Source organism: Enterobacter sp. N5-15 (assembly GCF_057221635.1).
In genome coordinates this window covers 2,286,689-2,402,031 of the sequence record NZ_CM170150.1, presented here as the reverse complement: position 1 = coordinate 2,402,031, position 115,343 = coordinate 2,286,689, and the positions used below count along the sequence as shown (strand labels likewise).

Sequence of the window (115,343 nt, the reverse complement as noted above, 5' to 3'; positions counted from 1 at the left end):
CCGTCTCCTCGTTGCGGGCCGTCAGCATCAGAATGGGCAGATCTTTGTGTTTGCCGCTGCGCAGTTGCCGGCATAGCGTAAGCCCGTCGTCGCCGGGCATCATGACATCCAGCACCACCAGGTCGATATGCTGTTTATCCAGCACGACGCGCATCTCTTTGCCGTTGGCCGCGCCCGTGGCGCGATAACCCGACTTAACGAGATAATCGACAATCAGTTCACGAATATCCCTGTCGTCATCGACGACAAGGATATGATCAATATGCTCCACCGAAATCTCCAGACCGAAGGGTAACGTACTGAAAATAGCACATTTCAGAGCTTGTCAGCGTCAACAACGGCCTTGACGAAATCCTGCGGATCTTCCTGAGGCGGATTGTGCCCCACGGTTGCCCCGAAGGTGCGATGCTCATATTTTCCGGTAAATTTACCCGCATAGGCCTGCGGAGCCGGGTGCGGCGCACCGTTGTTTCCGCCTTCGATGGTGATCGTTGGAACGGTGATATTCGGCAGCGCGGCCAGTTTTTGCTCGTAGCTGTCGTATTTGCGCTCACCTTTTTCCAGCCCTAAACGCCAGCGATAGTTGCTGAGCGTCACGGCAACGTGATCCGGGTTATCGAGCGATTTGGCGCTGGCGTTAAAAACAGCATCGCTAAATTTCCAGTCAGGCGAGGCCTGAGACCAGATCAAACGGGCGAAGTCATGCGTGTTTTTGGCATAGCCCTCAGCACCGCGCGCGGTGGCGAAATAGAACTGATACCACCACTGCTGCTCCGCTTTTGGCGGCAGCGGCTGTTTGCCAATCTGCTGGCTACTGATCAGATACCCGCTCACCGACACCAGTGATTTAACGCGCTCTGGCCACAGCGCCGCAACGATATCCGCCGTACGGGCACCCCAGTCATATCCTGCAAATACCGCCTGCTTAATATTCAGGGCATCCATCAGGTTTACAATATCTTTCGCCATAGCTGAAGGCTGGCCGTTGCGCGGCGTTTTGGCTGACAGGAAGCGCGTGGTGCCGTAGCCGCGCAGAGAAGGCACAATCACCCGATAGCCTTTTGCCGCCAGCGCGGGGGCGACCTCGGCATAGCTGTGAATATCGTACGGCCAGCCGTGCAGTAAAATAACCGGCTGGCCATTTTTCGGGCCGATGTCGACATAGCCGACATTCAGATCGCCGGCGTTAATTTGCTGCGGATGATCAAAGGCTGCCGCGGCGTTTGTGCCGGTGACTTCGGCCTGACAGGCCATCACGGTGCCAAGAGAAACGGTCAGTGCGAGAGTTGAGTACGCGAGTTTGCTAAACATGTTGGTATCTCCGATTGAGTACAATTCACGGGGATATAACAACACTGCAATGTATAGCGGATATGTGCGAAAGCGGGTTTATTGCAAGCCTGTGTATGTATCCGGGACGCTGATACAGTGTGATACAAACACAGGCGTTGACGCCTTACAGGGAGAGGCGGTAGCGGACGTAATCGTCAGCTTCACCATATTTGTCATAGAGTTTACGCGCCGGGTTGTTCTCCCGTGTGACCCAATACAGTTTTGACCACCCTTCGCGCTTGCCTTCCTCAATCAGAGCATCAATGAGCGCCTTACCTGCGCCCGCTCCGCGTTCGTCGGCATCAACAAACAGATCTTCCAGGTAGCAGACGGGGGCCGTTGACCAGGTGCCTTCATGGAGAATGCACATCGCGAAACCGATGACCTTTTGGTTCTTCTCGACCACCCGGCAGAACATTGGTGAATGTGCTGAAAGCGCCCTTTCCCATGTGGATGCGGTGACGGATTCCTCAAGGTAGCAATCATAAAAATGGGTATAGCCATCCCACAGCGGTCGCCACCGGGAATAATCGTCTTCGCATAGAGGTCTTACTGTGACAGTCATGTGTTCCTCACATTACAAATCGATTGCCATTTCGAAACAGCGTAGATCAACACCTGCCATACGCGAGTGATGATAGGTTTCGCTCTGCGTCACAAACCCCATCTTCTGATAAAACGACTGGGCGTTAGGCGTTGCATCCAGCCTCAGGCGGGTTATCCCTCTACTGCGGGCCTCATTTTTGAGCGCCTCGATTATCCGGGTCGCCATGCCTTTACCGAATGCTGCGGGCAAGGTGAATATCGCCTCCAGACAGTGGGTATCCAGATCCAGATAGCCGGTTGCCGCAATATCACCCTTTTCATCTTCCACCACATAAAAAGGGTATTCAACGATCGTCTGCCGAAAGCGGTCGGGCATGAGATCTGGCGTCCAGCGCGCAATGACGTCGGCGTCGTAGCTGGTTTTACAGCCGTGACGAATCGCCTGATTGCGAATATTCCAGAGTATTTCGGCTTCCTGGGGGTTGGCCCGTCTTAATACCATGATGACCTCTGCAATTCTTAGTAGTATGGGAAAAGAGCTCACTGGGATAGAGTGCCGTAAAGATGAAAATACCAGAACGCAAACAAAAGCATAACGCTTAAATATGGAGATCCGCGGATGACGATACCGACGCTCACGACAGAACGCCTGCTGCTAAAACCGCTGGTTGCCGAAGATGCGGCCCAGATTCAAAAGCTTTATCCGCGCTGGGAGATTGTCCGCTATATGGTCTCTTCGGTGCCTTGGCCCTACCCGGATAACGGAGCGGAAAACTATGTCAACAACGTGGCGCTGCCGGATATGGCGAAAGGGATTGCCTGGTTCTGGAGCATTCGTCGTCGCGAGGTGCCGGACGCGCTGATGGGTATTATCTGCCTGTACGATGTGGAAGATAACAACCGAGGATTCTGGTTGGCCCCGGAGTTTCAGGGCCAGGGATACATGCGCGAGGCCAGCATTGCCGCGACGGATTACTGGTTCAATACGCTAAACAAACCCGTATTACGCGCCCCGAAAGCCGCCGCCAACAGCCGATCCCGGCGTATTTCAGACAGTAGCGGCATGCGGCTTATCAGAACGGAACAAAAAGCCTACGTCAGCGGTATGCTGGATTCTGAGCTGTGGGAGATCACCCGCGACGAGTGGAACGCCCGTCAGGTCAGCTGATAATGCTTATCCGGCATCAGCCTTTCCGGAATGTTCTCTTCATCGTTCATCTGCAGCAGATCGCGTTCCATCATGTTGCAGATGGCGTCCAGCGGCAGATCGTTATTCTCAGTGCCGAACGGGTCTTCCAGCTCTTCCGCCAGGGTGTCCAGCGAGATAAAGGTGTAGGAGATCAGTGCCGAGACAAACGGCGTCATGTAGTGCAGATCCACAACCAGCGCGAACGGCAGCATGATGCAGAACAGATACACCGTGCATCATAGTGAGTTTCAGGAAAGAAAAGAGCGAAGCTATTAAACGTGATCCCCCTCACAGTTGCAAGCATGTTAACGAAACATTGAATTTTCTCGCCTGCGTAGCAATAACCGCACGGTGCTGCAGGTGCTTTTAAAAAAAAGGGCAAATAGTATGTTGTAACTAAATAAGGGTGTCGTTAAACCCGGCCGTAGCCGGGTCACGTGATTAGCAAAGGGATTTAACCGCTGCGCGCATTCCTTTCAGCAGAATCGCATCCAGGTCCAGGGTAACCTGGTCAACAAGACCGGCGACCTGCGTCAGATCCTGTTCCCAGTGCTCGCTCACGCTCAGCACTGACTGCACCAGGTCACGGGTAGTGAGCTGCTGGTCGCGGTGCTGCGCCCAGAGCTGCTGATAACGTTCCAGCCAGAATGCGTCATCCTGCACCGGATAGTTCTCCCCGTTACGCTCCGCGCGATAAAACGCGATCAATGCAGCCAGAGCGAACGTCAGACGTGCAGGCAATTGTCCGCCTGCCTTCTGCCCTGCCAGCAGCTGCGGGAGGATGCGTGTGCGGTATTTGGTCATGCCGTTGAGCGCAATGGAAAGCAGCTGGTGTCGGATGTAGGGGTTACGGAAACGCCCTGTTACCGCACTGGCAAATGATTCCAGCTCGTCACGCGGCAGATCGAGAACAGGAATTATCTCCTGATAAATCGCTTTTTCGACGAATGCGCAGATCTCTGCATCATTCATCGACTCGCCCACCGTATCCAGCCCGGCCTGGAATGCCACCGGCACCAGCGCCGTGTGCGCGCCGTTCAGGATGGCGACTTTGCGCTCTTTGTAGGGCCTGATGTCGTCGACAATCAGCACATTTAACGGGTACTTATCCAGACGGAGTTCCTGAGCAAGGGATGCCGGCCCCTGGATAACAAACAGATAGAAATGTTCAGCCGTGTCCAGGAACCCATCGTGATAGCCCAGCTCAGCTTCCAGCGTTGCCGCTTCATCGCGCGGGTAACCGGTCACGATACGGTCAACCAGCGTCGAGCAGAAGCTGTTGGCGTCGTTTAGCCACCGGATAAAGGCCGCAGGCAGCGCCCACTCCTGGGCATAGCGCAGGACGAGTTCACGCAGTGCATCCCCATTGTAGTCAATCAGTTCGCACGGAATGATGATCCAGCCTTTATCCGGTGCGCCGTTGAAGTGGCTGAAGCGCTCAAACAGCAGTCGCGTCAGCTTAGCCGGGTAGCTCACCGCAGGGGCATCGTCGAATCGGTCACCCGCGTGGTAGCTAATACCCGCTTCGGTAGTGTTCGAGAAAACAAAGCGCATGTCCGGGTTGTGTGCCAGTTTCAGAAACGCGTCATAGTCGTCGTAGACGCTGATCTCACGGTTAACCGAGCGGATAAGACGGCTCTCACTTACCGCCTCACCCTTCTCATTCAGGCCGCGAATGATAGTGGTATACAGTCCATCCTGAGTGCTCAGCGACGGCGGGAAGTTGCTCTGAATAGGACGGGCGATAACCACACCGGCGTTAAGATCGGTATGTTCATTTAACAGGTCAATTTGCCAGTCGACAAAAGCACGCAGGAAGTTGCCTTCGCCAAACTGAATGATGCGTTCTGGGTATTGAGCACCGGGAAAATCACGACGGTTGAGCGTGTTCACAAGGGGGTTCCTTTTATGATTAGTCATACAGCCTGATAAGATTGGTACGATAACTTATCAAAACTTAACGACCGGGAACCCTGTTTTGATCAATCCACGGCGTAGTTGTACAAAATAATCATAAGAACTTATAGAACACGGACGTGGCCGTCATGGCGCCGTCCGGCATCAGCGCATAGCGCGGGATCTCGCCAACCTTTTGCCATCCGGCGCGCTGGTAAAAGGTCTCGGCCCCGCTGCCGGTGGAGGTATCTAGTACCAGAACCGAAATATTCCTGGCCCGGGCCTCAGCTTCAAGCGCTTCCATCAATGCCATCGCGGCCCCTTTCCGGCGCGCTTTCTCATGAACCAGCAGCTTCGCCACATCGGCTCGATGCGGCTGGTTTTCCGGCTGGTCAACAATCAGCTGCACCGTTCCGATGACGCCGTCCTGCGGGTCGACACAGGCCAGCACGAGGCGTTCGTTGCGCCCTACGCTTTCAGCAATGCCGCGCCAGAAAGAACGGCCCTTCTCCAGGCTAAAGGGAAGCATAAAGCTGACGGATGCCCCGCCGTTCACACAGTTTTCGAGGATCCCGGCCAGCGCATCAAGGTGGGTAAGAATTTCGTCTCGGGTGAGATTTTTGATTTGCAGTGAGGTATTCATTGTTTTTCCTTACGTTGAATACCGTCACTGTGCATTTAACATCTTCTTAACGCAAACGGATCGGACATAGGCTTTTGTTATGTCACCGGGTGCGCTGGCGCTGCTGCTTCATGGCATACATTTTTTCATCGGCCTCTTTTAACCACTGCTGCAGGTCGTTGCCGTTATGATCGAATTCACTTAGCCCCCATGAGAAGTGGAGCGACCAGGGGTGAAGCTTCCGGGCGTTATAGCTTTCGACCTGCTCGGCGAGATACAGCATGGCAATCCAGGCGCCCTGCTCATCCGTATCCGCGAACAGCACGGCGAACTCGTCCCCGCCAAAACGAACCAGCAGATCCGCTTCACGGAAAGAGGCACGCATCAGTTGCGCCATGGCTTTCAGCGCCTTATCCCCCTCTTCATGCCCGAAGCGATCGTTAATTTCCTTAAAGCGATCCAAATCCAGCCAGCCGAGCGTCAGCGGCTCGGCCCGGCGCCGGGCAACGGAAAGCGTGAAGCGCACGAGTTGATTAAAGCCCCGACGGTTGAATAGCCCGGTTAATTCATCCGTGGTCGCCGCGCTAATGGCAGCAAATTCATCTTCCGCCAGCGCGCCAAGGTCTCCCAGGACGGCGAGATCGGCGGCAGAAAACTCCCGAGGAGCGTAATCAATCAGGCACAGCGAGCCAACGCTAGCGCCATCACGCAGGCGCAGCGGGAAACCCGCGTAAAATCGCACGCGAGGTTCACCGGCCACCAGCGGGTTATCCGCGAAACGATCGTCCTGAAGCATATCCCCCACCACCAGCGGCGCTTCGGCGAGGATCGTATGCCCACAAAATGAGATGTTACGCGGAACGGTGCCGGGCGCCTGGCCGTCGGCCGACTTCACGATTAGCGAATGCTCATCAATGAGATTAACCATCGCCAGCGGCACCTGGAAGAAGCGTTTTGCCAGACGCGTTAACCGGTCAAACGCCGGGGAACTGTCGATCTCAAGCAGACCTGATTCTCGCAGCGAGTTGAGTCTGTCTGTTTCATTTTCAGGGGTTGCAGGTGCTTTCATAATGTCTCCTGACGTAAAGCGTTACTAAAAGCGTAGCTTAAACAGAGACATTGTCAGTGTTCTGACAGCCTGTTAAGCCGCTTACTATTCACGTCAATGCCTTATGACGATTAACGCAGCTATGTTTCACTCCCGGAAGGCGCGGCAATTTGCTCGTCCGCCACCCGGGCGCTGGTGCGGTTTCGACCCGCTTTTTTTGAACGATAGAGATGATCGTCCGCTTCGGCCATGAGCTTGTTGAAGACCTCGGTCAACTGCCACGACTCAGCCTTTCCGCTTCCGAGGCCAATACTGACCGTCAGAAAGAGCGTCTGTTGACGCCATGTAAAAGGATGGCTGGCAACGGTGGACCGGATACGTTCAGCCAGTGCAAAACCGTGCTGCGCGTCGCCTGAATTGACCACCACAGCGAACTCTTCCCCGCCCATGCGCGCCACCATGCCGTCTTCGCCAACCACCTGCTGAACCTGTCGGGCAAACGACGCCAGCACGCGGTCTCCGCACTCGTGGCCGTAGTTATCATTAATGCTTTTGAAGTAATCAATATCCAGCAGCATGACGGTCAGAAAACGTGTATGCCGGTACGTCTCTTCATGCTTTAACGCCTCATAAAGCCCGGAACGCGAGTAGACGTGCGTTAAAAAGTCATAATCCGCCCTCAGCGAAACCTGACGGATCAGGGAATTAATCGCCGCCATGCTGACGGAGACCATCACCGGGCAGATCGCCATCGTGGCGATGCCCAGCCGGGCTGAAAACATCATTGTCGTCGTAAACGGCGTGGCCACGGCAATATTAATAATCGAGTTGGCGACCAGAATAATTTCAGTGGCGCCCGTGATAAACGTCAGCAGACAGGTGGCAGGCAATGAGTAACGAACCGCACACCAGATAAGCGCAGGCAGAGGAAACGAGAGGCTCCCCGCTCCGCCAATCACCACCGACGCGACCACCGAGACGATCAGCGCCATCACCGGCAGCAGCTGCTCCAGACGTAACCTGAGTTCACGCCCGGGCATACGCAACGTGAGCATACAGGGCACAACAAGCACGCCGGTTGAGAACTGCTCGCTAAACCAGTCGGCAAACAGCGGCCAGAAGGTATGACTGTCAATCCCAACAGACCCCACCGCGCCGAGCAAGGCACAAAGCAGCGCGGCAATCAGACAGTAGTTAAACAGGCGTAATGCGTTAAGCGGATCGGGGGTTTTCTTCATCAGCCGCTTGTCGCGCTGAACCAGTACGGCGACGACAACGATAAAGATCATGTTAGACAGGTTAATCACCACTGAGGCTATCCCCCAGTTAGTCGTCACCGCGTCGTACAACAGCATCGCGACATAACATACCGCATAGTAGTGCAGGCGATTCAGGTAAACATAGCGGGCGAAGATCCCCGCCATGACGCCGTTCAGCGGCCAGAACAGCGACAGGGCCTCAACGAGCCGTAATTCCGCGCCCACAAAATAGAATAAGGTGGTGAGGATGAAGATCGTCGATGCATTTCGCAGCGGCGTGTCAACCTGGAACGGCCTGAAAGCGGTAAGAGCAGAACGCATTAAATATCATTCCATATGAAAGCTTATGGCAATTATTGCGGTCGTCAGCATGATCGGGACTAACTTGGGATGCATCTATAACACAAATACCACGGGAGCATAACTCGTCAAATTTAGGCGTTCATCTGCAGCACCAGCCAGTGGTGGATGACGCTGACGATATAATTTTGTTGCGGCGCGGTGAGCGTTACGCCCTGTGGAATATTATGCCATTTTGCCAGACAGCCCCGACAACAGGTGGCGGTGGCATGCTGGGCGATAAACACCGGGTGACCGCGCATGGGCGTCTGTTTACCGTCGTTTGCGGGGTGCGCGGGCGCAAGGCGCTTTTCGACAAAATCCGCGGCATGCTGGTCAATGGTTTCGGGGCCTTTGTCCCAGCAGTACTGTCGTTCCTTATCGCCTAAGCGAAAGCGCGAGCGAAATGTCGATCGCGCCAGGCGGGAAAAGAGAGGATCCAGATCGGACATCAGTATACGGAACGCCCCAGGCGCTGGGTCAGTTTCTCCAGAACCGCCACGCCGGCAAGCGAATTTCCCGTTTCATCCAGTTCCGGGCTCCAGACGGCTATCGCCATTTCATGCGGCACAATCGCCACGACCCCGCCGCCGACGCCCGATTTAGCCGGAAGCCCAACGCGCCAGGCAAACTCACCGGCGTTTTGATACATCCCGCTGGTGGCCATCAGCGCGTTAACCTGCCGAGCCTGAAGCGGAGAAACAACCTCCTGGTCGAGATGCGGCGCGTGCCCCTGGTGCGCAAGGAACAGGAACGTCTGAGCCAGCTCAACGCAGCTCATTTTCAGGGCGCAGTAATGGAAGTAGTTTTGCAGCACGGTCGCCACGTCGTTGTGGAAATTACCGAAGGATTTCATCAGCCACGCGATAGCCGCGTTACGGGCGGAGTGTTCAAACTCCGAGCGTGCCACCACCGCATCATAGGCAATATCGTCAACGCCCGAGAGCTGGCGAACAATCTCAAGCATTCGCTGGCGCGGTGCGCTGAGGCGGCTTTGCAGCATATCGCAGACCACCAGCGCCCCGGCATTGATAAAGGGATTTCGCGGTTTACCCTGTTCAATCTCAAGCTGAAGCAGCGAGTTAAAAGGCTGGCCGGAAGGATCTTTACCGACACGCTCCCAGATCTCGTCTTCTTCATACTGGCGCATCGCCGCAACCAGGCTCAGCACTTTCGAGATGGACTGAATGGAAAAACGTTCCGTTGCATCGCCTGCCTGGTATCGCTGTCCGTCGATGGTACAGATAGCAATCCCCAGCTTATTCCCGCTTACCGAGGCAAGGGCCGGAATATAGTCGGCAACCTTCCCCTTTCCAATTAACGGACGAACCTGCGCCAGAATCTCGTCCAACATCTCATTATGGATGACCGCAGCCACACTTTGCTCCTTGCCCTCAGGCTAAAACGGGCTGCGAGTATAACAGAGGCTTATGTATTGCGTCAGGCGCTAAGACGAAAACGCGAAACGGCCTGCAATAAAAGATCGGATTGCTTTTGCAGCCGCGCAGAGGCATCCGAGGCGTCAGAGACCAGCAGGTCCGTCTGACGGGAGACCTGATTCAGCGCCTGAAGCTGGCGCGTCATCTGGTGAATACTGTCCCCCTGACTGAGCGTGGCGGTTGAGATCTCATTAAGCAAACTGCTTAAATTGCCCACCAGACCGGTGACCTGCTGCAAATTCTCTTCCATCAGGGTAACGGCTCGAGAACCGTCTTCAATGCCCTGCAGCGAGCGGTTAATAAGCTCCTGAATGGTCTGCGTCGAGTGGCTGCTTTTTCTGGCCAAAAGCCCGACTTCCCGCGCGACGACGGCAAAGCCGCGCCCCTGGTTTCCGGCATGGGCCGCCTCGATGGCCGCATTTAGCGCCAGGATGTTGGTCTGAAACGCCACGCTGTCGATCATCGCCACGATCCCGCGCATCTCAGAAGATCGGTCGACGATCGCCTGCATGGACGCATTGACGGTAGACATCATCTGGTCGCCACCCACGGCGGCCTGTCGCGCTTCATCAGCCCGCGAGCTGGCGAGCCTGGCATAGCCGGTATTCCCTTCCACATGGCTTTCCAGCGACGCGATATGCGCCGTCACATCCTCAAGCTCTTTCGCCTGGCGCGCTGACTGCTGATACAGCTTCTGATTACCCTCCGCCAGGGAGCCAATGTTCTCCACCATGGTGGCAGTGGCATGGCTGACCTGGGTCACCAGCTGCTGTAGACCGTGCTGCATCGTCTCAATACTGTCGCTAAGCTGCCCTATCTCCCGGTTGAAGCGCATGACGTTCGGCGGCGTGCCGGAGAGATCCCCTGCCGCCAGCCGGTTAATATGCGCAATCAACCGACGCAGCGGCGTAATGACCCATCTGGACATGCCGAACCAGACGGCAACCGCGATGGCGAGCAGCAGCCCCGGCGCAAACAGGAACAACGTTTGCAGGCCGGAGAGCTGTGCCATTAGGCTCTGGCGCCCCTGCATGGCCTGCTTCTCGCTTGCCTGCTGATAGCGCGCATAGTTGTCGTTAAAATCAGACTGAAACGCCTGAGCCGGTACGGCAAAAAAAGCGTCGATGGTATTGGTCTTGAGAAGCCCGTCTGCCTGCTCTTTGATCGCGCCGTAGAAAAGCTGATAGCTGTTCACCAGGGCATCGTCTTTCGGCGGATTCAGCGCCTGCCAGGCCTTCCACGCCTGCTGAGAAACCGTCAGCGCCTTTTGCGCATCGTCCATCAGGCTATGCCAGCTTCCGTCGGAACCGGTCTCTTTATCCTGCATAAACCAGACGCCGGACCGGTTAAGCAGATCGCTTGCCGCCAGCAGGGAAACGCGGGCCAGATCCAGCTTGCTCTGCTGCTGCCAGGCCAGCAGGTTTTGCTGCTCATTACGCTGGGCGTCGTTCAGGGAGGCGTTAAGCAGGAATGATGAGGAGAGCTGCAGCGCGGAGAAAAGGCCAATAATGCAAAAGATACCCGTCAGCAGGCCAAAGTGACGAGGGGTGAGACGCTGCGCAATACGGCGAAAAATTTGCGTTAGGTTCATAATTATCTTCATTAACAATGCGTTAGACGCGTGCGAGTCTACGAAATGAAAATGACAGAACCATTGCAGATAAATGACAACGGCCCTCGTGATGAGGGCCGAAATCACAGGCGGGCGATAAATTACACGCGATCCTTCCACACCGTTTGCACGTTGCAGAACTCGTGCAGCCCAAAGTGGGAAAGCTCGCGGCCAAAGCCGCTTTTCTTCACGCCGCCGAAGGCCACGCGCGCATCGCTGGCGCTAAAGCCGTTGATAAACACGCCGCCGCACTCCAGTTCGCGGGAGAATTTATCCGCCAGCGCTGCGTCAGCGGTGAAGACGGTGGCGGACAGGCCAAAGTCGCTGTCGTTGGCAAGCGTCAGGGCATGCTCCGCGTCTTTCGCAACAGAAATGGCCGCGACCGGGCCGAACAGCTCCTGACGGAAGGCCGTCATCTCAGGCGTCACATTGCCGAGTACGGTCGGGGCGTAATAATTGCCCTCTCCGCTGATTTTCTCCCCGCCCAGCAGCAGCGTTGCCCCTTCTGCCAGTGTGGCCTGCACCTGCTGATGCAGTTCATCCCGCAGGTCAAAACGCGCCATCGGGCCAATAAAGTGCTCTTCCCGATCCGGTGCGCCAAGCTTCAGCGCAGAAACAGCCTCGACAAAACGCCGGGTAAAGGTCTCTGCGATACCCTCCTCGACGATAAAACGTTTCGCCGCCGCGCACACCTGCCCGGTATTCTGATAGCGACCCGCCACCGCCGCCTTCACGGCAAGATCCAGGTCGGCATCGTTGAGCACGATAAACGGGTCGGAGCCACCCAGTTCAAGAACGCATTTTTTCAGCGCGGCCCCCGCCTGCGCGCCGATGGCCGCACCGGCACGCACGCTGCCAGTGACGGTCACGGCCGCAATACGGCGATCGTTAATCGCCTGGCTTACGCCGTCATTGGTGGCGTTCACCCAGCCGAATACGCCTTCAGGGAAACCGGCATCCGCAAAGATCTGCGCAATAAGATCCGCAGAGCCGAGCACGTTTGGCGCATGCTTAAGCAGATAGCTGTTACCTGCCAGAAGGATCGGCACCGCGCCGCGCAGCACCTGCCAGAGCGGGAAGTTCCAGGGCATCACCGCGAGAATCGGCCCCAGCGGACGGTATTCAATGACCGCGTTGTGGTTTTCCACCAGCGTAGGCTCCGCACGCAGCATCGCCGGGCCGTGCTCGGCATACCAGTCGCACAGACCGGCGGATTTTGCCACTTCCGCCCGCGCCTGCAGGATGGGTTTCCCCATTTCACGGGAGATTATCTGCGCCATCTCTTCCGCGCGGTTTCGCAGCGCGGCGCCGAGATCCCGCAGCTTCTGCGCCCGGTGGGACACGCTTTCGCGTCGCCACTGGCGATACCCCGCGTCAGACTGAGCAATCGCGCGTTCAACCTCTTCCGGCGTCGCCCAGGGATACGCAGCGAGGGTTTCCCCCGTTGCCGGGTTAACAGAGAGGGCATGTGTAGCAGATGAATATTTCATGATGTTCTCCACGCATTTCGGTTGATTCATTGTGGCTCACTCTGCTATTTCTTAAAAATGAATAATACTAACCACCTTATTCACGAAACGAGAATGCTATGGACTTAACCCAGCTTGAAATGTTTAACGCCGTCGCGCTGACGGGCAGCATCACCCAGGCGGCGCAGAAGGTGCATCGCGTGCCGTCCAACCTGACGACCCGCATCCGCCAGCTGGAAGCCGATCTTGGCGTTGAGCTGTTTATTCGTGAGAACCAGCGCTTACGCCTATCCCCCGCCGGGCATAACTTCCTGCGCTACAGCAGGCAGATCCTCGCCCTGGTGGATGAAGCGCGCATGGTCGTCGCGGGAGATGAGCCGCAGGGGTTATTTGCCCTCGGCGCGCTGGAAAGCACCGCCGCGGTGCGCATTCCTGAAACGCTGGCGCAGTTTAACCAGCGCTATCCGCGCATCCAGTTTGCCCTTTCTACCGGGCCTTCCGGGACAATGATTGATGGCGTACTGGAGGGAACCCTAAGCGCCGCCTTTGTCGACGGGCCCCTGTCGCATCCGGAGCTGGAGGGCATGCCGGTCTACAGGGAAGAGATGATGCTGGTCACGCCTGCCGGGCATGCGGAGGTGACGCGCGCCACGCAGGTCAGCGGCAGCGACGTTTATGCCTTTCGCGCGAACTGCTCGTACCGTCGACACCTGGAAAGCTGGTTTCATGCGGACAGAGCTACACCCGGCCGCATTCATGAGATGGAGTCCTACCACGGCATGCTCGCCTGCGTTATTGCGGGCGCGGGCATCGCGCTGATGCCGCGCTCGATGCTGGAGAGTATGCCGGGACATCATCAGGTTGAAGCCTGGCCGCTGGCGGAAAACTGGCGCTGGCTCACTACCTGGCTGGTGTGGCGACGCGGGGCGATGACCCGCCAGCTGGAAGCCTTTATAGCGCTGCTAAACGAACGTCTTCAACCAGCGCCTTCTCCATAAACAGGCTGAGCGGATCGTCAGCGTACGGGGCAAATGCCGGACGCAAATCGTACCCGCACTGCTCGTACAGACGAACCGCGGCGCGCTGTTTGATGCCCGTCTCCAGCCTTACGGTATGGCAATGGCGGCTCAGGGCTTCATCTTCCAGGGCGGCCAGCAGCGTCTCGCCGAGATGCTGCCCCCGATGGGCCGGATCGATATAGACCCGCTTCATCTCCCCCGTTCCGTCACCGTTGAGAACGATGGCTCCACAGCCCACGGCGCGCAGCTGCTGGTCTCGAATGACCATCAGGATAAGCGAGGCTTCCGGCAGCGCAGCGAGGTCGAGCAGATGGTTGCTTTCGGCGGGATAGAGCTCGCTCTGATAGCGGTCAAGCGCCGCGATCAGGTTGAGAATGTCCGGATGACGTGCAGATTCAGAGGTAATGGAATACATGGCAGGCTCCTTGCTTTTTATGTGAGACTAAATTTCAACATAGCGCAGGCCTGCCGGGGTGCTACATAGTATTAACTTATGTCATGACGCCAGCGTCAGCTGGACATCTAACGCCCTCAGCTCGGCCTGTGTCGTCTCATCCAGCCTGCTGTCCGTCACGATATCCGTCAGGGTATGAAGATGCGCCACGTTAAACAGTGACCAGGCGCCATACTTGGAGCTGTCCGCCAGCAGCACGCGGCGTTTAGCATTGGCAATTAAATCGCGCTTCAGCGCGGCCTTCTCTTCCGTCGGCGAGGTTATGCCGCGGGTGATATCCCATCCGTTACAGCTGACAAAAGCCACGTCCGGCCAGACGTTTTGCAGCAGGCGACGGCCGTGTTCACCGATGCAGGACTGGCTCGAATCATCGATACGCCCGCCGATAATCGTCACTTCAATCTGTCGGAATTCCGAGAGAAACAGCGCAATGTGCAAATCGCTGGTGATCACGCGAAGCGGCAGATGCGTCAGCTGACGAGCGAGTTCAATCATCGTGGTGCCAGCATCCAGCACAATGGCGTCCCCTGCTTTAACAAAGCTCGCTGCCGCGCTGGCGATAGCGTGTTTTTCCGCCAGACTGCGCTGCATTTTTTCATGCGTCGTGGGCTGGGAAGGAATAAACCGGTTAAGGGTGACGCCGCCATGGGTACGGCTAATCACGCCTTCCTGATCGAGCTTAATCAAATCCCTGCGGATCGTTGCCGGAGAGGCGTCGGTAATTGCCACCAGCTGATCCACCGTCACCAGATTATGCCCTTTCAGGTAATCCATTATCTGCTCTAACCGGTTATATCCCTTCATATCATTCCCGTGTAATTTGCATAGCCAACTGGATAGACACCGTCATGCTCTCAGACTTCGCTTTACCGGTCCAGGCAATATCGAACGCGGTTCCGTGGTCTGCAGAGGTACGGATAAACGGCAACCCGGCGGTGATATTCACCCCGTCATAAAAGCCGAGCAATTTTAGCGGAATATGCCCCTGATCGTGATACATCGCAACGACCATGTCATACATTCCTTCGTGGCATTGCATAAATACCGTATCCGGCGGACACGGTCCGGTGACGTTTAGCCCCTGCGCTTTCATTGCCTCAACGGCCGGGCCGACAATATTAATCTCTTCGTCACCAAACAGGCCGTTCTCACCCGCATGCGGGTTTACACCGGCAACGGCAATGCGAGGATGAGTGAACCCGACGCGTTTCAGGAAGCTATCCGCAATACCAATCACGGTTTTTACCCGATCCTGATTGAGCGTATCAAGGAATTTGCGCAGCGCAATGTGGGTGGTAATGTGGATCACCTTCAGCTTATCCGTATACAGCACCATGGCGTAATCTTTGCTGTCGGTCAGATGCGCCAGCAGCTCGGTGTGACCCGGATAGAGATGACCGGCGAGATGCAAAGCCTCTTTATTCAGAGGAGCCGTCGCGATAGCCTTCACCTTGCCCGCCATCGCCAGTTCGGTGGCTCGCTTCACGCAGCGATAGGCCAGATCCCCTGCTGCAGCCTGAACGACACCCGGCTTTAACGCATCAGGATCGGCCAGCGGTTCGTCCAGCACGTTAATCACGGCAGGGGCAAATTTCGCGTCTCTCACCGCAGCGATAAGACGTATATCCGCCTGCCCGGCGATCCCTTTATCCAGCACCCGCTGCAGCGTTCTGGCGCAGCCCACGACAACAACCGGCGCCCCTGAAAGCTCGCCTTCGGTGAGGGATTTGATAATGATTTCCGGGCCAATGCCAGCCGGGTCACCCATGGTTACAGCAATGATTTTAGTCACTCAGTCTCTCCTCGATAAAATGCAAAACCTCAAGCAGCGTCTCTTCCTTTCCGAAGCCCCCTGCTTTGGTCATTACCGGCTGCTGCCAGCCGCAACCCAGAAATTTTCCGTAAGGTACGCACTGTGCGACGCACCCGGCGATCTCAAACCCCCGCGCACCAAGTGCCCTGGCAACGGCCATCGCCACATCGCCACCGGAGACGTACAGCGCGTCCGGCTCGTGCACCGCAAGCACCTGTCGGGTCAGTTCGCCTAAAAACGTACAGATTTTTTCGCCCAGGCCAGCCCGGGTGACGTGATGCTGCCGACAGAGTTGCTCGACCTGATGGCGAGCATCATTGCCCGCGCAGGTATGAACAATGCAGTGATGCCCAGCCTGTAGCACCTGCGCGATCCGGGCGAGATACCCGGCCGTAACGCCGCGCAAAACGTCATTCACATCAATGAATACCGACGAGACGCCGGAAGCACCTGTGGCCAGTGCGACCTGGCGTTGAGCGATCTCACTCATCGACCCCACCACGGCCAACAGCTGCTTGCGTCGCGCCGGGGCCAGATGACGGGCCAGCGCATCGCATAGCCCGGCAGAACCCACCAGCAGCGGCATCTGCGCGCAGGTCATTGCTGCGGCGATAATGGCATCCAGCTCCTCGTCGGTCTGCGCATCAACGAAGATCCACTCCGTTCCCTGCGCCAGTTCGGCTGCCAGCGTCTCCACGGTCACGTTTTTACCGCTCACGTCGCGAAAAAGGTCAGCAATCACGGCAGACGGAACGGGCGTTTTGGGATCGCTGGCAAATTCGGTTTCGTCCACCGGAATACCGTTTACCAGACACCTGCCGTTCCGCGTGATCCGCCCTGCCGCGGGGTATGCCGGGGCAACAATCACCTGGCGCTTGCCGCTCAATATCTTCAGGGACTGTGACTCGGCCCCCGCGTTGCCGCGCAGCGTCGAATCCATTTTTTTGATAAGCCAGCGGGCATCCGCGATATCCGCCCCGAGTGCGGCCACCTTTTCGGCCGCCTCCCATGCCGACAGCGCCCGGGAATCGGTATTGACGATCAGCGCATCGGTCGTCTGGGTAAAAGGTGTATGAAACGCCACGCTGACTTTTTTGCCGCACAGCGCCAGGCTGACGCCGGCATCGTTAGCACCGGTAAAGTCATCTGCGACGACCACAACCTCTCTGTACAGATTGTTCACTTTCATCCCCACTCCGGGTTCGCCTTTTCTGTTAATGATTATATTCAATCATGATTGATTATATGTGAGCAAGATCAAGTTAATCAGTTTGCGAATAAATTATAAATTTAGCCACACGATGACCATGAAGCGTCTTATTTGAGCGAAATCAATCATGGACACAAAGACAGGAGAAAAGCGTGGTTACGATCAACAGCACCATTATTAGCGGCGCGAATGCCATCGCCGCCATCAGGCCGTTACTCACTGATAAAACGCAGCTGCTGCTGGTGACGGACGGCAACATTGCGCGTCTGGAGGCAGCAAAGCAGATCCGCGCGCTCCTCGAAGAGGACAACCGCCGCGTCACGATTATTGACAGCGTGCCGCCTGAACCCTCCCACCACGATGTCAGCCAGCTGCTCGCGGGGTTAAGCGGGACGTTTGGGCTTATCGTGGGGATCGGCGGCGGTAGCGTACTGGATGTGGCCAAACTGCTCTCAGTGCTGTGTCATCCGCTGTCGCCGGGGCTGGATAACCTTCTGGCGGGCATAAAACCTGAGGCGCGCATCCCCTCTCTGCTGATCCCGGCCACTGCCGGAACCGGCTCGGAAGCGACGCCGAATGCCATTCTTGCGATTCCGGAGCAAAACACGAAAGTGGGCATTATCTCCCCCGTACTGCTGCCCGATTACGTCGCCCTGCTGCCAGAGCTGACCACCAGCATGCCCGCGCATATTGCCTCATCTACCGGGATTGACGCGTTGTGTCATCTGATTGAGTGTTTCACCTCAACGGTTGCCAACCCGGTCAGCGATAACGCCGCGCTGACGGGACTGGCTAAGCTGCTGAACAACATTGAAACGGCCTGCGCCGAACCGGGAAATCTGCTGGCGAAGCTGGAGATGCTGTGGGCGTCTTACTACGGCGGGGTTGCTATTGCGCATGCAGGCACCCACCTGGTTCACGCTCTTTCCTATCCGCTCGGCGGTAAATATCACCTGCCGCACGGCGTCGCTAACGCCATTCTTCTGGCACCCTGCATGCGAGCGGTTCGCCCCCACTGCGTGACGAAATTTGCGCAGGTATGGGATTTGGTGCCCGGTGCGGATACGGCGCTGTCAGACGAAGAGAAATCCCACGCGCTGGTGGAGTACTTTGCCGCGCTGGTTCGCAGGCTCAACCTGCCGGACAACCTGGAGGCGCTGGGCGTACCGCGCGACGACATCCCCTCCCTGAGCGATGCGGCCCTTAACGTTAAGCGACTAATGAACAACGCCCCTTGTCAGGTCAACCACGACGAGGTGCAGGCGATTTACCGGACACTGTTTCCCAACATGAATAGCCAGGGAGTGAATCATGTATAACAACATCAGGGGCGTACTGACGGCCATCGTGACCCCCTTTGACACGGAAGGCGCGCTGAACCTACCGGGCCTTAAACAACAGATCGATCGTCAACTTAATGCTGGTAACGGCATCTTCTGCGGCGGCACAAACGGTGAGTTCTTCGTGCTGAACGAAGAAGAAAAAATCGCCGTTACCCGCACCTGTGTGGAAACGGTTGCCGGGCGCGCCCCGGTAGTGGCGCACATTGGGGAAATCTCGACCCGTGAAACCATCCGCCTCGGAAAACAGATCGCCTCGCTGGGCGTCGACGCCGTTTCCGTCATTACCCCTTACTTCGTTCCGCTGAAGCAGGCTGAACTCGTCGCACATTACACCGCTATCGCCGACGCGCTAGCCGTCCCGGTATTTCTGTACAACATTCCGGCGCGTACCGGCAACACCATTGAGCCCGCTACCGCACGCGCGCTGGCCGAGCATCCGAACATTATAGGTATTAAAGACAGTGCCGGAAGTTACGAGAGCCTGAGCGGATTCCTCAATGCGGTGAGCGACATTGGCGGATTCGACGTGCTGAACGGCCCGGATTCGCTTATCCATCAGGGCTTCGTCGACGGATGTTCAGCCTGCATTTCCGGGCTGGCGAACGTGGCGCCGGAGGCCATCAACGCCATCTGGTCACGCTTTAACGCGGGTGATATTGACGGTTCTCGTCTGGCGCAGGAGCGCGTCACCCAGCTTCGCACCGAGCTTTACAACGTGGCGTTTTCGCCTGCCGCAGTCAAAAAAGCGCTGCAGATCATGGGGGAAGACGTCGGAGAAAGCCGCTATGCCGTGGCGTTTAGCGAGCAGCAGTGCCAACAGATACGCCGAATAGTGACGACGTCACTTAACTAAACGGCGTTTGTTTCGTCAATAAGAATACCGGGTGCCCGAGGTGCCCAGGATTCACTCGCCCTGAAGAGAGGCAAAGATGAATAATTTTACCGCTGAAGATACCCTGATCATTGTGGGCATAGTCATTGTCTACATCCTGTTCACGACCTGGCTAACCTTCCGGATCCGCAGTAAAAACTCCGGGGACTTTATGGAAGGCTCCCGCGCGATGCCGGCGTTTATTGTCGGGATCCTGCTGATGTCCGAGTATATCGGCGCCAAATCCACTATCGGCACCGCGCAGGCGGCGTTTGAAGACGGGTTTGCTGCGTCCTGGTCCGTCATCGGGGCCGCAATTGGCTTCCCGCTCTTTGGCCTGCTGCTGGTAAAACGCATCTACAGCACCGGGAAAATCACCATCTCTGGTGCGATTGCTGAAAAATACGGTAACAGCACCAAAAACATTATCTCCATCATCATGATCTATGCCCTGCTGCTGGTTAACGTGGGGAATTACGTTAGCGGCGCGGCGGCCATTTCCACGGTACTGAAAGTAAATCTCCCCGTTGCCGCCTTCATTACGGCCATCGTCAGTACCTTCTATTTCGCCTTTGGCGGCATGAAGGGTGTGGCCTGGGTGACGGTTTTGCACAGCGCTCTGAAATACTTCGGCATTCTGGTCATCATGGGCTTTGCGCTGTCTAAGACGGGCGGCTTCGCGCCAATGGTTGAAAACATGCCGGACTTCTACTGGACCTGGGATGGCAATATCGGCGCGTCGACCATTTTCGCCTGGCTCATCGGCACCATTGGTTCCATCTTCTGTACCCAGTTTGTGATTCAGGCCATCTCCTCCACCAAAGACGTGAAATCGGCCAAACGCTCTACCTGGGTTGCATTCTTCATCTGCCTGCCGATTGCGCTGGCCATCGCGGTAATCGGCGTGGCGGCAAAATACCTGCACCCGGAGATTAACAGCCTGTATGCGATGCCGATTTTCCTGCAGGATATGAACCCGTGGCTGGCCGGTCTGGTCACCACCTCTCTGGTGGCGTCTATTTTCGTCAGCGTCAGTACCGTTGCGCTGGCGATCGCCTCCCTGGTGGTAAAAGACTTTTACGTGCCGATGCGCAACCCGACGCCTGAGCAGGAATTTAAGGCCACCCGCTGGATCTCCCTGCTGATTGGTTTCCTGCCGCTGATTTTTGTTCTGCTGGTGCCTGAAGTCCTGAAGCTCTCGTTCTTTACCCGCGCTATTCGCCTGTCGATTTCAGTGGTGGCCGTTATCGCCTTCTACGCCCCGTTCTTCCGCAGCACCCGTGGTGCGAATGCCGGCCTGATTGGTGCCTGCGTCGTGACCTCCGTCTGGTATCTGCTGGGCGATCCTTTCGGCATCAACAATATGTACATCGCCCTGCTGACCCCTGCCGTCATCATGGTGATTGACCGTCTCATTCCGGGAAAAGCGCAGGGTAAAGCGCCAACCCCCGTTGAAAATAATGGAGTCTGATATGTCTGTAACCGTAACCCGCGACGGGATTGTTCGCCCGCAGCAGGATGCCCGCACGGAGGCCGCCATGCTGCCTTCCTCCTGCCCACAAAACCACGCGGCGAATCTGCTGCCGCTCCCGGATGGCTCGCTGATGTGCGTCTGGTTCGGAGGAACCCAGGAAGGTATTGCGGATATCTCCGTATGGGGTTCACGCCTGGCGCCGGGCGGCCAGCAGTGGAGTGATGCGGTAAAACTGTCGGACGATGCCACGCGTTCCGAGCAAAACCCGGTTCTGTTCCTGGCCCCGGACAACGTGCTGTGGCTGCTGTGGACCGCACAGATTTCCGGTAATCAGGACACGGCTATTGTTCGCTATCGCCAGTCTCGCGATCTGGGGAAAACCTGGGGGGGCATCGCAACCCTGCTCGATAAACCGGGCACGTTTATTCGCCAGCCCATTGTCGTGCTGGACAACGGCAACTGGCTGCTGCCGGTATTTTACTGCCGCACCCGGCCGGGAGAGAAATGGGTCGGAAACGACGATATCAGCGCGGTGAAAATCTCCGCAGATGGTGGCAAAACGTGGCGCGATGTCGAGGTGCCGGAAAGCCTGGGCTGTGTACACATGAATATTACCCCGCTTCACAACGGCACCCTGGTGGCGCTGTTCCGCAGCCGCTGGGCGGACAATATTTATTACAGCCAGTCAACAGATAACGGCGAAAGCTGGTCAGTACCGGAGCCGACGGAGCTACCCAACAACAACTCCTCTATCCAGGTGACAACCCTTGCCAGCGGTGAACTCGCGCTGGTCTTTAACGCCATGAGCGCCGCCGGTGCGCGTGAACGTCGCGCATCGCTATACGATGAAATTGACGATGGTGACGGTCGTAAAGAGCCGGTGGTCACCAGCGGGCGGACTGCCTTCTGGGGCGCGCCGCGCGCGCCGATGACCATCGCCATTTCGCCGGACGGCGGGAAAAGCTGGCCGTGGCAGCGTCATCTGGATGAAGGGGATGGTTACTGCATGACCAACAACTCCATGGAAAAACTCAATCGCGAATTCTCCTATCCCAGCATCAAACAGGGACCTGAGGGCAATCTTCATATTGCTTACACCTACTTCCGCCAGGCCATCAAATACGTGCGGGTGACGCCAGAATGGGTCAAGGGGGTAATATGATTATCGGGCATCTCAACGCCCTGCCGCTGGCAGGGCTACCGTCGGCGCTATACGCCCTGCTTTCCCGCCCGGACTGTACGCTGAAGGCCCTCTGCGAACGCGGTGACGGACGCTGGCAGCCTGAGAATGCGCCGTGGTTTTGCCACATTGGCCCGGCGCAGACGCAGCCGCGCGCAGACCGGCATACGGAATACCATCATCAGTGGGCGGACATCCAGATTGTGTTGGCGGGTGAAGAGCATATTTATGCTGGAGCGCTTCCCGCAAGCAGAGCGGGAGATGAAGAACGTAAACCGGATCTCTTTATTGCTTCAACAGCCGAACATAGCGTCAGGGTCCGGCTTGCCGAGGGTGACTTTGTGGTCTTTTATCCCGGAGAACCTCACCAGGCGCTATGCGCCGTAGAGGCCCCGATGATGGTCCGCAAAGCGGTGTTTAAGGTTCCCCGCGCTATGCTGGAGGTCTGACATGCGTCACGCCGTCGTCACCGGGGCCAGCTCCGGAATTGGTGAGGCCATCGTTAAGCGATTACTGGCGGAGGGCTGGCAGGTCACCGGGCTCAGCCGCCGAGCCGTGATGCTGGATACGCCCGGCTTCACAAGCCTTCGCGTTGATATCACCGATCCTGATGCGTTGTGGAATGCGCTGCACACCATCGCCGCGCCCCAGGCAGTAATTCATGCCGCCGGGATGATGGCAGCCGCGCCGTTGGGCCAGCTGGAAAGCCGCGTTAGCGCCTCACTGTGGCAGCTCCACGTCCGGGCCTGTGAGGCGTTGTTTAACCATTATGCGCCCTCTATGGCTGCCGGCGGACGCTTTGTGGCGATAGGCAGCAGAACCTCTCGTGGTGCAGCAGGACGATCGCAGTATGTTGCCACCAAAGCGGCGATGGTAGGAATGGTCAGGAGCTGGGCGGCGGAACTGGCCCCGCGCGGGATCACGGCTAACGTGGTCTCGCCTGGGGCCACCCAAACGCCGATGCTCAGCGCCCCAGGGCGGGAAACCTCACCCCCGAAATGTCCGCCAATCGGACGTTTAATCGCGCCAGAAGAGGTGGCGGGACTGGTGAGTTTCTTGCTTAGCGAAGACGCCGCCGCCATCACCGGCCAGGAGATGGTGATATGCGGCGGCGCCTCCCTCAGCTAGCGCAGGAAGACACGCCCTTTCAGATACAGGGTCGCCTGGCCGCCAATCAGCACGCGGTCGCCCTTCAGCTCGCAGCGCAGATCCCCGCCACGGTACGATACCTGGCGGGCATTGAGTGACGTTTTGCCCAGCTTTTCGCTCCAGTACGGGATCAGCATGCTGTGGGCGGATCCGGTGACCGGATCTTCCGGCACCCCTTCGCCCGGGCAGAAGAAGCGGCTGACGAAGTCATATTCTTCTCCCGGCGCCGTCACGCAGACCATTTTATCCAGCGGAAGCATGGCCCCAATATCCGGCGTTAACGCTTCCACCTGCTGCTGGCTCTCCAGCACCACCATGTAATCCCGTCCGACGCGCACCTCTTTTGCCGCCGTGATGCCCAGCGCGCTAAACAGCACCTCGGGAGGATTATCCACAACCTCCGTCGACCATGCGGGGAAGTTCAGCGTTAGCCAGTCGCCGCTGCGTTTAACCGTCAGTTCACCCACGAAGCGGGTGGTGAAGGTTATTTCGGTATGCGGGTAATCAAGGTATTCGAAAATGACGTGTGATGCGGCAAGCGTAGCGTGACCGCACAGGTTAATTTCATCCAGCGTGGTAAACCAGCGCAGCTCAAACCCACCGTCGGTGCGCACGAAAAAGGCGGTCTCAGACTGGTTATGCTGCTGCGCCATTTTGAGCAGCGTCTCGTCCGGCAGCCACTCTTCCAGAGGACATACCGCTGCGGCGTTGCCGCCAAAGGTTTTGTCGCTGAAGGCATCCACCAGATAAAAATCAATTTCCTGCATTGTCTCTTCCTCTTTTGTTATGGCTATTTAGCGCAGAAAAACTGTGCCTTTCAGATAAAGTGTGGCCTGCCCGCTCATCAGCACGCGCGAACCTTTCAGCTCACAGCGTACATCGCCACCGCGCGCTGAAACCTGACGGGCGAACATCGTTGTTTTGCCCAGCTTTTCGCTCCAGTAGGGGATCAGCATCGTGTGGGCGGAGCCGGTGACCGGGTCCTCCGGGACGGAAACGCCCGGTGAGAAAAAGCGGCTGACAAAATCATATTCCCCCTCACCGCGCGCCGTAACGCTCACCTTATGCTCGCCCGGCGTCATCGCCGAGAAGCGTGGCGCAAGCGCTTCAACCTGCTGGCGATTTTCCAGAACGATCAGCCAGGCGCGCCCTTTACGGGCTTCAACGTAGCGGCTGATACCCAGCGCCGAAAGCATCTCCGGCGGGGGCGTCTCTTCATGGGTTGGACATGCCGGGAAGTCCAGCGTCATCCACTCCCCCTCCCGGCTGACCGTCAGGCGGCCAGAGGCGGTATCAAAGTGGATCCGTGAATCCGGGTAATCCAGTTCGGTAAAGAGCACGTGCGCGGCCGCCAGCGTAGCGTGGCCGCAGAGATTGACTTCGGTGAGCGTGGTAAACCAGCGTAGCTCAATGCCCCCTTTACTGCAGACGAAAAAAGCCGTTTCCGACTGATTATGCTGTTGCGCCATTTTCAGTAAGGTCTCATCGGGCAACCACGCTTTCAGCGGGCAAACGGCTGCCGGGTTGCCGCCGAACGAGGTATCGCTGAACGCATCTACCAGATAAAAATCAATCTCCTGCATTGTCTTACCGCCTGTTTTTATTGTGTTGTTCTTTTATATTCAATGAAAACAGCGTTCCCGGCTACCGCTTTCATAAGGTAAATATTGAGATCTGCATCACATAATGGTTGAGTTTTCGCCGTACGACGTTTTAAGATCGTCTCCTCTTCTTTTCAGCAACGAATCTTCGACATCCCTATGACAACGAACACAGTTTCCCGCAGGGTTGCGTGGCTACGCGTGGTCACGCTGGCCATTGCCGCGTTTATTTTTAACACCACAGAATTTGTTCCGGTTGGGCTGTTGTCTGACATCGCTGAAAGTTTCCAGATGGAAACGGCTCAGGTGGGCATTATGTTGACCATCTACGCCTGGGTAGTGGCGCTGATGTCCTTGCCGTTTATGCTGCTGACCAGCCAGATGGAGCGGCGCAGGCTGTTGATCGGCCTGTTTGCCTTATTCATCGTCAGCCATGTTCTGTCATTTATGGCGTGGAGTTTTACGGTGCTGGTCATTAGCCGCATCGGCATTGCCTTTGCCCATGCGGTGTTCTGGTCGATCACCGCGTCGCTGGCGATACGCCTGGCACCGGCGGGGAAACGCGCCCAGGCGCTGAGCCTGATTGCCACCGGTACCGCACTGGCGATGGTGCTGGGTCTGCCGATTGGCCGCATTGTGGGGCAATATTTCGGCTGGCGTACTACGTTCTTCGCCATTGGTATGGGGGCGCTGGTTACGCTGGTGTGCCTGATTAAGCTGCTGCCCGCGCTGCCGAGCGAGCATTCCGGCTCGCTGAAAAGCCTGCCGCTGCTGATGCGTCGCCCGGCGCTGCTGAGTATCTACCTGCTTACCGTCATTGTGGTGACGGCCCATTACACGGCGTATAGCTACATTGAACCCTTTGTGCAGGTGGTGGCGGGCTTTAGCGCCAATTTTGCCACCGTCTTACTGCTGATCCTCGGCGGAGCGGGCATTATTGGCAGCGTGCTGTTCGGTAAGCTGGGTAACCGACACGCCTCGACGCTGGTGAGCAGCGCTATCGGTCTGCTGCTGGCCTGCCTGCTGCTGCTGATGCCTGCCGCAGGCAGTGAGAGCCACCTGGCGATCCTCAGCCTGTTCTGGGGCGTGGCGATCATGATTATTGGTCTGGGCATGCAGGTGAAAGTTCTGGCCCTGGCGCCGGATGCAACGGACGTTGCCATGTCGCTGTTCTCCGGGATTTTCAATCTGGGGATTGGCGCGGGCGCGCTGGTGGGAAATCAGGTAATACTCCACGTATCGATGTCGGCGATTGGCTATCTTGGCGCCATTCCGGCACTGGGGGCGCTTGTCTGGTCGGTGCTCATCTTCCGTAAATGGCCGGTGGCGCTGGAGGAACAGGGGCAGCACGGGTGAGGTTTGTTTGTGCCGGGTGGCGCTGCGCTTACCCGGCCTACAAGCCCATAATAACGTAGGCCGGGTAAGGCGTAGCCGCCACCCGGCAATCGCATCAGTGATAGGTCTTAATAATTTCCAGAACGCCGTTAATAATAAACTGCACGCCCATACAGACCAGTAAGAAGCCCATCAGACGGGAAATCGCCTCGATACCGCCCTTGCCTACCCAGCGCATAATGGCGCCTGAACTGCGCAGCGACGCCCACACGATAATCCCGATAATTGCAAAAATCAGCGGTGGCGCAACCGTCAGCACCCAGTCTGGGAAGGTTGCGCTGTCGCGCACCGTTGATGCGGAGCTGATGATCATCGCGATGGTACCCGGCCCCGCCGTGCTCGGCATGGCGATCGGCACAAAGGCGATATTCGCACTCGGTTCGGTTTCCAGCTCTTCCGATTTACTGGCCGCTTCCGGCGACTCATGCGCTTTTTGCGCCGGGAACAGCATGCGGAAACCGATAAAGGCCACAATCAGCCCCCCGGCGATACGCAGGCCTGGGATGGAAATCCCGAAGGTGTTCATCACCACCTGTCCGGCATAGTAAGCCACCATCATGATAGCAAACACATACACCGAGGCCATCATCGACTGATGGTTGCGCTCGGCGCTGTTCATATTCCCTGCCAGCCCGAGGAACAGCGCCACCGTCGTTAACGGGTTAGCCAACGGCAGCAAGACCACTAGCCCAAGGCTGATTGCTTTTATTAAATCCAACATAGTGCGTTGTCGTCCTTATCCATATTTAACACAGCAATTATAGGGTGAAAGTGTGACATTCAGCCATGGGCGCAACGTAACGATTATTTTCCTCCGGGAATGATAACTGACAGTTATCTATATGATTTGAAAGACCTCAAAAAAAGTTCATGAAACGTTTTAGCAATTCGTGGCATCGGCTGACTCATTCAGTTGACTTATACTTGCCTGAGCAATAATATCTGCCGTGACTAACTACTTGCCAGGGCAACCATTGTGAAAAGCACCAGTGATATCTTTAACGACGTTGTTCCGCTGGGTCGTCTTATTCATATGGTAAATCAGAAGAAAGATCGCCTGCTCAATGACTATCTGTCACCGCTGGATATCACCGCAACACAGTTCAAAGTGCTGTGTTCCATTCGCTGCGAAGTGTGTATTACACCGGTTGAGCTTAAAAAGGTGCTCTCTGTCGATCTGGGCGCGTTAACCCGCATGCTCGATCGTCTCGTCTGCAAAGGATGGATAGAACGAAGCCCTAACCCGAATGACAAACGCGGCGTACTGGTGAAGCTGACCAGCGATGGCGCGGCCATGTGCGAGCAATGTCATCAATTAGTAGGACAAACACTGCATCAGGAACTAACAAAAAACTTAACGGCAGATGAAGTGGCAACCCTTGAGCTTTTGCTTAAGAAAATACTGCCGTAAACAGAAAAAGAGGTATGACGATGTCCAGACGCAATACTGACGCTATCACCATTCATAGCATTTTGGACTGGATCGAAGATAACCTGGAATCGCCGCTCTCCCTTGAAAAAGTGTCAGAGCGTTCAGGTTACTCCAAATGGCACCTGCAACGGATGTTCAAAAAAGAGACCGGTCATTCATTAGGTCAATATATTCGCAGCCGCAAGCTGACGGAAATTGCCCAGAAACTGAAAGAAAGCAATGAGCCGATCCTTTATCTGGCGGAGCGTTACGGATTTGAATCGCAACAAACCCTGACGCGGACGTTCAAGAACTATTTTGACGTGCCGCCTCATAAGTACCGAATTACCAGCGTGCCGGGCGAATCCCGATACCTGTATCCGTTAAAACACTGTAGTTAACCATCGCCTGTAACAGACGTAACCGAGGAAATCATGAAAGTTACCGCCTCCGCCGCCCTCGCCTTGCTGGTGCTGTTCTCCAGCCAGACCTTCGCGGAGCAAACCCCTCGTGCAACGCAGCAAAATAATCCTGATACGATGATTTTGCCGTCAGCACATGACCAGTCGCCTTATGATTTCAACCATATGGGTGCTGGTAGCGACAAATCCGACGAATTAGGCGTGCCTTATTATAATCAGCACGGCCTCTGATTCGTTTTTGCCCCGCAGACGCGGGGCTTTTTTTTATGCCTTTCTTACCCGCGTCGCCCGACGCACGCGCAGGCCAAAGACGTTAATGTACAGCCCGGCCATGATCAGCACGGCGCCAATCAGCTGCAGCGCGCTCAGCGTTTCACCCAGCAAGAGTGCCGCACTGGCAAGGCCCACCACAGGCACCAGCAGGGATAACGGTGCGACGCGCCAGGTTTCATAGCGCCCCAGCAGCGATCCCCAGATCCCGTAGCCCACAATGGTGGCGACAAAGGCCAGATAGACAAGAGAAAGGATCGTGGTCAGGTCGATCTCGACCAGGCTGTTGAGCATGACGGCCGGGCCATCCAGAATCAACGCCGCGACCATAAACGGTAAAACGGGGATCAGGGCGCTCCAGACCACCAGGGACATCACCTGCGGGCGGGCCTCGTGCTGCATAATCAGCTTGTTAAAGATATTCCCGCAGGCCCAGCTCAGCCCCGCCGCCAGCGTCAGCATAAAGCCGAGCAGCGCCACATGCTGGCCATTCAGGCTGGCCTCTATCAGCACCAGTACGCCAAACACCGCCAGCGTGATCCCCGCCAGCTGTTTGCCCTGCAGGCGTTCGCCAAACACAAACGCGCCGAGAATAATGGTAAAGAACGCCTGCGCCTGTAAGACCAGCGAGGCCAGACCGGCCGGCATACCGAACTTGATGGCGCAGAAGAGAAACGCGAACTGGCCGAAGCTAATGGTCAGACCGTAGCCCAGCAGCAGCCTTAACGGGATCTTCGGACGGGCGACAAAGAAGATGGCCGGGAACGCAACCAGCAGAAAACGCAAACCGGCCAGCATCAGCGGCGGCATATTGTGTAACCCCAGCTTGATGACTACAAAATTGAGCCCCCATACTACGACCACCAGCAACGCCAGCAGCCCGTCTTTACGCGTCATACCCTGCCCCTGAATTATTAATTATTTGTTAACACTTCAAGGTAACAGAAAAAAGTACGCCTCGAGAAGATCATTAATTCTGGCAGGCTGCGGAAGCACTTAGGGATAAATCGGGTGCTATACAAGCCCCTTATGTCATGGTAATCCTGTTAACACACATCTAATAAAAGCATAAGCAACTGTCGGGCAGGAATATGAAACCATCTCTCAGGCGCTCAACCGCAGCGCTGCTGGCATCGTCATTGTTATTAACCATTGGTCGAGGGGCAACGCTGCCGTTTATGACCATTTATCTCACGCGCGTCTATAGCATGAGCGTCGAGAATATTGGTTATGCCCTGACGATTGCGCTGACTATCGGCGTGGTGTTCAGCCTGGGATTTGGCATTCTTGCCGATAAGTTTGATAAAAAACGCTACATGCTGATCGCGATCGTGGCCTTTATCGCCGGATTTGTCGCGATCCCGCTGGTTGATAACGTCACGCTGGTGGTGCTGTTCTTTGCGCTGATCAACTGCGCCTATTCCGTCTTCTCGACGGTGCTGAAGGCCTGGTTCTCCGACGTGCTCACCACGAGCCAAAAAGCGCGCGTCTTCTCGCTGAACTACAGCTTCCTGAACATTGGCTGGACGATCGGACCGCCGATTGGCACCCTGCTGGTGATGTACAGCCTGCAGCTGCCGTTCTGGCTGGCGGCCTTCTGCGCCGCCCTGCCGCTTGGATTCATCCATTTCTTCGTGCAGAAAAGCGTTGCGCTGGATACCGCCGAGGAGAAGATGCCCTGGCAGCCGTCGGTATTGCTGAAAGACCGCGCGCTGTTCTGGTACACGCTGTCAGGTCTGCTCGCGTCATACGTCGGCGGATCGTTTGCGACCTGTATTTCGCAATACGTTCTGGCCGCGCATGCGGACAGTGATTTCGCTGAAAAGGTGGTCGCCGTGGTATTACCCGTCAACGCCGCCGTGGTGGTGACGCTGCAATATGCGCTGGGTCGTAAGATCTCTGCCAGCAATATACGTCCGCTGATGACCCTCGCCACCCTGTTTTTTATCGTGGGGCTGGGGGGCTTTATGCTCTCCGGAGAAAACCTGGTTTACTGGGGCATCGCTGCCGCCATCTTTACCCTGGGTGAGATTATCTATGCACCGGGCGAATACATGCTGATCGACAACATTGCCCCGCCGGGGATGAAGGCAAGCTATTTCTCCGCGCAGGCGCTGGGCTGGCTGGGCGCGGCGGCAAACCCGATGATCACCGGTATTATTCTGACCAACCTGCCGCACTGGTCGCTGTTTGTCATCATGATGGTCGCCATCGTCATTGCGTGGCTGATGATTTTGCGTGGCATGAGCGTGAAAGCATGGTGCGAAACGCCCAACGTGGCGTAGTGCCTGTAGGCCGGGTAAGGCGCAGCCGCCACCCGGCAAAAGCAAAGGCCTAGTGGTGCAACATCTCCTCCACCACCTGCTCTTTGTACATTTCATTCGGGTAATAGGTCGGCCAGTTATCCATCTCTTTCAGCAGCGCCTCGTGGGAGGTGTTGCCCATGAAAATGTGAAAGTGAGAAGAGGCCTTCGGCGCGATGGTATGGTCGCTGAACTGAACAAACTTCGGTGCCTTGCTGCTGGCGTCCTTACACTCAAACAGGTAGCGAACGCCTTTTTTGCCCGATGCGTAGGTCAGTATTTTGTAGCCGCTGTAATCGTAATGACAGCGGCTGACCGCTTTGCCCTTGTGAAATTCCATCACGTTATTTTCGATGCCGATGGCATCCACGTCCGTCGCATAACCTGTGCGGTAGTACGCTTTCACCTCGTCAACGGTTTTGCTTTTGTCTTTCTGCGCTTTCTGCTCAAAGACCGGATCCAGCGAGCCGTCCAGCAGGAACGGATAGACCGACTGCCAGGTCCCGTCCCAGTCAGACAGCGCTCGGTCCTTCACGTCCTTATCCTCAAACACGCCGCTCGCCGCTTTCTGTTCCGCTTCGGTCATCTGATGGACGTGCGAGTGAGCAAAAAGCTGACCGCTGACCAGCAGCGCCCCCAGAGTCATGGCAAATTTTCCAATATGTGCAGTCAACATAACACCCTCATTCCGTTTGATAAGAATGCGAATGTTATATTATAACACTTCAGATCGCAACCAGCCCGCGAACGCCCTCCTGCTCCATGTTTTCACCCCGTCCGCGCTGAATGATGGTGCCGCGCGACATCAGCAGGTAGCTGTCGGCCAGCTCGGCGGCAAAGTCGTAAAACTGCTCGACCAGCAGGATCGCCATATCCCCCCGGTCCGCCAGGGTGCGGATCACCTGGCCAATCTCTTTAATCACCGACGGCTGTATGCCTTCGGTTGGCTCGTCCAGAATCAGCAGCTGCGGGCGGCTCGCCAGGGCGCGACCAATCGCCAGCTGCTGCTGTTGTCCACCGGAGAGGTCCCCCCCGCGACGCTGCTTCATCTCTTTAAGCACCGGAAACAGCTGCCAGATCTCTTCCGGCACCTGCTTCGCCTCGCGGGCGGAAAATCGCGACATCCCCAGCAGAAGGTTCTCCTCCACGGTCAGGCGCGGGAAAATCTCGCGGCCCTGCGGAACGTACGCCACGCCAGACCGCACCCGCTGGTGCGGCCTGCTGTGGGTGATCGTTTTACCCTGCCAGACAATCTCCCCGGTTTTCGCCGGGATCAGCCCCATCAGACACTTCAGCAGCGTGGTTTTCCCGACGCCGTTGCGCCCCAGCAGACAGGTGACTTCTCCGGTGACGGCTTCAAAGCTCACGCCGCGCAGGATATGGCTTCCGCCGTAGTACTGATTCAGTTCATTGACCTGTAGCATCACCCCTCCTTAACGTCCCAGATAGACCTCAATCACCTGCTCGTTGGCCTGCACCTCGCGAAGCGAACCTTCCGCCAGAACCCGCCCCTGATGCAGCACCGTAACGCGATCGGCGATGGTTTCAACAAAGCCCATATCGTGCTCTACCACCATCAGGGAATGCTTACCCGCCAGCGTTTTGAACAGCTCGGCGGTGTATTCCGTTTCCGCGTCGGTCATCCCTGCGGCCGGTTCATCCAGCAGCAGCAGGTGCGGGTCCTGAACCAAAAGCATCCCGATTTCCAGAAACTGTTTTTGCCCGTGCGAAAGCAGCCCCGCGCGGCGGTCGCGCTCGCCGCTAAGGCGCAGCAAAACAAGCATTTCGTCAATGCGGTCGCGCTGTTCACCGTTGAGCGTTGCCCGCAGGCTCGCCCAGACGGATTTATCGGTTTTCATGGCGATCTCCAGGTTTTCCCACACCGTCAGCGCTTCAAAAACGGTGGGTTTCTGGAATTTACGCCCGATCCCCTGGCGGGCAATGCTCGCAGGCTCCAGCGCGGTCAGGTCGATGGACTGATCGTAAATCGCCCTGCCGCTCTTTGGCCGCGTTTTGCCGGTGATGACGTCCATCAGCGTGGTTTTACCGGCTCCATTAGGGCCAATCACGCAGCGCAGCTCGCCCACGCCGATATTCAGCGAGAGATCGGTCAGGGCCTGGAATCCATCAAAATTGACGTTAATGGCCTCAAGCTGAAGCACCGGGTCGGTCTGTTCACGGTAACGATCGCCGGGCAACTGGCGGGTAAATAACCCTTCGGCTGGCTGCATTATTTATCTCCCTTTCGAAACAGACCGTAGACGCCGCGCGGTAAAAACAGCGTGACGGCGATAAAAATCAGCCCCAGAAACAGCTGCCAGTATTCCGGCATCGCGACGGTGAAGAAGCTCTTGGCACCGTTCACCAGCGCCGCGCCAATCACCGGACCGACCAGCGTGCCGCGCCCGCCCAGCGCCACCCAGATGGCCGCTTCTATCGAGTTCGTTGGTGACATTTCACCGGGGTTGATAATGCCCACCTGCGGGACGTAAAGTGCCCCCGCCAGGCCGCACAGCACGGCAGAGAGCGTCCATACCAGCAGCTTGAAGCCGCGCGGATCGTAGCCGCAAAATGTCAGGCGATTTTCGGCGTCGCGAACGGCGGTCAGGATGCGGCCAAACTTGCTCTTCGCCAGCGCAAATCCGGTGCCCAACGCCAGGATCAGCAACAGCACGGTCGCCAGAAACAGCGCGATACGGGTGGTCGTTTCCGTCACCGAAAACCCGAGCAGCGTGGTGAAGCCGGTAAAACCGTTATTGCCGCCAAAACCGGTTTCGTTGCGAAAGAACAGCAGCATCCCGGCATAGGTCAGCGCCTGGGTCATAATCGAGAAATAGACTCCTTTTATTTTTGAGCGGAAGGCAAACCAGCCAAACACCAGCGCCAGCAGGCCCGGCACCATCACAATCAGCACCAGCGCCCAGGCAAAATGCTGGGTTCCCCACCAGAACCACGGCAGTTCGCTCCAGGAGAGGAACGACATAAACGCAGGAAGACCGTCCCCTGCGGCCTGGCGCATCAGGTACATCCCCATCGCGTAGCCGCCCAGGGCGAAAAAGATGCCGTGCCCGAGAGAGAGCATCCCGGCGTAGCCCCACACCAGATCCAGCGCCACCGCAACGATGGCATAGCAGAGGATCTTGCCAATCAGCGTCAGCATCCAGGTCGACAGCGCCAGCGGATGCGTCGCAGGCAGTAAGGCCAAAAACGGTAATATCAGCAAACACACCACCAGCAGGCTGCCTGCAAGTTGCGTTGTGCGCGGCGCTTTGCGCGCCAGCGTTAAGGTCAGCGGCTGGCTCATCAGTCAATCACCCTCCCTTTCAGCGCAAACAGCCCCTGCGGGCGTTTCTGAATAAACAGCACGATCGCCACCAGAATCACGATCTTGCCCAGCACCGCCCCCATCTGCGGTTCAAGAATTTTATTGAAAATGCCCAGACCAAAGGCCGCGGCTACGCTGCCTGCCAGCTGGCCTACGCCACCAAGAACGACCACGAGGAAAGAGTCGATGATATAACCCTGGCCCAGCTCCGGCCCGACGTTACCAAGCTGCGATAATGCCACGCCGCCTAACCCGGCAATCCCCGAGCCAAGCCCAAACGCCAGCATATCGACGCGACCTGTCGGTACCCCGCAGCAGGCGGCCATGCTGCGGTTCTGCGTCACCGCCCGCACGTTGAGCCCCAGACGGGTTTTATTCAAAATGAGCCAGGTAAAGAACAGCACCAGCAGCACGAAGCCCAGCACCACGATGCGGTTCCACGGCAGCGTAAGGTTGGCAAAAACCTGCACTCCACCGGACAGCCATGCGGGGTTGGCGACCTCCAGGTTCTGGGCGCCAAACGTCATGCGCACCAGCTGGATAATCATCAGGCTGATCCCCCACGTCGCCAGCAGCGTTTCCAGCGGACGACCGTACAAATGGCGGATCACGGTGCGCTCCAGCACCATCCCGATGCCCGCCGTCAGGCAGAACGCAACCGGCAGCGCGATAACGGGATAGATCGCCAGCCACTGGGGCGCAATCCCGGCCATCGCCTGCTGCACCATCCACGTGGCATACGCGCCCAGCATCAGCATCTCGCCGTGCGCCATATTAATGACGCCCAGCAGGCCGTAGGTGATGGCAAGCCCCAGCGCCGCCAGCAGCAGCACCGACCCCAGGGACAGCCCCATAAACGCCTGGCCCAGCAGATCGCCCCACATAAGTCGATGCTGGATCTGGCTAAGGCTCTCCTGCGCGGCGGCGCGCACCCCGGCATCCGGCTCTGTCTGTGCCTGGATAAACGGGGTAAGTCTGGACTCCACGTCCGGATCGTCAGACTGCCCTAATAATTCGACAGCCTTGCGGCGCACCTCTGCCTGCGGGCTGGCTAGCTGGAGATTCGCCACCGCCAGTAATAGCGCCTGACGTGCCACCGCGTCCGTTTCATCGTTTACCCGCTTTTCCAGAAAAGCGAGCATCCCGGGCTGGGCATCCCGCTGAAGCTGACGTGCCGCAGCCCGCCTTTCGGTGACGCTGTCACTCACCAGCTGATGCGTAGCGATGGCCGTGGCGGCCAGCACGCGCAGCCGGTTGGTCAGACGAACGGCTTTGGCTGGCCCTTCGGCCGCCTTAGCGTCACCGAGCGAGACCATTTGACCATTGCGCTGCGCAAAAGCGTGCTTTTGGCTGTCGGTATACAGATTTTCCTTTTGCAGCGCCTGCAGCAGCGGCAGCCTTACCGGGTCCGGCGCGACGGCCCATTGCGTCAACAGTTCCGCCTGCTGGCTGCGGCTGGCGGCAACAAAACGATCGGCATCCGATGCCTGCGCCATCCCTGGCAGCAGTCCGGAAAGCCATACAAGAGCGATGAACATACGCATGGCGTTCATGACGTTTCTCCCTGCGGTGATGGCTTAGTTGCTGGCGGTTTTCATCGGCTGATCGGGCTTTTTATCGTTTCCGGCGATGAACGGGCTCCACGGCTGGGCGCGCACCGGCTGCTCCGTCTGCCACACCACGTTAAACTGGCCGTTGCCTTCGATTTCGCCGATCATGACCGGCTTATGCAGATGGTGGTTGGTGGCATCCATGGTGAGCGTAAAGCCAGACGGCGCCTTAAAGGACTGGCCGGCCATCGCCGCACGCACTTTATCCACGTCGGTAGTGCCGGCTTTTTCCACCGCCTGCGCCCACATATGGATCCCCACCCAGGTGGCTTCCATCGGGTCGTTGGTCACCACGGTATCGGCGTTCGGCAGCTTATGCGCTTTGGCATAGGCTTTGTAATCCGCCACGAAGGCCTGGTTGGTCGGGTTATCCACGGATTCAAAGTAGTTCCACGCGGCCAGGTTGCCGACCAGCGGTTTGGTGTCGATCCCGCGCAGCTCTTCTTCGCCTACGGAGAACGCCACCACCGGCACGTCGGTCGCCTTCAGCCCCTGGTTAGCCAGCTCTTTGTAGAACGGAACGTTGGAATCGCCGTTGATGGTCGACACCACGGCGGTTTTGCCGCCTGCGGAGAATTTCTTGATATTGGCGACGATGGTCTGGTAGTCGCTATGGCCAAACGGGGTGTAAACCTCTTCAATGTCCTTATCTTCCACCCCTTTCGAATGCAGGAACGCGCGCAGGATCTTGTTGGTGGTGCGCGGGTAGACGTAATCGGTTCCCAGCAGGAAGAAGCGTTTCGCCGCGCCGCCGTCTTCGCTCATCAGGTATTCCACCGCCGGAATGGCCTGCTGGTTCGGAGCCGCGCCGGTATAGAAGACGTTCGGCGACATCTCTTCGCCTTCATATTGCACCGGGTAGAACAGCAGGCCGTTCAGCTCCTCGAAGACCGGCAGCACGGATTTGCGCGAAACCGACGTCCAGCAGCCGAACACTACCGCCACTTTATCCTGACTCAACAGCTGGCGCGCTTTCTCGGCAAACAGCGGCCAGTTTGAGGCCGGATCCACCACCACCGGCTCCAGTTTCTTACCCAGCACGCCGCCTTTCGCGTTGATTTCGTCGATAGTCATCAGGGCGACGTCCTTCAGCGGGGTTTCGGAGATGGCCATCGTGCCGGAAAGAGAATGCATGATCCCCACTTTGATGGTATCGGCCGCCTGCACGCCAAAACTCATTCCCATCGCCACGACGGACGCGGATAACGCAAAGGCTTTTAATAAGGTACGACGCTGCATATTTTCACTCCTGAAAAAGAACGCTGTGCGAAAACGTCCGTTACGGCATGGACGCGGAAATAAAAGTGTCAGCGAAGCAGGAGCAAAAAGGATGCCAGAATGGAGGAAGCGCTATTGCAGGCGGTGGAACGCAGGATGTAAAGAGAACGTCTCAGAATGGCACAGCGCTGCACTTTTATAATGCAGCGCTGAGGAGGAGGTTTTACCAGACTTCGCTGGCGATCTGCGTGACCAGACGGACTTTGTCCCACTGCTGGGTTTCGCTCAGGCTGTTGCCCTCTTCGGTAGAGGCAAAGCCGCACTGCGGGCTGAGGCAAATTTGCTCTTTTGCCACGTATTTCGCCGCCTCTTCCAGGCGGGCTTTGACACCCTCCGGGTTCTCCAGCTCGCCGTTTTTCGTGGTAATTAGACCCAGCACCACCTGCTGCTTGCCCGGTCGAACAAAGCGCAAAGGCGCGAAATCACCGCTGCGGTCGTTATCATATTCAAGGAAGAACGCGTCAACGTTGACCGTCCCGAACAGCACTTCCGCCACCGGCTCATAGCCGCCTTCGGAAATCCAGGTTGAACGGAAGTTGCCGCGACAGACGTGCAGCCCGATGGTCAGGTCGTCCGGCTTGCCTTCCAGCGCCTTGTTCAGGACGCGGGCATAGATGCGTGCCAGCTCATCGGCATCATCGCCGCGCTCGCGGATCTGACGGCGCTGATCGTCTGAACAGAGGTAGGCCCAGACGGTGTCATCCAGCTGCAGGTAACGGCAGCCCGCGTCGTAGAATGCGCGGATGGCGTCGCGCCAGGTGGTTGCCAAATCGTCAAAATACACATTCAGGTCCGGATACACAGTGGCATCAATATCTTTACGACCTCCGCGGAAATGCAGCACGCTCGGGCTGGGAATGGTCATTTTCGGCTGAGCATTGCCGCTGATGCTTTTCAGATAACGAAAATCTTCCAGCATCGGATGGTCACCAAAGCCCAGCTTGCCGGTCACGCGCACGCCGTGGGCTTTGGTTTGTACTCCGTTGAACTGTATGCCCTGCTGTGAATCGTAACGCTCAACGCCCTGCAGACCGTCGAAGAAGTCGAAGTGCCACCAGGCACGACGAAACTCGCCGTCGGTAACCACATGCAGCCCGCACGCGCACTGCTGCTCAACGATGTGGCGGATGGCGTCATCCTCTACCGCGCGAAGCTGTCCGGCATCAATTTCGCCGCTGGCGAACTTCAGGCGAGCCTGCTTGATGGCATCCGGGCGTAAAAAACTGCCGACTACATCGGCGCGGTAAGGGGCATGGTGTCGTTGCATGGAAATCTCCTCGGTCTGCCGGTATTAATTACCCGCAGTGATAATTCACTATTTGAATTTTTAGACTTCTGGATGTCTAAATGTCCAAAAAAGATGTCATACCTGTCCTGTTCCGGCAAACGAGAAAATTTCACGGGTGTTGAAAAAAATTCATCTTCACAGCGCGGCGGCGGTTTCGCTACTCGCAAAGGCGAACTTTTCATCTTCCCAGCCGGTGATGCCCCCGAGCATGATTTTGACGGGCAGCCCGAGGCGCGCCAGCTTCAGCGCGGCTCTGTCTGCGCCGTTGCAGTGCGGCCCCGCGCAGTAAACGACGAACAGCGTGCCTTCAGGCCATTGGGCCATGCGCTCGGCGGTAATCTGGCTCCGCGGCAGGTGCAGTGCGCCAGGCACGTGACGGCGGGCAAACTGCTCCGGGCTTCCCACCACGTGCAGCAGCACGAAGTCCTGCTCATGGTTGACGATGGCGTGATGCACATCGGCACAGTCGGTTTCGACGCTCAGGCGACGCAGAAAATGGGTAACGGCTTCCTGCGGCTCGGCAGCCGGAAATTCAGTAACATAGCTCATGATCCTTCCTCATCTTTGGCGTTTGTGTTAACACTACTCTATCCACAAATTCAGCCCGTGAATGCGTTCGCTTATGCCAGAAAACAGCAAAAAGATGACAAACTTAAGACAAATTTCCCGCCCGAAAGTGGTCGTGCTGGCGTATGACGGTCTGTGTACCTTTGAGTTTGGCGTAGCGGTGGAAATCTTCGGCCTGCCGCGCCCCGAGCTGGGCGACGAATGGTATCGTTTTGCGGTGGCGAGCGTTGATAGCGGTGAACTTCGCGCGACAGGCGGGATCCGCATTATTACCGATGGGGATATCGCCCTGCTTGAGTCTGCCGATCTGATCGTTGTTCCGGGCTGGCGGGGACTGGACTCACCGGTTCCGGATGCGCTCTGCGGGGCATTGCGTCAGGCCAGCGCGCGCGGGTGTCAGCTGCTCTCTATCTGCTCGGGCGTGTTTGTGCTGGCAGCATCGGGGCTGCTGAACGGACGTAAAGCCACGACGCACTGGCGCTACATTGACGCGCTGAAAGCCCGTTACCCTGACATCGACGTAGTTGAGGATGTGCTCTACCAGGACGAGGGCGATATACTGACCTCCGCGGGCAGCGCGGCGGGAATCGATCTCTGTCTGCACGTTGTGCGTCGTGATTATGGCCTGGAAACCGCCAACAGCGTGGCGCGTCGGCTGGTCATTCCCCCTCACAGGGATGGATCTCAGCCGCAGCAGCTGAGCCGCCCGGTGGCGCAGCTGCGGGAGAGCCAGCGGCTCGGCCAGCTGTTTGATTTCCTGCACACGCATCTCATCGAGGCGCACAGCGTCGACTCGCTGGCTCGCAGGGTCGGCATGAGCCAGCGCACTTTCCTTCGTCGCTTCGAAGCGGCGACGGGGACGACGCCCGCGCGCTGGTTGATCAATGAGCGCCTGCTGAGAGCGAAAGATTACCTGGAAAGCAGCCGGTTAAGCATCGACAGCATCGCTGAACAGACCGGGTTTGGTCAGGCATCGACATTGCGTCATCATTTTCGCCAGCAGTTCGCGCTTTCCCCGGCTCAGTATCGCAAACAATTTTCACGTCCCGGTACTGCCCGCTGAGGCGTTATTTTTATGGCTACACTGGCACACGGAGCACATGATGGTCACTACACACGTTTTTATCGCGGTCAGTCTTGATGGTTACATCGCCCGACAGAATGACGATATTGACTGGCTGCTGCAGCGCGACGATCCGGCGGAAGATCATGGCTATGAGGCGTTTATCGCGGACAAAGACTGCATCGTGATGGGACGAGGGAGTTATGAGAAGGTACTGACCCTTGACGCATGGCCTTACGATCGTCCCGTGCTGGTACTTTCCCGACAGCTGGCCGATACGCCCGTGCCGGAGGCGCTGAGGGGCAAAGTGCAGTTCTCATGCCGCACGCCAAAGGAGGTGCTTGAGGATCTCGCCGCGCAGGACGTTCATCGCGTCTATCTTGATGGCGGACAGGTGATCCAGTCGTTCCTGCGCGAAGGACTGGTAGCCGATATGGTGATCACGACCGTTCCTGTCCTGCTCGGGTCGGGAAAACCGCTGTTCGGAACGTTGTCCCAGGATATTGATTTGACCCTGATATCAAGCCGCAGCTTCCCTTCAGGCCTGGTGCAGTCGCACTATCGGCTGACGCCATAAACCCACCGCGACGGCCTGCACGCAAAAAAAAACCGCCAAAAATGGCGGTAAATGCTTGCATGGATAGATTTGTATTTTGGTCTCTACGTCCCGACACTCCATGGCCGGGCTGCGGATCCCTTACAACCTAACACCTGTTGCCTTAACGAACGCTAAACAACCTTATTAACCTGCATGGGTATTGATCTGCAAATAACGCATAAGGCCCTGCTCAGCGCTCTGTTTTGCGTCGTCATTAATGGCTTCAAGATAAAAGGAGCGTGCGACACCATAAGGTGCTTTTTCAGAGGGATACACCGCGAACTGGAATGTTTTTCCTCTTGCCTGATGAGTGCAATCTAATTCCCAACGCTGATCGTTCACTTTTTTGCTGGTGCAGGCAACGCCACCATAATCGCTGGTTAAATAGGAACCCACGCGAATTTCTGCAGACTGAATATATTCTGGTTCGTCATTACCTGCATAACGAACCCCTGCAACGGCTCCAACAGCCACCGCCAGAAGCGCAAGTGCTACTATTTTTTTCATTTATAAATGACCTGTTCCTTAGCCCAAGATATCTATTATATAAGATTAATCCTTAATGCAAATATCCAATTGTGGTCCAGAAATGGAGCTTTACAAAGATTCAGATGAATTTTAGGAAATGTCTTAACCGCTATTCCGAAACCACATTATTTGACATTTTCTTTGCGCTAATTTTAATTTTTGAATAATAACCCTAAAAAATAATCGACATGATTATCCCGCAGTGTTTTTCAGCGGTGGATCCATGATTAGAAAAGGGTTATCTCTCGTGATGCTTATCTGTGCGCTGTTTTCAGGCCAGCTTATGGCCGGGCACAAAGGACATGAATATTTATGGGTAAAGAATGTGGGGCATCAGCTTCGTCATGAAGCCGACAGCGATGAGTTGCGAAGCGCTGCGGAAGAGTCGGCGGAGGGTTTGCGCGAACACCACCTGTGGCAGAAATCGCGCAAACCGGACACGCACGTTCGGTGATTAGCTGCCCTTGCGTTTTGGCAGGGTTTTCATCAGGTCGTCCGGACTGACGGACGCCACGATACTGCCGGGCTGTGGCATTTTGAAGATGTGGTTTTTCATCTTGCCAATCACATGCATTTCGCAAGGACGGCAGTCAAACTTAAGGGTCAGAACTTCGTCACCGTTCACCAACTGCATGGGGGTGGCCTTCCAGCTCTTGATGTTCCCTTTCGCCTGTTTAGGACACAGGTTAAACGCAAAGCGGAGGCAGTGCTTGGTGATCATCACCGGCACATCGCCCTTCTCTTCATGCGCTTCGTAGGCAGCGTCGATCAGCTGCACGCCGTGGCGATGATAGAATTCACGGGCTTTATGGTTGTAGACGTTGGCGAGGAAGGATAAATGGGTGTCCGGGTATACTGGCGCAGGAACGGCTTCCGCTTTACGGCTACCGCGCGGATACTGTGCCAGGCGCGCGGCATCCAGCATCTCTGCCGTTTCACGGCGGAACGCGTTAAGCAGACTGTTCGGCACGAACAGCGCGTCCGGCAGATTCACGTCGATAGCGCGGGCGTAGTAAATCGTCTGGCCCAGCTTCGCCACGCCATCCTTCAGGCTGTTAAGCGCTTTTTCCGCGTTGTTCGCCACCTCAAACAGGCCATCGAGTGTATGCGTCACGCTGATGCCGTCTTCACAGGTCATGGTCAGAATCAGCTGCTCTTCCCAGCCGCCCAGTTCAATATCCACGGCGATACGGCGTTCGCTGGAGGTTTTCAGCAGCGCCTGCTGCCAGTTATGATCGAGGTTTCGGTTAAGCGCCGCGTTCGGCCGCGCCTTGTAGAGATCGGCTGGCATTTCATTCGGCCATACGCGGTAGCGGTTCTCACCGGTTTTCTCCACCGTATTGGCGCGGAAGCCCACGACTTCACGCTTGATCATCACGTTAAGGCCATCGCCGTTCGCCAGCGGTTCCGTCACTTCGACATCAAGGTGATCTTTCGCCACTTTCAGCACTTCACCGACCGGTAAACCGATAAACTTCGGTGAGTCAAACGCGCCGATATCTCCTTTACGGGCATTCACAAAATAGTCCGTGCTGCCGCGGTGGAACGTTTTGTCCGTCGACGGAATAAAGAAATGCTCGGTGCGCCCGGCCGACGCGCGCGCCAGGTCGCCGCGATCTTCGATGATGGCGTCCAGCATCTGGCGATAGTGCGCGGTGATGTTCTTCACGTAGCTCATGTCTTTGTAGCGCCCTTCAATCTTGAAGGAACGCACGCCCGCGTCTATCAGCGCGCCCAGGTTGGCCGTCTGATCGTTATCCTTCATGGAGAGCAGGTGTTTTTCGAACGCCACGACGCGGCCCTGATCGTCTTTCAGGGTATACGGCAGACGGCAGGCCTGAGAGCAGTCGCCGCGGTTGGCGCTGCGGCCCGTCTGCGCGTGGGAAATATTGCACTGGCCGGAATACGCCACGCACAGCGCACCGTGGATAAAGAATTCAATCGTCGCGTCTGTCGCCTGGTGAATATCGCGGATCTGATTCAGGTTCAGCTCGCGCGCCAGAACGATCTGTGAAAAGCCGACGTCGGAGAGAAACTTCGCCTTCTCAACCGTACGGATATCACACTGGGTACTGGCATGGAGCTCAATGGGCGGAATATTCAGCTCAAGCACGCCCATGTCCTGAACGATCAGGGCATCAACGCCGGTCTGGTAGAGATCGGTAATCAGACGTTGCGCAGGCTCCAGCTCATCATCATGAAGAATGGTGTTCAGGGTCACGAACACTTTCGCCCCGAAACGGTGGGCGAACGGCACCAGTTCAGCAATATCGCTCAGGCTGTTGCTGGCGTTATGGCGGGCACCGAAGCCAGGGCCACCAATGTAAACGGCGTCAGCGCCGTGAAGGATCGCTTCACGGGCAATGGCGGCGTCGCGGGCCGGGCTTAAAAGTTCAAGATGATGGGATTGCAGGCGCATACTTCGTCGTTATCCGTTATGGTCAAAATGGCGGCTATTGTAGTCAGAAGTATGCGTCAGCGAAACAGTTTTGCGTAGCGTCAGCGGGGATAATGAATCAGGGAGTGAAAATGCACCGTCCGCTCGCTGCTGTTGCGGTAGGCGTGCGGTTTATCGCCGGCAAAACGGACGCCCGAATCGGCAGAAATCGTCTGCCATTTGCCGTCAAGCTTCATCTCCAGCTCGCCGCTGACCACCACCACATGTTCAATCACCCCGGCCTCATGCGGCGTGGATTCACTCAGCGCACCGGGTGCCAGCGTAATGGAGAAATAATCAAACCCGAGCGTCTCGTCCCACGGAAAGAGCGGTTTGACCACCATCGCCTGCTGCTGCGGGTCAAACACCGCCTGCCGATCCGCCTCCGGCGTGATGAACGCGGAAAACGGGACGTTCAGTCCGGTGGCAATTTTCCACAGCGTCGACACCGTCGGGCTGGATTCATTTCGCTCGATTTGCCCGAGCATGGCTTTCGACACGCCGGTCTCGTCCGCGAGCTTCGACAAACTCCAGCCGCGCACCTGGCGCAGCGTTTTCAGCGTTGTTGCAAGATGTAGTGTGATGTCCATGTTCCCTCCTGATGGCGATAAGCATACCACTTGTACGCTATAGCGCACAGTGTTACCTTATACCGGACGTTATAACGCACAACGGAGTTTCCATGCGCCCTTCCTCTCACCTTGTTCCAGTCGCACTGGCTGGATTTGTCGCCGTGCTGGTCGGTTACGCCAGCTCGGCCGCCATCATCTGGCAGGCCGCCGCTGCGGCAGGCGCCAGCGCACAGCAGATTGCGGGCTGGATGACCGCGCTGGGGATTGGGATGGGGGTCAGCACGCTGGCGCTTTCCTGGTGGTACAAAGCGCCGGTGCTGACCGCCTGGTCGACGCCCGGCGCGGCGCTGCTCGCCACCAGCCTGCACGGCGTGACCCTGGCTGAGACGATCGGCGTGTTCATCTTTGCTAACGCGCTCATTTTACTTTGCGGCATCACCGGACTCTTCGCCCGTTTGATGAGGCTGATCCCCCATTCGCTTGCTGCCGCCATGCTGGCTGGGGTGTTGCTGCAGTTTGGCCTGCATGCTTTTGCGCATCTTGAGGGACACTTTCTGCTGTGCGGCAGCATGATTGCGGCGTGGCTGCTGGCCAAAGCGCTGGCGCCGCGCTATGCCATCGTGGTCACGCTGCTTGCAGGCGGTATCGTGGCATGGGCGGGAGGTGACGTTGTCACCGATAGGCTCGCGTTCTCCCTTGTGATGCCTGAGTTTATTGCGCCCACGTTCACCTTCACCAGCCTGGTGAGTATCGGCGTGCCCTTCTTCCTGGTCACCATGGCATCGCAAAACGCGCCGGGTTTCGCTACGATGAAGGCTTCCGGTTACCCGCTGGCCGTCTCACCGCTCATCATCGTTACGGGTGCGCTGGCGCTGCTGCTTTCCCCTTTTGGCGTCTTTTCTATCTGTATCGCGGCCATTACTGCCGCCATTTGTCAAAGCCCGGATGCACACCCGGATGCCGATAAACGCTGGCTGGCGGCCGTCGCAGCCGGAGGGTTTTATCTGCTGGCGGGGATTTTCGGCGGTTCGATTACCGGGCTGATGGCCGCCCTGCCGCTCAGCTGGATCCAGACGCTGGCCGGTCTGGCGCTTCTGGGCACCATCAGCGGGAGTTTATATCAGGCGCTGAATCACGAAGCGGAGCGCGACGCGGCCATCGTGACGTTCCTGATGACCGCAAGCGGCGTCACGATCCTCGGCATCGGTTCGGCATTCTGGGGGCTGGTGCTGGGCGGCGTATGCTATGCCCTGTTTTCACGCGCTCGCCGCGCGTAGCTGAGAAGGCGTCATACCCGTCGCGCTGCGAAAGCGGTTGCTGAAGTGGCTGGCGGAGTTAAACCCGCAGGCAAGGGCGATGTCCGTCAGCGGCGTCGAGGTGTGCTGCACCAGGGCCTTCGCTTTTTCCATTCGCCTCTGCATCACGTACTGATGCGGCGCCAGCCCCGTTGACTGGCGGAACATGCGGGCGAAATGGTATTCGCTGAGGGCGGCCTGCGCCGCCAGTTCAGCCAGCGTCAGGGGCTGTCCCAGGTTCTCTTCGATAAAGGCCAGCACGTTGCGCAGCACGAATGGCGATAGCCCTCCGGTGACGACCGGCAGCTTCCACTGAACGTTAGAGTAGTTTTGCAGCAGATGGGTCAGGAGCAGCGTAGAGGCCGTGCTCAGGGTGAGCTGGTTGGCGTGCTGCTGCCAGTCGCAGCCGAGCAAAAACTGGCGGTACAGCGCGGTGATCTTCGGATCGCTACCAAAAATGCGCTCGTCCAGCGTCAGCGAGAGCGGCCGCTTGTCCCAGATCTTTTCCCCAACGTCGCGCAGGTGCTCATCGGTGCAGTAGAGATGCACAAACGACAGGTCATCACGGATATCCCACGTTGATTCGCTCTCTTTTGGCATCAAGCAGAAACGGTCCGGTCCCCCGCCGTTCTTCCAGCCGCCCGGCGTTTTTTGGTAGCTTTCGTAGCCGTCCGCCACGTACAGGCTGAGGGTATGATGGTTGCTTTTTACCGTTATCGTATCGTGCTTGTTGTACCACGCTGCCAGCTGAATGCCCGAATTCAGCGAGACGGTTTCCCGCAGGACCGCATTCTGTTGGCAAAGCGTTTCAAAGGTATCGTAAGCGTGAGACATAACCGTTAGCGCGTGATTGACTGGAATATCAGTCTAAGAAGAGTTGTCTCCCGTTGCCAGTCCCCGGGGAAGAAAAAAGCGCAAGAATTTGCAAGTCACCCGCAAGTTGGTGAAAGCCCGTCGCGGATCTCAGCGCCATACTGCGGGCTTCCGTGGTTTGAGAAGAGAAAAAGTATGAACGCATTATTATACGGACTGGTGGTGGTCATCTGGGGAACCACCTGGATTGCGATTTTCCTGCAGCAGGGTCCCGTAGCCGCGCCCGTCTCTATTTTCTGGCGCTTCGCCGTCGCCAGCCTCACGATGATGGTGGTGTTAGTCGCCCTGCGACGCCTGCGCAAGCTGGCGCTGCGGGATCACCTCTATTGCATGCTCCAGGGATGCTGCGTTTTCTGCTTTAACTTCTGGTGCTTTTACACCGCAGCCTCGCACATCAACACCGGGCTTGAATCGGTGATCTTCTCCATGGCCGTGCTCTATAACGCCATTAACAGCTTTATTTTCTTCGGGCAGCGCCCGCCCGCGCGGTTCTGGACGGCGGCGGCACTGGGCCTGATCGGGATCGTCACCCTCTTCTGGGACGATCTGCTGGCCAGCGGCTGGAGCGCGTCGCTCCTGACCGGGATTGGTCTTTCCGCGCTCGGCACCTACGGCTTCTCGCTGGGCAATATGATCAGCATGCGTCATCAGCGCAGAGGCCTTGAAACCATGACAACCAACGCCTGGGCGATGCTCTACGGTACGCTGGTGATGGGCTGCATTGCCCTGTTCAGAGGCGACAGCTTCGCGCCTGAGTGACCATCAGCTACGTTGGCGCGCTGCTCTATCTGGCCCTGTTTGGTTCGGTCATTGCCTTTGGCGCCTACTTCACGCTGGTGGGACGCATTGGTCCGGGCAAAGCGGCCTACAGTACGCTGCTCTTCCCGCTGGTGGCATTGTCTATCTCCACGGTGTATGAAGGCTACGTCTGGCATATCAACGGTATTGTGGGCTTATTGCTGATTCTGGGGGGAAATATGGTGATGTTTACCAAACCAGAAACCTGGTTCAGGCGCTTACGAACGGCGTAAATAAAAAGGCCTGCATTACGCAGGCCGTTTTATGTTATTTAGCGGGTTTTTTCACATCAAACATGGTGGCATCCGTCGCCATATCATCAACAACCTGCTTCAGCGTCGCAAAGGTCATTGGCGTACTTTCGTTGTTCAGATCTTTACCTTCGCCTTTACGCACCACCTTCATGACCGGTTTGTTGGTGGCCGCATCGATCAGCTCACCTTCAAAGAAGAGATGCGTGTCCATGGTGCGATGCCCGGTTGCCATCTGCGTACCTGCCACCACCAGCGCGACCGGCACCACTTCATAGAACTGCAGACCCTCTTTCTGCGAACTCACCCCGGTAATTGCACCGCGGAAAATCAGGCTGTGTTTACCCGGCGTGGTCACAATTGGCTTACGCGTACCAATAGCCGTTTTCATTTTGGTATTGGTGTAATTCAACAGCTCATCAAGCGTTTTTTGCCCAATTTGAGTGGTTGGTTTTGGCGTTGGATAATAAGTAATCGGCGTCCAGAGAATACTGTCGTAATTCGCTTCGTTATAGGAAGGGTCAACCCAACGCAGCGTTGGTTTTCCCGTCGCCGAGGTCGTTTGCTGCAAGCCCGAGTAATCTTTTAAAAAGCCAGAATATTGTTCTGGCGCGGCGACTTTTGAAGAACAGCCCGCCAACGCCAACAGACCAGTAAGCACTGCAACTTTAAAAAAAGTTTGAGTACGCATGATAGTTTTCCATGTTATCTGCAAGTATGCATTTGAAGTTATAGCAAAAGACTGACGGGTTTGTTGTGACAAAAAATGATGCGGGGAGCACAAATTGCGAAAAGACTGCCCGGAGGCGTGCCGGGCAGTGAAAAATTACTGATTTATATCGAGTTGCCAGAACAGATGTTTGCCAAACGGGTCGATTTCATAGCCCGTCACCTCCTTGCGCACCGGTTCGAAAATGGTTGAATGCGCAATCATCACCGCGGGCATCTGGTCATGCATCATCTGCTGAGCCTCTTTATACAGCGCCACGCGTTTATCGCGATCGGTCGTTGATTTAGCTTCCGCAATAATTTTATCAAAGGGCTTATAGCACCATTTCGCCGAATTTGAGCCGCCGTTTGCCGAGGTACAGGTAAACAGCGGACCAAAGAAGTTATCAGGATCGCCCGTTGCGGTCGTCCATCCCATCAGCGCGGCCTGATGTTCGCCGCCCTTCACGCGCTTGAGGTATTCGCCCCATTCGTAGGTGACGATTTTGGTCTGTACGCCGATTTTCGCCCAGTCGGCCTGAATCATCTCCGCCATGCGTTTCGCGTTCGGATTGTACGGACGCTGCACCGGCATCGCCCACAGGTCGACGCTCACGCCGTTGGCAAAACCGGCCTCTTTCAGCAGCGCTTTCGCCTTTTCGGGATCGTAATCGTAATCCTTAAGCTCGCTGTCTGCGCTCCAGACGCCCGGCGGCAGCAGGTTCTTCGCCGCGGTGCCTGTGCCGTGGAACACGGCATCAATGATGGCCGGTTTATTGATGGCCATTGCCAGCGCCTGACGGACTTTTACGTTATCCAGCGGCGGCTTTTGGGTATTGAAAGCCAGAAAACCGGTGTTCAGCCCGGCTTTGCTCATCAGGTTGATGTCTTTGTTCGCCTTCATGCGCGGCAGATCCGCCGGGTTCGGGAACGGCATCACCTGACATTCGTTCTTCTCAATTTTGGCAAAACGCACGGAGGCATCGGGTGTGATGCTAAACACCAGCCGATCCAGCTTCGATTTCCCCTGCCAGTAGTCTGCAAACGCCGTAAACAGGATCCGCGAATCCTTCTGATACTGCGCCAGCTTAAACGGCCCGGTGCCGATGGGCTCCATATCCACCTTCTCCGGCGCGCCCGCCTTTAGCATCGCGTCGGCATACTCCGCGGAAAGGATCGAGGCAAAATACCATGCCAGATCGGCGACAAACGGCGCTTCCGGGTGGGCCAGGGTAAAGCGCACGGTGTGGTCATCCACTTTATCAATGCTCGTTATCAGGCTGCCAAACTCCAGACTTTCGAAGTTGGAGTAGCTGCCGTTAGAGACGTTGTGGTAGGGATGATTCACGTCTTTCTGGCGCATAAACGAGAAAATCACGTCGTCGGCGTTAAAGTCGCGGGTCGGCGTGAAGGATTTATTGCTCTGGAACTTGACGCCCTTACGCAGATGGAAGGTATAAACCTTGCCGTCGTCGCTGACCTCCCAGCGCTCCGCCAGGCTTGGCACCAGCTCCGTGGTGCCGGGTTTGAAATCGACCAGCCGGTTATAGACCGGCACGGCGCTGGCGTCTACGCTGGTTCCCGAGGTGTATAACTGAGGATTAAAGTTTTCCGGCGATCCTTCGGAGCAATACACCAGCGTTTTCGCGGCAACGGTGGAACTGACCGTGAGTGCAGCAAGTGCCAGCGCTAAAGTTGTGAGTTTGCTTTTCATCATTTATTCCTGTCTTTTTAATTCGACGGCTAATTAATTCTTTTGCCATTTCATAAATAACATTAAAGTGAGATGGCAAACACCTGAAAAATAAATAAGGAACAAATCACTATGGGCTCGCCGCTTTCCAGACAATTAACGCACCGTTTTTTCCGCTATCTCGCTATCACCAGCCAGAGCGACCCCAAAGTCAAAACCCTGCCCTCAACGCCGGGCCAGCACGACATGGCGCGGGAGCTGGCACAGGAGCTGGCACAGCTGGGGTTAGACGACATTGTGATTGATGAATTCGCCACGGTAACGGCGGTAAAAAAAGGCAACGTTCCCGGCGCGCCGCGCATTGGCTTTATTACCCATATTGATACCGTGGACGTAGGATTATCACCGAATATTCATCCACAAATATTAACCTTTACCGGTGAAGATCTCTGTCTAAATAAAGAGAAAGACATCTGGCTGCGGGTTAAAGAGCATCCTGAAATTCTGGCTTATTCGAATGAGGAGATTATTTTCAGCGACGGAACCAGCGTATTGGGCGCGGATAATAAATCGGCGGTCACGGTCGTTATGACGGTGCTGGAAAACCTGACGGCAGAGCATCGGCATGGGGATATCGTCGTGGCATTTGTGCCTGATGAAGAGATCGGCCTGAACGGTGCAAAAGCGCTGGATCTTAAGCGCTTCGACGTCGACTTTGCCTGGACCATCGACTGCTGCGAGCTGGGGGAAATTGTCTACGAGAACTTTAATGCGGCAGCCGCTGAGATCCGCTTTACCGGCGTGACGGCGCACCCGATGTCCGCCAAAGGCGTGCTGGTGAACCCCCTGCTGATGGCGACTGACTACATCAACCATTTTGACCGCCAGCAAACGCCAGAGTGCACCGAGGGACGTGAAGGCTATATCTGGTTTAACGGCATTCAGGCCAGCCAGAATGAGGCCATTCTTAAAGCCAATATCCGGGACTTTGACAAGGACAGCTTTGCCGCCCGCAAGCAGCAGATTGCCGACATTGCCGCGCTGATTGCCGCCCAACATCCCACGGCCACGGTCGACTATCGCATTGAAGATACCTACAGCAATATCAGCAATGCGATTGGCGAAGACCGACGCGCTATCGATCTGATGTTTGAGGCGATGGAATCGCTCGGCATCACGCCGAAACCGACGCCTATGCGCGGCGGGACCGACGGCGCGGCGCTCTCGGCAAAAGGGCTGCTCACGCCGAACTTCTTCACCGGCGCGCACAACTTCCACTCGAAGTTTGAATTCCTGCCGCTGTCGTCGTTCGAGGCGTCTTACAACACTGCGCTGCAGATCTGCCTGCTGGCCGCCCGTTAAGCGGGCTTGCGTGCCAGCATAGTGGCAAAGCGCAGCTTGATGCGGTTGCCGTTTTCATCGGTGCGGTGCAGTTCGCCAACGTCTTCGTTGTATTTGAGCAACTCCCAGCCTTCATAGTAGTTGCTCAGCTCACCGGTTTTAAACGCAAACGGGAAGCCGACTGTGCACGGATAATCCGCCGTATCCATGGCGGCAACGATCAGGTTGTAGCCGCCCGGCGTCGTACAGCGCTGCATGTTGGCGATAAGTCCCGGGATGGTTTTTGATTCCAGGAACATCAGCACCACGGTGGAGAGAATGAAATCGTACTCGCCGTCAAAACTCAGGTTGTTGAGATCTTTAACTGCCGTCTGGAGGTTATCGATCCCTTCTTCCTCCTTGATGCGCTCGATATTATCGATGCTCATCGGGTTCTTATCCCACGCGGTCACCTCGTAGCCGTTGGCTGCCAGAAAGAGGCTGTTACGGCCATTGCCGCAGCCCAGATCCAGCGTTTTACCCGGTTTAATCTTTTGCGCACTGAACAGCACCTCTGAATGGGTGCGGGTTAAGCCATATTTCTCTGTGAAGTAATTCTCATCGACGGTCATTATTTTTTCCTGAGCCTGCATACGTTTAAAGTGCATCCTGAATGCCATTTTAAGGCGTTTACCGTCTGGTTGCCAGTCGTTCGAAAACCGAAAAATTTGCTACGTTTAGTTATGACGCTTATCAGAGACATAAAGATGAACAAATATCGCCTTAGCGACGAGACACGCCTCTGGCAATGGAAAAACGACGACACTACCCACTCCGTCACGCTGCGGCAGATTATCGCGACAGTGGATTTTAACGACGTGACGGCCGGTACCAAAGGCGGCTGGATTGATGACGAGCGCGCCCTCGCGCAGGACGGCGACTGCTGGATCTACGACGAAAACAGCGTGGTGTTTGCCGGTGCCGTCGTGTCCGGCAACGCGCGCCTTACCCTGCCGTGCGTCGTCAGCCATGATGCCCGTATCGGCGACAGCTGCTGGCTGGATGCGGCAGAGGTCAGCCACGGGGCGCGCATCAGTGACAACGTCACCATTCAGCAATCCTGCGTGCGCGGCGAGTGCCATATTTACGGCGAGGCTCGCGTACTGCATCACAGCGTGATAATTGCTGCCAAAGGGCTAACGCCGGACCATGAGCAGATCCTGCAAATCTACGATAAGGCAACCGTCAGCCAGTCGCGCATTGTGCACCAGGCGCAAATCTACGGCGAGGCGATGGTCAACTTTGCCTTTGTTGAGCACCGCGCTGAAATATTCGACAGCGCCATCCTCGAAGGTAACGACCTGAATAACGTCTGGGTGTGCGACTGCGCAAAGGTCTATGGCAGCGCCCGCGTGATTGCCGGTTTTGACGATGATGCCATCCCGACGGTGCGCTACAGCTCGCAGATTGCGGAGAACGCCGTGGTGGAAGGAAACTGCGTCATCAAGCACCACGTCCTGATTGGCGGTCAGGCATGGCTGCGCGGCGGGCCGATCATGCTGGATGACAAAGTGGTGATCCAGGGACGCGCGCGGATAAGCGGCGATGTGCTCATCGAGCACCGGGTTGAAATCACCGATGATGCGGTCATTGAAGCGTTTGCCGGTGAGAGCATTCACCTGCGCGGCGAAAAGGTGATTAACGGCGACCAGCGCATCACCCGCACCCCGCTGCTGGGGGCGTTATAGGGTAGCGATCTTCCCGTAGATATTCACATCGTCAAAGCGACCGTTCAGGTATTCCGCTTCCCGCAGGCACCCTTCCAGCGTAAAACCGTTGCGCACGGCAACGCTGTTGCTGTGCTGATTCGCCACCCGACACTTGATCACAAAACGCCGGACCTCCCCGCGTTCGACGTAGTAGCGCATAAACGCCTGAAGTGACCGGGAGAGAATGCCCTGCCCCTGGCGATCTTCATCCAGCCAGTAGCCGATGTACCCGGTCTTGTTGGCAGGTTCAATCGTATTAAACGACAGCACGCCGACCAGTTCATCACCCGCGAAGATCAAAAACATTTTGGCGTAGCCGCGCTGGTGCAGCATCTGGTTACTCTGCACGTTGCGGCGGGTATCCTCTTCGCTGCCCACGTGCTGCGCCCAGTCAAAGGCAGTTTGCAGAAAGGTTTTGTTTTTGACGACGAGATTGTGCAGGTCGGTGGTGTAACGCTCTTCGACGGCGCGAAGCTCGATATCCTGGGTAACGGGGATAATTTCTGAAGACATAGTGCCTCGTCATTGCCGGGTGGCGGCTTCGCCTTACCCGGCCTACAGTATCGAAACGTAGGCCGGGTAAGGCGAAGCCGCCACCCGGCACAATCCCACAGGGTTAACGCATTACCCTGTCATCAACGTAATGACGCTTGTCCGGCGCCGGTGGGAAATACTGATACAGCCAGGTTTCGCTGATGGCATCGCCCTGGCAGCGCAGGAACAGACGCATATCCACCGGCTCCGTCGAATCCGAGGTTGGATACCAGTCAAACAGAATGCGATAGCCGTCAAACGGCTCAACGTAGAGGATCTCAACCTGCTTCGCTTCACCGCTGGAGAGTGTGATCACCGGCTCAATGCCTTTTGGCGCAGCGGCCTTCAGGTCGCCGCCGACGAAGTCGATGGCAAAGCGACGGGCCCACACTTTCGGGTAATTTTCGCCCGGTGCCCAGCCTTCCGGGAAGCCGCCCATACCGGTACGGGTAGCGAAGACGTTGGCCAGCGGAGAACGCACCGGCGGCATGGCGCTCCAGTACAGACGATATTTAAAGTCCAGCTCGTCGCCCGCCTTCACCGGTTTTTCCGGCTGCCAGAAGCAGACCACGTTATCCAGCGTTTCACCCGTGGTCGGGATCTCCATCAGGCCAACCGCACCTTTACCCCAGTCGTTACGCGGTTCAACCCACAGGCTCGGGCGTTTGTTATACCAGCCCATCACGTCCTGATAGTGCGAGAAATCGCGATCGAGCTGCAGCAGGCCGAACCCTTTCGGGTTTTTGTCCATATAGGCATTGAACTGCAGCTTCTGCGGGTTGTTCAGCGGACGACAAATCCACTCCCCGTTGCCGCGCCACATTGCCAGGCGGTCGGAGTCATGAATTTGCGGATGGATGGTGTCACACATGCGGCGTTCGTTATTGCCGCAGCTGAACATGCTGGTCATCGGCGCGATGCCGAGCTGCTTGATGTCCTTACGCGCATAGAGATGGTTTTCCACCTCCATGATCACCTGGCTCTTCTCGCAGTGGATCACGAATTTATAGGCACCGGTTACGCTCGGGCTGTCCAGCAGCGTATAGACGGTAAAGGTCGTGTCGCCGGGTTTGACGGTTTCAAACCAGAAGGAGGTAAAGTCCGGGAACTCTTCCGGCGTGTCGGTAAAGGTATCAACCGCCAGACCGCGGGCAGACAGGCCGTACTGATAGGTGTCGTCCACCGCGCGGAAGTAGCTCGCGCCCAGGAAAGAGACGATATCGCGACGCGCCAGTTCAGGGGCCTTAAAGGCGCGGAAGCCCGCAAAACCGAGATCGCTTTGCCCTTCCAGCTGCCTGGTATCCACACCCGTTTCGCCGTAGCTGAACAGCTCCGGACGGAAGTGGATCTCGCGCGCCATAGAGGTAGACTGGTCCAGCGAGAACATCCGCACGCGGCGACGGAACCCCATCCCCATGTGGAAGAACTGCACGTCCAGCTGACGCCCTTCAATGTTGTTCCACAGTGACTGTTTTTCATCGTAGCGGATGGCGTTGTACGCCTGCGGCGTCATCGTTGCCAGCGTGTCCGGCAGCGGACGCGGCGCGCCACCCCACGGGGTTTTCGCCAGGTCATGCGCCATGGATTGCAGTACGGAGAAGTCAAAACGACGGCTCTGGCCGTCAGCAATGTCAGAGTCGGCAGCGTACGCCGCTTTGGAAAACAGGGAAGCAAGGCCAGATGTGCCGCTCAGGGCTGCCACTGCCAGCGAGCCTTTTAGAAAACGTCTGCGATTCATGCCTGGAAAAACGTCCTTATGGTCGTGTGAATGTGTTTCGCGCTCGGCGAAATGACGGCAAGAAAGAACGCACAGCCTAAACAAAAATGGTTAAGAATCCAATTGTTGGCCGGTGATTATCTGAACAAAGTGAGAAATATTTTCTGTCGACCAGAACGGCCCGAAAGTGGTGTAAAGAAAGCCTGGAAAATGTGTAGAAAAATGCCCCGTCAGGACATCAGCTGACGGGGCGAATGAGGCGGTTATTTTACGCTGACATCGATACCCGGGAAGTACTTATCAGCGAGTTTAGCGATCGTGCCGTCGGCACGTACTTTATCAATCGCGGCATCAAGCTGCTTTTTGGTGGCCTCATCACCTTTGCGCAACCCAAAACCGATCCCACTGCCGAGGATAGTGTCGTCAGACACCGGTTTGCCGATGAAGCCAAACCCTTTCCCCTGCGGCTTGCTCAGGAAACCTGCCTGCCCGGCCGCGGACATGACCAGCGAGGCGTCGATACGGCCATTCAGCAGATCGCCCCAGGCCATATTCTGATCTTTATAAGACACCACGGTGACACCCTGCTTTTCCCAGTGCTCTTTCGCATAGGTTTCCTGAATGGATCCCTGCAGCACGCCGATGGTTTTACCCTTCAGCCCTTCTGGGGTTGCCTCAACCGCCGTACCGGCCTTGCCGACCAGCTGCGACGGGATACGGTAGATCGGCTGGGTAAAATCAATGCTCTTGCGGCGCTGCTCGGTAATGTTCATCGCCGAGTTGATGGCGTCAAATTTCTTCGCCACCAGGCCCGGGATCAGCGCATCAAACGAGGTTTCAACCCAGCTGCACTTCAGCGCTGCCGCTTTGCAGATGGCGTTCCCCAGCTCAACGTCAAACCCTTCCAGTTCGCCCGCCGCATTGCGGCTCTCAAACGGCGGGTATTCCGCTTCCAGACCGTAACGCAGCTCGGTAGCCGCGAAGGAAGAAAAAGTACACAGCAATCCCATGCCGACAACTAACGCGCGTAATTTCATCTAATACTCCTCAGCGTGGTTTAACCCGACACAGGGCCTGGGCACCTGCCCGTAACGTCGCCTCATCTTTGGCAAAAGAAAGACGAATCAATTTATTATCCGTACCGTCCGCATAAAACGCCGACAGCGGAATAGTGGCGACGCCATACTCAACGATCAGCCGTTTCACCAGCTCGCTGTCGCGCTCGTCGCTGAACTGGCTATAGTCCGCCAGCATGAAGAACGAACCGGCGCTCGGCAGCAGCGTAAAAGGCGAATCGGCCAGCAGGCTGTGCAGCAGATCGCGCTTGCGCTGGTAAAACGCCGACAGCGACAGCCAGGTTTGCGGGTCGACCATATGTTCAGCAAACGCGTGCTGCATTGGCGTATCGGCAGAAAACATTAAAAATTGATGGACTTTACAAATCTCGTCCATCAGTACCGCCGGTGCAACACAGTAACCCACGCGCCACCCGGTGACGTGATAGGTTTTTCCGAAAGAGGAAATAATCACGCTGCGCTCCGCCAGCTGCGGATGCGTGGCCATACCGTGGTGCGGCTCATCGTCAAAAACGACGTGTTCGTACACTTCGTCAGACAAAATAATGATGTCGGTATTGCGCGTCAGCGCCGCCAGCTGCTGCAGGTCATTAGCGGAGAAGACCTGGCCGCTCGGGTTATGCGGCGTATTGATGATGATCATGCGCGTGCGCGGGGTGATCGCGGCGCGAACCTCATCCCAGTTGACGGCAAAATCCGGCACGGTGAGCTTGATGGCAATCGGGGTTGCCCCCTGCAGACGGACAATCGGCGCGTAGCTGTCAAATGACGGCTCAAAGTAGATCACCTCATCACCCGGATGCACCAGCCCGCTTATTGCCGAATAGAGCCCTTCGCTGGCGCTGGCAGTCACCAGCACCTCGCTGGCAGGGTCATACTGCGTGCCGTAGAGCGTGGCGATTTTATCGGCAATACGTTCTTTGAGCGGCTGCAGGCCGGTCATTGCCGCATACTGGTTATGCCCCGCCTCCATTGCGCGGGTGACGCCCGCAATCAGCTTCGGGTCGCAGGAAAAATTCGGTGCGCCCTGAGAAAGGTTAATCGCGTTATGCTGCGCCGAGAGCTGGCCGATAACGGTAAAAATGGTGGTTCCCACATCTGGCAGTTTGGAGCGCGTTTGCACAGGCGTTCGTAAAGTCATCCTCTTTCCCTTCTCATGGACATTGCATAACTATTCAAACAACATCTGTGCTGTCGGGACAATCGAATTGTTGTCATAATAGCCATGAGAAAAATGCATAGCTGAGGTGTTTTCTATGTCACGCCGTTCGCTCCCCCTTAATGCCATCGACGCATTTTTAGTCACCGCGCGTCACCTCAATTTGACCCATGCCGCCGCGGAACTGTGTCTGACGCAGGGGGCCGTGAGCCGTAAGATTGCCTCCCTTGAGGCGTGGTTTGGCTTTCCGCTTTTTGAACGCCACGCGCGCGGGCTGCGCCTCTCGCCGCAGGGCAGCGCCCTGCTTCCGGAACTGCAGTCCGCTTTCGAGCAGCTGCTGTCCGTGGCCGACCAGGCCCGCAGTCAGCACACCGTGATCCGGCTTAAGGCCCCCACCTGCGCCATGCGCTGGCTGGTGCCGCGCCTGCTGGAGGTGGAGCGCGAGCATCCGGATCTGCAGATCGCGCTGACCACCACCACCGATCACAACGTCAATTTCAAAACCGAATCTTACGACGCGGCCATTGTGTTCGGCACGCACATGAGCGCAGGCGATCTGCTGTTCGACGAGGCGCTCACCCCGGTGATAAGCCCGGTGCGGGCAGGCGCAGCGCTGGGCTCGTTAACGTTCCTTCACCCCACAAGGGATAAGACAGACTGGTCGCTGTGGCTGACGAAACGGGAAGGTCCGGGTTTTGTCATGCACAAAAATCAACACTTCGACACGATGGATCTCGCCATTACGGCTGCCATTCAGGGGCTGGGCGTCGCCATCGCCGACGAAACGCTGGTAGCAGAAGATGTTCACGCAGGCAGGCTGATGCGGCCCTATGAGACAAGCATAAAAACCGGCGCAAGCTACCGGCTGGTGCTGCGCGAAACGCCAGGCGAAGAAAATGGTCTCGCGGCGTTTCGCGCCTGTTTGCTTAATCGAGGCTGACGTGATGCTTCATCACCCGTTTGAAGAGGCTCATGCGGGCGCGCATAAAGCGGTTTTCAAGCCTGAATGCTGCATGTTTATTCACGCCGATGCGTAACAGAACGTCCCGCCCTTTGCGACACGCGGGCCAGTGCGCTGGCCCGGGCAGGCTGTCGCGACGACCCGCGTCACGCGCAAAGCTCACCCAATAATCCGCCACCTGAGCAGCAAACTGCAGGTCCCGCTCATTGGCATAATGGCGTGAAGGCTCCACCTGGCCGAGCGTATCGAAGACATAGGGAATTTCGTTGCCGTGCCAGGCGCCGTTGATATACGTGCCATGTTCCGCCTCGGCGACATAGTCAAACCAGTAACGCCAGCATAACCCACCCACGCGCTGCTGGGCCTGCATCACCACGTAGCCCATGGTGGTAAACGCCATGTCGCGGCACACCTGCCTGCCCAGCTCTTCATCGCCTTTCACGCCCGGATAGAGCAGCTTAATCAGCCCCAGCCCGAAGCGACGCTCCCGGCGAAGCTTCTGAATTTGTCCGGCGAGATCGATGCCAAACACCGCCATCACGCTGGCTTCATCGCTGTTGGAGCCAATCATCACCGGCACCGGATGCTGACGGGCGGCAAAAAAGACGTCCAGCATGGCTTCCGGCAGAACGCAATCTCCAGCGATGGGCGCCGGGGCGACGTTCAGCGGCGCGGTGAGCGGCCAGAACGCCTCGGGCGGAATGGCGCGCAGCTGCCCGGCGGTCGCATTTTCCAGCCCGAAATGGGCGGCCAGCGCTTCCCCTTTTTGCAGCGCCTGCTCGCGCGGCGTGTCCGGCAGGGTATATCCGCTTTGGACAATCGCCTTATGGAACAATCCTGCCGCCAGCGGCGAGGCCAGCAGAGAGAGCACGCTGCGCGCGCCAGCGGATTCGCCAAACAGGGTCACATTAGCGGGATCGCCACCAAACCCGGCGATATTGTCCCGCACCCATTCGAGGGCGGCAATCTGATCCAGCAGGGCAAAATTATGCACTACGCGCCCTTCCTCGCCTTCCAGCGCGGGATGGGCGAAAAAGCCGAGATGACCGAGACGGTAGTTGATCGTCACAACAACCACGCCGCGCATAGCCAGCGCTTTGCCGTTATACGGCGGTAAGCCACCAGCACCAATCGTAAACCCGCCTCCGTGCAGCCAGACCATAACCGGAAGCGGCTCGGCACGGTCTACGGGGGACCAGACGTTAAGGTAGAGACAATCTTCGGAAAACTGGCCCGGATCGCCGCCGCCTAGCTCCTGACAATACTCGCTGCTTTGCCAGCTTGAGGGAGAGAAAGCCGTGGCCTCGCGCAGGCCATCCCAGCGTTCAGGGGGCCGGGGCGAGCGCCAGCGCCACTCCCCCACGGGCGGCGCGGCGTAGGGAATACCGCACCAGAGGTGAACGTTTTCATCGGTTAAACCAGTCAGTGCGCCCTGGCGCGTTTCAACCACAGGGGCGGAAGGATTTTGCATAACAACCTTATTTTTTCCATCACACCCCAGCAGAGTAACGATTTCAGAGCAAACCGCAACGCTGTTTGCTGCGCGTTTCAGCCTCCTGGTAGAGCGTAAACTCGTCATACACCTTGCAGCCCAGCGCGTCTTCAAACGCATCGCGGCTGGCGTTACCGTGGCTGCGGGCCTGGGTTTCGTTCCCGAGATTGGACTGGAAAATCCCCGCGGCGCTGACCGGGAGGAAATCTTCGTAGGTGATCGGCTGGGCAACCACCCATCCGCGCTCAATCAGCGGCTGCGGATCGTCACCCGGACGGAACGCATGACGATGGGCTTCCCCGGCTGGCGTCAGGCGGTAGCGGAAATAGGCCAGCTCCTGACGGCGCATGAGCATTTCGCTGTCCGGGAAGGCGCTAAAGATCTCCCGCAGATGCAGCTGGTGTGTGAGGTTATCTTTACCGGTTCCTGCCTGAGCGAGGAGGCTGTCGTACAGTTCCCGGCCTTTCGGGGTCAGCGCCACGCCGCGCTGTTCAATCTCACCGAAGCGCGCGGTGTGGGTGCCTTTATGTTCACCGGCAAACAGCACCGGCTCTTCCAGCGCCTTGAAGCTGGTTTGACGCAATAAGACGGGCACGTCGCGACGCGGCGGTCCTTCGATCAGAATTTTTGGCTCGATACCGTACTTCGGCATCAGCTCCTGCACCCGGTCAATATCCAGCGTGCGCGGCGTGAGGTGGTTAATATGGCAGCCCGGGAAGCAGACCACGTCGGCAATCAGGCGATGTTCGTTGCTCAGTGCCAGATAGGTTTCCTGATCGACCGTCGCACGGCGGTGCCAGCGGAAGGTTTCTAACGCTTCGTGCACAAACTCGTGCGCCTGTGCGTCAGTAAAGTGCCCTTCCGACTCATGGAGGTCAATCAGCTCCAGACAGCGGGGTGTAAAGATGTTCCGGTGAGACAGGATCTCTGCGGCACGCTCGCGCAGCGCGACGTTTTCAATCAGCTCAAGACGCAGCAGCGAGGTAAAGATACGAAACGGATTTCGACACAGGGCGGCATCCTCTACCGGGCGAAACGCCGTTGAGTGGACCGGCACTCCCGCCTGCGAGAGATCGTAATAGCTGACCGGGTACATGCCCATAATGGCAAACATACGGCGCAGGGTTGACAGTTCCTGTGCCGTGCCGACGCGGATCGCCCCGTGACGCTCAACGTTCAGGCGCGCAAGCTCATCGGCGTTAGCCAGTTGTTCATGTAATAGTGGGTTATTTTCCAGAACCGCCAGGTTTACGTCCGCAACCAGTTCGAGCAAAGTGCCGTACTGCGGAACTTCCTGCTGGTACATCGCCGACATAGCCTGCGAAAAGCGTTCCCGAATGTCATCAGCCGTGATGGTGTTCGCCATGATGTCATGCCTCCAGTGAATATTACCTGGAGTGTAGAGAAACCCGTTCCTTCCGGGGGGAAGAATTTCTGATTTGTGATCTTAAGACGACAGTGGTCAAACCGTGTGCTACCGGCCTATGAAGAGGTCCGGCGGAACCGCCCTTTCGCCTCGTCTGTTTCACCACAATTTTCCTGATAATTATTTTGAGCTCCGTTTTCTAGCCATAAAGGAGTAATTTTTTTAATCTATCCCAGCCGCAAACTAACCGGATTTATCACACCATTATTTTTATCCTCACCTTTCAATTTTTTAGCAGAAACTTAGGACTAATCCGATCATTTGTTTTCAAGTCCTTCCTGCTCATCCCTATTTTCTGGTTAAGCGAAGCGTAAACGCGACGATATTTAAAAATAACGCAACCGCAAATAGCAGAACGCATTTGACGGATGCCGCACAGCAACTAGAGTTATTACTCGAACGACGAGTGATACGGAAATATTTTCGTATCGTACTGACATAACCAATATATGACTATGAGGTTTAATATGGCAGAGCATCGTGGTGGTTCCGGTAATTTCGCTGAAGACCGTGATAAAGCATCAGAAGCTGGACGTAAAGGTGGCCAGCATAGCGGTGGGAATTTTAAAAACGATCCGCAACGCGCATCCGAAGCGGGTAAGAAAGGGGGCCAGAACAGTCACGGCGGAGGCCGTAAATCTGATAACTCCTGATCTTATTTAAAACTCTTTTAATAAAACCTGAGAGCATGCTGCGGGCTGAAAAGCTCGCAGTACCCTTTCTTTATTTTACCGGAGCGTAATTATTATGAATATGAAAAGCGTCGAGGATGTCTTTATTCATCTTCTGTCGGATACCTACAGTGCGGAAAAGCAGCTTACCCGCGCGCTCAGCAAGCTTGCCCGCGCCGCCTCCAGTGAGAAGCTGAGCGCAGCCTTTACCGCACACCTTGAGGAGACGCAGGGTCAGATCGAACGTATCGACCAGATCGTCGAACAGGAAGCCGGTATCAAAATTAAGCGCATGAAGTGCGTGGCGATGGAAGGCTTAATTGAAGAAGCGAATGAAGTCATTGAAAGCACGGAAAAAAATGAAGTACGTGATGCCGCGTTAATTGCCGCCGCGCAAAAAGTCGAGCATTACGAAATTGCCAGCTACGGTACCCTTGCGACATTAGCAGAGCAGCTGGGCTATAAAAAAGCCGTTAAACTTCTTGCCGAGACGCTGGAAGAAGAAAAAGAAACCGATCTTAAACTCACCGACCTGGCCGTAGGAAATATTAACCAAAAAGCGCAGAAATGACGCAATAACACAGGTTAAATAAAATGAGCATCAGTCCCAGGACAATTAAACGGTGCCATTTAGCGGCAGCCATAATATGGTTCATTCTCGCTATCCCCTCCGTAATATGGTGGAAGAACAGCGTGCTGTGGGTCATTATCATCAGTATCTACGCCAATATTGTCGGCCATTTATCCGGCTACAGTGCCGCGCGTGCCGATCAGGCTGCTGAAAGTGAGACCAAATAAGCGAACCCTAATGAGGATACAATGATGAATCACGTAGAACACTACCATGACTGGCTACGCGATGCCCATGCGATGGAAAAGCAAGCCGAATCTATGCTGGAATCCATGGCCAGCCGTATCGATAATTATCCTGATGTTCGCGCCAGAATTGAGCAGCATATTAATGAGACAAAACGGCAAATTACCCTGCTGGAAGAAATCCTCGACCGGAATGATATTTCTCGTTCGGTTTTAAAAGACTCAATGAGCAAAATGGCGGCGCTGGGGCAGTCCATCGGCGGCATGTTCCCGTCTGATGAAATCGTTAAGGGTTCAATCAGCGGCTATGTTTTCGAACAGTTTGAAATAGCCTGTTATACCTCCCTGCTCGCGGCGGCTAAGAAAGCAGGCGACGTCGCCTCTGTACCTGCCATCGAGACGATTCTTGCGGAAGAACGCGAAATGGCCGACTGGCTGATTCGTCATATTCCGCAGACCACGGAACAGTTCCTGCTGCGTTCTGACGCATCGGGCGTCGAAGCGAAAAAATAATCCGGGAGAATCGCCATGTTCCGACACGTCAAACAGCTGCAATACACGGTTCGCGTTGCTGAACCTAACCCTGGCCTCGCCAACCTTTTACTGGAACAGTTTGGTGGGCCGCAGGGCGAACTGGCTGCCGCCTGCCGGTACTTTACGCAAGGATTGAGCGATGACGATCCGGGCCGTAAAGATATGCTGATGGATATCGCCACCGAGGAGCTGAGCCACCTCGAAATCATCGGTACCCTGGTCGGTATGCTGAACAAAGGTGCCAAAGGCGCGCTGGCGGAAGGGGTGGAAAACGAGGCTGAGCTGTATCGGTCCATGACCGAAAACGGCAATGACAGCCACATCACTTCCCTGCTCTACGGTGGCGGCACCCCGCTCACTAACTCGGCGGGCGTGCCCTGGACCGCGGCCTACGTCGACACCATCGGCGAGCCGACGGCGGACCTGCGCTCAAACGTAGCAGCGGAAGCCCGAGCGAAAATCATCTATGAACGGCTGATCAACGTGACCGACGATCCCGGCGTAAAGGATGCGCTGGCGTTTCTGATGACGCGCGAGGCGGCGCATCAGCTCTCCTTTGAGAAGGCGCTGCAGTCCATCCGTAATAATTTCCCGCCCGGGAAATTGCCGCCAATCGAGGAATTCACCAACAAGTACTACAATATGTCAGAAGGTGGAGAGGTTCGCGGAAGCTGGAACAGCGATAAACATTTCGATTACGTTGAGTCCCCCCAGCCTGCGGTTGACGGCGGCGATGGCAGTGCAAGCGTTACGCTCACGACCGAACAGGCAACCCTGGTCAAGGCGATGTCCGCCCGCACGAAGTCCGATCCACATTCCGACCCGCTGACCGGTGCCGAGCTGGGTGCCGGTAAGACTAAACCGTAATCGGTTTTGCCGGGCAGCCATAAACTGCCCGGCAATTCTCGTGCCCCATCGTTTCAGAGGTACGGACCATGTTCGAACTCGACGCGTTCCATCTGGCCAGAATTCAGTTCGCTTTTACCGTCTCGTTTCATATCCTTTTTCCTGCGATCACCATCGGCCTTGCCAGTTATCTGGTGGTGCTGGAGGGCATGTGGCTGCGCACCAAAAACGACGTCTGGCGATCGCTGTACCATTTCTGGCTCAAGATATTTGCCGTTAACTTCGGGATGGGTGTCGTTTCCGGGCTGGTCATGGCGTACCAATTTGGCACCAACTGGAGCGGGTTCTCCCAGTTCGCGGGCAGTATCACCGGCCCACTCCTGACCTATGAGGTGTTAACCGCCTTCTTCCTCGAGGCCGGTTTCCTTGGCGTCATGATGTTCGGCTGGAATAAGGTCGGCCCCGGCCTGCACTTCTTTTCAACCTGCATGGTGGCGCTCGGCACGCTGATGTCGACCTTCTGGATCCTCGCGTCCAACAGCTGGATGCATACGCCGCAGGGCTTCACTATTGAGAACGGACAGGTTATCCCGCAGGACTGGCTGGCGATCGTCTTTAACCCCTCATTCCCTTACCGGCTTATTCATATGGCTATCGCCGCGTTTCTGAGCAGCGCGCTGTTTGTCGGCGCGTCGGGCGCATGGCACCTGCTGCGCGGTAACGATACGCCCGCCGTCCGCACCATGTTCTCCATGGCGATGTGGATGGCGCTGCTGGTCGCCCCCATCCAGGCGGTCGTGGGCGATATGCACGGCCTGAACACGCTTGAGCATCAGCCGGCCAAAATTGCCGCCATTGAGGGACACTGGGAAAACCCGCCCGGCGAGGCCACCCCGCTGCTGCTGTTTGGCCTGCCGGATATGGACGAGGAGCGCACCAAATACGGTCTTGAGATCCCCGCCCTCGGCAGCCTTATCCTGACGCACAGCCTGGACAAGCAGGTTCCGGCGCTGAAAGACTTTCCTAAAGAAGATCGCCCAAACTCAACCATCGTTTTCTGGTCGTTCCGCGTCATGGTTGGGATGGGGCTGCTGATGATTACTCTCGGTCTGATTGGCGTCTGGCTGCGCTATCGTCATCGGTTTTACCACTCTCGCCCGTTCCACTGGTTTGCCCTCTTCATGGGGCCTGCCGGGCTGCTGGCGCTGCTCGCCGGCTGGGTGACCACCGAAGTGGGCCGCCAGCCGTGGGTGGTCTACGGCTATCTGCGCACCATCGACGCGGTATCGCTGCACAGCACCCTGCAGATGAGCATCAGCCTGCTGGCGTTCTTCGTCGTCTACTCGTCGGTGTTTGGCGTGGGCTATGTTTACCTCATTCGGCTGATTAAGAAAGGGCCGCAGCCTGTCGATACGCTGACGTCAAACACCTCGGGCACGCCCGCCCGTCCGCTGTCTGCCGCTGAGTCTGTTCCTGAAGAGGAGAGAACCTGATGGGCGTCGATATCTCAGTTATCTGGTTTGCCATCATCGTCTTTGCCACTCTGATGTACATCATCATGGATGGCTTTGATTTGGGCATTGGCCTGCTGTTTAATTTCGTGGGCGATGCGAAAGAGCGGGATGTGATGGTGAACAGCGTCGCGCCGGTCTGGGACGGAAACGAAACCTGGCTGGTGCTCGGTGGCGCAGGGTTATTCGGCGCCTTTCCGCTGGCCTATGCGGTGATCGTGGATGCGTTGACCATTCCCCTTACCGCCATGCTAATTGGCCTGATCTTTCGCGGCGTGGCGTTCGAGTTTCGCTTTAAAGCCACGCCGTCACACCGAAAGTTCTGGGACTACTCGTTTGCGGGCGGATCGCTGCTCGCGACCTTCAGCCAGGGCATCGTCGTGGGCGCAATGATCAACGGCTTTGACGTTGAGGGCCGACGCTTTGCCGGCTCCGCGCTTGACTGGCTCACCCCCTTCAACCTCTTCTGCGGTATCGGTCTGGTCGTCGCCTACACGCTGCTGGGCACCACCTGGCTCATTATGAAAAGCGAAGGCGCGCTGCAAATCCGCATGCGCGAGCTGACACGCCACGTGCTGCTGGCGCTGATGGTTGTCATCGCCGTGGTGAGCATCTGGACGCCGCTCGGCTGGCAGTACGTGGCCGACCGCTGGTTTACGCTGCCCAACTTCTTCTGGTTCCTGCCGGTTCCGCTGCTGGTCGGGCTTTTCAGCGTGCTGATCTGGCGCCTGACCCGCAACCCGAACAGCCACTCTCGCCCCTTCCTGCTGACGCTGGGGCTTATTTTCCTCGGGTTTAGCGGGCTCGGTATTAGCCTCTGGCCGAACATTATTCCGCCGCGCATTACCCTGTGGGAAGCCGCGGCCCCGCCTGCCAGCCAGCTGTTTATGCTGGTAGGCACGTTACTGATTATTCCGGTGATCCTGGTGTACACCGCCTGGAGCTACTACGTCTTCCGGGGCAAAGTGTCGGATACTGAAGGCTATCACTGAGGAACGCTATGACCGACTGGCATACACGAGCCATAATTTATCAGATTGATACCGCGCTATTTTATGATTTGAACGGCGATGGCTGCGGGGACATCGCCGGGATAGCGGCCAAGCTGCGCTATATTCGCCGCATGGGGGCGACGGTTATCTGGATCACGCCGTTTTACCTCACGCCCTTTCTCGATGAAGGCTACGACGTCAGCGACCACCTCCAGGTGGATCCCCGCTTCGGAAAACTGGCCGATATCATCGCCTTTATCGAACAGGCCCGCGAGCTGGGCATGCAGGTGATTATCGAGCTGCTAATCCAGCACACGTCGGACGCACATCCCTGGTTCCAGCAGGCGCGCCGCAGCCCGGCGTCACCCTATCGTGATTATTACCTCTGGTCGGATAACGACGAGGACGATACGCCCCCCATGTTCCCCGGCGTCGAGAAGAGCATCTGGACCTGGGACGACGAGGCGGGACAATACTACCGGCACATGTTTTATCGCCACGAGCCGGATCTGAACCTCACCTCACCCGCGGTGCTAAAAGAGATTGAGAACATCATCCTCTTCTGGCTCAAGCTGGGCGTGTCGGGATTTCGCCTCGACGCCGCGTCCCACCTCACCACGCAGGCGGGAAACGGTAATGAAAAAAAGGGCCTGTGGATCCTCGAACATATGCGGCGTCTTATCGAAGAGCGCAATCCGGACGCGATCCTGCTGGGTGAAGTGGACGTAGACGTTGAGACCTATAAAGACTACTTCGGCAATAATGACCGCCTGAATCTGGTGCTGAATTTCTGGCTCAACAAGTATTTCTACGTTAGCCTGGCCAGAAAAAGCGCCCGCCCGCTGCGCAATGCGGTGAAGAAGATGATCGTCCCGCCTGATGCCTGCTGTTTTGCTAACTGGCTGCGCAACCACGACGAGCTGGATCTGGAAGGCATTAGTCAGAAAGACAAACAGTTTGTCCTCGACACGTTCGCCCCTGACGAAGAGATGAACGTCTATCAGCGCGGGATCCGCCGCCGCCTGGCGCCGATGCTCAACGGCGATCGGAAGCGGCTGGCGTTCTGCCACGCGGTGCTGTTTTCCCTGCCGGGTGTCCCGGTGATGCGCTACGGCGACGAGATAGGCATGGGTGACGATCTGGAGCTGGAGGAGCGCTATGCCGTTCGCACCCCAATGCAGTGGGCGGGGTCACACGGGGGCGGTTTCTCTGCGGCCGACCCTGAAAAATTTATCGCGCCAATTATCGACCACGGCCCTTACCGCTATCAGAAAGTGAACGTCGCCGATTCGCTGCTTCACCGCAACTCGCTCCTGCACCGGATAATCGATATTGCCAATACCCGCTCGGAGTTCCCCGAAATTGCCGTTGCGCCCTTTCGCCTTATCACAATCGATGATGACGCGGTGCTGGGGATCTATTACGAGACCGACGAGCGCAGCATCCTGACCTTCGTCAACTTTAGCGACCAGCCGGTGCAGTTCACCGCAAAAGGGATCCGCCACGCCACCTGGACCGCCTGTCTCGAGGACAAGCGCTACGATGACGCGCTGATTTGCGGCAAAACCGTTCAGCTCGGTCTTGGCGGCTACGGCTATCGCTGGTTCTGGACGCACCGGAGCGCGCTGCGCTGATTACGGTTTCCGGCGGGTTATCAGACGCGTCACCACTATCCCTGCCACCGCGAGGGCGCCAAGCGCCACTTTACCCGGCATGCCGGAGGTAACGGACGGCGCGCGGTTTTTCGCCTCGTCAGTAAAACGGCCGTGGATTTTGTGCAGGTCGTTAACCGGCTGGTCGAGATAGTCCCGGCGATCCGGTGCGTTCAGATCGTCGGTCATTTGGCCTTCCCAGGCCTTTTTCACCATCAGCCGGTCCAGAAAACCGGGGAAGAAAAACTGCCCGACGATGGACTGGATGGTGCTGCTGCCCACCCACAGCTCGCGTACCGGTTTTTGCGCCACCCTGAAAATGGCGCTGGCGGCCACCTCAGGTTCAAAGACAGGCGGCACCGGGCGCATCGCCCAGGCGAACTTATTTCTCGCCCATTCGAACTGCGGGGTATTGAGCCCCGGCATCTGCACCATCGAAAGCTGAACCCGGCTGTTCTCATGCATCAGCTCGGTACGCACCGCATCGGTGAACCCGCGGATCGCCGCTTTGGCCCCGCAGTAGGCTGACTGCAATGGAATGGAACGGTAGGCCAGCGCGGAGCCCACCTGAATAATCACGCCCCTGTCGCGCGGAACCATGAGTTCAAGAGCGGCGCGGGTGCCGTTCACGTAGCCGAGGTAGGTCACGTCTGTTACGCGACGGAACTCATCCGGCTTGAGGGTTCGAAACGGTGCCAGGACGGCCCCCATGGCGTTGTTCACCCAGACATCAATCGCGCCGAGGCGATACTCAATTTCGTTAGCGGCATCCACCACCGCCTGGCTGTCGGCGACGTCCGCCTGCACGGCGTGGGCATTAACGCCAAAGCGCCGCAGCTCCTCCTGGGTGGAGTGCAGGCTGGCTTCATCGCGAGCGATGAGCCCGACGTCGTAACCTGCCTTTGCAAAGTGCAGCGCCGTGGCTTTTCCCACGCCTGCCGTCCCGCCGGTAATCACTATGACAGCCATAGAACCTCCCCGTGAGTTTAACCGTTATTCCCGTCCGACAATGCCGCCAGCAGCTCCGCCAGCGAGAAATGCACCGCTTTTTCCACCACATCCTGACAGTCACCGGAGAAAAGCACGGTGCGGGTTTGCGTCTCGCCGCGTATATTCCACGCAAAGCAGACCGTCCCCGCCGCCGTGCCGTCGTCGCCCCCTTCCGGGCCTGCGTAGCCGCTGATGGCGATGCTGATATCCGCCTGGGCGATATTGCGGATACTGGCGGCCATCTCGGTAACCGTCTGTTCGCTCACGGCCGTAAACCGCGCAAGCGTCTCAGGACGCACGCCGAGGATCCGCATTTTGGCTTCGTCGCTGAACACGACCAGGCCGACATCATAAAATTCGGCGGTATTTTCCTCAGCGCAAAGCGCCACCGAGAGCTTGCCGCCCGTGCAGGATTCCGCGGTGGTTAAGCGAAGCCCGAGATCGGTTAATTTGCTCGCCAGCTTTTTTGTCAGTTCACCCACGGTATTATTATTGTCGTGAAAAAGATTGCTCATCTTGCCGCCTCTTATTTCTCGAAAGGAATGATTGAAATATGACCATTGCGCTCAAGTATGGCATATTTAATGTCGCTTATTTCCGTAATACCATTATTCTGCCGTGCAGACACCAGAATATCATCGCAGGAGACATCGACTTTTTTCAGCTTATCGGCTAACGGCATGCCGTTCTCGACAAGAATCACCGGAGTGCCGTCCAGAATATTCTCTACCGGGGAAAAATACTTCTTCATCAGCCCGAATATAATATCAACCACCACCAGCGTGGTAATGGTAATCATCGCGCCGGTGACGGAAAAATCTTGTCCAAGGAGAGCCTGCTGTGTGGCTTCACTAATTATCAGGAGCAGAATGAGATCGAAGCTGGTCATCTGCAGCAGCGCGCGACGCCCGGCCACCTTAAATACCACCATGAGGAACAGATAAATAGCCAGCGCGCGAAAGACCATATCCATATCTGCCTCCTACGGGTAAATTAATTGCCAGAGGTTAATCTCCGGCTCGCTGTTGAGGCGGATGACGGTGTTCCATTTACCGGCTCTGGACGGTGTCGTGAAAAGTAACACAGAGAAGCTGTCTGACTTTTTCAGATTGTTATAGACAAAAAAGAGGGTCTTCCCGCGGCTGAACATGGTGTCCGGCTGCGGCCAGACGCTGCCGGGCTCATAAACATCGCTGCTCTCGCTGGTTATGCTGAGGGTATACCTCCCCTCGGTGCTTACCGGAAACGCGAACTGCATCCGCGTCTCTGTTTCCCGTCGTCCAAAGCGTTCATAGTTTATGGTCAGTGATTTAGCGGAATTCGTTTTGACCGTGTCGCTGACTATACCGCTGGAAAACAGACCGGCAATGGCCGCGACGATAATAGCCAAAAGAACAATAAAACCCACCTGACGAAACGCGTATTCAAACGTCAGCAAACGGTAACGCTCATCTATCCCGGGTAACTTTTCTTTTTCACGCTTCATGGCCATCGTCACCGTTTCGCTTATTATCCGATAATTTTGATTTCTAACGCGAATGTTTTTAGGACTTATCACATTTGCCACATAAAGGAATAGCAACAATACTTAATAAGTCAAGACACCCAAAATGAAGGATATCGGATGAAATTATCACTTATTTCCGCTTTATTGATATTTCTGGTTCCGGCCGCATGGGCAGATAATAACGGGGGTTTACAAAAAGGCGAAGCGCCACCTCCACCGCACGCGCTTGATAGCGGATATCGCGGAACCGACGACGCGCGTATTATGACCATCGATCAGGCAAAACAAATGCACGATGGCGCGACAATTTCATTACGCGGTAATCTTATTGACGGCAGCGGCGATAAGTTTGTATTTCAGGATAAAACCGGAAAAATCGACGTTATTATTCCCCAGGCAGTTTTCGACGGCAGAACGGTAAAACCCGACCAGATGATCAGCATCAACGGTTCGCTTGATAAAAAATCATCTCCTGCCGTCGTCCGTGTCGATCGTTTGCAGAAATAATTCAGCGAAGCGTTAACGCTGCAGTTATCCATCAAATCTCACCCCTTGGCTTAAGGAGTCAGCTATGAGTGATACAAAACAACGTACGAACGCTTACCCGCAGCCCCCGTTCCCGGAACAACCGCAAACGCCGCCGGGACTGGCATCAGAAATGCAGCCTGTACCCGACCACGGGGAAACAAGCTACAAAGGACATGGCCGCCTCGCCGGCAAAAAAGCGCTGATTACCGGGGGTGACTCCGGTATTGGTCGCGCGGTCGCTATCGCCTATGCGCGTGAAGGCGCTGACGTTGCCATTAACTATTTGCCTGAAGAAGAAAAAGATGCCTCTGAGGTCATCGAGCTGATCGAAGCCGAAGGCCGCAAGGCCATCGCGCTACCGGGGGACGTCCGGGACGAAACGTTCTGTCAGAATCTGGTCGAAGAAGCCGTATCGAAGCTGGGCGGGCTGGATATTCTGGTCAACAACGCGGGGCGTCAGCAGTTCCGTGAATCGCTTGAAGAACTGACCACCGAGGATTTTGACGCGACGTTTAAAACCAACGTCTACGCCCCTTTCTGGATCACCAAGGCGGCCCTGCGCCACCTGAAAGCCTCGTCCGTTATCATTAATACCTCCTCCGTTCAGGCGGTGAAGCCCAGCCCCGTTTTGCTGGACTATGCCCAAACGAAAGCCTGTCTGGCGGTGTTTACCAAATCCTTAGCCAAACAGCTGGGTCCAAAAGGGATCCGCGTCAACGCGGTTGCCCCTGGCCCTTACTGGACGGTACTGCAGTCCAGCGGCGGACAGCCGATGGAAAAAGTGAAGGAGTTCGGTGGCGATACCCCACTGGGACGTCCCGGCCAGCCCGTCGAGATTGCGCCGCTGTACGTCACGCTGGCCTCGGATGAATGTTCCTTTACGTCCGGCCAGGTGTGGTGCTCTGACGGCGGTGACGGCGTGATCTAATCCAGTTAGCGATCCCCCTTCCGCAATGAGCAATAAATGAACAAGGACGTTCGCTTTTATTCCCCTGCCAAAAAACATGTTGTAACTCAAACAGATCAAATGTTAAAAATATTTTGCTATCAGGTTATCAAAATTAAACAACTTAACTTGTCACCCGCATCGCTCTGTTTTTAACATCGCCTATGGAAAAAAATGGTCTGTTCAGTCAGCGCATACGCTTGCGCCATTTGCATACATTTGTGGCCGTCGCTCAACAGGGAACGCTGGGGCGTGCGGCTGAAACCCTTAACCTGAGCCAGCCTGCGCTCTCGAAAACCCTCAACGAGCTGGAACAGCTGACCGGTGCCCGTCTTTTTGACCGCGGGCGGCTGGGGGCGCAGCTTACCATCGTGGGCGAACAGTTCCTCACGCACGCCGTTAAAGTGCTGGATGCGCTCAATACCGCAGGCCAGTCCCTGCATCGAAAAGAAGAACAATCCAGTGAGGTGGTGCGCGTGGGCGCCTTGCCCACCGCGGCGCTGGGCATTCTTCCACCGGTTATCGGCCAGTTCCACAAGCAGCAGCGGCATACCACTATTCAGGTTGCCACCATGAATAACACCATGCTGCTCGCGGGGTTGAAATCAGGCGAACTGGATATCGGTATCGGTCGAATGTCCGACCCTGAACTAATGGGCGGTCTCAATTACGAACTGCTGTTCCTGGAATCCCTGAAGCTGGTGGTTCGTCCCAATCACCCCCTGCTGCAGGACACGGTGACGCTTAGCCGCGTGATGGAGTGGCCGGTTGTGGTGTGCCCGAAAGGGACCGTGCCACGCCAGACCGCCGAAACGTTGCTGCAAATGCAGGGGTGTACGCTGCCTTCAGGGTGTATCGAAACGCTGTCGGCCTCGCTTTCACGCCAGCTCACCCTGGATTATGACTACGTCTGGTTCGTTCCCTCCGGCGCGGTAAAAGATGATTTACGCCAGGGAACGCTGATCGCCCTGCCGATTACCTCTCCGGGAGCCGGTGAACCTATCGGCATTTTGACCCGCGTAGACACGCCACTCTCAACGGGCGCACAGACGCTGCTGAGCGCTATCCGCAAATCAATGCCGGTATAAAACCTTTTTCACCCCTCACCCTAACCCTCTCCCCTTAGGGGCGAGGGGACTAGCCCGTGCGTTAATCAAATAATGCGGAATAATCCATTAACAATTGCGTAAAACAATTTAACAGTTTTATCATAACGGTGAATTCACCAAATGGTTCGCAAATCATTTTATAAAACCGAATTCACCCGTATTAATCATTATTCTCCCCGCCATTATTACCCAACTGGTACACACCCGACACGGCGGGGGGATCGAAAGGAGAAAGACATGGCATTTGGCAGCGCGCCGCGCGGGATACCTCGTATTCTGCAGTGGCTTCTTGCCGGACTGATGATGCTCATCGGTCTGGCGGTCGGCGGGTTGGGCTTTAAGCTCGCCACCGTAGGCGGAAGTGGATACTTCCTGATAATGGGCGTGGTCATGGTGATTGCCGCGATCCTGATTTTCCTCAATCGCACCAGCGGGATCGTGCTTTACAGCATCGCGTTTATTGCCTCGCTGTTCTGGGCGGTAAGCGATGCGGGCTGGGATTTCTGGCCGCTCTTCTCTCGCCTGTTTACCTTCGCCGTACTGGCCTTCCTTTGCGCCATCGTCTGGCCTTTCCTGCGCGCGGCAAACCACAGCGCCGCGAACAAGGCGCCCGCTTTTGGCGTCGCGGCCGTGCTCGCGGTGGCCATGCTGGTCAGCCTGGGCTGGATGTTTAAGCCACAAACCCTCGTGGCCGCGAACGAGTCCGTTCCGGTTAAACCCGTCGCGCCCGGCGAGCAGCAAAAGAACTGGGAGCACTGGGGCAATACCACCCACGGCGACCGTTTCGCCGCGCTGGACCAGATTAACAAGCAAAACGTCAGCGATCTGAAGGTCGCCTGGGTTGCGCACACCGGCGATATTCCGCAGAGCAACGGCTCCGGCGCGGAAGATCAAAATACTCCCTTACAGGTTGGCGACACGCTGTATGTCTGTACCCCATACAGTAAGGTGCTGGCGCTGGACGTGGATTCGGGTAAAGAAAAATGGCGTTATGATTCTAAAGCCACGGCCCCTAACTGGCAGCGCTGCCGTGGTCTGGGTTATTTTGAAGAACGCTCCAGCGTGACAACGTCACAGGCAGAGACACCGCCTGCGGCATGCCCTCGCCGCCTGTTCCTGCCGACCACCGACGCCCGCCTGATTGCCATCAACGCGGATAATGGCAAGGTCTGCGAAGACTTCGGCGACCATGGCACCGTGGATCTGAGCATCGGCATGGGCGAAATTAAGCCCGGCTATTATCAGCAGACCTCCACGCCGCTGGTCGCCGGCAATGTCGTTGTCGTCGGCGGTCGCGTCGCGGATAACTTCTCCACCGGCGAACCGCCGGGCGTGGTGCGCGCCTACGACGTTCACACCGGTAAGCTGGCGTGGGCGTGGGATCCGGGTAATCCGAATCTGACCGGCCTACCGCCGGAAGGCCAGACCTACACGCGCGGCACGCCGAACGTCTGGTCAGCGATGTCTTACGACGCTAAGCTGAACCTGATCTACCTGCCAACCGGCAACGCCACCCCGGATTTCTGGGCGGGCGAACGTACTGCGCTCGACGATAAATACAGCTCCTCCATCGTCGCCGTGGACGCGACCACCGGTCAGGTGCGCTGGCATTTCCAGACGACCCACCACGACCTGTGGGATTTCGACCTGCCTTCCCAGCCGCTGCTGTACGATCTGCCCGACGGTAAAGGCGGCACCACGCCTGTGCTGGTGCAGACCAGCAAGCAGGGCATGATCTTCATGCTTAACCGCGAAACCGGCAAGCCGGTGGCGAAGGTTGAAGAACGTCCTGTTCCGGCGGGTAACGTTGAAGGTGAACGCTACTCTCCGACCCAGCCGTACTCCGTAGGCATGCCGATGATTGGCAACCAGACGCTGACCGAATCCGACATGTGGGGGGCGACGCCTGTTGACCTGCTGTTGTGCCGTATTCAGTTTAAAGAGATGCGTCATCAGGGCGTCTTCACCCCGCCGGGTCTCGACCGCTCCCTGCAGTTCCCTGGCTCTCTCGGCGGGATGAACTGGGGCAGCGTCTCCGTTGACCCGAACAACAGCCTGATGTTCGTCAACGATATGCGCCTGGGCCTGGCAAACTACATGGTGCCGCGCGCTAACGTGGCGAAAAACGCCAGCGGCATCGAGATGGGTATCGTACCGATGGACGGCACGCCGTTCGGCGCGATGCGCGAACGCTTCCTGTCGCCGCTGGGCATTCCGTGCCAGAAGCCGCCGTTCGGCACCATGTCGGCCGTTGACCTGAAAACCGGCAAGCTGGTGTGGCAGGTCCCTGTTGGCACGGTGGAAGATACCGGCCCGTTGGGCATTCGTATGCACATGCCAATTCCAATCGGCATGCCGACGCTGGGCGCATCGCTCTCTACCCAGTCCGGCCTGCTGTTCTTCGCCGGCACGCAGGATTTCTACCTGCGCGCGTTTGATACCGCCACCGGGAAAGAGATCTGGAAAGACCGTCTGCCTGTCGGCAGCCAGTCCGGCCCGATGACCTACGTGTCGCCGAAAACCGGTAAACAGTACATCATCATCAACGCCGGGGGCGCTCGCCAGTCGCCGGATCGCGGTGATTACGTTATCGCGTACGCGTTACCCGATAAGAAATAAGATGTGAAAAAGGGACCGAAAGGTCCCTTTTTTTTGCCCGGTGGCGCTTCGCTTACGCGGGCCTACAAATACAAGTAGGTCGGGTAAGGCGAAGCCGCCACCCGACAAAACACGCCACTCAGAACGTCTCCCAGTTATCCCCGGAAACCGTTGCCGCCGGGCGCAGCGGTGCGTTCTTCGCCACTGGCGCAGACATCACCGCGCGGCTCGACTTTGCACCGCTCAGACGAAACGCCCCGACCGCCTCGGTCAGACGCGCGCCCTGTTCCTCCAGAGACGCCGCCGCCGCGGAGGCCTCTTCCACCAGCGAGGCGTTCTGCTGGGTCACCTTATCCATCTCGGAAATCGCTTGGCTCACCTGGACAATACCGCGACTCTGTTCGTCGGACGCAGCGGCAATCTCCAGCATGATGTCGGTCACGCGCTTAACCGCGTCGACGATTTCATTCATGGTGTTACCGGCGGCGACAACCTCACCGGAGCCCTGGTCAATCAGCGAAACCGATTCGTTGATCAGGCTTTCGATCTCTTTTGCAGCATTCGCACTGCGGCTTGCCAGGGTTCGGACTTCGCTTGCCACCACGGCAAACCCGCGCCCCTGTTCACCCGCACGCGCCGCTTCTACCGCCGCGTTAAGCGCCAGGATATTGGTCTGGAACGCAATGCTGTTAATCACGGCGGTAATCTCAGAGATCTTTTTCGAACTGGTGGAGATATTGCCCATGGTTTTGACCACGCCGGAGACCATCTGACCCCCGCGGCTGGCTTTGCCGGAGGCATCTTCCGCCAGCTTGCTGGCATGATGGGCGTTATCGGCGTTCTGTTTCACCGTCGCGGTCAGCTGTTCCATGCTCGCAGCGGTCTGCTCGATGGCCGCGGCCTGCTGCTCGGTGCGCGAAGAGAGATCGGTGTTACCGGCAGAAATCTCGCTGGTGCCGCGGTAGATCTCCTCCGCCCCCTGACGTACGGTGCCCACGGTGTTTTCAAGCGAGTGCTGCATGGTTTGCAGATCGCGCGTCAGGCGGCCAATTTCGCTGCGCCCGGCCACATCGTCCGGCATCGTCAGATCGCCTTTGGCGATATTCTCGATACGTTTCGCTGCACGCTGCAAAGGATTGATTACCGTACGGCGCAGCACAACAAAGGTCATCGCCGTCAGCACCAGCGCCAGCGCAAACGCGCCCACCATAAACATCAGGCCCAGCTGCGTGCGGCTGTGCGCCTGCGCCGTCAGCGTATTCGCACGGTCGGTGCGGATCTTGATCGCCTTCAGCAGAACGGCATTGTAAGCGTCATCCAGCGGACGCGCCGTTTCGTTTTCGTGGTTGATAATCGCTTCGAACATGCCGTTTTTGGCGAATTTCACCATCGGCTGCATGCCCGCAATATAGGCGTCGTATCGCGCCTTGAGATCTTCATCCAGCGCTGCGCCCTCAGCGGTGCGCACGGCACGATTCATATAGGCGGTAAAGCTCTCCTGGGACTGCTTAATGCGCGTTTCCGCCTCGCTGATGTTCTGCTTCATCGCATCCATCTCCGCGATACGGCTTGCCGCACCGGCGTGGATCAGGTTGATACGCGCGGTTCGCAGATGGTTTGAGCTGTTAGACAGCCCCATACGCACCTGAATTTCGGATGTGACATCCTGCTGATCGTTATCGGCCTGCAGCAGGAAATACCCCGCCAGACCCGAGCTCAAGGCAAACAGAAGAATAATGCCACCGAGAATGGAGGAAAACAGCGGAACCAGCCTGATGTGATGCAAGAAGCTCAGCTTGCGCTGCGCCTGCATCGAAGTAGTGTTGTCCATGACCGTCGACTCTCTTATAGGTAAGATGCGTAAAAACATGCGTGTTAAATAGTCATCGGCACGGTGGGGATTTAGATTACGGCTAAAAACGCCGCACTGGTCACACTTTAGAGAAGATTATTAAAGAAACGCCAGCGGTGAAAAACCGCTGGCAGAAGAGTTACTTGTCGCCGAAATGAATGACGGTGCGGATGGATTTTCCTTCATGCATCAGATCGAAAGCCTCGTTGATCTGCTCCAGCGGTAAACGGTGGGTGATGAACGGGTCAAGTTGGATCTTGCCGGCCATGGCATCTTCAACCATATCCGGAAGCTGGGTACGGCCCTTCACGCCGCCAAACGCCGAACCGCGCCACACGCGCCCGGTGACCAGCTGGAATGGACGGGTTTTAATCTCCTGACCCGCACCGGCCACGCCAATGATGATGCTCTCGCCCCAGCCTTTGTGGCAGCACTCCAGCGCGGAACGCATCACGTTCACGTTGCCGATACATTCGAAGCTGAAGTCAACGCCGCCGTCGGTCAGCTCTACGATGACGTCCTGAATCGGTTTTTCGTGATCTTTCGGGTTAACGAAGTCGGTCGCGCCCATTTCACCCGCCAGCTTGAATTTCTCCGGGTTGGTGTCGACGGCGATGATACGACCGGCCTTCGCCTGCACCGCGCCCTGAATCACCGCCAGACCAATGCCGCCGAGACCGAACACCGCAACGGTATCGCCCTCTTTGACTTTTGCCGTGTTATGCACCGCGCCAATACCGGTGGTCACGCCGCATCCCAGCAGGCAGACTTTATCCAGCGGCGCCTGCGGGTTTACCTTCGCCAGCGATATCTCCGCGCAAACGGTGTATTCGCTGAAGGTGCTGGTGCCCATGTAATGATAAACTGGCTCGCCGTTATACGAGAAACGGGTAGTACCGTCCGGCATCAGCCCTTTCCCCTGCGTGGCGCGAACCGCCTGGCAGAGGTTGGTTTTACCGGATTTACAGAACTTACACTCGCCGCATTCCGCCGTGTACAGCGGGATCACGTGATCCCCCGGCTTCAGGCTGGTCACGCCCTCGCCCACTTCCACCACAATCCCGCCGCCTTCATGGCCGAGCACCGCCGGGAAAACGCCTTCAGGATCGTCCCCGGAGAGCGTAAACGCATCGGTATGGCACACGCCGGTATGGGTGATTTTGATCAGCACTTCGCCTTTCTTCGGCGGTGCCACGTCGATTTCAACGATTTTGAGCGGCTGGCCGGGACCAAATGCAACTGCAGCGCGAGATTTCATCATGTCTTCCCTTTTTGTCAGGTGTGTGGGTTTATTTTAGATAAGAGCGCAGCAAATGGCCGACTTCCGCCATGCGTACGGCTCGCTGATCCGGCGTGGTTTCCCCCGTTACCAGCTCGTCTTTGAGGTGAATTTCAACCATTTCGCCCATCAGGCCATTGGCAGCCCCGCGCACGGCGGCGATTTGCTGCAGGATGGCCAGACAGGGATCGCCCGACTCCAGCGCGCGTTCAAGGGCATCAACCTGGCCCCGAATGCGACGGACGCGAGTAAGAATGCGTTTTTTATCTTCGGGTGAATGCGGCATACGCCCTCCGTTAAGATACTATAGGGGGGTATGGTATTTAACTTTCCTGAAGATGTAAACCTTCTATTTGAACAGTATATTTGACGACAGGGCGATTGCTGCCGTACAACGTTATGCCGCCAGTATAACCTCTCCATAATCAGCAAGATCGGTCAGGATTCTGGCCGTTCGGTGAGGCAAAGTGGGTCATCAGGAGGATGCAATGAACAATGCACTCAAAACGGCCTACCGCGAGCGCTTCACGATGGTGTGCGACTATATCGCCAACCATCTCGATGAACCGCTCACGCTGGAGAAGCTCAGCGCGTTAGCCTGCTGTTCGCCTTATCATTTTCACCGGCAGTTTCTGGCGTTTAGCGGCCAGCCTTTATATCGCTATATCCAGTGGCTGCGCCTGCGTCATGCTTCCTGGCGACTGGCGTTTAATCCTCAGGATAAGGTGATTGATATTGCGCTCGATGCCGGGTTCCAAAGCCCTGAATCGTTCAGTCGCGCCTTCAGAAACGCGTTTGGAAAAAGCCCGCGTCAGTTTCGGCAGCAGCCGGACTGGCTGAACTGGCACCAGCGCGTACCGAAAATGACCTTTCAGGAGCAAAAAACGATGGAAATTAAGATTGTCGATTTCCCACAGACCCAAGTGGCAATGCTGCAGCACCGTGGCAACCCGGATCGGGTTAATGACAGCGCGGCGAAATTTATTGCCTGGCGTAAAAGCACGGGCCTATCGCCAGTACACGAAAGCAGTACGTTTGGTATTGCCTGGGATGACCCGGCAACCACGCCCGCAGACGCCTTTCGTTTCGATATCTGCGGCAGCATCGCTGAAGCGATACCAGAAAATGAATTTGGGGTTTCCAGTGGCGAAATCGACGGCGGACGTTACGCCGTATGCCGTCACACGGGTTCTCTGGATACTATTTCCGCCACGGTGTGGGCGATGTTTCGCGACTGGCTACCGGCCAGCGGCGAAACGCTGCGCGATGCCCCGGTATTTTTCCACTACCTCAACTTCATTCACGAGGTGCCGGAACATGCGCTGCAAACGGATATCTACCTGCCGTTAAATTGACTCTCCCTTATTGACCGCCATTTCTGCCGGGTGGCACTGCGCTTACCCGGCCTACAGTCTCCTGCCAGCCTGCGCGATCGGTGCAAAATATCAAACACACCTTTAGATAAAGGCCACTTACTCTGACGTACGTTCCCAGATAGTATTCAGAAACATGACGAGTAAAGTCGCGACTTAATAATACAGCTCCTCTATGCAGATAAGCCAACCCACGGAGATAAAATGCTGTTCATTTTCACAATGTTTATATTTTCACTGACGCTTTCATTTTCTCCTGGCCCCGTTAATATGGTGATTATATCGTCAGGGGCCGTTCACGGTTTTAGAAAGACCTTCTCATTTGTCTCCGGTGCAACGATAGGGTTTACGTTATTACTTATTTTTATTTGTTTCGGTTTTTACGCTGCAATCGAAAAATACCCTGTATTTTTCCGTTATCTTAATATTGTCGGTTCTTTATTTATAATGTATCTGGGCTACAAGATAGCGTCGTCCCGGCCCGATATGTCATTAACAAAAACGGATGCACCCGGTTTTGTTCAGGGTTTTGTAATGCAGTGGATCAACCCAAAAGCATGGACCGCGTGCGCCTCAGGGGCAGCGATGTTTTCCGAACCCTCAAACCCTGCGGCAGCATTCATCTTTATAGCGGTCTATTTTTTAGTCTGTTATGTGTCGCTTTCTGCATGGGCATTGATGGGAGAAAAGGTGTCGACGCTGCTCAGGAGCACACAGCAGATCCGTACGTTTAACGTGTTGATGGGCGGACTGCTGCTTATTACGGCGTGCTACATGCTCTCTTTAGCATTTTAAACCCGTTATAACGTGTGAAACTCTATCGCGTTATAAATATCATTAATCAATTTGTAGGCAATACTGCTGGTCGACATATTAGAAGGCCAGACGGCATAAACTTTCAGCGGTTCTAATGACCAGTCGGGGAGTATTTCCTGCATATCTCCACGCTTAACGTCCTCTTCGCTTAAATAGCGAGGAGGTGCGGCGAGTCCAATTTGTTGCCTGGCAAGGGCATAAGCGGCTTCGACATTATCTACATACACCCCAGGCGTATACGTTACGACAGCCACCTCCCCAGATGTATGCCGGAATTCCCGGTTATTCTGCCTCATACTGAGTCCAATCCACGGCAGTTTCGCCAGGTCATCAGGATGCGTAATCGCCGGGTAATGGCTTAGCAAACCACGGGAAGCAACTACCTGGCGCGGCAGCACGAAAAGATGGCGCGCTTTCAGTGAACTGTCCGGAAGTTCGCCGATTCGAAATGCAACATCAATACCGTCGGCAATAATATCTCTGCGCGTATCACTGTAAGAGATATTCAGTAAAATGCCCGGATGACGTTTTATAAAATCGGCCAGATGGCGGGTAAACGCACTCTTCAAAAAAACGGCAGGAAGAGAAACAGTAAGCTTATTCGCCGTTGATATTGAACGCTGCTTAAATTCAATGACCCCCTGCTCATACAGCGCCAGCATCGATTTGGCCGTTTCCAGCAAATTTGCGCCATCGTGGGTCAGAGAGAGTTTACGGGTGTTTCTGTAGAGCAACGCGCAGCCAAGATTTTTTTCCAGCTTTGATAAATGCGTGCTTGCCGTAGCGGTTGTAAGCCCTAACGCTTCTGCCCCACCTGAAATGGATCCTGCCTCAGCAATCTTTGCAAACACTATCAGATAACGGATGTCATCAATCATTTATCGTCCTGTTGCGACGGCGTTCCTGCGAACTTCTCCTTCAATCATAGAGTTACGATATCGTACTTTCCTCCCCGGCCGCATCTCTTTTTATCGTGAGCGCGTGAGCACACCTACCAAATTTAGTGTAAAACAATAAATGTTTATTGTTTTACGATAAACACCAGGCTAGCCTGCACGCACTTCACCTTACCCTTTGCCAGGAGAGGCATTGAATGAAAAGAAGTCTGCTGTATGGCGTTTCGCTCGCGGGGATCGTGCTTTGCGCTCCCTTACACGGTGCGGAGCTGTCCGGCTACGCGGGTCTGGGCGTCGCGGTCAGTCCCGTTTATTCGGGATCGCGGCATTACGCGCCCGGACCGCTGCTGAAGGGCGGCCTGAGTCTGAAGAGTAAAGGCTGGGGGCAATGGGATCTCTCCACGGAGGGGCTGGCATGGACACTTCCCCCCGATACCCCGTTTGCCCTGAGCCTGCTGCTGGCCTCTGATGAGGGTAGAAAAGAGACAGTTACCTATCCCTTCTCCGCTCGAAAAAACCGTGACCTCCAGGGAATGGGCGATATGTCCGACATGCTGATGGCGGGCGCGGAAATGCGTTATCAACGCGAGGACTGGACGATATGGCTGCGCGCGTTAAGCGCAACGCAAAAACACCGGTACGGTGGCGAGACGCAGCAGCTGGCGAGGACCGTGAACAGCGGCGTAAAGTCCACCCTCTGGCGCGGGCGGGACGTCGAATTTTCGGTCGCAGGTGACATCACCTGGGCGAACAGCGGCTATCAGCAGCGCCATTATGGCGTCACCGCGAGCCAGTCTCAGCGCACCGGGTTTGATGCCTATTCACCATCATCGGGTTTACAGGAAGCTGGTGTCGATAGCGAACTGGTCTGGCACATCAGTGAAAATCTGACGGCTGGGGTGACCGGTCGCGCAGCCTGCCTGCTTGATGAAGCGGGTAAAAGCCCGCTGGTTAACAGCCGCATGCAGTACACCTTGTCATCAATGATCCAGTACGAGTTCTGAGGCACAGACCATGAATAAACAGTATTTATACAGCCGCAGGCGACTGTTAGCCGCAGGGGTTGTTTTTGTGTCGCTGATTGCCGCAGGCATCTACCTGCAGCCGGGCGTCAGCACGCCGTCCCCGCGCCAGACGGGTGATGCAACCATCGTCTCGTTCCTGACGCCACTCCTCAGCGGCGCGCGTGGCAGCGTTGCCGTCGCACTTATCACGCCAAAAGGCGTGCAGTACGCCCTGTGGGGCAGCGATTTTACAAAACAGTATGAAATCGCCAGCCTGACCAAAACCATGACCAGCAGCCTGCTGATTGAGGCGCAGCGACGCGGCGAAGCGGCGCCACAAACCCGCGTCGGTGAACTTATTCCGGAGATCGCAGGCCCGGCGAGCGATATTACTCTGGCGCAGCTGGCTTCGCATCGTTCCGGCCTTCCGCAGCTGGCGACGTCGTTACCCGAGAAAGTTCAGGTGATTAAGACCATCATCCTGCGTGACAATTTCTGGAACTTCGATGAGGAGACATTAATAGACATGGTGAATAAAGCCAGCGTCGAACGCCCGGCCGGATTTGACTATTCCAACACCGGCTACGCGCTGCTGGGACTGGCGCTGGCGCGTGCATCGCATCAATCTTTTGCCGATCTCCTGCAAACGCGAATATTCGCTCAGGCGCACATGACAGGCTCCGTCGTCGCCAGTGATACAGCGCCCGCCTCTTCCACGTTCAGCCAGGGTCGGTCCGCTTCCGGCCTGAGCGAAGCGCCGTGGATCATGCACGCATTTGCCCCTGCTGGAGGCGTGCGTTCAACCATTGTCGACATGGCCCATTACGCTCAGTCGCTGCTGGCAGGCCAGCTCGCATGGAGCGACGCAATGACGCCGCAGTTTGCGACTGACGATCCCGATTCACGCGTGGGCTATGGCTGGTTCACCACGCGCATTCAGGGGCGCGATATCACATGGCATGATGGTGAATCGTCGGGATTCGCGTCCGCAATTGCCTTCGACCGAGAGCGTAAAAGCGCCGTGGTGATCCTGTCCGACACCGCGTGGCCGGTGGTTGTCCCGGCCATACGGCTGCTATTAACCCAGCCATCTCATACGGCAGAGGCGCATCATGAACTGGATTGATATTCTCTGGGCAATACTGACCTTCGTCTCGGCCCTGCTGTTTGCGTGCGGAACGTGGGCCGCGCAGTATAAACTTCGGCTGGTGAACACAGTGCTGACCGTGGGATTAATTCTGTATAGCATGGAAATGATGCAGACCATCACCCATCTGAATACTCCAGGTTACTTTTTCAGAATGCTCACCTGGGTGATTCAGGCATCTTATCTTGCCTTTAGCGTGTATCACGTGTGGCCAAAACCCTGGATGAAACACGGAGCTAACTGTCTGAACGGCGGCAAGATTGCCATCGCGCTGATGCTTATGTCATGCTTGAGCATGCTGGTCTTAAAATAATATGAAATATTCAGGAAGGTTCGACGTGAATGGTGCGAGGGATAAACTCAGTCTGGTGCTCATCGCAGGGGTGCTGCCGCTCTTTCTCATCCTGGTATTAGTCACCCCTCTGTGGATCTATTTCACCGGCGAGTCGTTTTTTATTTCCACTCTGCTAAAGCTCGCGGAGGTTCAGAATGACGCTCTGGCGGTTTCGACGGTTTCGCCGCTCCGCCAGATCCTCCTGCTGGCGATCCTTTATCTCCCGGCGGGGCTGTTTGCCTTTGCTGTCTGGCAGGGGATGAGCGTCACGCGACAGGTTCGTCAAAAACAGATCCTCTCCCGGGCCCTGGCAAACAGCGTTCGCAAGATTGCCATCGCGATGCTAAGCCTTGGGATCGCACTGCCGGTCTGCCGCTTTTTGATCCCGCTGACGATCGCGTGGCCGGGACATTACTATCAGGTCACCCTTTTGCTTGGGGATTTTGTTCTGTTATTAACAGGCGGTTTGCTGCTGGTAACGTTTCACTCCCTGGTCGAAGGCATCAAAGCGGAAGAAGAAAATAAGGAGTTCATCTAATTATGGCTGTCGTGGTTCATCTGGACAAAATGCTGGTAGAGAAGAAAATGACGTCCAGAGCACTGGCAGCCTTTGTGGGGATCACTGAGCAAAACCTGTCGCTGCTCAAGTCCGGCAAGGTGAAAGGGATACGTTTTGATACGCTGGCGAAAATTTGCGAGGCTCTGCAGTGTCAACCCGGCGACATCCTCTCCTGGGAGCCGGACAGCCCGGAATGACGCGCCTGCGCCAGCGTTTGCAGCTGCTCCTTAAGCCAGCGGGTCGCGCCCCGCTGGCCGCTGCGTTTATGCGAGTAAATTTTCACTTCAAACGTGCGTATCGAAAACGGTAAAGGAAAAATACTCAGGTCCGCCGCCGCCGTCAGCTTCTCGGCGGCAAAACGGGGGATCGCCATCAGCAGGTCGCTTTCCGCAACGATAAACGGCGCGCTGAGCATCGACGGCGTTTTGATCGCGATTTGTCGGGTATAGCCCAACTGTTCGAGCCGCACGTCCAGAACGCCCTGCTTCTCATTCCATGGCGTCACCACCAGGTGTCGGGCTGCGAGATAATCCTCCAGCGTCAGACGCGTCCGGCGCGCGTTGCTGATAACCACATACTCATCTTCAAACCAGCCGATCTCTTCCAGTTCCGGGTGCCGAATATCATCCTGAGTGCTGAACCCCAGCGCGAGATCCACTTCGCCCGCCAGCAGTTCCGTCAGCGCCGGGCTGTGCGGCAGATAGCGCAATTCGAAACGCAAACCCGGGGCAGCAAGCTGCAGCTTGTGCATCAGCGCGGGGAAAATGCACAGCGCGGTAAAGTCCGTAATCCCAATTTGTAAGCTTTCGGTACTGCTGGCCGGGTCAAACTCCGGCTGCGGGGTCAGCTCATGATTCAGGAACGACAGTGCGGAGGCGATGGAAGGCGCAAGCTGAGAGGCATACACGCTGGGGGACATGCGATGCCCTTCCCGAAAAAATAGCGGGTCATTAAGGGTGATGCGCAAACGCGACAACGCATGGCTCAGTGCCGATGTGCTCATCGACAGCTCATCAGCGGCAAGCCGAACGGAACGGTGGCGGTAAATCGCGTCGAAAACGGGCAGCAGGTTTAAATCAAGGCGTCTCAGCACCGGATGCATAATATTCATCATTTGTTGATTTCATTGCACTTAATTCTTCGGACAATACTCCGTATGCTTAACGCCATCAATCGAAACACAGGCTAAAAAACAGGAAAAACAATGAGCATAACCATTCGTCAGGCCCGTCCCGAAGATGCGGCGGCAATTTACGCCATGATCTACGAGCTCGCGGTGTATGAAAAAGCGCCGGAAGAAGTCGTGACGACGCCGGAGGAGATCCGGGAAACGCTCTTTGGCACCGGCAGTCAAACCGAAGCGTTGATCGCGGAGTGTGAAGGTAAGATCGCCGGCTATGCCGTGTTCTTCACCAGCTATTCTACCTGGCTAGGACGCAACGGTATTTACATGGAAGACCTGTACATTTCCCCGGACTATCGCGGTAAAGGTGCGGGAAGAGCGCTGCTGAAACATATCGCGCAGCTCGCGGTAAAACGGCAGTGCGGCCGCCTTGAATGGAGCGTGCTGGACTGGAACCAGCCCGCGATTGATTTTTACCTGAGCATAGGCGCGCTGCCGCAGTCCGAATGGGTTCGCTATCGCCTTGATGGCGACGCGCTGCTGAGTTTTGCCGAATAACAGCGTCTCTCTGTGCGAGCCCCCCGCACAGAGATATATCCGAAAACAGCCCTGCCAGGTGCCGAAATTAACCTTTCGTCTCCCACATCCGCAAAGAGCGGCTATCCTTTAAATATCAACAAAAGGAGGCGAAAATGTCCGATCTCGATACTGATAAAAACACCCAGTTTGCAGAAGACAAAGCAAAAAATAAATTTGATGAACTTGCAGGTTCAGCGCAGCAGCAGTTTGGTGAATTTGTAGATTCACCAAAGCATCAGGTCAAAGGTGCGGCTAAAAAATATGCCGCGCAGGCCAGCGATGCCGTTTCCGACGTCACTGAAGCTGTCAGAAATAACCCCCTCACCGGCCTCGTCGCAGCGGGTGCGGTCGGTATTGTTCTCGGCCTGTTGCTGGGTCGAAAATAATAAAAGGCCCTTCGGGGCTTTATTTTTTCTTAACTGAATAATCTGACCATGCGGTCTAACTCTTCCTCTTTCACGGCGCGCGATAAATAATACCCCTGAAAGTTTTTCACGCCCAGCGCGACTAATTTCTCAAACTTTTCTTCGCTATCCACCCCCTCCGCAATACAGTCCGTTCCGGTCATGTCGCTATAAAACTGTATCGCTTTAATCAGGTTATAGTCATTGTCGTTTGCCACAAAATGCTCAACGATGTCCCGATCCAGCTTGAGTCCATCAAAATGCACCTGCCGCACCGGGAACATGGTTTGATGATTAGAGAAACAGTCATCCAGAAACAATCGACACCCCGTATTACGTAAATGCCGCATGGTTTCAGGGATCCTTTTGTCCTTCGTCACGTCAATATCTTCTGCAAATTCAAAGACCAGCTTTTCGGCCCACTGCGGTTTGAGCAGCATGTCGATAGCTTTCCTTGCCATATCAGGCAATGCATTCCCGGACGCCAGGCGAGGTGGAATATTCACTGAAAAATAGTATTTGCCATTATACTTATTGATCCCCGACACGGCAGCATGGATAACTAACGCTGTTATTTTTAACCATATCTCATGATTTGAAATGTCCGTGAGAAAGCCGGCTGGCTTGACAATTTTACCGTTTTTATTCCAGCGGATCAGTATTTCAAAACCTACTCCTTTTTTGTCACGATCGGTAATTATTTGATAGGCAGGGAAGATCTCTCTTTTAAGTAGCGCATTAAATATTTCCGTTTCCTTATCCGTGAATTCTCTTTTTTGACGCTGATGTTTAATCCCCCCCTCCGCTTTAAAATTGTGCGGGTCGTGTAACCATCGCTTAATTAAGCGTAATTTCAGCACACCTTCCTTACGGTGGGTATAAACCGTTTTATTAGAAAGCCCCATTTCGTCGCACATTTCCTTTACGGACATGCCGCGGTAGAAATTTAATAAAACGTCAATCTCTCTTTTTGTTAGCCATTTTACGTTTTCTTGCGAAGCATTATCCCTGCTGCGATCGCGTAATAAGTACGAACGATCCTTAAAAACGTTATGTTGCGTATGAGAACAGGTTATGACATCTGAAACGCGGGCAATACGAATCAATGATAATTGATAGCTGTTATTTAAAAGACTGCCCAGGGTGCGATACAGCCAGCCATCCGGTATGTCACCATACAGGGTGACGCGTCGAATAACGGGAAGCGTATTGAGCACGGATGCAAGGCGCTTCAGGCTCTCCAGGAGATTGACGATACCTTTTCCGAGAAACGCTACAATATGAGCATTCTGATTTATAAGGATATTTTCCATATCCTGTTGGGATACCTCATCTCCGTCAAAGTGAATATGCGAAGCCTGTATACCGTATTGGTTAAGGATCAGACGATATCCCTGGAACGTAAAACCGCAGGCTGAGATGACATATTTTTGTTCATCGCACGCCCCATTTCTCATAGAAATTTTGTGGGTCATAACCTGCTCCTGGGCACTGAAGCGCCATTTCCATTTGTGAATGCATAAAATTTAACGCACCTGTTATAAACATTAATTTTACAGTACAGCCTCAGGCTAAGAAACAGTTATCAGCCGAACTCACAGGAACATCTTTGCGTTAATCACTACGGCTTAAATATACTTTTCTTTGCAAATAACACCGGCAAACATCTCATTCTCAGGGTATAATGTGAATTCCGAAAAAGAAGACTAAACGCTTCATCTATCGGCTCATTTAAATACGAGAAAAATGCTATGGATAATCACGTCTCATCCAGGGCCTTGCTACATCGAAGGGATGTTATAAAGAACAATCCGCGATTCGGTGAGGCAATATTAGAGCACTACACAATTAATGATACCATCTACAAAAAACAACCTCTTTTCTACAAAACAATGCTGCAGGAATCACGGTTTAACATTATTCTCTCCATGTGTTGTTTTATTTTTGGAAATCAGGCGGAGTCAGTTTCAGAGATAAAAGAGTTATGTTCTCGCTATAAGATAGCCAGCCCCAACAGCGTTATTGCGATCATTACGATACTGAGAACCACCGGGCGCATCAGGACCTGGCGCTGCACGGAAGACCGACGCAAAACGAGAATCGCGCCAACCGAAAAAGGTTTGAATGAACTTAAACGCTATATGTCCGGCGCATTTTTGCCCGTCAGCATTCTGTACCCCGCATTTAATATTAATGTTAACCTGCTGGATAATGATGTTTTGAGAAACAACTTCTTCCGCCGTGCGGCAGAATATCTTTTTCGGGGATTAACGTTCAGAAAGGTTTTACCGGAAGTGGGGTTATTTATTGATAAGGATGGCGGCCGCATGATTATGCTTTATATTTATCTGCAGGCCATGAAAAACAAATCCGCTCACGGTGCGGTTATTGACTATTCAGCCAGCTCGCTCGCAAAAGAATTTTTTGTTTCACGCATCCACGTCAACCGAATTATCAAATCGGCACAGGAGGCGGGTTATCTTAAAGATCGTGGTGATGGTCGGATGTCGATATACCCGGCGTTTATCGAACTTGTCGAAAATTATGCCGGGTTATATTTTGCCTATGTTACGCATTACATCAACGTTGTGCCCAAAGAGCGACGCCACGCTCACAGCGTGACGTCAACCGTATAATCCAGCAGGCGTTCGGTGTCCCGAACGCCATTCACCTATCGTTCCCGCAGCGCCTCTTTTGCCTTGTTCAGCGGCTTCAACAGATAATCCAGAATGGTTTTGCTGCCGGTTTTAATATCAACGGTAGCAATCATGCCCGGAAAGACCGGAAATTCCTGACCTTGCTTATTGGTCAGATGGTTACTGTCGGTACGAATATAGACGCGATAGTAGTACACATCCCTTTTCACCTCATCCTGCAGGGTGTCCGGCGAAATCATGGTCACTTCCCCTTCCAGCCCGCCGTAAATGGAGTAGTCATAGGCCGTAATTTTCACCAGCGCTTTCTGGCCGGGATGAATAAACGCCACATCGCGCGGCGAGATTTTCGCTTCGACCACCATCTGATCGTCAAGCGGGACCAGGCTCATCAGCTTGCCGTTCGGCGGGATAACGCCTCCCACGGTCGTGACGTCAATATCCTTGACGATCCCGCGAACCGGGGCATTGAAGGTCAGCCGGGTCAGGGAGTCCGCACGCCCTTTCATCACCGAACGCTGGGCTTCAATCTCCGCATTGGCTTTCGCCAGCTCTTCACGGGCGCGAACGTAATACTGGTTTTTCATCTCGGTAATTTTGTTCTCAAGCTCATTTTTTTGACGCTCAAGACGTAACACCTCAACCTTGCTGGCCGCCCCCTGGGTCACCAGCGGACGGGTCAACGACAGCTCGCGCTGCACCAGTTCGGCCCCCTGACGCAGCCCGGCCAGCCCTTTTTCGAGGCTCTCACGACGGGACTGGTAGAGCGCCGTTTCCTGTTTAACCAGCTCAACGTCGTCATCCAGCTCTTCCGGGAACGCAAGTTCCGTGTCGTTCACCTCGGCCTTCAGGCGCGCCGCCGTTGCCAGCGCCGCATTCAGACGAGACTCGCTCTCCAGCACGCTCGATTCGGTTTTTGTTCGGTCTAGCTGCGCGAGCTGCTGGCCGCGTTCCACAATGTCACCTTCACGCACCATCAGGCTGTGGATAATGCCGCCTTCCAGGGACTGAATGACCTGCTCATGAGAAGACGGTATGACCTTGCCGCTGCCGGTCGTCACTTCATCAAGATGGAACAGGCTTGCCCATGCGATAAACACCGCCAGCAGGGTAAACAGCGACCATGCCACCAGTGACGAGCGCGGCAGGCGTGGCTCCTTCAGTCGGCTATTGAAACGGGAGAAATCATTCATGCCGCGCCCTCCTCGGCAACCGCCGCTGGCTTCATGGTCACGGTACGCTGCGCGGCTTTCTGCGGTGCCATACCGTGCTGATGCAGGATCGCATCGCGCGGGCCGTCCATCACCACCTTGCCGTTTTCCAGCACAATGATGCGGTCGACCAAATCCAGAATCGGCAAGCGATGCGTCGCCACCACCAGCGTCCGGCGTTTCCCCAGCCATTTGTGGAGATGCTGTATAAACTGCTTCTCGCTCATTTCGTCCAGCCAGGCGGTAGGCTCGTCCAGCAGCAGGATATTCGGGGAGGTGATCAGCGCGCGCGCCAGCAGCAGCGCCTGACGCTGACCGCCGGAGAGGCCAGCCCCGCCTTCGTTGATGATGTAGTTCAGCCCCATTTTCTGCTTGCGCACAAACTCCAGCGCGCCGCTGTTGACCAGCGCCTGATGAATCTCGTCGTCGGTGGCTAACGGGTTCCCCATCAGGATGTTGTCCCGCACGGAGCCAAAGAACAGCCGGGCCTGCTGGCCGAGCAGCTGCATGTCGCGGCGCACGTCGGCCGGGTCCAGATGATTGAGGGCAATATCGTCGAGCAGGATGCTGCCCTGCTGCGGCTCCTGCATACCCGCCAGAAGCTGTAGCAGCGTGCTTTTACCGGAGCCATTACGCCCAAGCACCGCCACGCGCTCTCCGGCGCGGATCTGCAGCTTGCTGATGTTGAGCACGGTGAGTTTCTCTTCCTCGTCGTAATAAAACCCGACGTCCTCAAGGCTATAGTCGCCGCGCAGGTGGGCTTTGTGCACCTTCTTGCCGTGCTGCGGATCGTCAATCGGACGCTGCATCAGGTCGTCCAGCCCCTTGCGGGCCACTTTTGCCGACTGCCAGCGCGAGAGCACGCCTGAGATCTGCGACAGCGGCGCGATAGTGCGCGATGCCAGAATCGAGGTTCCCACCAGCGCACCGGTGGTCATGTCGCCGCTGATAACCAGGTAGCAGCCCACCAGCAGCACCACCGCATAGACGATGGACTGCACCTCCTGCGTCCAGGTGAGCAGCAGGCCCGTCAGCCAGCGCTGCTTCATGCCGACGCTGGCGGCGACGTCGTTGGTGTTATTCCATTGGTTCTGGAAACGCTGCTCGGCGCGCATCAGCTTGATGTCTTCAATGCCCTGCACCGCTTCCACCAGCGTGGCGTTACGAATGGCGGACTCACGCATCCCTTCGCTGGAAAGCTTCCCCAGCGGGCGCTGCACCAGCAGGCCGGGGATGAGCAGCAGCGGCACGGCGATCAGGACCACCAGCACCAGCGGGCCGCCAATCATCCACAGAATAAAGACGAACAGCAGGAAGAACGGCAGATCGGAGATGGCCGCAATGGTGGTTGAGGTGATCAGCTCCCGCACCGACTCCAGCTCGCGGATCTGCGCGATAAAGGATCCGGTTGATTTGGATCGCGCGCCGTTTTTAATCCGCAGCGCGTGGGCAAACACGCGTTCAGAGATGCGCAGGTCGGCGCGTTTCCCCACCACGTCAGAAATATGCACGCGCAGCATACGCATGATGAATTCGAACACGATGGCAATCATCACGCCGCCAAACAGCACCCACAGCGTGGCTTCCGACTGCGACGGCACCACCCTGTCGTAGACCTGCATGGAGAAGACCATGCCGGAAAGCGCCAGCACGTTGGCCACCAGCGCCACCAGCATAATGTCGCTGTAGCGTCGCCAGTCTTTCAGCGCCAGCTGCCAGAACCAGTTTTTCTCATAGGGTTTGATGTAATCGTCCACGCGGGCATCCGGCGTGGATTCGAGCGGGCGCAACACCATCAGCCCTTTTAACCGCGCCCCGAGTTCATCACGCGTCAGGGTCGTCTCCAGCCCCGCGTCGCCGCTAAACTGCAGGCTGACGTTGCCTTCGCTGTCCATGCGGTTAATGACCGCGATTTGTCCGCCGGTGAATTCCGCCAGCAGCGGCAGGCGCCACGGATCGAGGGATACCGCTTCAGCCGCCACCATACGCATCCCCAGCCCAAGCTGGCGCGCCATCTCCTCCAGCACCAGCTGGCGCGGAGACTGGCTTTCATGGTTAATCGTGACCCGAACGTGCTCCGCTGAGAAATCCAGCCGGTAGTGTTTCGCGATGATAAGCATGCCCTGCAGCCAGGGTTCGTACTGTGGATGTGTCTTCATATTGCTACGTCCTGTCCAGGGCGATAATTTCGCACTGAAATGATACCTTTACGGGATGATTAAAAATCGAACGCTTTCTAAACGAGCACGCAAAATAATCTTGTGAAATATAGGGTTATGACTATTCGTGTAAAGAAACGCCAAAAGGCCGCGGGGATCGCTCCCCGCGGCGTTGGTTTACGCAATTAACAGCTGATGGTTCGCCAGCAGCGTCGCCAGATCCGTCTGCACGCCGTTCAGGGTCACCAGCGTGGTCGGCGAGAACTGACCGCCTGTACCGTCCAGGTCAACCTGGATCTCGGTATTGCTGCCGTTCTGCACCACGCGGATGTAATCGCTGATATTGCCCGCGCTGCTGTCCAGCGTGGCCACGCCGTTCACATAGCTCGCCGAGCCCGTGCCGGTATAGCCGCTGCCGGAGAGCAGATCGCGCAGGTCAATACGATCCGTGTCCGCAGTCCCTTCCCAGGTGCCGACCGTAAAGCCGTTCACCACGTCGTGGCCGTTACCGCCCGTTGCGTCAGACGCGTTGATCAGCTTGTAGAGCAACGTATCGTGACCGCCGCTGCCGATGTTGAAGGTGTCGTTCCCGCCGCGGCCTTCGAACTGGTTATCACCGCTGTTGCCGGTAATGACGTCGTCGAAGTTCGAGCCGTTAATTCCCTCAATGTTGAGCAGTCGTGACGTACCGAACCCGGTGTCCTGCGCGGTAGAGAGGCGCAAATCCACGGTTACGCCGGAGGTCGCATTGCGGTAATCCACCACGTCCATCCCACCGGTGTTGCTCCAGGTGTCGTAGTCGGAATGGGTATTCCAGCCGCCGGAACCGTTGTAGGTGTAGGTGCCATCCTCTGCGATAAAGGTGTCGTTATACCCGGTCCCGGTAATGGTCCCGCTGTGGCCGCCGGTGGCCGCTTCGGCCGTCAGGACGTAGCCCTCTTTGCCGTTGCCCGCTTCCAGACCGCTCCAGGTGACGTTATCCGATACGCCGTTGGTAATCTTCAGGATCTCGGCCGAATAGGTTTCATTCGGATCCAGCCCGTAGAAGCTCACCAGCGCAGAGGTATCGTTCGAACCGATACCGGACTGGGCGTTGATGATCTGCGAAGCCACCAGCACGCCCGCAGCGTTGTACAGATTGACCGTATTGCCGTAGTAGGCGTTGATGCCCTCGCTGTCGACAATGTGCAGGTGCATCGCGGTGCCGTCAGCGATGGTTTTGCTGTTTTGCACCAGCACCACCTTGCCGTTCTGCTGAGAGACCAGCAGATCCTGCGCGCCGTCCCAGTTGTAGTCTACCGCCGCCACGCCGGTGACGTTCGCCAGGCCCGAAGCCAGCTGGCCTGAGGTCCAGGTGGAGCCGTAACCGTTGTTGGTGAACAGCGTCGCCGTCTGCGAACCGCCGTAGCTGCTGAGCTTGATGATGTCCATCTGCCCGTCGCCGTTCCAGTCCACCGCCACCGACAGATAGCCCGCCGTGGCGTTAGAGGCTTCCACCGCGCTCTTGGTGGCAGAGAGCTTCCCGGTACCGTCGTTGTAGTAAATCACCCCGCCGTTGTTGTTGTAGCTGCTGCCCAGGTACAGATCCATATAGCCATCGCCGTTGAAGTCCGCCCACGTCATGGACGCCGCCGTGGTGGTATTCGAGGCGTTTGCCACAAACACGTTGGTCAGGTTCTGACCGATAGAGAGCGTGCCGTTACCGTTGTTGTTGATCACGGTTAACGAGTACGCGCCGCTGCGGTTGGTGTGCTGGACAATATCCACCGTGCCGTCGTTGTTCAGGTCGACGCCGGAGATTTCACGCATGGTGGTGAACTGTCCCGAGAACCCAGCACCACCGTTGGTACCATCCGGCGACAGCACGCCGTTCTTATTAATCAGATAAGTAATGGAGTCCGCGCCGGAGTCGCCATACGCCAGATCCAGATAGCCATCGCCGGTTTTATCGTACGCAATCACGCCGCCGTACCAGATGGTGGTCCCCATCGCCAGCTGGCTGGCGTTATAGGTGCTGCCATCATAGGTCCACATCACCTGCGTAGAGCCGGAGTAGGTATTTTCCGTCGCGAAAATATCCTGCGTGCCGTTACGGTCAAAGTCGGCGGCGGTCTGGCTCACCACGTAGTAGCTGCGGGTGTTGGTCAGCGTATTTCCGGCATAGGTCGAGCTATCGCTGCTGGAGTAAGACTGCCCGTTAGCAATGATATTCCACAGACCGCTGCTGTTCATGCCGAGGGTCATGGTGGAGTTGTTACTGTTCCCCGCCGTGGTTGCCCAGTCGGTATTCACCGAGGTGGTGTCAATCACCAGGCTGCCGGTTGCCGTGCCGGTGGTATTGCCGTTACCCGCGCTGCTCTTCACCTGCGCCGTCACGCTGTAGCTCGACACGCTCAGCGCATCGCCGTCCGGGATCTGCAGATACCAGGTGTTGTGATCCGGATCGACCACCACCGCACCGCCCGTCTGGGAGGTATAGGTTTTCCCGTTCACCGTGACCACCAGGTATTCACCGTTCACCAGATCGGCGGAGACGGTCCCGCTGACGATCGGCGTGGTGTCCGACGTGGTCTGCGCGGTAATCGCCGCCGTGGTGGTCGGGATGCTGGTATCAACGTTCAGCACAAAGCCGTCGGATTCCGTGTAGTTACCGGCCTTATCGGTGACGCGCACAATGTAGGTGTGGTTGCCGTCGCTCAGGCCGTTGTCCTGGAAGGACCAGCTTGCGCTGCCGTTCATGGTCACCTGGCCGAGCAGGACCCCGTCACGATAGAGCTGCACGATTTCACCGTCGTCCGGGGCGCGGTTAAGCGTACCGTTGATCAGCGGCGAGTTATCGTCCGTTGCCACCGCACTGCCAAAGGTGCCCTGACGCTCGCCTTCGCCGTCGGTATAGCTCACTACCGTGCCCACCGTGGTTGGCGGCGTGGTGTCCACCGTCACCACCTGAGAGGCGGTGGAGCCGACGTTGCCCGCCTGGTCGATAATCCGCACCTGGTAGGTGTAGTCTCCGTCAGGCAGATCGCGGGTATCAGTGTAGCTCCAGCGCTGGTTGGTGACCGTGGTATCGAGCCAGGTATTTCCGCCGTCCAGGCTTATCTGTACGCGCTCGTCGCTTGCCAGCGCGCTGCCCAGCGAACCGTTGATGGTCAGCGTGGTGTCCATGGTGATGAAATCACTGCCGGACTGGCCGGTATCTTCGCTGATGCTGTCGATGGTGACGCCATACTGCGGCGCGTGGGTATCCACCGTCACCGCCTGCGAGGTGGTGGCCCCAACGTTCCCCGCCTGGTCAACGACCCGCACCTGGTAGTTATGGCTGCCGTCGGTCAGCGTACGGGTGTCGCTGTAGCTCCACTGCGTACCGCTTACGGTGGCGTAAACCCAGGTGCTGCCGCCGTCCATGCTCACCTGCACGAATTCACCCGCGCCCAACGCGGCGCCGAGCGTTCCGTGCAGCGTGTACGAGGTCGAACTGGTCAGGAAGTCGTTATTGTCGAAGCCGGTATCCACGGTGATGTTATCCACGGTCACCGTAATCGCCGCATCCGGGGCGACCGTATCGACGGTCACCTGCTGATGGGCGCTTGAACCCACGTTGCCCGCCGCGTCCACCACGCGAACGTAGTAGTCATAGGTCTGGTTACCCAGCGTGCGGCCGTCCACGTAGTACCAGCTGTTGCCGGTGACGATCACGTTCTGCCAGGTCACTCCGCCGTCGATGCTGATCTGGGCATACTCGCCGTCGGCCAGCGTCGCGCCGAGCGAGCCGTGCAGCGTCAGGGACGTATCGTTGGTGATAAAGTCGCTGCTGCTCAGGCCGGTATCGTCGCTGATGCTGTCGATGGCGATGGTTTTGCTCGCGTCCGGCGCAACCGTATCAATGGTCACCACCTGGCTGGCGGTGGCGCTGATATTGCCCGCGTCGTCAATCACGCGCAGCTGGTAGTTGTAATCCCCGTCGGCCAGCGTGCGGCCATCGACGTACGTCCAGCTCAGGCCGCTGACGCTGACGTCTGTCCATGTCACGCCGCCGTCGAGGCTGATCTGCGCGTGGTCGCCGCTGCCGAGCGCCGCGCCGAGCGTCCCTTTCAGGCTGATCTGGTTGTCGCTGGTGATAAAGTCGCTGCCGGACAGGCCGGTATCCTGGGTGATGGAATCGACCGTAATCGTCGTTGCCACAGGCATGGTCAGGTCAATCACCACGTCCTGGCTGTCCGTCGCCCCCACGTTGCCAGCGTTATCGATCACGCGCACCTGGTACTGATACGTACCGTCCGTCAGGGTGCGGCCATCGGTGTAGCGCCAGGTGGTGCCGGTCACGGTCAGGTCAATCCAGGTGGTGCCGCCGTCAAGGCTGATCTGCGCCTTCTCGTTATTGCCGAGCTGCGCGGTCAGGGAGCCGTTGACCACGACCTGAGCGTCGTTGGTGATGAAATCACTCGCGCTCAGGCCGGTGTCATTTTGCAGCGAATCAATCGTAATCCCCATCGACGGCGCGGTGAGATCCACGGTGACGCTGTGGTTATCGCTGCCGCTGTTGCCGATGGTGTTGCTGACCTGCGCGTTAATCACGTACGAACCGCCGTCCGCCAGCGCGGTCACGTCTGCGCTGCCTACCGTGTAGCTCCAGGTACCGTCATTCTGAACGATCGCCGTGTAGGTTTTACCGTTCAGCGTAATGGTCACCGTCTGGCCCGCCGGGGCGTCGGTGGTGCCGCTGACGACCAGCGGCGTACCGTGCTCGGCGGCGTTGACGATATCGTCCTGCGCAAAGGTGTTAATGGTGATGGTCGGGACATCGCCGTTCAGCGTCACGTCGTGCGTTGCGCTCCCCGGGTTGCCCGCCCTGTCGCTTACCGAAGCGGTGATGGTGTAATCCCCGTCGCTCAGGCCGAGGAAATCACGGCCCGGCACGAAGACCGACCAGGATCCGTCCGCCCCGACGGTCGCCTGATAGCTGTGCCCGTTGAAGGAGACGGTCACCGTCTGGCCCTGCTCCGCCGTGGTCGTACCACGGATCGTCTGGCCCGCCAGCTGCTCCGCGTTGTTGACGATATCGTCATCGGCCACGGTGCTGATGGTCACGGTTGGCGCGACGGTATCGACCGTTAAGGTGTGCGTGGTCTGGCCGTTATTACCCGCTTTGTCGTTGACCGAGGCGGTCACCGTCAGCGCGCCCTGGCTCAGGGCGGCCAGATCGACTTCCGGAACATCCAGCGTCCACGTCCCGTCGTTCGCGACGGTGGCGGTATAGGATTTGCCGCCCAGCGTCACGGTGACGGTCTGACCCGCCTCCGCGCTGGAAGAGCCGTGCACGGTCAGCGGCTGCTGCGCTTCAAGCGCGTTCAGCATGTCGTCAACCGACAGCGTCGCAATGCTCACGACCGGCGCGGTGGTATCCACGCTGATGCCGTGCGTCGCCGACGCGCTGTTGCCCGCGCTGTCCTGCGCCGACACGGACACCTGATAGCTCGCGCCATCTGCCAGGGCGCCCACGTCGGCGGCCGGAACGGTGGTCGTCCAGCTGCCATCGCTCTGGATGGTGGCCGTATAGGTTTTGCCGTTCAGCGTCACGGTGACCTGAGTCCCGCTGGCGAGCTGGGCGCTGGAGCCGTTAATCACCAGAGACGAACCGGCTTCCGCCGCGTTGATGACGTCGTCACCGCTAACGGTGTTCACCGTCAGCGCCACGGAAGCGGTGTTCACCACCACATCGTGGGTCTGGGTGCTGCTGTTGCCCGCGCTGTCGGTAATCGTCGCGCTGAGGGTCACGGTGCCGTCGTTCAGCGCGGAAATCACGCTGGCCGGAACGCCCACGCTCCAGTTACCGCTGGCGTCAACGGTGGTGGTGTACTGGTTAGAACCGATGGTGATGATCAGCTTATCGCCGACGCTCGCGCCGGTTGCCGTACCGCTGACAATCTGCGCCTGCCCGTGCTCCACGCTGTTAATGACGTTATCGCCCGCCACGACGTTAAAGCTGACGGTCGGCGGCGTGGTATCAAGCGTAATCGCTTTGCCCGCGCTGCCCGGGTTACCCGCGGCGTCGCTCACGCTGACCTGCACGGTGTAGCCATTATCCGCCAGTGCGGACAGGTCGGCGCCCGGTACGTTCACGCTCCAGATGCCGCCCTGCTGCACCTGTGCGGTATAGCTCTTACCGCCCAGCGTTACGGTGACCGTCTGCCCGACTTCCGCCGTGGTCGTGCCGGAAATGGCCACGCCCGCAGCCGCTTCGCTGCCGTTAATCACGTTATCGCCAGCGACCGTATCAATGCTCACGGCTGGCGCGGTCGCATCCACGCTGTACTCACGGCCCGCAGAGGCGCTGTTGCCGTGCGCGTTGGTGACGCTCACCTGCACGCTGGCATCGCCGTCCTTCAGGCCCGCGAGATCGGCGGAAGGCACGGTGGCCGTCCAGTTACCGTCAGCGTCCACTTTCGCGGTGTACGTCTTGCCGCCGAAGGTGATGGTGACGGTCTGGTTTTCCTCCACGTTCGAGGTGCTGCCGGACAGCACCAGATCCGCGCCTTTCTCCGCCGCGTTAATCACGTCGTCGGTGGCAATCGCATCGATGCTGACGGCAACGGCAGACAGATCGACGGTGACATCGTGGCTGATGGTCACCGGGTTGCCCGCCGCGCTCTGGCCTGCGACGGTCACGGTGACCGTGCCCGCAGCCAGGGCCCCGACGTCCGCCGCCGGGATCGCCGCGATCCAGGTGCCGTCTGCCAGCACGGAGGCCGCATAGGTTTTGCCGTTGACGGTCACGGTGAGCGTGGTGCCAGCCGCCAGCCCGTCGCTGGAGCCGGTGACAATCAGGTTTTGAGTATGTTCAATGCTGTTGATCACATCGTCGCCCGCCACGGTATCAATGCGCAGGCCCGGCAGGCTGGCGTCTATAACGATTTCGCGCTCGCCCGCGCCGGTGTTGCCGTGGCCGTTGGTCACGGTCGCCGACACGGTCAAATCGCCGTTGCCCAGCGCGGTCAGGACGGATTCCGGCACGTTAACGGACCAGGTCAGATCGCTCTGCACCGTTGTGGTGTAGCTGTTGCCGCCAATGGTGACGGTGACGGTATTGCCCGCTTCCGCGTTCGCCACTTTGCCGCTGATGGTCTGGCCCGCGGCCACTTCCGCCGCGTTGATGACGTTATCGCCCGCCACGGTGTTGATGGTGACGGTCGGCAGCGCGGTGTCCACCAGCAGGTTCGCGGCGTTGCTCACGGTGTTACCCACGCCGTTGGTTGCGGCGGCGTTGAGGGTGTAGTTGGCTTCGCCCAGACCCGCCAGATCCGCTGCCGGAACGGTCAGGCTCCAGGTGCCGTCCGCCGCCGTCGTGGCCGTGTAGTTTTTACCGTTGAGGGTCACGGTCACCACGGTGCCTTCCGCGAGGTTAGCGCTGGTGCCGCTGACGCTCAGATCCTGACCTTTCTCCACCGCGTTCAGCACGTTATCGCCGCTGATGGCGTTGAAGGCCACGGACGGCAGGCCAGTATCGACGGTCACGTTATGGCTGCCGGCACCGGTATTGCCCGCCGCGTCGGTGACTGACGCCGTGACGGTCACGGTGCCATCCTGCAGAGCAGAAATCACGTTCGCCGGGACGCCCACGCTCCAGTTACCCGCCGCGTCCAGCACGGTGGTGTACGTCTGGCCGCCGATGGTGACGGTGACCTTATCGCCCGCTGCCGCGCCGGTGGCGGTGCCGCTGATGATTTGCGCCTGGCCGTGCTCAGCGATGTTAATGACGTCGTCGCCCGCCACGGTGTTGATGGTCACCGCAGGCGCGGTGATATCTACCGCCAGGTTGTGATCCACGGATGCCGGGTTGCCCGATTTATCGCTGACGCTTGCCGTCACGGTCACGCTGCCGTCGCCGAGCGCGGCCAGATCCGCCGCCGGAACGTTCAGCGTCCAGTTGCCGTCCGCGCCTGCGGTTGTGGTGTAGTCTTTGCCGTTCAGCGTCACGGTCACGGTCTGGCCCGCTTCGGCGGTGGTGGTGCCGGACACGGTCAGATCGCTCTTCGCTTCAGTGGCATTCAGAATATCGTCGGTCGCCAGGGTATTGATGGTCACGGACGGCGCGGTCGCATCCACGCTGTACTCGCGGCCCGCCGAGGCGCTGTTGCCGTTCACGTTGGTGACGCTCACCTGTACGCTGGCGTCGCCATCCTTAAGGTGTGCCAGATCCGCAGACGGTACGGTGTAGGTCCAGTTACCGCTGTCGTCTACTGTCGCGCTATAGATTTTGCCGTTCAGGCTGATGGTCACGGTCTGCCCGGCTTCCACGTTGGTGGTCGCACCGGACAGCACCAGATCCGCGCCCTTCTCCGCCGCGTTAATCACGTCGTCGGTGGCGATGGAATTGATGCTGATGGCAACGGTCGCCAGATCTACCGTCACGTCGTGGCTGATGGTAATCGGGTTGCCCGCTGAGCTGTCGCCGGTAACGCTGATTTTGACGGTGCCTTGCGGCCACGCGCTCACGTCGGTGGACGGGATCGCCGCGCTCCAGGTGCCGTCCGCCAGTACGGTCGCCGCATAGCTTTTGCCGTTGACGGTGACGGTCAGCGCCGTGCCCGCCGCCAGCCCGTCGCTGGAGCCGGTGACGATCAGGTTCTGCGCGTGCTCGATGCTGTTGACGACATTGTCGCCCGCCACGGTATCCACGCGCAGTCCCGGCAGGTTAGCGTCGATAGCGATTTCGCGCTCGCCGGTGCCGGTATTGCCGTGGCCGTTGGTGACGGTCGCCGTCACGCTCAGGCTGCCGTTGCCCAGCGCGGTCAGCACGTCAGACGGCACGTTCACGGACCAGGTCAGATCGTTCTGCACCGTTGCGGTGTAGCTGTTGCCGCCAAGGGTGACGGTGACGGTATTGCCCGCTTCGGCATTCGCCACGGTGCCGCTCAGGGTCTGGCCTGCCGCCACTTCCGCCGCGTTGATGACGTTGTCGCCCGCCACGGTATTGATGGTGACGGTCGGCAGCGCGGTGTCCACCAGCAGGTTCGCGGTGTTGCTCACGCTGTTGCCCACGCCGTTGGTAGCGGTCGCGTTCAGGGTGTAATTGGCCTGGCCGAGACCGGCCAGATCCGCTGCCGGAACCGTCAGGCTCCAGGTGCCGTCTGCCGCGGTTGTGGCCGTGTAGTTTTTACCGTTGAGGGTCACGGTCACCACGGTGCCTTCCGCGAGGTTAGCGCTGGTGCCGCTGACGCTCAGATCCTGACCTTTCTCCACCGCGTTCAGCACGTTGTCATCGCTGATGGCGCTGAAGGCCACCGATGGCAGACCGGTATCGACGGTCACGTTATGCGTACCGGTGCCGGTGTTGCCCGCCGCGTCGGTGACTGACGCAGTGACGGTCACGGTGCCGTCGCTGAGGCCGGAAATCACATTCGCCGGTACGCCCACGCTCCAGTTCCCCGCCGCGTCCAGCACGGTGGTGTAGGTCTGGCCGCCGATGGTGACGGTGACCTTATCGCCCGCTGCCGCGCCGGTGGCGGTGCCGCTGATGATTTGCGCCTGGCCGTGTTCTGCGATGTTAATGACATCGTCGCCCGCCACGGTGTTAATGGTCACCGCAGGCGCGGTGATATCTACCGCCAGGTTGTGATCCACGGACGCCGTGTTGCCCGCTTTATCGTTGACCGATGCGGTGACGGTCACGCTGCCGTCGGTTAATCCAGCCAGTTCCGCCGCCGGGACGTTCAGCGTCCAGCTGCCGTCTGCGCTGACGGTTGTGGTGTAGTCTTTGCCGTTCAGCGATACGGTGACCGTCTGGCCCGCTTCGGCGGTGGTGGTGCCGGATACGGTCAGATCGGACTGCGCTTCGGCGGCGTTCAGAATGTCGTCGTTCGCCAGGGTGTTGATGGTCACGGACGGCGCGGTTGCATCCACGCTGTACTCGCGGCCCGCCGAGGCGCTGTTGCCGTTCACGTTGGTGACGCTCACCTGCACGCTGGCGTCACCGTCTTTCAGACCGGTTAGATCCGCAGACGGCACGGTAGCTGTCCATTTTCCGTCTGCATCCACGGTCGCGGTGTAGCTCTTACCGCCGAAGGTGATGGTGACGGTCTGGTTTTCCTCAACGTTCGAGGTAGTGCCTGAGAGCACCAGATCCGCGCCCTTCTCGACCGCGTTAATCACGTCATCGGTGGCGATGGCGTCAATGCTGATAGCAACGCTCGCCAGATCCACCGTCACATCGTGGCTGATGGAGACCGGGTTACCGGCGCTGCTCTGGCCCGCAACGGTTACGGTAACCGTGCCCGCACTCAGTGCGCCAACGTCCGCCGCCGGGATCGCCGCGCTCCAGGTGCCGTCCGCCAGCACGGTCGCCGGATAGGTTTTGCCGTTTACGGTCACGGTCAGCGCCGCCCCCGCCGCCAGCCCGTCGCTGGTGCCGGTGATAATCAGGTTTTGAGTATGTTCGATGCTGTTGATCACGTCGTCACCCGCCACGGTATCCACGCGCAGGCCCGGCAGGTTAGCGTCTATCACGATTTCGCGCTCGCCCGTTCCGCTATTGCCCACGCCGTTCGTGACGCTGGCCGACACGGTCAAATCGCCGTTGCCCAGCGCGGTCAACACGGATTCCGGTACGTTAACGGACCAGGTGAGATCGCTCTGCACCGTTGCGGTGTAGCTGTTACCGCCAATGGTCACGGTCACGGTGTTGCCCGCTTCGGCATTCACCACCTTACCGCTGATGGTCTGCCCGGCCGCCAGCTCCGCCGCGTTAATGACGTCGTCACCTGCAATGGTGTTGATAATCACGCCCGGCAGAACCGATTCCACGTTCACGGTGTGTGACGTGCTGGTATTGTTGCCGACGCTGTCCGTTGCCGATGCGGTAACGGTATACAACGCTTCGCCCAACTGGCTCACCCGATCCGCCGGAACGGTAGTCGTCCATTTCCCGTTGCTATCGACCATCGCGCTGTACGCTTTGCCGTTCAGCATCACGGTCACCACCGCGCCTGTCGCCAGGCCGGAAGCCGTACCGGAGATCGTCAGATCCTGGGTTTTCTCGCTGTTGTTGATCACATCGTCACCGGAAACGGTGTCAATGGTCAGCACCGGCGCGGTCAGATTCACCTCCACGCCGTGCGTGGCGCTGTTGCTGTTGCCCGCTTTATCGGTCAGCGCCGCGGTAATGGTGTAATCCCCGGCGGCCAGCGCGGTGACGTCCGCCGCAGGCACGCCCACGCTCCAGTTGCCTGAGGCATCCAGGGTGGCGGTGTACGATTTGCCGTTGAGGGTAACGGTGACAACATCTCCGGCCGCCGCGCCGGTCACGGAACCTGTGACAATCAGAGCCTGCGCATGCTCGGCGCTGTTGATCACGTCGTCGTCGGAAACGGTGTGGATGGTCAGCTGCGGGACGGTGGTATCCACCAGCACGTCGCGATCCGCAGAGGCCGGGTTGCCCGCTTTATCAGACACGGCGGCGCTGATGGTGTAGTTGCCGTCGGTAATACCGCTCAGATCCGCGGACGGCACGGTCACGCTCCAGCTGCCGTTTGCCTGCACGGTGGTGGTGTAGTCCACGCCGTTCAGCGTCACGGTGACGGTCTGGCCCGCTTCGGCGTTGGTCACGCCGTTAACAACCAGATCCTGCTGCGCTTCGGCCGCATTGATGATGTTGTTGTCGCTGACAATTTCAATAGACACCGTCGGCGCGGTGGCGTCCACGCTGTACTCGCGGCCTGCCGACGCGCTGTTGCCGTTCACGTTGGTGACGCTCACCTGCACGCTGGCATCGCCGTCCTTCAGGCTGCCCAAATCGGCGGACGGTACGGTTGCCGTCCAGCTGCCGCTGGCATCCACCGTCGCGGTGTACGACTTGCCGCCGAAGGTGATGGTAACGGTCTGGTTTTCTTCCACGTTGGTGGTCGAGCCGGACAGCACCAGATCCACGCCTTTCTCCGCCGCGTTGATCACGTCGTCCGACGCAATCGGGTTAATGCTGATGGCAACTGCCGCCAGATCCACCTTCACGTCGTGGCTGATGGAAACCGGATTGCCCGCCGCGCTCTGGCCGTCCACGGTCACGGTGACAGTGCCCGCATTCAGCGCGCTGACGTCTGCCGCCGGAATGGCCGCCGTCCAGGTCCCGTCCGCCAGCACGGTTGCGGCGTAGGTTTTACCGTTGACGGTCACCGTTAACGCCGCGCCCGTTGCCAGGCCCTCGCTGGAGCCGGTGATAATCAGGTTCTGTGCGTGCTCAATGCTGTTGATCACATCGTCGCCCGCCACGGTATCGACGCGCAGGCCCGGCAGGTTGGCATCAATGGTGATGTCGCGCTCGCCGGTTCCGGTGTTGCCGTGACCGTTGGTGACGCTGGCTGACACGGTCAGATCGCCGTTACCGATGGCGGTAAAGACCGTGGACGGCACGTTGACCGACCAGCTCAGATCGTCCTGAACCGTCGCGGTATAGGTATTGCCGCCGACCGAGATAGTGACAGTGTCACCGCTCGCCGCGCCGCTCACTTTGCCGCTCAGGGTCTGCCCGGCAACCACTTCCGCTGCGTTAATGACATCGTCCGTGGCGACAGGGTTGATGGTGACCTGCGGCAGCGCGCTGTCGACCAGCACGCTGTGGCCGGTGCTCGCGCTGTTACCTGCGGCGTCAGTTACGCTCGCCGTCACGACGTAGCTTGCTTCGCCCAGCGCAGAAACGTTTGCCGCCGGAACGGTGATGCTCCAGCTGCCGCTGGCGTCGGTGGTGGCCGTATAGCCGATCCCGTTCAGGGTCACCGTAATGGTGGTTCCTTCCGGCTGGTTGCTGGTGCCGGACACCAGCAGATCCTGGCCTTTCTCGGTCGCGTTGATCACGTCGTCAACCGCCAGGGTATTGATGGCCACCACCGGCGCGGTCAGGGAGACGTCAAACTCGTGCGTCGCGGTGGTGCTGTTACCGGCTTTATCGGTGAGGGTCGCGGAAATCGTCTGGTCGCCGTTAACCAGCGCGCCCACGTCCCTCGCCGGAACGCCCACGCTCCAGCTGCCGGACGCATCCAGCATCGCGGTGTAGTCTTTGCCGTTCAGGGTTACGGTAATCACGTCGCCCGCCTGCGCGCCCGTGACCTTACCGGAGACGATCAGCGCCTGGCCGTGCTCGGCAATATTGATGATGTCGTCGCCCGCAACGATGTTGAATGAAATCTGCGGTACGGTGGTGTCGACCAGCACCGAGGAGCCCGCGCTGGCCGGGTTGCCTGCCTTATCGGACACGGTCGCCGTTACCGCCGCGCTGCCGTCGGTGATGCCTGCCATGTCCGCCGCCGGAACGTCGAGCGTCCAGCTGCCGTCCGCCTGCACCTGCGCGGTGTACTGATTGCCGTTGAAGGTCACGGTGACCGTCTGGCCTGCTTCGGCAGTAGAGGTGCCGCTCAGGGTCAGATCCTGCGCCGCCTCCGCCGCGTTCAGCATATTGTCACTGCTGATGGTGTTGATGGTCACCGTCGGCGCGGTGGTGTCGACGCTGAATTCCTGCGCCGAGGACGCCGCGTTGCCGTTCACGTTGGTGACGTTTACCTGCACGCTGGCGTCGCCGTCTTTCAGGCCGCTCAGATCGGCAGACGGAACGGTCCAGGTCCAGTCGCCGTTGGCATCCACCGTCGTGGTGTAGGTTTTACCCGCGAAGGTGATGGTCACGGTCTGACCCGCTTCAACGTTGGAGGTGGTGCCGGAAAGCACCAGGTCCTGGCCTTTTTCCGCCGCGTTGAGCACGTTATCGTCGGTCACGCTGCTGATGGTGATGGCGACAGGCGCGAGATCGACGTCCACAACGGTGCCGATAGTCACCGGGTTGCCGGAGGCATCCTGCGCGCTGGCGCTGATGGTGAGCGAACCGTCCGCCCACTGGGACACGTCGGCCGCCGGTACCGCCGCCTGCCAGGTGCCGTCCGCCAGTACCGTTGCCGAATAGGCTTTGCCGTTGATGGTCACGGTCACGGTGCTGCCCGCCGCCAGATCGGTGCTGGTGCCGGACACAATCAGGTTCTGAGCGTGTTCAATCACGTTGATCACATCATCGCCCGCCACGGTATCAATACGCAGTCCCGGGAGCTGGGCGTCGATGCTGAAGTCGAGAGAAGAAGATCCGGTATTGCCGTGCGCGTTGGTCACGCTGGCGGATACGGTGAGGTCGCCGTTGCCGAGCGCGGTAAGCTGGCTCTCGCTTAACGGCAGGCTCCAGGTCAGATCGTCCTGCACGGTGGCGGTGTATGTCTGGCCGCCGAGGATAATAGTGACGGTGTCACCTGACGCCGCGTTCGTCACCTTACCGGTCAGGGTTTGCCCTGCCGCGACTTCCGCTGCGTTAACGATATTGTCGCCTGCCAGCGTGTTAATCGTCACCACCGGCAGCGAGCTATCCACCAGCACATCGTGTGAGGTTGAGGCGCTGTTGCCTACGCTATCCGTGACGCTCGCCGTCACGGTGTAATGGGCTTCTCCCAGCACGCTGACGGCCGAGGCCGGTACGGTCACGCTCCAGTTACCGCTGGCGTCGGTGGTGGCGGTGTAGTTGATGCCGTTCAGGTTAACGGTGACGCGCGTTCCTTCCGGCTGGTTGCTGGTGCCGGAGAGCAGCAGATCTTCGCCCTTCTCGGTCGCGTTAATCACGTCGTCTGCCGCCAGCGTGTTAATACCGATAACAGGCGTCACGGTATTCACTACCACATCCAGCGAACTGCTTCCGGTGTTGCCGGATCGGTCGGTCACGGAGACGTCGATGGTCCAGGTGCCGTCCGCCAGACCCTGCACGACGGATGCGGGCAGGCCGAGGCTCCAGTTGCCCGATGCATCCACCACGGTGGTGTAATCGACGCTATTAATGGTAATGGTCACAAGGTCGCCCGCTGCCGCACCGGTGACGGAGCCGCTCAGGATCTGCGCCTGTGAATGGGCGAGCTGGTTAACGGTGTTGGAGTCGGTGACAAAGTCGTTAATGGTCACCTGCGGTACGGTCGCGTCCACCAGACCCACGCGATCGGCGCTGCTGGCGTTGCCCGCCACGTCGCTCACGGTTGCGGTCACGGTAACGATGCCATCCGTCAGGGCACCCACGTCAGCCGCAGGCACGCTCAGTTGCCACGTACCGTCCGCCTGAACCGTGGTCTGATACGTTTTGCCATTCAGCGTCACGGTGACCGTCTGGCCCGCTTCCGCACTGCTGGTACCGCTTAAGGTTAAATCCTGCTGCGCCTCAGCCGCATTGATGATGTTGTCGGCGGTCAGGTTATCGAGCGTAATCGCCGGTGGCTGCGTATCCACCGTGACCACGCGCGCGGCGTCCGCGCTGTTGCCGCTGACGTTAGTGACGCTGACGCTCACCTGCGCGCGCCCGTCGATCAGGGTTTCCATGGCGCTGGCGGGTACGGTCAGGCTCCAGGAGCCGTCCTGCTGCACCTGCGCGGTGAAGGTCTGGTCAGCGAATTTCACCACCACGGTCTGCCCCGCTTCCACGCCCTGCGTCTGGCCGGAAAGGGTTAAATCAACGCCTTTTTCTGCCGCATTCAGCAGGTCGTCGCCGGAGACGGTATCAATGGTGACCGCCACGGCGTTCAGATCGAGTTCAATCGGGTGTTCAGCCGCAACGGTATTGCCCCAGGCATCTACCGCGCTGACGCTAACCGTCATGCCGCCCGCCGTCCAGGCCTGCAGATCCGCCGCCGGAACGCCGATCTGCCAGCTGCCGCTGGCGTTAACCGCAGTGACGTACTCAACGTTGTTGATGGTGACGATAATCTGCGTGCCCGCGGCCAGATGGCTGCTGGAGCCGGTGACGCTCAAATCCTGCTGCTGTTCGATGGCGTTGATCACGTCATCGCCGGAAATGGTGTTCACGCGCAGACCCGGCAGCTCCGCGTTGATGTTGATATCACGCTCGCCGGTGCCGGTATTGCCATGCGCGTTGGTGACGGAGGCGCTGAAGGTTAAATCCCCGTCGCCGAACGCCTGAAGATCCGCTGACGGGATTTTCACGCTCCAGGTCAGATCGCTGCCAACCGTTGCGGTGTAGCTCTTGCCGCCTGCGGAGATGGTGACGGTATCGCCCGCCGCCGCGCCGGTAACGCGTCCGCTGAGGGTTTGATCGACGCCCGCTTCGGCGTTATTGACCAGGTTGTCGCCCGCAAACGTATTGATAATGACCTGCGGGAGGACGGTATCCACCAGCAGATTCGCTTCGGCAGAACCGCTGTTACCCACGCTGTCGGTACCGCTGACGCTGACGGTGTAAAGCGTGTTCGCCAGATTCAGGACGTCGGAAACCGGCACCTGGACCGCCCAGATACCGTTTTCGACGGTGGCCTGATAGTTGACGTTGTTCAGCGTCACGGTGATGGCGGTACCGTCCGGCAGGTTGCTGGTGCCGGTCAGGCTCAGCGGCTGCATCGCCTCCTGGGCATTAAGGACGTTATCCTGGCTGATGGCATCAATCGTAAATTCTGGCGGGTGTCCGCTCAGCGTAATGCCGTGCGTGGCGCTGCCGGTGTTGCCTGCCGCATCAGTGACGGAAACCGAAAGCGTGTGGTTACCTTCACCCAGCGCGCCCAGCACGGACGCGGGAACGCCGACGCTCCAGCTGCCGTCCGCCAGCACCACGCCGGTGAAGGTCTGGCCGCCAAGGGTTACGGTGACCACATCGCCCGCGGCGGCACCGCTCGCCTGGCCGGAAATAATGTGCGCCTGGCCCTGCTCGCTGATATTGAGGATATCGTCGCCCGCCACGGTATGGATGGTGACGACCGGCGCGGCGGTATCCACCGTGAAATCTGCCGTCACGGACGCGCCGTTGCCCGCTTTGTCGCTCACGTTAACCGTCAGGGTGTGATTACCCTCATTGAGCGCCTGCACGTCGCTCGCGGCAAGCGTGACGGACCAGGTGCCGTCGCTGCCCACCGTGGTGTTATAGTTTTTACCGTTCAGAGTGACCGTGACGATCTGACCGGCTTCCGCATTCGTTTTACCGGTCAGGGTCAGCGGCTGATTGTGCTCAGCCGCATTAATGATGTTGTCCTGTGCGAGGGTATCGACAGACAGAGTTGGCGCGGTGGTATCCACCCCAATCGTCTGGCTTCCGCTGACGGTGTTACCCGCCGCGTCTTTACCGCTCACGTTAACCGTCCAGGTACCGTCGCCCAGCGCCTGCGCGTCTGCCGCAGGTACGTTAACGCTCCACGCGCCGTCTGCCCCGACTTCAGCCGCGTAGGTTTTGCCGTTCAGCGTCACGGTGAGTGCGGTACCCTGCGCCAGGTTTTTACTGGCACCGGAAAGCGTAAAGCCCGCGGATTGCTCGCTGGCGTTCAGCACGCTATCGCCCGCCGTGGTGGCAAGCGTAATGGCGGCATCGGCGGTAGAGACCGTCACGGTGATACTGCCCGCAGAGGTGGTTTTACTGCCGTCGATCTGCACGACCGACCAGGTGTGCTCCCCGTCCGTCTGGGTCGGTAATATTACCGTCCACGTGCCGTCTTTAGCGACCATGGTGCTGGCAATGGTGCTGCCGCTGCTGTCTTTGATCTGAATGGTCGCGCCCGGCTGACCGGTACCGCTAAAGGTTGGGTTGCTGTCGTCCGTGATCTCGTTTGCACTCAGCACGCCCTGCTTGTCACCCGCTTTATCCGACAGCAAGAAGGTCGGCGTGGCGCTTTCAACCTCTTTGGTATTATCAATGACTTTTGTTTTAGTTTCGCCGTCACCGCCGTTTGCCAACAGTGCCCCGATGGCACCGCCGCCTAACGCAGCTCCCGCAATCCAGCCCCACGGCGCGTCGCTTAAAACACTTTCCTGCTCGAGGAAAGGTTGAATGCTGCTAATCGGTGTGGCCTGCGCGGTTAACTCGGTCACCGCAACGCCTGACGCTTCCCCGGCATCGGCAAAAGAAATATGTGTCAGTTCCTGACGGTCGTTGAACACCAGCTCTGACTGGTTATGCGTCTCTGGATCTTCGACAAAATAGTTATTGCAGCGAATAACGCTGCCATCTTTCATATAAATGAGGAGGTCTTTCCCCTGGCGGACATAACGCGCCACATCCTGAGCAGAACCCTGAATTTCAATCACGCTCGGCGATGAAATAGAGACCGACAGATTTCCTTCGCCGGTTAATTTCGTTTTCTCCGCCGTTTTGCGAATGATGACATCAACAACCTTTACGTTACTCATTTCTTCTCCTTGCAGGTGTGCGGATTCCTGTGGATATGTCCACCAGACGGATGTAGCTATCCCTGGGAAAAAACACCCATTATTTTCAGACTTATTTTTGCGCGAGACTGCGCGTCTTTTTTAACTCAAGTCAGGTAATTTTGCGGCAGCGTTTTTCTCTATTCCAATAAGCGGCATTAAATTATCAACCGCGGAAGCATAATTAATTGCCGAACTCCAGCCATCATACTCAGCGATTATTTTCGCTGATGTGGCCTGCCAGACATCCTGCTCAACGCTGAGCAGATCGTTAATGCTCCGCTTGCTCAGGGTGTATTCATTTTTATAAACATCGCGGGCGCGCAGCGCATTTTCCAGCTGTTGCTTTCCGGCCTCCATTCTTCCCCGTGCGCCGGTCCAGTCAGCCTGCGCGACGGAGGCTTTTTGCAGAACATCGAAACGTGCCTGATCGACCTGAGAGGAGGCCATGGCCCGTGCGCCTTCCGCCTGCCGAACGCGAGCGGAAACCGCGCCCCCCTGATACAGCGGAGCATCGATATTGAGCTGTATCTGGTCGTCCCAGTATGAACGGTTGTCCGATTCATAACGGGTGCGCCCCCCTTTCAGGCTTAACGTCGGCCAGTGCTGGGACTTCGCCGTTTCCACGCCATACTGAGCCGAACGTTCCATGTTCTGCGCGGCCATCACGGCCGGAATTAACGAATAATCAATACGGTTGAGCGAATCTGGCTCAACCGCGAGGTTCGCAGGCACTGGCGAAAAGGCTTCTGCCTGCATCCCCGTTAATACCGCAAGCCTTGCGCGCGCGCTGTTTAAGGCGGCGGTATACTGCGCGACCGTCGCCTGCATGCCGGCAATACGCGTGCGGGTCTGGAGCTCATCGGAGGTGGAACTCACGCCCGCGTCTGCGCGCAGCTTTGCCAGCTGCTCGACGTTCCTGAGCGCCTGCACGTTATCTATTGCCGCCTGCAGCAGATCGGAATAGCGTTTGACCTCTACATAGCTCAGCGCCGTTTTTTCCGCCACGTCCGAAAGCGTGCCCATCAGCTGATAGCGGTAGCTATCACGCTGGGCGGAAGACTGGCTGATGCTGTTATTGGTCTTGCCAAAATCGTACAGCAACTGCGTCAGGCTCAGCCCCCAGGCGGCTGAATTCTTCAGCGACCCGCTGGAATCGGTGGTCTGGCTGTGCCCTGTACTTCCGTTCAACGATATTTGCGGCATCCAGCCGCTGCGCGCTTCATCTATTTGTGCCTGGCCAATACCTAATTGCGCGGCCTGCTGACTAATTGACGGATCGCGATCGATAGCAAAAAGAATACTTTCTTTTAAGGTTGTGGTTGCCACCGGGGCAATACCCACCTGATTACTATTGGCGTACGCCGTATTTATGGCTAATGAAATGAATGCCAGTGCTGCTGTAAATCGGCGTAACATAGGCTTTCGTAATATCGTCATGTTATCTCCCTGACTCTGAGTGATACTCAAGCAAATACCCAAAAAGAGGTACAGATAATTAGACAAATATCTTATTTAGCTACCGTGCTGGATTTTAGGTAATAATTCCCATACCCATTTCCATTGGAGATGAGATCTGCCTGCGTCTTATTTCAATTAAGAATTTACTTATTTCTTAAACTGGTTAGCAGCATAACAAAATGTGGTATAGCCCACTACACCCACAATGTTAATGTGGTGTTACAAGCAAGAAAAAATATGGGGTTTCTGGACAAAACCCTAAAAGTATCCTTTCAGATGAAACATATAAACCTCCTGTTATCTAAGGAAAATTCTTAATTCTTTCTGTGCACATTTTTGCGTTAATTTCAGAGCGGGTCAGACACAAAGATTTTCAAAGAAATGTCAATTTAAGTAACCAAAGGGGTATATTTAAAATTAAAAGCTTTTAAAAAACTAATTAAAGCAATTAAATCCTGCATAATTTTCATTTAATAGCATTTATACCCACTCAATGGCGATACGCTGGTTACATAACCCAAATCGTTAAATAAAACATAACAGTAACATTGTGATTAACATTCAAAACGGCTTCCTTATACCTGCTTAATAAAATTTTAATAATCACCTATCTAAATCATCACGCCGCTGCACATCGTCATGACCACAATCCTCTTCTCTCTGCGTCAAAATGCTGTATTATGCGAACTATTGCGACATTTTGCAGGAATGTACTCCTATGCACAAAACCGCTCGTCAACGCTACGTCCTGGATATCCTCAGCGAGCAAGGCCAGGCCAGCATCACCGACCTGGCCGAAAGGCTGCAGGTTTCAGCGGATACCATCCGTCGGGATCTGACCGATCTGGAAAACCAGGGCCTTGCGCAGAAGAACCACGGCGGAGCCATCGCGCTTAACCTCTCCGCCATGAACCGTCAGGGCCGCAATACGCTGCTGCCGGAGACCAAACAGCGCCTGGGTAAACAGGTCGCACAGCAGGTTCCCCCGGGCTCCACCCTGTTTCTGGATGCCGGAAGCACGGTGATGGCCGTCGCCACCTTTCTTCAGGGGCCGCTCACCGTTATTACCCCCTCGCTGGATATCGCCCAGCATTTTAGCGACCGGGAAGACATTGAGCTGATCCTGCTCGGCGGGAAATGGGACCACAAGCAGCGACTGTTTGCCGGCAGCGCCACGCTGTCTTTGCTGTCCCGTTATCGGGCAGATATTGCCATTCTTGGGGCGTGCGCCATTCATGCCGAACTCGGTTTGAGCGCCGGTAAAGAAGCGGATGCCGAAGTGAAACGTGCGATGCTCGACGCAAGCCACGCGCACTGGATTGTCGCCGATCACCTGAAAATTAACCGCTGCGAGCCGTATCTGGTTTCCGGGTTATCCAGCATTCAACAACTCTTTTTAGATCGTCCCTGGCCTGAGCTTGGGGACCATAGCGCACTGCAGGTTACGGTGTGCGCGAATTAACGTGGAGAAGGTCATGAGTAAAGTTCAAACAATCAACATTGCGCTGATCGGGTATGGATTTGTCGGTAAAACCTTCCATGCCCCGCTGATCCAGTCTGTGGACGGGATGAAGCTGGCAGTGGTCTCTTCTCGTGATGAAGAGAAGGTTAAACGCGATCTGCCGGACGTACAGGTGGTGGCGACACCGGAAGAGGCCATTCAGCATCCTGATATCGATCTGGTGGTGATTGCCTCCCCCAACGCCACGCACGCCCCGCTGGCGACGCTGGCCCTGAACTCGGGTAAACACGTGGTCGTGGATAAGCCTTTTACCCTCGACATGCAGGAAGCCCGCGACCTGATTGCCCTGGCGGATGAAAAGCAGCTGCTGCTTTCCGTCTTCCACAACCGCCGCTGGGACAGTGATTTCCTCGGCATTAAGCAGATTATTGAGCAAGGCACGCTCGGCAAGGTTAAACACCTGGAATCGCACATCGACCGCTTCCGCCCGGAAGTGCGCGTGCGCTGGCGCGAGCAGAACGTCCCCGGGAGCGGTCTGTGGTTTGATCTGGGTCCTCACCTGATTGACCAGACGCTACAGCTCTTTGGCCTGCCGGAGTCGGTTCAGGGGAATATCGCAACGCTGCGCGACGGTGCAGAAATTAACGACTGGGCGCACGTGGTCTTAAACTACCCGGAGCATAAGGTCATTCTGCACGCCAGCATGCTGGTTGCTGGCGGTACGGCACGCTTTACCGTCCACGGGGACAAGGGCAGCGTGGTGAAAGCCAGAATCGATCAGCAGGAAACGCAGCTGCTCTCAGGGGTGATTCCCGGCAGTGAAACCTGGGGCGAAGACAGCGACAGTATGGTGTTCTTTGGGGCTGACGGTGCACCGCAGACGATCCCTACCCCGAAAGGCGATCAGCGCCAGTATTACCTCAACGTACGTGATGCGTTATTCGGGAAAATCACCAACCCTGTCCACCCTGTTGAGGCGCTGGCGGTCATGGCCGTTCTGGAAGCGGCGGTGAAGTCGTCGGAGACGGGGTCAACGCAGCCGCTGGCGTTAACTGCTGAAGAGCGTGCGCTGCTGGGTTAAAAAATAAGCCGGGTGGCGCTACCGCTTACCCGGCCTACAATTCA

99 protein-coding genes and 2 pseudogenes (1 of these 101 cut by a window edge) are annotated in these 115,343 nt (G+C 57.1%); 45 read left to right on the top strand and 56 right to left on the bottom strand.

Annotated features, from left to right (window positions below; all coding sequences use genetic code 11):
• The 4 genes from AC2TE5_RS11455 to AC2TE5_RS11440 all read right to left on the bottom strand — a co-directional run.
• On the bottom strand, window positions 1-271 hold the 5' portion of the coding sequence (locus AC2TE5_RS11455; RefSeq protein WP_063142774.1) for a response regulator. Its footprint begins 470 nt before the window's first position; 271 of the gene's 741 nt are visible here — the first part of the coding sequence; the start codon lies at window positions 269-271; its stop codon lies off the left edge, out of view.
• Between the two features lie 44 nt (window positions 272-315).
• Entirely contained in the window at window positions 316-1,311 is a 996-nt protein-coding gene (locus AC2TE5_RS11450; RefSeq protein ID WP_213327530.1) for an alpha/beta fold hydrolase, read from the bottom strand.
• Between the two features lie 145 nt (window positions 1,312-1,456).
• Window positions 1,457-1,897, bottom strand: a complete 441-nt coding sequence (locus AC2TE5_RS11445; RefSeq protein ID WP_213327529.1) for a GNAT family N-acetyltransferase — start codon at window positions 1,895-1,897, stop codon at window positions 1,457-1,459.
• Between the two features lie 12 nt (window positions 1,898-1,909).
• Window positions 1,910-2,380: a GNAT family N-acetyltransferase gene (locus tag AC2TE5_RS11440; RefSeq protein WP_213327528.1), complete on the bottom strand. Its 471-nt coding sequence runs from the start codon at window positions 2,378-2,380 to the stop codon at window positions 1,910-1,912.
• A 117-nt stretch (window positions 2,381-2,497) separates the two neighbouring features.
• On the opposite strand from AC2TE5_RS11440, the gene AC2TE5_RS11435 reads away from it, so the two are divergent.
• Window positions 2,498-3,046, top strand: coding sequence for a GNAT family N-acetyltransferase (locus AC2TE5_RS11435; RefSeq protein ID WP_059310094.1), 549 nt, complete (start codon window positions 2,498-2,500; stop codon window positions 3,044-3,046).
• On the opposite strand, the pseudogene AC2TE5_RS11430 reads toward AC2TE5_RS11435, so the two are convergent.
• From AC2TE5_RS11430 to sad, 9 genes and pseudogenes are all read right to left on the bottom strand, one after another.
• Window positions 3,034-3,300, bottom strand: a pseudogene (locus tag AC2TE5_RS11430) (bestrophin family protein); the annotation flags it as partial. The gene AC2TE5_RS11435 and the pseudogene AC2TE5_RS11430 overlap by 13 nt on opposite strands.
• Window positions 3,301-3,508: 208 nt before the next feature.
• Window positions 3,509-4,960, bottom strand: coding sequence for a tagaturonate reductase (locus AC2TE5_RS11425; RefSeq protein WP_213327526.1), 1,452 nt, complete (start codon window positions 4,958-4,960; stop codon window positions 3,509-3,511).
• Between the two features lie 118 nt (window positions 4,961-5,078).
• A complete protein-coding gene (locus tag AC2TE5_RS11420; protein WP_202772991.1) occupies window positions 5,079-5,606 on the bottom strand; it encodes a GNAT family N-acetyltransferase in 528 nt (175 codons plus the stop codon).
• Between the two features lie 82 nt (window positions 5,607-5,688).
• On the bottom strand, window positions 5,689-6,654 hold the full coding sequence (locus AC2TE5_RS11415) for a sensor domain-containing diguanylate cyclase (RefSeq protein WP_484613289.1): 966 nt from the start codon (window positions 6,652-6,654) through the stop codon (window positions 5,689-5,691).
• 119 nt (window positions 6,655-6,773) lie between these two features.
• On the bottom strand, window positions 6,774-8,213 hold the full coding sequence (locus AC2TE5_RS11410) for a sensor domain-containing diguanylate cyclase (RefSeq protein ID WP_484613288.1): 1,440 nt from the start codon (window positions 8,211-8,213) through the stop codon (window positions 6,774-6,776).
• Window positions 8,214-8,326: 113 nt separating this feature from the next.
• On the bottom strand, window positions 8,327-8,683 hold the full coding sequence (locus tag AC2TE5_RS11405; RefSeq protein WP_063142784.1) for a DUF4186 domain-containing protein: 357 nt from the start codon (window positions 8,681-8,683) through the stop codon (window positions 8,327-8,329).
• Window positions 8,683-9,609, bottom strand: coding sequence for a glutaminase B (gene glsB / locus AC2TE5_RS11400; RefSeq protein ID WP_121423726.1), 927 nt, complete (start codon window positions 9,607-9,609; stop codon window positions 8,683-8,685). Before glsB ends, AC2TE5_RS11405 begins: the two co-directional genes overlap by 1 nt.
• Before the next feature lie 62 nt (window positions 9,610-9,671).
• A complete protein-coding gene (locus AC2TE5_RS11395) occupies window positions 9,672-11,261 on the bottom strand; it encodes a methyl-accepting chemotaxis protein (protein WP_484613287.1) in 1,590 nt (529 codons plus the stop codon).
• 122 nt (window positions 11,262-11,383) lie between these two features.
• Complete coding sequence (gene sad / locus AC2TE5_RS11390; RefSeq protein WP_484613286.1) at window positions 11,384-12,772, bottom strand: succinate-semialdehyde dehydrogenase; 1,389 nt, start codon at window positions 12,770-12,772, stop codon at window positions 11,384-11,386.
• A 98-nt stretch (window positions 12,773-12,870) separates the two neighbouring features.
• On the opposite strand from sad, the gene ptrR reads away from it, so the two are divergent.
• Entirely contained in the window at window positions 12,871-13,749 is an 879-nt protein-coding gene (gene ptrR, locus AC2TE5_RS11385) for a putrescine utilization regulator PtrR (protein WP_023335713.1), read from the top strand.
• Here the strand turns inward: ptrR and AC2TE5_RS11380 are convergent.
• The 4 genes from AC2TE5_RS11380 to dtnK all read right to left on the bottom strand — a co-directional run bounded on the left by AC2TE5_RS11380 (window position 13,703) and on the right by dtnK (window position 17,226).
• Window positions 13,703-14,185, bottom strand: coding sequence for a GNAT family N-acetyltransferase (locus tag AC2TE5_RS11380; RefSeq protein WP_484613285.1), 483 nt, complete (start codon window positions 14,183-14,185; stop codon window positions 13,703-13,705). The genes ptrR and AC2TE5_RS11380 overlap by 47 nt on opposite strands.
• Before the next feature lie 81 nt (window positions 14,186-14,266).
• Window positions 14,267-15,028: a DeoR/GlpR family DNA-binding transcription regulator gene (locus AC2TE5_RS11375; RefSeq protein WP_193939623.1), complete on the bottom strand. Its 762-nt coding sequence runs from the start codon at window positions 15,026-15,028 to the stop codon at window positions 14,267-14,269.
• 1 nt (window position 15,029) lies between these two features.
• A complete protein-coding gene (locus AC2TE5_RS11370) occupies window positions 15,030-16,016 on the bottom strand; it encodes a D-threonate 4-phosphate dehydrogenase (protein ID WP_213327519.1) in 987 nt (328 codons plus the stop codon).
• Window positions 16,009-17,226 carry a D-threonate kinase gene (dtnK, locus tag AC2TE5_RS11365; RefSeq protein WP_484613284.1) on the bottom strand — a complete coding sequence of 406 codons (1,218 nt, stop codon included), beginning with the start codon at window positions 17,224-17,226 and terminating at the stop codon, window positions 16,009-16,011. Before dtnK ends, AC2TE5_RS11370 begins: the two co-directional genes overlap by 8 nt.
• Before the next feature lie 173 nt (window positions 17,227-17,399).
• Between dtnK and AC2TE5_RS11360 the strand changes: the two genes are divergently transcribed.
• From AC2TE5_RS11360 to AC2TE5_RS11335, 6 genes are all read left to right on the top strand, one after another.
• Window positions 17,400-18,566, top strand: coding sequence for an iron-containing alcohol dehydrogenase (locus AC2TE5_RS11360; RefSeq protein ID WP_213327517.1), 1,167 nt, complete (start codon window positions 17,400-17,402; stop codon window positions 18,564-18,566).
• Window positions 18,559-19,443, top strand: coding sequence for a dihydrodipicolinate synthase family protein (locus AC2TE5_RS11355; protein ID WP_213327516.1), 885 nt, complete (start codon window positions 18,559-18,561; stop codon window positions 19,441-19,443). Before AC2TE5_RS11360 ends, AC2TE5_RS11355 begins: the two co-directional genes overlap by 8 nt.
• Window positions 19,444-19,519: 76 nt before the next feature.
• Window positions 19,520-20,932: a sodium:solute symporter family protein gene (locus tag AC2TE5_RS11350; RefSeq protein ID WP_484613283.1), complete on the top strand. Its 1,413-nt coding sequence runs from the start codon at window positions 19,520-19,522 to the stop codon at window positions 20,930-20,932.
• Between the two features lies 1 nt (window position 20,933).
• On the top strand, window positions 20,934-22,097 hold the full coding sequence (locus AC2TE5_RS11345; RefSeq protein ID WP_484613282.1) for a sialidase family protein: 1,164 nt from the start codon (window positions 20,934-20,936) through the stop codon (window positions 22,095-22,097).
• A complete protein-coding gene (locus AC2TE5_RS11340) occupies window positions 22,094-22,564 on the top strand; it encodes a NanQ anomerase/TabA/YiaL family protein (protein WP_484613281.1) in 471 nt (156 codons plus the stop codon). The genes AC2TE5_RS11345 and AC2TE5_RS11340 overlap by 4 nt, the downstream gene beginning before the upstream one ends.
• 1 nt (window position 22,565) lies before the next feature.
• Complete coding sequence (locus AC2TE5_RS11335) at window positions 22,566-23,243, top strand: SDR family NAD(P)-dependent oxidoreductase (RefSeq protein WP_484613280.1); 678 nt, start codon at window positions 22,566-22,568, stop codon at window positions 23,241-23,243.
• On the opposite strand, the gene AC2TE5_RS11330 is transcribed toward AC2TE5_RS11335, so the two are convergent.
• Both AC2TE5_RS11330 and AC2TE5_RS11325 read right to left on the bottom strand, forming a co-directional pair.
• Window positions 23,240-24,031, bottom strand: coding sequence for a PhzF family phenazine biosynthesis protein (locus AC2TE5_RS11330; RefSeq protein WP_213327511.1), 792 nt, complete (start codon window positions 24,029-24,031; stop codon window positions 23,240-23,242). The genes AC2TE5_RS11335 and AC2TE5_RS11330 overlap by 4 nt on opposite strands.
• Window positions 24,032-24,058: 27 nt before the next feature.
• A complete protein-coding gene (locus AC2TE5_RS11325) occupies window positions 24,059-24,847 on the bottom strand; it encodes a PhzF family phenazine biosynthesis protein (RefSeq protein ID WP_159514159.1) in 789 nt (262 codons plus the stop codon).
• A gap of 177 nt (window positions 24,848-25,024) precedes the next feature.
• On the opposite strand from AC2TE5_RS11325, the gene AC2TE5_RS11320 reads away from it, so the two are divergent.
• The gene (locus tag AC2TE5_RS11320; RefSeq protein WP_484613279.1) at window positions 25,025-26,221 is read left to right on the top strand and encodes a sugar transporter; all 1,197 of its coding nucleotides are present in this window, start codon (window positions 25,025-25,027) and stop codon (window positions 26,219-26,221) included.
• A 94-nt stretch (window positions 26,222-26,315) separates the two neighbouring features.
• On the opposite strand, the gene AC2TE5_RS11315 is transcribed toward AC2TE5_RS11320, so the two are convergent.
• The gene (locus AC2TE5_RS11315) at window positions 26,316-26,981 is read right to left on the bottom strand and encodes a MarC family NAAT transporter (RefSeq protein WP_047647729.1); all 666 of its coding nucleotides are present in this window, start codon (window positions 26,979-26,981) and stop codon (window positions 26,316-26,318) included.
• Window positions 26,982-27,236: 255 nt separating this feature from the next.
• Between AC2TE5_RS11315 and marR the strand changes: the two genes are divergently transcribed.
• Genes marR through marB form a run of 3 tightly spaced genes read left to right on the top strand, consistent with a single transcriptional unit; the run spans window position 27,237 to window position 28,324 of the window.
• The gene (gene marR, locus AC2TE5_RS11310; RefSeq protein WP_008502236.1) at window positions 27,237-27,671 is read left to right on the top strand and encodes a multiple antibiotic resistance transcriptional regulator MarR; all 435 of its coding nucleotides are present in this window, start codon (window positions 27,237-27,239) and stop codon (window positions 27,669-27,671) included.
• A 20-nt stretch (window positions 27,672-27,691) separates the two neighbouring features.
• Window positions 27,692-28,072: an MDR efflux pump AcrAB transcriptional activator MarA gene (gene marA, locus AC2TE5_RS11305; RefSeq protein ID WP_008502237.1), complete on the top strand. Its 381-nt coding sequence runs from the start codon at window positions 27,692-27,694 to the stop codon at window positions 28,070-28,072.
• A gap of 33 nt (window positions 28,073-28,105) precedes the next feature.
• Window positions 28,106-28,324: a multiple antibiotic resistance protein MarB gene (gene marB / locus AC2TE5_RS11300; RefSeq protein WP_029741246.1), complete on the top strand. Its 219-nt coding sequence runs from the start codon at window positions 28,106-28,108 to the stop codon at window positions 28,322-28,324.
• Between the two features lie 33 nt (window positions 28,325-28,357).
• Here marB and eamA read toward each other — a convergent pair whose 3' ends face one another.
• The gene (eamA, locus tag AC2TE5_RS11295; protein ID WP_213327509.1) at window positions 28,358-29,260 is read right to left on the bottom strand and encodes an O-acetylserine/cysteine exporter; all 903 of its coding nucleotides are present in this window, start codon (window positions 29,258-29,260) and stop codon (window positions 28,358-28,360) included.
• Window positions 29,261-29,454: 194 nt separating this feature from the next.
• Here eamA and ydeE point away from each other — a divergent pair, with 194 nt between their 5' ends.
• Window positions 29,455-30,648 carry an efflux MFS transporter YdeE gene (gene ydeE / locus AC2TE5_RS11290; RefSeq protein ID WP_484613278.1) on the top strand — a complete coding sequence of 398 codons (1,194 nt, stop codon included), beginning with the start codon at window positions 29,455-29,457 and terminating at the stop codon, window positions 30,646-30,648.
• 49 nt (window positions 30,649-30,697) lie between these two features.
• Here ydeE and zinT read toward each other — a convergent pair whose 3' ends face one another.
• The 8 genes from zinT to AC2TE5_RS11250 all read right to left on the bottom strand — a co-directional run bounded on the left by zinT (window position 30,698) and on the right by AC2TE5_RS11250 (window position 38,716).
• Window positions 30,698-31,339 carry a metal-binding protein ZinT gene (zinT, locus tag AC2TE5_RS11285; protein ID WP_484613334.1) on the bottom strand — a complete coding sequence of 214 codons (642 nt, stop codon included), beginning with the start codon at window positions 31,337-31,339 and terminating at the stop codon, window positions 30,698-30,700.
• Window positions 31,340-31,391: 52 nt separating this feature from the next.
• Complete coding sequence (gene urtE, locus AC2TE5_RS11280; protein ID WP_213327507.1) at window positions 31,392-32,090, bottom strand: urea ABC transporter ATP-binding subunit UrtE; 699 nt, start codon at window positions 32,088-32,090, stop codon at window positions 31,392-31,394.
• A 9-nt stretch (window positions 32,091-32,099) separates the two neighbouring features.
• Window positions 32,100-32,897 (bottom strand): urea ABC transporter ATP-binding protein UrtD, encoded by a 798-nt coding sequence (gene urtD, locus AC2TE5_RS11275; RefSeq protein ID WP_484613277.1) that lies wholly within the window; start codon window positions 32,895-32,897, stop codon window positions 32,100-32,102.
• On the bottom strand, window positions 32,897-33,970 hold the full coding sequence (gene urtC, locus AC2TE5_RS11270) for an urea ABC transporter permease subunit UrtC (RefSeq protein ID WP_063142794.1): 1,074 nt from the start codon (window positions 33,968-33,970) through the stop codon (window positions 32,897-32,899). The genes urtD and urtC overlap by 1 nt, the downstream gene beginning before the upstream one ends.
• On the bottom strand, window positions 33,970-35,544 hold the full coding sequence (gene urtB, locus AC2TE5_RS11265; protein WP_484613276.1) for an urea ABC transporter permease subunit UrtB: 1,575 nt from the start codon (window positions 35,542-35,544) through the stop codon (window positions 33,970-33,972). Before urtB ends, urtC begins: the two co-directional genes overlap by 1 nt.
• Window positions 35,545-35,568: 24 nt before the next feature.
• Window positions 35,569-36,840 (bottom strand): urea ABC transporter substrate-binding protein, encoded by a 1,272-nt coding sequence (gene urtA / locus AC2TE5_RS11260; protein WP_133548938.1) that lies wholly within the window; start codon window positions 36,838-36,840, stop codon window positions 35,569-35,571.
• A 202-nt stretch (window positions 36,841-37,042) separates the two neighbouring features.
• Window positions 37,043-38,146, bottom strand: coding sequence for a cobalamin-independent methionine synthase II family protein (locus AC2TE5_RS11255; protein ID WP_484613275.1), 1,104 nt, complete (start codon window positions 38,144-38,146; stop codon window positions 37,043-37,045).
• Between the two features lie 156 nt (window positions 38,147-38,302).
• Complete coding sequence (locus tag AC2TE5_RS11250) at window positions 38,303-38,716, bottom strand: rhodanese-like domain-containing protein (RefSeq protein WP_023335689.1); 414 nt, start codon at window positions 38,714-38,716, stop codon at window positions 38,303-38,305.
• Window positions 38,717-38,789: 73 nt separating this feature from the next.
• Between AC2TE5_RS11250 and ftrA the strand changes: the two genes are divergently transcribed.
• Entirely contained in the window at window positions 38,790-39,797 is a 1,008-nt protein-coding gene (ftrA, locus tag AC2TE5_RS11245) for a transcriptional regulator FtrA (RefSeq protein ID WP_484613274.1), read from the top strand.
• A 40-nt stretch (window positions 39,798-39,837) separates the two neighbouring features.
• A complete protein-coding gene (locus tag AC2TE5_RS11240; protein ID WP_484613333.1) occupies window positions 39,838-40,374 on the top strand; it encodes a dihydrofolate reductase family protein in 537 nt (178 codons plus the stop codon).
• A gap of 165 nt (window positions 40,375-40,539) precedes the next feature.
• Here the strand turns inward: AC2TE5_RS11240 and AC2TE5_RS11235 are convergent, their stop codons facing one another.
• Complete coding sequence (locus tag AC2TE5_RS11235) at window positions 40,540-40,902, bottom strand: hypothetical protein (protein WP_213327502.1); 363 nt, start codon at window positions 40,900-40,902, stop codon at window positions 40,540-40,542.
• Between the two features lie 244 nt (window positions 40,903-41,146).
• Between AC2TE5_RS11235 and AC2TE5_RS11230 the strand changes: the two genes are divergently transcribed.
• Entirely contained in the window at window positions 41,147-41,377 is a 231-nt protein-coding gene (locus AC2TE5_RS11230) for a DUF2554 family protein (protein WP_213327501.1), read from the top strand.
• Here the strand turns inward: AC2TE5_RS11230 and AC2TE5_RS11225 are convergent, their stop codons facing one another.
• Together AC2TE5_RS11225 and AC2TE5_RS11220 are read right to left on the bottom strand one after the other, a co-directional pair.
• Window positions 41,378-43,342 (bottom strand): peptidase U32 family protein, encoded by a 1,965-nt coding sequence (locus tag AC2TE5_RS11225; protein ID WP_484613273.1) that lies wholly within the window; start codon window positions 43,340-43,342, stop codon window positions 41,378-41,380.
• An 80-nt stretch (window positions 43,343-43,422) separates the two neighbouring features.
• Window positions 43,423-43,950, bottom strand: coding sequence for a helix-turn-helix domain-containing protein (locus tag AC2TE5_RS11220; protein ID WP_213327499.1), 528 nt, complete (start codon window positions 43,948-43,950; stop codon window positions 43,423-43,425).
• A gap of 92 nt (window positions 43,951-44,042) precedes the next feature.
• Here AC2TE5_RS11220 and AC2TE5_RS11215 point away from each other — a divergent pair, with 92 nt between their 5' ends.
• A complete protein-coding gene (locus tag AC2TE5_RS11215; protein WP_213327498.1) occupies window positions 44,043-45,209 on the top strand; it encodes a benzoate/H(+) symporter BenE family transporter in 1,167 nt (388 codons plus the stop codon).
• Here AC2TE5_RS11215 and AC2TE5_RS11210 read toward each other — a convergent pair.
• On the bottom strand, window positions 45,189-46,061 hold the full coding sequence (locus AC2TE5_RS11210; protein WP_121423701.1) for a helix-turn-helix transcriptional regulator: 873 nt from the start codon (window positions 46,059-46,061) through the stop codon (window positions 45,189-45,191). The genes AC2TE5_RS11215 and AC2TE5_RS11210 overlap by 21 nt on opposite strands.
• Before the next feature lie 174 nt (window positions 46,062-46,235).
• Here AC2TE5_RS11210 and AC2TE5_RS11205 point away from each other — a divergent pair.
• A pseudogene (locus AC2TE5_RS11205) lies at window positions 46,236-47,131 on the top strand (DMT family transporter).
• Window positions 47,132-47,165: 34 nt separating this feature from the next.
• Here AC2TE5_RS11205 and AC2TE5_RS11200 read toward each other — a convergent pair.
• Both AC2TE5_RS11200 and AC2TE5_RS11195 read right to left on the bottom strand, forming a co-directional pair.
• Complete coding sequence (locus tag AC2TE5_RS11200) at window positions 47,166-47,840, bottom strand: DUF3313 domain-containing protein (protein WP_032657106.1); 675 nt, start codon at window positions 47,838-47,840, stop codon at window positions 47,166-47,168.
• Between the two features lie 135 nt (window positions 47,841-47,975).
• The gene (locus AC2TE5_RS11195; RefSeq protein ID WP_484613332.1) at window positions 47,976-49,571 is read right to left on the bottom strand and encodes an ABC transporter substrate-binding protein; all 1,596 of its coding nucleotides are present in this window, start codon (window positions 49,569-49,571) and stop codon (window positions 47,976-47,978) included.
• Between the two features lie 111 nt (window positions 49,572-49,682).
• Between AC2TE5_RS11195 and pepT the strand changes: the two genes are divergently transcribed.
• Window positions 49,683-50,912, top strand: a complete 1,230-nt coding sequence (pepT, locus tag AC2TE5_RS11190; RefSeq protein WP_484613272.1) for a peptidase T — start codon at window positions 49,683-49,685, stop codon at window positions 50,910-50,912.
• On the opposite strand, the gene tehB is transcribed toward pepT, so the two are convergent.
• Complete coding sequence (gene tehB / locus AC2TE5_RS11185; protein ID WP_484613331.1) at window positions 50,909-51,523, bottom strand: tellurite resistance methyltransferase TehB; 615 nt, start codon at window positions 51,521-51,523, stop codon at window positions 50,909-50,911. The two genes, pepT and tehB, sit on opposite strands and share 4 nt — an antisense overlap.
• 114 nt (window positions 51,524-51,637) lie before the next feature.
• Here tehB and ydcK point away from each other — a divergent pair, with 114 nt between their 5' ends.
• Window positions 51,638-52,618, top strand: a complete 981-nt coding sequence (gene ydcK / locus AC2TE5_RS11180; RefSeq protein ID WP_484613271.1) for a YdcK family protein — start codon at window positions 51,638-51,640, stop codon at window positions 52,616-52,618.
• Here the strand turns inward: ydcK and rimL are convergent.
• From rimL to AC2TE5_RS11160, 4 genes are all read right to left on the bottom strand, one after another.
• A complete protein-coding gene (rimL, locus tag AC2TE5_RS11175; protein ID WP_213327493.1) occupies window positions 52,613-53,152 on the bottom strand; it encodes a 50S ribosomal protein L7/L12-serine acetyltransferase in 540 nt (179 codons plus the stop codon). The genes ydcK and rimL overlap by 6 nt on opposite strands.
• A gap of 103 nt (window positions 53,153-53,255) precedes the next feature.
• Complete coding sequence (locus AC2TE5_RS11170; RefSeq protein WP_484613270.1) at window positions 53,256-54,911, bottom strand: glucan biosynthesis protein; 1,656 nt, start codon at window positions 54,909-54,911, stop codon at window positions 53,256-53,258.
• Window positions 54,912-55,153: 242 nt separating this feature from the next.
• A complete protein-coding gene (locus tag AC2TE5_RS11165; protein ID WP_025756391.1) occupies window positions 55,154-55,927 on the bottom strand; it encodes a transporter substrate-binding domain-containing protein in 774 nt (257 codons plus the stop codon).
• A gap of 10 nt (window positions 55,928-55,937) precedes the next feature.
• Window positions 55,938-57,107, bottom strand: a complete 1,170-nt coding sequence (locus AC2TE5_RS11160; RefSeq protein ID WP_213330521.1) for a pyridoxal phosphate-dependent aminotransferase — start codon at window positions 57,105-57,107, stop codon at window positions 55,938-55,940.
• 115 nt (window positions 57,108-57,222) lie between these two features.
• On the opposite strand from AC2TE5_RS11160, the gene AC2TE5_RS11155 reads away from it, so the two are divergent.
• Window positions 57,223-58,065 carry a LysR family transcriptional regulator gene (locus tag AC2TE5_RS11155; RefSeq protein ID WP_484613269.1) on the top strand — a complete coding sequence of 281 codons (843 nt, stop codon included), beginning with the start codon at window positions 57,223-57,225 and terminating at the stop codon, window positions 58,063-58,065.
• Here AC2TE5_RS11155 and AC2TE5_RS11150 read toward each other — a convergent pair.
• Both AC2TE5_RS11150 and hglS read right to left on the bottom strand, forming a co-directional pair.
• Window positions 58,052-59,557, bottom strand: a complete 1,506-nt coding sequence (locus AC2TE5_RS11150; protein WP_484613268.1) for a carboxylesterase/lipase family protein — start codon at window positions 59,555-59,557, stop codon at window positions 58,052-58,054. The two genes, AC2TE5_RS11155 and AC2TE5_RS11150, sit on opposite strands and share 14 nt — an antisense overlap.
• A gap of 43 nt (window positions 59,558-59,600) precedes the next feature.
• Window positions 59,601-60,944: a 2-oxoadipate dioxygenase/decarboxylase HglS gene (gene hglS / locus AC2TE5_RS11145; RefSeq protein WP_484613267.1), complete on the bottom strand. Its 1,344-nt coding sequence runs from the start codon at window positions 60,942-60,944 to the stop codon at window positions 59,601-59,603.
• A gap of 527 nt (window positions 60,945-61,471) precedes the next feature.
• Here hglS and AC2TE5_RS11140 point away from each other — a divergent pair.
• The 8 genes from AC2TE5_RS11140 to AC2TE5_RS11105 all read left to right on the top strand — a co-directional run bounded on the left by AC2TE5_RS11140 (window position 61,472) and on the right by AC2TE5_RS11105 (window position 68,008).
• Window positions 61,472-61,657, top strand: coding sequence for a con-10 family general stress protein (locus tag AC2TE5_RS11140; RefSeq protein ID WP_004136767.1), 186 nt, complete (start codon window positions 61,472-61,474; stop codon window positions 61,655-61,657).
• Window positions 61,658-61,751: 94 nt separating this feature from the next.
• Complete coding sequence (locus tag AC2TE5_RS11135) at window positions 61,752-62,246, top strand: YciE/YciF ferroxidase family protein (RefSeq protein ID WP_484613266.1); 495 nt, start codon at window positions 61,752-61,754, stop codon at window positions 62,244-62,246.
• A 23-nt stretch (window positions 62,247-62,269) separates the two neighbouring features.
• Window positions 62,270-62,473: a hypothetical protein gene (locus AC2TE5_RS11130; RefSeq protein WP_008502273.1), complete on the top strand. Its 204-nt coding sequence runs from the start codon at window positions 62,270-62,272 to the stop codon at window positions 62,471-62,473.
• A gap of 24 nt (window positions 62,474-62,497) precedes the next feature.
• Window positions 62,498-63,004 (top strand): ferritin-like domain-containing protein, encoded by a 507-nt coding sequence (locus tag AC2TE5_RS11125; RefSeq protein ID WP_024908416.1) that lies wholly within the window; start codon window positions 62,498-62,500, stop codon window positions 63,002-63,004.
• A gap of 15 nt (window positions 63,005-63,019) precedes the next feature.
• Entirely contained in the window at window positions 63,020-63,892 is an 873-nt protein-coding gene (locus AC2TE5_RS11120) for a manganese catalase family protein (RefSeq protein ID WP_008502274.1), read from the top strand.
• 68 nt (window positions 63,893-63,960) lie between these two features.
• Window positions 63,961-65,364, top strand: coding sequence for a cytochrome ubiquinol oxidase subunit I (locus tag AC2TE5_RS11115; protein WP_063142818.1), 1,404 nt, complete (start codon window positions 63,961-63,963; stop codon window positions 65,362-65,364).
• The gene (gene cydB / locus AC2TE5_RS11110; RefSeq protein WP_484613265.1) at window positions 65,364-66,374 is read left to right on the top strand and encodes a cytochrome d ubiquinol oxidase subunit II; all 1,011 of its coding nucleotides are present in this window, start codon (window positions 65,364-65,366) and stop codon (window positions 66,372-66,374) included. The genes AC2TE5_RS11115 and cydB overlap by 1 nt, the downstream gene beginning before the upstream one ends.
• Before the next feature lie 8 nt (window positions 66,375-66,382).
• Complete coding sequence (locus AC2TE5_RS11105) at window positions 66,383-68,008, top strand: alpha-amylase family protein (protein ID WP_484613264.1); 1,626 nt, start codon at window positions 66,383-66,385, stop codon at window positions 68,006-68,008.
• Here the strand turns inward: AC2TE5_RS11105 and AC2TE5_RS11100 are convergent, their stop codons facing one another.
• Genes AC2TE5_RS11100 through AC2TE5_RS11085 form a run of 4 tightly spaced genes read right to left on the bottom strand, consistent with a single transcriptional unit; the run spans window position 68,009 to window position 70,502 of the window.
• On the bottom strand, window positions 68,009-68,995 hold the full coding sequence (locus AC2TE5_RS11100) for an SDR family oxidoreductase (RefSeq protein ID WP_484613263.1): 987 nt from the start codon (window positions 68,993-68,995) through the stop codon (window positions 68,009-68,011).
• Between the two features lie 17 nt (window positions 68,996-69,012).
• On the bottom strand, window positions 69,013-69,531 hold the full coding sequence (locus AC2TE5_RS11095; protein ID WP_484613262.1) for a 2-oxo-tetronate isomerase: 519 nt from the start codon (window positions 69,529-69,531) through the stop codon (window positions 69,013-69,015).
• Window positions 69,532-69,542: 11 nt separating this feature from the next.
• Complete coding sequence (locus AC2TE5_RS11090; protein WP_484613261.1) at window positions 69,543-69,989, bottom strand: DUF421 domain-containing protein; 447 nt, start codon at window positions 69,987-69,989, stop codon at window positions 69,543-69,545.
• 9 nt (window positions 69,990-69,998) lie between these two features.
• Window positions 69,999-70,502, bottom strand: coding sequence for a hypothetical protein (locus AC2TE5_RS11085; RefSeq protein ID WP_484613260.1), 504 nt, complete (start codon window positions 70,500-70,502; stop codon window positions 69,999-70,001).
• A gap of 138 nt (window positions 70,503-70,640) precedes the next feature.
• Between AC2TE5_RS11085 and AC2TE5_RS11080 the strand changes: the two genes are divergently transcribed.
• From AC2TE5_RS11080 to AC2TE5_RS11065, 4 genes are all read left to right on the top strand, one after another.
• Complete coding sequence (locus AC2TE5_RS11080; protein WP_063142825.1) at window positions 70,641-71,030, top strand: YdeI family stress tolerance OB fold protein; 390 nt, start codon at window positions 70,641-70,643, stop codon at window positions 71,028-71,030.
• 64 nt (window positions 71,031-71,094) lie between these two features.
• Complete coding sequence (locus tag AC2TE5_RS11075) at window positions 71,095-71,979, top strand: SDR family oxidoreductase (protein ID WP_193939659.1); 885 nt, start codon at window positions 71,095-71,097, stop codon at window positions 71,977-71,979.
• Between the two features lie 182 nt (window positions 71,980-72,161).
• On the top strand, window positions 72,162-73,085 hold the full coding sequence (locus AC2TE5_RS11070) for a LysR substrate-binding domain-containing protein (RefSeq protein WP_023335657.1): 924 nt from the start codon (window positions 72,162-72,164) through the stop codon (window positions 73,083-73,085).
• Between the two features lie 258 nt (window positions 73,086-73,343).
• Entirely contained in the window at window positions 73,344-75,725 is a 2,382-nt protein-coding gene (locus AC2TE5_RS11065; RefSeq protein WP_484613259.1) for a glucose/quinate/shikimate family membrane-bound PQQ-dependent dehydrogenase, read from the top strand.
• A gap of 118 nt (window positions 75,726-75,843) precedes the next feature.
• On the opposite strand, the gene AC2TE5_RS11060 is transcribed toward AC2TE5_RS11065, so the two are convergent.
• The 3 genes from AC2TE5_RS11060 to AC2TE5_RS11050 all read right to left on the bottom strand — a co-directional run bounded on the left by AC2TE5_RS11060 (window position 75,844) and on the right by AC2TE5_RS11050 (window position 79,121).
• Window positions 75,844-77,535, bottom strand: a complete 1,692-nt coding sequence (locus tag AC2TE5_RS11060) for a methyl-accepting chemotaxis protein (protein WP_484613258.1) — start codon at window positions 77,533-77,535, stop codon at window positions 75,844-75,846.
• A gap of 160 nt (window positions 77,536-77,695) precedes the next feature.
• Window positions 77,696-78,814, bottom strand: a complete 1,119-nt coding sequence (locus AC2TE5_RS11055; RefSeq protein WP_484613330.1) for an S-(hydroxymethyl)glutathione dehydrogenase/class III alcohol dehydrogenase — start codon at window positions 78,812-78,814, stop codon at window positions 77,696-77,698.
• 31 nt (window positions 78,815-78,845) lie between these two features.
• Window positions 78,846-79,121: a metal/formaldehyde-sensitive transcriptional repressor gene (locus AC2TE5_RS11050; protein WP_003857256.1), complete on the bottom strand. Its 276-nt coding sequence runs from the start codon at window positions 79,119-79,121 to the stop codon at window positions 78,846-78,848.
• Between the two features lie 202 nt (window positions 79,122-79,323).
• Between AC2TE5_RS11050 and AC2TE5_RS11045 the strand changes: the two genes are divergently transcribed.
• Both AC2TE5_RS11045 and AC2TE5_RS11040 read left to right on the top strand, forming a co-directional pair.
• The gene (locus AC2TE5_RS11045) at window positions 79,324-80,190 is read left to right on the top strand and encodes an AraC family transcriptional regulator (RefSeq protein ID WP_484613257.1); all 867 of its coding nucleotides are present in this window, start codon (window positions 79,324-79,326) and stop codon (window positions 80,188-80,190) included.
• Between the two features lie 222 nt (window positions 80,191-80,412).
• Complete coding sequence (locus tag AC2TE5_RS11040; RefSeq protein ID WP_484613256.1) at window positions 80,413-81,003, top strand: LysE family translocator; 591 nt, start codon at window positions 80,413-80,415, stop codon at window positions 81,001-81,003.
• 5 nt (window positions 81,004-81,008) lie between these two features.
• Here the strand turns inward: AC2TE5_RS11040 and AC2TE5_RS11035 are convergent, their stop codons facing one another.
• Complete coding sequence (locus AC2TE5_RS11035) at window positions 81,009-81,902, bottom strand: LysR family transcriptional regulator (protein ID WP_484613255.1); 894 nt, start codon at window positions 81,900-81,902, stop codon at window positions 81,009-81,011.
• Window positions 81,903-82,117: 215 nt separating this feature from the next.
• On the opposite strand from AC2TE5_RS11035, the gene AC2TE5_RS11030 reads away from it, so the two are divergent.
• From AC2TE5_RS11030 to AC2TE5_RS11010, 5 genes are read left to right on the top strand one after another with little or no spacing between them, the layout of a single operon-like run.
• Window positions 82,118-82,924 carry a MipA/OmpV family protein gene (locus AC2TE5_RS11030; protein WP_484613254.1) on the top strand — a complete coding sequence of 269 codons (807 nt, stop codon included), beginning with the start codon at window positions 82,118-82,120 and terminating at the stop codon, window positions 82,922-82,924.
• Window positions 82,925-82,934: 10 nt separating this feature from the next.
• Entirely contained in the window at window positions 82,935-84,050 is a 1,116-nt protein-coding gene (locus AC2TE5_RS11025) for a serine hydrolase domain-containing protein (protein ID WP_213330495.1), read from the top strand.
• A complete protein-coding gene (locus AC2TE5_RS11020; protein ID WP_484613253.1) occupies window positions 84,037-84,384 on the top strand; it encodes a hypothetical protein in 348 nt (115 codons plus the stop codon). The genes AC2TE5_RS11025 and AC2TE5_RS11020 overlap by 14 nt, the downstream gene beginning before the upstream one ends.
• Window positions 84,385-84,409: 25 nt before the next feature.
• Window positions 84,410-84,943 (top strand): DUF2975 domain-containing protein, encoded by a 534-nt coding sequence (locus tag AC2TE5_RS11015; protein WP_484613252.1) that lies wholly within the window; start codon window positions 84,410-84,412, stop codon window positions 84,941-84,943.
• Between the two features lie 2 nt (window positions 84,944-84,945).
• Entirely contained in the window at window positions 84,946-85,161 is a 216-nt protein-coding gene (locus AC2TE5_RS11010; RefSeq protein ID WP_024908393.1) for a helix-turn-helix domain-containing protein, read from the top strand.
• Here AC2TE5_RS11010 and AC2TE5_RS11005 read toward each other — a convergent pair.
• Entirely contained in the window at window positions 85,116-86,078 is a 963-nt protein-coding gene (locus AC2TE5_RS11005; RefSeq protein ID WP_484613251.1) for a LysR family transcriptional regulator, read from the bottom strand. The genes AC2TE5_RS11010 and AC2TE5_RS11005 overlap by 46 nt on opposite strands.
• Window positions 86,079-86,168: 90 nt before the next feature.
• On the opposite strand from AC2TE5_RS11005, the gene AC2TE5_RS11000 reads away from it, so the two are divergent.
• Together AC2TE5_RS11000 and AC2TE5_RS10995 are read left to right on the top strand one after the other, a co-directional pair.
• On the top strand, window positions 86,169-86,645 hold the full coding sequence (locus AC2TE5_RS11000; RefSeq protein ID WP_213330487.1) for a GNAT family N-acetyltransferase: 477 nt from the start codon (window positions 86,169-86,171) through the stop codon (window positions 86,643-86,645).
• A gap of 134 nt (window positions 86,646-86,779) precedes the next feature.
• Window positions 86,780-87,052, top strand: coding sequence for an ElaB/YgaM/YqjD family protein (locus tag AC2TE5_RS10995; RefSeq protein WP_484613250.1), 273 nt, complete (start codon window positions 86,780-86,782; stop codon window positions 87,050-87,052).
• A 29-nt stretch (window positions 87,053-87,081) separates the two neighbouring features.
• On the opposite strand, the gene AC2TE5_RS10990 is transcribed toward AC2TE5_RS10995, so the two are convergent.
• The gene (locus AC2TE5_RS10990; RefSeq protein WP_484613249.1) at window positions 87,082-88,545 is read right to left on the bottom strand and encodes an EAL domain-containing protein; all 1,464 of its coding nucleotides are present in this window, start codon (window positions 88,543-88,545) and stop codon (window positions 87,082-87,084) included.
• A gap of 276 nt (window positions 88,546-88,821) precedes the next feature.
• On the opposite strand from AC2TE5_RS10990, the gene AC2TE5_RS10985 reads away from it, so the two are divergent.
• Complete coding sequence (locus tag AC2TE5_RS10985) at window positions 88,822-89,706, top strand: helix-turn-helix domain-containing protein (RefSeq protein WP_213330483.1); 885 nt, start codon at window positions 88,822-88,824, stop codon at window positions 89,704-89,706.
• Between the two features lie 35 nt (window positions 89,707-89,741).
• On the opposite strand, the gene AC2TE5_RS10980 is transcribed toward AC2TE5_RS10985, so the two are convergent.
• The 4 genes from AC2TE5_RS10980 to AC2TE5_RS10965 form a co-directional block, all read right to left on the bottom strand.
• Window positions 89,742-90,917 (bottom strand): HlyD family type I secretion periplasmic adaptor subunit, encoded by a 1,176-nt coding sequence (locus AC2TE5_RS10980; protein ID WP_213330482.1) that lies wholly within the window; start codon window positions 90,915-90,917, stop codon window positions 89,742-89,744.
• Window positions 90,914-93,094: a type I secretion system permease/ATPase gene (locus AC2TE5_RS10975; protein WP_484613248.1), complete on the bottom strand. Its 2,181-nt coding sequence runs from the start codon at window positions 93,092-93,094 to the stop codon at window positions 90,914-90,916. Before AC2TE5_RS10975 ends, AC2TE5_RS10980 begins: the two co-directional genes overlap by 4 nt.
• A gap of 177 nt (window positions 93,095-93,271) precedes the next feature.
• Window positions 93,272-111,277, bottom strand: coding sequence for an Ig-like domain-containing protein (locus tag AC2TE5_RS10970; RefSeq protein ID WP_484613247.1), 18,006 nt, complete (start codon window positions 111,275-111,277; stop codon window positions 93,272-93,274).
• 120 nt (window positions 111,278-111,397) lie between these two features.
• Entirely contained in the window at window positions 111,398-112,735 is a 1,338-nt protein-coding gene (locus AC2TE5_RS10965; RefSeq protein ID WP_213330476.1) for a TolC family outer membrane protein, read from the bottom strand.
• A gap of 739 nt (window positions 112,736-113,474) precedes the next feature.
• Between AC2TE5_RS10965 and AC2TE5_RS10960 the strand changes: the two genes are divergently transcribed.
• Both AC2TE5_RS10960 and AC2TE5_RS10955 read left to right on the top strand, forming a co-directional pair.
• A complete protein-coding gene (locus tag AC2TE5_RS10960) occupies window positions 113,475-114,218 on the top strand; it encodes a DeoR/GlpR family DNA-binding transcription regulator (protein WP_484613246.1) in 744 nt (247 codons plus the stop codon).
• Between the two features lie 13 nt (window positions 114,219-114,231).
• The gene (locus AC2TE5_RS10955) at window positions 114,232-115,299 is read left to right on the top strand and encodes an oxidoreductase (RefSeq protein WP_484613245.1); all 1,068 of its coding nucleotides are present in this window, start codon (window positions 114,232-114,234) and stop codon (window positions 115,297-115,299) included.
• Window positions 115,300-115,343 lie beyond the last annotated feature (44 nt).

Excerpts from the sequence above, each read along its gene's own strand:
- AC2TE5_RS11450 (WP_213327530.1), bottom strand. The coding sequence starts at position 1,311 with ATGTTTAGCAAACTCGCGTACTCAACTCTCGCACTGACCGTTTCTCTT.
- AC2TE5_RS11445 (WP_213327529.1), bottom strand. The coding sequence starts at position 1,897 with ATGACTGTCACAGTAAGACCTCTATGCGAAGACGATTATTCCCGGTGG.
- AC2TE5_RS11440 (WP_213327528.1), bottom strand. The coding sequence starts at position 2,380 with ATGGTATTAAGACGGGCCAACCCCCAGGAAGCCGAAATACTCTGGAAT.
- AC2TE5_RS11435 (WP_059310094.1), top strand. The coding sequence starts at position 2,498 with ATGACGATACCGACGCTCACGACAGAACGCCTGCTGCTAAAACCGCTG.
- AC2TE5_RS11420 (WP_202772991.1), bottom strand. The coding sequence starts at position 5,606 with ATGAATACCTCACTGCAAATCAAAAATCTCACCCGAGACGAAATTCTT.
- AC2TE5_RS11415 (WP_484613289.1), bottom strand. The coding sequence starts at position 6,654 with ATGAAAGCACCTGCAACCCCTGAAAATGAAACAGACAGACTCAACTCG.
- AC2TE5_RS11410 (WP_484613288.1), bottom strand. The coding sequence starts at position 8,213 with ATGCGTTCTGCTCTTACCGCTTTCAGGCCGTTCCAGGTTGACACGCCG.
- AC2TE5_RS11405 (WP_063142784.1), bottom strand. The coding sequence starts at position 8,683 with ATGTCCGATCTGGATCCTCTCTTTTCCCGCCTGGCGCGATCGACATTT.
- AC2TE5_RS11395 (WP_484613287.1), bottom strand. The coding sequence starts at position 11,261 with ATGAACCTAACGCAAATTTTTCGCCGTATTGCGCAGCGTCTCACCCCT.
- sad (WP_484613286.1), bottom strand. The coding sequence starts at position 12,772 with ATGAAATATTCATCTGCTACACATGCCCTCTCTGTTAACCCGGCAACG.
- ptrR (WP_023335713.1), top strand. The coding sequence starts at position 12,871 with ATGGACTTAACCCAGCTTGAAATGTTTAACGCCGTCGCGCTGACGGGC.
- AC2TE5_RS11380 (WP_484613285.1), bottom strand. The coding sequence starts at position 14,185 with ATGTATTCCATTACCTCTGAATCTGCACGTCATCCGGACATTCTCAAC.
- AC2TE5_RS11375 (WP_193939623.1), bottom strand. The coding sequence starts at position 15,028 with ATGAAGGGATATAACCGGTTAGAGCAGATAATGGATTACCTGAAAGGG.
- dtnK (WP_484613284.1), bottom strand. The coding sequence starts at position 17,226 with ATGAAAGTGAACAATCTGTACAGAGAGGTTGTGGTCGTCGCAGATGAC.
- AC2TE5_RS11355 (WP_213327516.1), top strand. The coding sequence starts at position 18,559 with ATGTATAACAACATCAGGGGCGTACTGACGGCCATCGTGACCCCCTTT.
- AC2TE5_RS11350 (WP_484613283.1), top strand. The coding sequence starts at position 19,520 with ATGAATAATTTTACCGCTGAAGATACCCTGATCATTGTGGGCATAGTC.
- AC2TE5_RS11345 (WP_484613282.1), top strand. The coding sequence starts at position 20,934 with ATGTCTGTAACCGTAACCCGCGACGGGATTGTTCGCCCGCAGCAGGAT.
- AC2TE5_RS11340 (WP_484613281.1), top strand. The coding sequence starts at position 22,094 with ATGATTATCGGGCATCTCAACGCCCTGCCGCTGGCAGGGCTACCGTCG.
- AC2TE5_RS11335 (WP_484613280.1), top strand. The coding sequence starts at position 22,566 with ATGCGTCACGCCGTCGTCACCGGGGCCAGCTCCGGAATTGGTGAGGCC.
- AC2TE5_RS11330 (WP_213327511.1), bottom strand. The coding sequence starts at position 24,031 with ATGCAGGAAATTGATTTTTATCTGGTGGATGCCTTCAGCGACAAAACC.
- AC2TE5_RS11325 (WP_159514159.1), bottom strand. The coding sequence starts at position 24,847 with ATGCAGGAGATTGATTTTTATCTGGTAGATGCGTTCAGCGATACCTCG.
- AC2TE5_RS11320 (WP_484613279.1), top strand. The coding sequence starts at position 25,025 with ATGACAACGAACACAGTTTCCCGCAGGGTTGCGTGGCTACGCGTGGTC.
- AC2TE5_RS11315 (WP_047647729.1), bottom strand. The coding sequence starts at position 26,981 with ATGTTGGATTTAATAAAAGCAATCAGCCTTGGGCTAGTGGTCTTGCTG.
- marA (WP_008502237.1), top strand. The coding sequence starts at position 27,692 with ATGTCCAGACGCAATACTGACGCTATCACCATTCATAGCATTTTGGAC.
- marB (WP_029741246.1), top strand. The coding sequence starts at position 28,106 with ATGAAAGTTACCGCCTCCGCCGCCCTCGCCTTGCTGGTGCTGTTCTCC.
- eamA (WP_213327509.1), bottom strand. The coding sequence starts at position 29,260 with ATGACGCGTAAAGACGGGCTGCTGGCGTTGCTGGTGGTCGTAGTATGG.
- ydeE (WP_484613278.1), top strand. The coding sequence starts at position 29,455 with ATGAAACCATCTCTCAGGCGCTCAACCGCAGCGCTGCTGGCATCGTCA.
- urtE (WP_213327507.1), bottom strand. The coding sequence starts at position 32,090 with ATGCTACAGGTCAATGAACTGAATCAGTACTACGGCGGAAGCCATATC.
- urtD (WP_484613277.1), bottom strand. The coding sequence starts at position 32,897 with ATGCAGCCAGCCGAAGGGTTATTTACCCGCCAGTTGCCCGGCGATCGT.
- urtC (WP_063142794.1), bottom strand. The coding sequence starts at position 33,970 with ATGAGCCAGCCGCTGACCTTAACGCTGGCGCGCAAAGCGCCGCGCACA.
- urtB (WP_484613276.1), bottom strand. The coding sequence starts at position 35,544 with ATGAACGCCATGCGTATGTTCATCGCTCTTGTATGGCTTTCCGGACTG.
- urtA (WP_133548938.1), bottom strand. The coding sequence starts at position 36,840 with ATGCAGCGTCGTACCTTATTAAAAGCCTTTGCGTTATCCGCGTCCGTC.
- AC2TE5_RS11255 (WP_484613275.1), bottom strand. The coding sequence starts at position 38,146 with ATGCAACGACACCATGCCCCTTACCGCGCCGATGTAGTCGGCAGTTTT.
- AC2TE5_RS11250 (WP_023335689.1), bottom strand. The coding sequence starts at position 38,716 with ATGAGCTATGTTACTGAATTTCCGGCTGCCGAGCCGCAGGAAGCCGTT.
- ftrA (WP_484613274.1), top strand. The coding sequence starts at position 38,790 with ATGCCAGAAAACAGCAAAAAGATGACAAACTTAAGACAAATTTCCCGC.
- AC2TE5_RS11240 (WP_484613333.1), top strand. The coding sequence starts at position 39,838 with ATGGTCACTACACACGTTTTTATCGCGGTCAGTCTTGATGGTTACATC.
- AC2TE5_RS11235 (WP_213327502.1), bottom strand. The coding sequence starts at position 40,902 with ATGAAAAAAATAGTAGCACTTGCGCTTCTGGCGGTGGCTGTTGGAGCC.
- AC2TE5_RS11230 (WP_213327501.1), top strand. The coding sequence starts at position 41,147 with ATGATTAGAAAAGGGTTATCTCTCGTGATGCTTATCTGTGCGCTGTTT.
- AC2TE5_RS11225 (WP_484613273.1), bottom strand. The coding sequence starts at position 43,342 with ATGCGCCTGCAATCCCATCATCTTGAACTTTTAAGCCCGGCCCGCGAC.
- AC2TE5_RS11220 (WP_213327499.1), bottom strand. The coding sequence starts at position 43,950 with ATGGACATCACACTACATCTTGCAACAACGCTGAAAACGCTGCGCCAG.
- AC2TE5_RS11215 (WP_213327498.1), top strand. The coding sequence starts at position 44,043 with ATGCGCCCTTCCTCTCACCTTGTTCCAGTCGCACTGGCTGGATTTGTC.
- AC2TE5_RS11210 (WP_121423701.1), bottom strand. The coding sequence starts at position 46,061 with ATGTCTCACGCTTACGATACCTTTGAAACGCTTTGCCAACAGAATGCG.
- AC2TE5_RS11200 (WP_032657106.1), bottom strand. The coding sequence starts at position 47,840 with ATGCGTACTCAAACTTTTTTTAAAGTTGCAGTGCTTACTGGTCTGTTG.
- AC2TE5_RS11195 (WP_484613332.1), bottom strand. The coding sequence starts at position 49,571 with ATGAAAAGCAAACTCACAACTTTAGCGCTGGCACTTGCTGCACTCACG.
- pepT (WP_484613272.1), top strand. The coding sequence starts at position 49,683 with ATGGGCTCGCCGCTTTCCAGACAATTAACGCACCGTTTTTTCCGCTAT.
- tehB (WP_484613331.1), bottom strand. The coding sequence starts at position 51,523 with ATGCAGGCTCAGGAAAAAATAATGACCGTCGATGAGAATTACTTCACA.
- ydcK (WP_484613271.1), top strand. The coding sequence starts at position 51,638 with ATGAACAAATATCGCCTTAGCGACGAGACACGCCTCTGGCAATGGAAA.
- rimL (WP_213327493.1), bottom strand. The coding sequence starts at position 53,152 with ATGTCTTCAGAAATTATCCCCGTTACCCAGGATATCGAGCTTCGCGCC.
- AC2TE5_RS11170 (WP_484613270.1), bottom strand. The coding sequence starts at position 54,911 with ATGAATCGCAGACGTTTTCTAAAAGGCTCGCTGGCAGTGGCAGCCCTG.
- AC2TE5_RS11165 (WP_025756391.1), bottom strand. The coding sequence starts at position 55,927 with ATGAAATTACGCGCGTTAGTTGTCGGCATGGGATTGCTGTGTACTTTT.
- AC2TE5_RS11160 (WP_213330521.1), bottom strand. The coding sequence starts at position 57,107 with ATGACTTTACGAACGCCTGTGCAAACGCGCTCCAAACTGCCAGATGTG.
- AC2TE5_RS11155 (WP_484613269.1), top strand. The coding sequence starts at position 57,223 with ATGTCACGCCGTTCGCTCCCCCTTAATGCCATCGACGCATTTTTAGTC.
- AC2TE5_RS11150 (WP_484613268.1), bottom strand. The coding sequence starts at position 59,557 with ATGCAAAATCCTTCCGCCCCTGTGGTTGAAACGCGCCAGGGCGCACTG.
- hglS (WP_484613267.1), bottom strand. The coding sequence starts at position 60,944 with ATGGCGAACACCATCACGGCTGATGACATTCGGGAACGCTTTTCGCAG.
- AC2TE5_RS11140 (WP_004136767.1), top strand. The coding sequence starts at position 61,472 with ATGGCAGAGCATCGTGGTGGTTCCGGTAATTTCGCTGAAGACCGTGAT.
- AC2TE5_RS11135 (WP_484613266.1), top strand. The coding sequence starts at position 61,752 with ATGAATATGAAAAGCGTCGAGGATGTCTTTATTCATCTTCTGTCGGAT.
- AC2TE5_RS11130 (WP_008502273.1), top strand. The coding sequence starts at position 62,270 with ATGAGCATCAGTCCCAGGACAATTAAACGGTGCCATTTAGCGGCAGCC.
- AC2TE5_RS11125 (WP_024908416.1), top strand. The coding sequence starts at position 62,498 with ATGAATCACGTAGAACACTACCATGACTGGCTACGCGATGCCCATGCG.
- AC2TE5_RS11120 (WP_008502274.1), top strand. The coding sequence starts at position 63,020 with ATGTTCCGACACGTCAAACAGCTGCAATACACGGTTCGCGTTGCTGAA.
- AC2TE5_RS11115 (WP_063142818.1), top strand. The coding sequence starts at position 63,961 with ATGTTCGAACTCGACGCGTTCCATCTGGCCAGAATTCAGTTCGCTTTT.
- cydB (WP_484613265.1), top strand. The coding sequence starts at position 65,364 with ATGGGCGTCGATATCTCAGTTATCTGGTTTGCCATCATCGTCTTTGCC.
- AC2TE5_RS11105 (WP_484613264.1), top strand. The coding sequence starts at position 66,383 with ATGACCGACTGGCATACACGAGCCATAATTTATCAGATTGATACCGCG.
- AC2TE5_RS11100 (WP_484613263.1), bottom strand. The coding sequence starts at position 68,995 with ATGGCTGTCATAGTGATTACCGGCGGGACGGCAGGCGTGGGAAAAGCC.
- AC2TE5_RS11095 (WP_484613262.1), bottom strand. The coding sequence starts at position 69,531 with ATGAGCAATCTTTTTCACGACAATAATAATACCGTGGGTGAACTGACA.
- AC2TE5_RS11090 (WP_484613261.1), bottom strand. The coding sequence starts at position 69,989 with ATGGATATGGTCTTTCGCGCGCTGGCTATTTATCTGTTCCTCATGGTG.
- AC2TE5_RS11085 (WP_484613260.1), bottom strand. The coding sequence starts at position 70,502 with ATGAAGCGTGAAAAAGAAAAGTTACCCGGGATAGATGAGCGTTACCGT.
- AC2TE5_RS11080 (WP_063142825.1), top strand. The coding sequence starts at position 70,641 with ATGAAATTATCACTTATTTCCGCTTTATTGATATTTCTGGTTCCGGCC.
- AC2TE5_RS11075 (WP_193939659.1), top strand. The coding sequence starts at position 71,095 with ATGAGTGATACAAAACAACGTACGAACGCTTACCCGCAGCCCCCGTTC.
- AC2TE5_RS11070 (WP_023335657.1), top strand. The coding sequence starts at position 72,162 with ATGGAAAAAAATGGTCTGTTCAGTCAGCGCATACGCTTGCGCCATTTG.
- AC2TE5_RS11065 (WP_484613259.1), top strand. The coding sequence starts at position 73,344 with ATGGCATTTGGCAGCGCGCCGCGCGGGATACCTCGTATTCTGCAGTGG.
- AC2TE5_RS11060 (WP_484613258.1), bottom strand. The coding sequence starts at position 77,535 with ATGGACAACACTACTTCGATGCAGGCGCAGCGCAAGCTGAGCTTCTTG.
- AC2TE5_RS11055 (WP_484613330.1), bottom strand. The coding sequence starts at position 78,814 with ATGAAATCTCGCGCTGCAGTTGCATTTGGTCCCGGCCAGCCGCTCAAA.
- AC2TE5_RS11050 (WP_003857256.1), bottom strand. The coding sequence starts at position 79,121 with ATGCCGCATTCACCCGAAGATAAAAAACGCATTCTTACTCGCGTCCGT.
- AC2TE5_RS11045 (WP_484613257.1), top strand. The coding sequence starts at position 79,324 with ATGAACAATGCACTCAAAACGGCCTACCGCGAGCGCTTCACGATGGTG.
- AC2TE5_RS11040 (WP_484613256.1), top strand. The coding sequence starts at position 80,413 with ATGCTGTTCATTTTCACAATGTTTATATTTTCACTGACGCTTTCATTT.
- AC2TE5_RS11035 (WP_484613255.1), bottom strand. The coding sequence starts at position 81,902 with ATGATTGATGACATCCGTTATCTGATAGTGTTTGCAAAGATTGCTGAG.
- AC2TE5_RS11030 (WP_484613254.1), top strand. The coding sequence starts at position 82,118 with ATGAAAAGAAGTCTGCTGTATGGCGTTTCGCTCGCGGGGATCGTGCTT.
- AC2TE5_RS11025 (WP_213330495.1), top strand. The coding sequence starts at position 82,935 with ATGAATAAACAGTATTTATACAGCCGCAGGCGACTGTTAGCCGCAGGG.
- AC2TE5_RS11020 (WP_484613253.1), top strand. The coding sequence starts at position 84,037 with ATGAACTGGATTGATATTCTCTGGGCAATACTGACCTTCGTCTCGGCC.
- AC2TE5_RS11010 (WP_024908393.1), top strand. The coding sequence starts at position 84,946 with ATGGCTGTCGTGGTTCATCTGGACAAAATGCTGGTAGAGAAGAAAATG.
- AC2TE5_RS11005 (WP_484613251.1), bottom strand. The coding sequence starts at position 86,078 with ATGATGAATATTATGCATCCGGTGCTGAGACGCCTTGATTTAAACCTG.
- AC2TE5_RS11000 (WP_213330487.1), top strand. The coding sequence starts at position 86,169 with ATGAGCATAACCATTCGTCAGGCCCGTCCCGAAGATGCGGCGGCAATT.
- AC2TE5_RS10995 (WP_484613250.1), top strand. The coding sequence starts at position 86,780 with ATGTCCGATCTCGATACTGATAAAAACACCCAGTTTGCAGAAGACAAA.
- AC2TE5_RS10990 (WP_484613249.1), bottom strand. The coding sequence starts at position 88,545 with ATGACCCACAAAATTTCTATGAGAAATGGGGCGTGCGATGAACAAAAA.
- AC2TE5_RS10985 (WP_213330483.1), top strand. The coding sequence starts at position 88,822 with ATGGATAATCACGTCTCATCCAGGGCCTTGCTACATCGAAGGGATGTT.
- AC2TE5_RS10980 (WP_213330482.1), bottom strand. The coding sequence starts at position 90,917 with ATGAATGATTTCTCCCGTTTCAATAGCCGACTGAAGGAGCCACGCCTG.
- AC2TE5_RS10975 (WP_484613248.1), bottom strand. The coding sequence starts at position 93,094 with ATGAAGACACATCCACAGTACGAACCCTGGCTGCAGGGCATGCTTATC.
- AC2TE5_RS10970 (WP_484613247.1), bottom strand. The coding sequence starts at position 111,277 with ATGAGTAACGTAAAGGTTGTTGATGTCATCATTCGCAAAACGGCGGAG.
- AC2TE5_RS10965 (WP_213330476.1), bottom strand. The coding sequence starts at position 112,735 with ATGACGATATTACGAAAGCCTATGTTACGCCGATTTACAGCAGCACTG.
- AC2TE5_RS10960 (WP_484613246.1), top strand. The coding sequence starts at position 113,475 with ATGCACAAAACCGCTCGTCAACGCTACGTCCTGGATATCCTCAGCGAG.
- AC2TE5_RS10955 (WP_484613245.1), top strand. The coding sequence starts at position 114,232 with ATGAGTAAAGTTCAAACAATCAACATTGCGCTGATCGGGTATGGATTT.